This is a genomic window from Streptomyces sp. NPDC029152 (assembly GCF_055564355.1).
Genome location: NZ_JBVHWR010000001.1, coordinates 478742 through 562289 on the forward strand (window position 1 = coordinate 478742; position 83548 = coordinate 562289).

Below are 83548 nucleotides of genomic sequence, written 5' to 3' on the forward strand. Positions count from 1 at the left end.
AGGCCGCTCCGCGGCGTACGCGCCGTCGGGCCACCCGGCGCGTGTCGGCCCCGGCCGGCGAGCCCGCGGGCGCCGAGCCGGCCGAGACCGCGACCGGGACCGGCACGGGTGAGACCGCCGCCCCCGAGGCCGCCCCGGCCGCCGCCGCGCCCGTCGAGGAGGCCGCCGAGAGCGCCGAGGAGGCCGCTCCGCGGCGTACGCGCCGTCGGGCCACCCGGCGCGTGTCGGCCCCGGCCGGCGAGCCCGCGGGCGCCGAGCCGGCCGAGACCGCGACCGAGGGCTCGGACGAGTCCGCGCAGGCCGCCGAGGCCGCCCCGGCGCCCGAGACCGCTCGGAGCGCCGAACCCTCCGAGACCGCCGCGCCCGTCGAGGAGGCCGCCCCGCGCCGCGCGCGTCGTCGGTCCGTCCGCAAGGCCGCCGGCGGGTTCGCCGAGCCCGCGCGGAGCGCCGGCGGGTCCGACGAGGCCGACGCCCCGAAGCGTCCGGCGCGTCCCGCCGTCGCCGTGTTCCAGGCACCCGTGTTCGCGGAGCCCAAGTTCCAGACGCCCGAGCGGGCCGCGGCGGAGGCCGCCGCCGAGGCCGCCGGGGCCGAGCAGGAGCAGGCGGCCCCCGAGACCGAGGCGACCGAGGAGTTCCCGGAGGAGACCGCCGGTTCGCGCCGCCGTCGCCGGCGCCGCACCGCGGGCCCGGAGGAGACCGCCGAGGACCGCACGCCCGCCCGCGCCGCCGCCGACGACGAGCCGGAGGCCGAGGCCGAGGCCGAGGTCGACGAGGCGGACGACGACCACGGTGACGACGCCGAGGGCTCCGAGGAGTACGGCTCGCGGCGCCGCCGTCGCCGGGGCGGCCGTCGCCGTCGCCGGGGCGACCTGGCCGAGGGCGCCGAGGAGTCCGCGGACGACGACACCGAGCACACCGCCGCCGAGCAGGCCGCCCAGGACGCCGAGGACACCGCCGAGCAGGTGGAGGAGGACGCCGAGGAGGGCGAGGACGCCACCGGCGAGAACGGCGGCTCCAGCAGCAGCCGCCGCCGCCGTCGGCGCCGCCGCCGCGCCGGGGACGCCTCCGGCGAGGCCGAGACGTCCGCCGACGACCCCGAGCGCACCGTCGTCAAGGTCCGCGAGCCGCGGCCGAAGGCGGAGCCGTCCGACGAGGTGCAGTCCATCAAGGGCTCCACCCGCCTGGAGGCCAAGAAGCAGCGCCGCCGCGAGGGCCGCGAGCAGGGCCGCCGGCGCGTGCCGATCATCACCGAGGCCGAGTTCCTGGCCCGCCGCGAGGCCGTCGAGCGCGTCATGGTCGTCCGCCAGCACGGCGAGCGCACGCAGATCGGCGTCCTGGAGGACGGGGTGCTCGTCGAGCACTACGTCAACAAGGAGCAGGCCACCTCGTACGTCGGCAACGTCTACCTCGGCAAGGTGCAGAACGTGCTGCCGTCGATGGAGGCCGCCTTCATCGACATCGGCAAGGGCCGCAACGCCGTCCTGTACGCAGGCGAGGTCAACTTCGAGGCGCTCGGCATGGGTCACGGCCCGCGCCGCATCGAGTCCGCCCTCAAGTCCGGCCAGTCCGTGCTCGTGCAGGTCACCAAGGACCCGATCGGTCACAAGGGCGCCCGCCTGACCAGCCAGGTCTCCCTCCCCGGCCGCTACCTGGTCTACGTGCCCGAGGGCTCGATGACCGGCATCAGCCGCAAGCTGCCCGACACCGAGCGGTCCCGGCTGAAGACCATCCTCAAGCGGATCGTCCCCGAGGACGCGGGCGTCATCGTGCGCACCGCCGCCGAGGGCGCCAGCGAGGACGAGCTGCGCCGCGACGTCGAGCGGCTCCAGGCGCAGTGGGAGGAAATCCAGAAGAAGGCCAAGAGCGGCAACGCCCCGACGCTGCTGTACGGCGAGCCGGACATGACCGTCCGGGTCGTGCGGGACATCTTCAACGAGGACTTCTCCAAGGTCGTCGTCAGCGGCGACGACGCCTGGCAGACCATCCACGGCTACGTGTCCCACGTGGCCCCGGACCTCGCCGAGCGGCTGTCCAGGTGGACCTCCGAGGTCGACGTCTTCGCCACGTACCGGATCGACGAGCAGCTCGCCAAGGCGCTGGACCGCAAGGTCTGGCTGCCCAGCGGCGGTTCGCTGGTGATCGACCGGACCGAGGCGATGGTCGTCGTCGACGTCAACACCGGCAAGTTCACCGGTCAGGGCGGCAACCTCGAGGAGACGGTCACCAGGAACAACCTGGAGGCGGCCGAGGAGATCGTGCGCCAGCTCAGGCTGCGCGACCTCGGCGGCATCATCGTCATCGACTTCATCGACATGGTGCTGGAGTCCAACCGGGACCTGGTGCTGCGGCGCCTGCTGGAGTGCCTGGGCCGGGACCGCACCAAGCACCAGGTCGCCGAGGTGACCTCGCTGGGCCTGGTCCAGATGACCCGCAAGCGGGTGGGCCAGGGCCTGCTGGAGTCGTTCTCGGAGACCTGCGTCCACTGCAACGGGCGCGGCGTCATCGTCCACCTGGACCAGCCGGCCTCCGCCGGCGGCGGCGGTGGCAAGCGCCGCAAGCGGGCGCGTGCGGGTGCCGGTGAGCACGAGCACGAGGCCGTCGCCGGCGTCGAGACGGGGCCGACGGCGGAGCAGGAGGCGGACACCGAGTCCGAGACCGAGGTCGCCGCGGAGGTGGCCGAGCCGGTCGCCCTGCCGGCGCCCGAGTTCATCCCGGACGAGGAGCTGTACAGCAGCGCCGCCGAGGCCGAGGCGGCCGCCACGCGCGGTCGTGGCCGGCGCCGGGCGAGCCGGCGGGCGTCCGCTCCGGCGGGGGCCCCGAAGGCGGCGAAGGACGGGGCCGCGCGCGGCGAGGTCCCGGCCCCGGCCGAGGCACCGACCGCGCAGGACGTCACGGCCGCGGAAGAGGCCGAGCGTCCGGTCGTGCGACAGCCGGCCGCCGAGGTGCTGGCCGAGCCCGCGGCCGTCGAGGACGCGGTCTCCGGGGCCCCGGCCCCGGACGCCGGGACCCCGGCCGCCGCCGAGACCCCGGCCCCGGCCGTGGAGGAGGCCGCGCCCAAGGGCCGCACGCGTCGTCGGGCCACCCGGAAGGTGTCCGCACCGGCCGGTTCCCCCGCGGGTGCCGAGGCGGCCGTGCTGACGGTCCCCGAGACCGCGCAGGCCGAACCGGCGCAGCAGGCGCCGGCGGTGGCCGAGGCACCGGCGGCCGAGGAGGCCCCGGAGGCCGCGACGCCCGCCGAGAGCGCCGCCCCGGCCCGTCCGCGCCGTCGGGCCGTGCGCAAGCCCACCACCTCGACCGCGCCCGAGGAGGCGGCCGTCGTGGTCGTCCCGTCGGCCTCGGCGGAGGCGGCGGCGGAGCCCGAGGCGGACGGGACCCCGGCCCCGGACGCGTCCGGCGACGAGGCCGCCCCGGCCAAGAAGGCGGCGGCCCGCAAGACGGCCAAGAAGGCGACGGCGAAGAAGGCCGCCACCAAGAAGACCGCGGCCAAGAAGACGACGACCGCGAAGAAGGCCACGGCCAAGAAGGCGGCGACGAAGACGACGACCGCCAAGAAGGCCACGGCCAAGAAGGCGGCGTCGAAGAAGACCGCGGCGGCCGAGCAGCAGGCGCCGTCCTCGGTCACGGCCGCCACCGACGAGGGCTGACCCGGTCCCTGTCGCACCATGTGTGGCCCTGCCCGCCCGGGCAGGGCCACACGCCTGTTCTCCCCAGGGCCCGGTTTGACCCCTGTCGCGAGGCCCCGTAATCTTGACCGTCGGCGTGTCGACTGACGCGTCACATCCCCGTAAACCTCTTCCTTCCGGGTGAGGCCGTCACCGGCCACGACCGGGAGAGGCCGCATCGGCGTGCTGCCGGGCGGCTGGACTGCGGGGGTGCCGTTCCCGAGCGTAGAGAGTGAGATCCGCGTGTACGCCATCGTGCGCAGCGGTGGTCGCCAGCACAAGGTTGCTGTCGGCGACATCGTTGAGGTTGACAAGATTTCCACCGCCAAGGTCGGCGACACGGTCGAGCTCTCGACCCTGCTCGTGGTCGACGGCGACGCTGTGACCAGCGACCCGTGGGTGCTGGCCGGCATCAAGGTCCAGGCCGAGGTCGTGGACCACCACAAGGGCCAGAAGATCGACATTCTGCGCTACAAGAACAAGACCGGCTACCGCCGTCGTCAGGGCCACCGCCAGCAGTACACGGCGATCAAGGTCACTGAGATCCCCGCGGCTGCGAAGTAAGGGACTGAGGAGAGATGGCACACAAGAAGGGCGCATCGTCCACCCGTAACGGTCGTGACTCCAACGCTCAGCGCCTCGGCGTGAAGCGCTTCGGTGGTCAGGCCGTCAACGCGGGCGAGATCCTGGTCCGCCAGCGCGGCACCCACTTCCACCCGGGTGCGGGCGTCGGCCGCGGCGGCGACGACACGCTGTTCGCGCTGCAGGCCGGTGCGGTGCAGTTCGGCACCCACCGTGGCCGCAAGGTCGTGAACATCGTTCCGGTCGCCTGATCGGAATCTTTCGCGAGGCGGACCTCACTTCCCGGACGGGAAGCGGGTCCGCCTTTCGCGTGTTACCCAAGAGACAACCCCGTAGTAACTGGAGGCACATCCCATGACCACCTTCGTGGACCGCGTCGAGCTGCACGTCGCCGCGGGTAACGGAGGCCACGGCTGTGCCTCCGTCCACCGTGAGAAGTTCAAGCCGCTCGGCGGCCCGGACGGCGGCAACGGCGGCCGTGGCGGCGACGTGATCCTCACCGTCGACCAGTCGGTGACCACGCTCCTCGACTACCACCACTCCCCGCACCGCAAGGCCACCAACGGCAAGCCCGGCGAGGGCGGCAACCGCTCCGGCAAGGACGGCCAGGACCTGATCCTGCCCGTGCCCGACGGCACCGTGGTCCTCGACAAGGCGGGCAACGTCCTCGCCGACCTGGTCGGCCACGGGACCTCCTACGTCGCCGCGCAGGGCGGCCGGGGCGGCCTCGGCAACGCGGCCCTCGCGTCCGCGCGCCGCAAGGCCCCCGGCTTCGCGCTGCTCGGCGAGCCCGGCGACCTCCAGGACATCCACCTGGAGCTGAAGACCGTCGCCGACGTGGCGCTGGTCGGCTACCCGAGCGCCGGCAAGTCCTCGCTGATCTCCGTGCTGAGCGCGGCGAAGCCGAAGATCGCGGACTACCCCTTCACGACACTCGTGCCGAACCTCGGCGTGGTGACGGCCGGCTCGACCGTCTACACCATCGCGGACGTCCCCGGCCTCATCCCCGGCGCCAGCCAGGGCAAGGGCCTCGGCCTGGAGTTCCTGCGGCACGTGGAGCGGTGCAGCGTGCTGGTGCACGTCCTGGACACGGCGACGCTGGAGTCCGACCGCGACCCGGTCTCCGACCTGGACATCATCGAGGCCGAGCTGCGCGAGTACGGCGGCCTGGACGACCGGCCCCGGATCGTCGTCCTCAACAAGATCGACGTGCCCGACGGCAAGGACCTCGCCGAGATGGTCCGCCCGGACCTGGAGGCGCGCGGCTACCGGGTCTTCGAGGTGTCGGCCGTGGCCCACATCGGGCTGAAGGAGCTGTCCTTCGCGCTGGCCGAGCTGGTGGCGAAGGCGCGTGCCGCCCGGCCGAAGGAGGAGGCCACGCGGATCGTCATCCGGCCCAAGGCCGTGGACGACGCGGGCTTCACCGTCACCCGCGAGGAGGACGGCCTGTTCCGCGTGCGCGGCGAGAAGCCCGAACGCTGGGTGCGCCAGACCGACTTCAACAACGACGAGGCCGTCGGCTACCTCGCCGACCGGCTCAACCGCCTCGGTGTCGAGGAGCAGCTGCTGAAGGCCGGCGCCCGCGGCGGCGACGGCGTGGCCATCGGCCCCGAGGACAACGCGGTCGTCTTCGACTGGGAGCCGTCGGTGACGGCCGGCGCCGAGATGCTCGGCCGCCGCGGCGAGGACCACCGCTTCGAGGCGCCGCGCCCCGCCGCCCAGCGGCGCCGGGACCGGGACGCCGAACGGGACGAGGTGGAGCGGGAGTTCAACGGCTTCGAGCCGTTCTGAGGGAAACGCGACGCAGACCGCGATCCCTCACTGTGGTGGCACCGTCGCCTAGGGTTCTGTCCCCTATATCACAGGTTTGACGGTTGCTAGGGTGGTGCGCGAAGGCGGATGCCAGATGAACGCGTTGCATACTTGGCCTGTCTGTATTCCGCCCGAGTCGTCATCAAGCGGAGCGTGCCGTTCTCGAGGCCGTTCCCGTCGGAGGAGCTCCCGCAGTGCGAAATCCTGAAGCACCCCGGTTGGTCGGTGTCTACCGTCGCGTAGTGCCGGTGGGTGCGCGACGAGTGATCGCCGAGCACGTGGACAGCGGCTTCCGTCAGCAGGTCAAGGAAGGCATCGCCGCCGCCGCGGCGGCGCGGGCCCAGATCAAGCGTGTGCGGGTCGCCCGCAGCCACCGGGAACTGCTGGCCCGCCACGACCGGCGGGTCGTCAGCGTGGGCAAGGCCCCGCGCATCGCTCACGTGGCGCCGGGGCTCACTCCGCTGGAGGCGCGGCGGGCCAACCTCGACGACGTGACCGCGGCGTTGCGGGATGCCGGCATCGACTACTTCTGCGTGTGCTCCGGATCGAACACCTCCGCGGCGGTGGCGGTCCGCGAAGACGACCGGGAGCGCGTGATCGCCGCACTGCGCCAGGCGTGTCGGGCCAGGCCCGGGTACGTGGTGCCCATACGCAAGGGCGAGCCTCTCGACGAGGCCGCCCTGCCCGCCTACGGAGCCGGGGCGTGGAAGCGGGTGTCCGGCTCCGCGGTCATCCGCTGCACCTGGTACCGCACCGATGAGACGGGCCGTCTGGTGTTCGGCCTGCGGTACGGCTGCGACGTGGAGTTCTGGAAGCAGGAAGGCACCGAGCTGCTCTCCCCCCGGCGCAACCCGGTCGCCGAGGCCGTCCCGGCCGACGAGGAGCCGACGGAGGCGGACGAGTCCCTCTTCACCGACCTGGCCCCGTTGCCCGCGTCGGAGAGTGCCGAGGACCCGGACGTCCAGGACGGCTCCGACGACGCCGCCGCCCCGGTGCGCGTGCGGACCCGCCCCGCCTTCGCCGCCGGAAGGGTCGAGCGCCGTACTTTCCCGATCGACGTGGTGTACACCTGGGTCGACGGCTCCGACCCCGAGTGGGTGCGTTCACGGGCGGAGTTCTCCGACCGGCCGTACCACGAGGAAGCGGCCAACGCGGCGCGTTACCTGAGCAGGGACGAACTGCGCTACTCCCTGCGCTCCCTGAACCTGTATGCGCCGTGGGTCCGCAACATCTACCTGGTGACCGCCGACCAGACTCCCGAGTGGCTGAACACGGACCACCCGCGGCTGAAGGTCGTCAGCCACAAGGAGATATTCAGCAACCCCGCCTCCCTGCCGACGTTCAACTCGCATGCGATCGAGAGCCAGCTGCACCACATCGACGGCCTCTCGGAGCACTTCCTCTACTTCAACGACGACGTGATGCTCGGCCGGGAGGTGCTGCCTCAGCAGTTCTTCCTCCCCAACGGCCTCGGCCAGTTCTACCTCTCTCCCGCGCTCATCCCGTTCGGTGACCCGAGCGACGACGACCCGCCGGTCGCGGCCGCCGGGAAGAACAACCGCCGGCTGATCGCCGAGCGCTTCGGCGGCACCATCTTCCGGAAGATGAAGCACGTGCCGCACGCCCTGCACCGCAGTGTGCTGGACGCGATCGAGACCGAGTTCGCCGACGAGCACCGGCGTACCGCGGCGAGCCGCTTCCGCAGCATCGGCGACATCTCGGTCACCTCGTCGCTGCACCACTACTACGCGTTCCACACCGGCCGTTCCTTCCCCGGCGAGGGGCTCGTCTACCGATACCTCGACGTCGGCAAGCCGGGCGCGGAGCGGGTGCTCGGCAGGCTGCTCGCCGAGCGTGAGGCCCATGTCTTCTGCTTGAACGACACGACGTCCACGGCGGCCGAACTCGCCCAGCAGCAAACCGTGATGACCCGCTTCCTGGACGAGTACTTCCCCTTTCCGAGCCCCTACGAGCGCGGTGCAGACAACCGATGAGACAACTTCCCACTCCCCACCAGGTCATGCGCAAGGGTTACGCCGTGGTGCGTTCGGCGCGGTCGCGACTGGACAGCCTGGTCCTCGTCCCGCCGAGCCCCGACGACTGGCCGCGCGTGACCGCGGAGCACCTGTCCGTGCTGGACGGCAGAACGCTCAACATCTGTGTCGCCGTGCCCGACGACGTCACCGCCGCGTCCGCGTCGCTGGTCCTGGGCCAGGGTTCTTCCCCGGTCGTCGTCCCGCTGACCCTGGCGCAGCGCAGCGACGGGCGCGTCGAGGCACAGGGCACCACCGTCATCGACCTGCTGGAGGGCGACAGCTCCGCCGGCCCGCTGATGCCCGGAGGGGTCCGCAGGTACCTGCTGGAGGCCGGTCAGTGGCGGATGTCCGTGGTCTTCACCGACATCCAGGGCCGGGAAAGCCGTTATGCGCTGGCCGCGGCCCCGAAGATGATGTCCGACGGTCCCACGCTCCCCGAATCCCTGCGGGACGACGGCACCTACTGCCGCATCATCGCGTCGAGCACCGGTCGTGCGTACGTCTCCCTGGGGAGGGACGGCGCCGACGCCGAGGTCTTGTCCGTCCACATCGGCTGGTCGGAGATCACGTTGCGCGGCCGGCTCGTCAACGCGCCGGCGGAGGCGTGCAACGGAGACCTGGAGCTGATCCGCAGGAACGGCAAGGTCAGCCGGAGCCTGCCGGCCACGTGGGAGGGGGACACCTTCACCTGCAGTGTGCAGATCACCGACTTCGGTGCTCTGAGCACCAAGGAACAGATCTGGGACGTGCGCCTGCGGCGGCCGCGCGGCAGGTCGCTGAAGCTGTGCCGGCGGCGGACCGACGTGCGCAGCCCCGGAGACGTCTTCCGGATGCCGCACCGACTGCTGACCTCGGACGACGGCACGGCACTGCGGATCAACCCCTACTACACGCCCATCGGCAGCCTGGCGTTCCGTGCTGCGCTTATCCCTTCTGGAAGTTGATAACAGATGAAGATCACCTTTCTCCTCACCTGGGGTGACGAGATGGGCGGCACGGAGCAGGCCGTCTACACCCAGGCGACCCATCTGGCTCCCCGGCACGACGTCGAGGTGCTGAGCGTCTTCAAGACGCGGGCCGAGCCGTTCTTCACCGTCGACGAGCGGGTGCCGGTGCGGTACCTGGTGGACCGCACCGGCAAGACCGAACGTCCGGTGCGCGAGAGCAGCCTCACCGCCGAAGACTGCCGGCACCTCGCCGGGCTGCCGAGCGAGCTGATCAGCCCGGTGTGGGAGGCGACCTTCGACGCGCTCTCCGACGCCGAGATGCAGCGCGCGCTGCGCACCCTCGACACCGACGTGCTCATCACCACCTCGCCCGCGCTGATGTCGGCCGCCGCCGATCTGGTGCCCTCCCGGGTGATCACCATTCAGCAGGAGCACCGGCCTTCGCAGCTGCGTGGCGGCACGGGTGAACCGCTGCTGCTCCGGGCCCCCGCCATCGACGCGGTCGTCGTGCTCACCGAGCGGACCAAGCAGTGGATGGAGGAGTCCCTCGGCAAGGCCGCTCCGCGCCTCGCGGCCATTCCGAACGCGATTCCCGAGGGCTTCCGTCCGCGTTCCAGCCTGACCGGCAAGACGATCGTGATGCCGCGCCGGCTCGTGCCCGACAAGCAGGTCGACCACGCCATCCAGGCGTTCGCCAAGGCACTGCCCGACCACCCCGGGTGGCGGCTGCGCATCTTCGGCGACGGCCCGCAGATGTTCCGCCTGCGCAATCTCATCCAGGGCCTGGGCCTGCACGACTCCGTGGAACTGCTCGGCCCGAGCCAGCACATGACCGAGGAGTGGGCCAGGGCCAGCCTGACCATCCTCCCGTCGCAGGACGGCGAGGCCTTCCCGCTGGTGCTGCTGGAGGCGTTCGCGGCCGGTGTCCCGGCGGTGGCGTACGACATCGTCACCGGCCCTGCGGAGATCATCCGGCACGGCGTGGACGGGCTGCTCGTGCCGCCCAACGACATCGACTCCCTGGCCGAGGCGATCTCGCGCCTCATGGGTGACGAGGAACTGCTGCGCTCCTTCGGCGAGAAGGCCTACGAGGGATCGTCGCGGTTCGCCGCCGAGGCGATCGTCAAGGAGTGGGAGGAGCTGTTCACCGAGCTGGTCTCCCGGCGGGACGACCCGCGACGGATGGCCGAGCGCGCCGACCGCATCGCCTACCGGGTGGCCCACGGCGGGGCGGGCCGTTTCCACGCCGCCGTCGCCGCGGACCGCACGGCCCCCTCCTCGGGCGACCAGCGTGCCCGGGAAGTGGTCATCGGCGCGTCCGACCGCTCCCTGGTCCGGGCCGGCGGCCGGCTGTCCGAGGTCCGCGACGACCTGCAGGGCTCGGAGATCATCCAGCGGAACTTCGAGACCGTCGTCGCCGCGCTGGAGGCGCACGGCATCCCGTACGTGCTGCTGCGCGACCGCGACGACAACCCCCGGCAGCGGCTGGCCGTCGACACGGTGGAGCAGGCGCGGGTCCGCAAGGCGCTCGCCGACCAGTACGAGGGCAAGGCGGTCTACGCGGAGCTCCTCAAGCCCCGCACCCACGCTCCGGGCGTGCTGCTCGCCGAGCGGCTCGAAGCGGCGGGCGAGGTGGCGGGTCTGCGGGTGTTCCGTCCCGTGGTGAGCTCCAGCCGCACCCTGCGCTTCGGCCCCGCGTACGGCTGTGACATCGAGTTCTGGCGCCGGGTGCCGGAAGAGGAGGGCGGGGACGGCCAGTTCGTCGCACCGCTCAGGCCGAGCGCCGTCGGCCCCAAGCTGCCGTCGCTGTCCGCCGACGCCCGGATACGCGTCCGGGACCGCGAGTACCCCACGCTCGAGCCGCTGACCAGGAAGCTGGTCAGCGACATCACCTTCCCCGTGGACGCCGTCTACACCTGGGTCGACGACTCCGACCCCCGCTGGCAGGAGCGCCGGGCCGAGCGGCGCGCCGGGCTCGGGCTGGCGCCGGAGGCGTCCGGCGACGAGGCCGCCCGGTTCCGCAACCGCGACGAGCTGCGCTACTCCCTGCGCTCGCTCGCGATGTTCGCTCCCTGGGTGCGCAAGGTCTACCTCGTCACCGACGACCAGACCCCCGAGTGGCTCGACACCGAGCACCCGGGCATCCAGGTCGTCTCGCACCGGGAGATCTTCTCCGACGCCGACTGCCTGCCCACGTTCAACTCCCACGCCATCGAGAGCCAGCTCCACCACATCGAGGGCCTGTCCGAGCAGTTCCTGTACCTGAACGACGACGTGTTCATCGGCCGGCCCATCGGCGCGCAGCGGTTCTTCCTGCCGAACGGGACGAGCCGGTTCTTCTGGTCGCCGACGACGGTGCCGATCGGTGAGCCGACCGAGGAGGACGAGGGTTACTTCGCCGCGGCGAAGAACAACCGGGCGCTGCTGGAGGAGAAGTTCGGTGTGACGGTGGCGAACAGCTTCGTGCACGCGCCGCACCCGCTGCGCAAGAGCGTGCTGGAGAGCATCGAGGCGGACTTCCCCGAGAGCGTGGCCCGCACGGCGGCCAACCCGCTGCGCGGCTGGCAGGACATCTCCATGGTGTCCTCGCTGCACCACCACTACGGCTACCTCACCGGAGCCGCGGTGCCCAGCAGCATCCGCTGCGCGTACATCGACGTGGGCCGCTACAGCCGCCACCCGGAGCTGACGCGGCTGCTGGCGATCCGCGGCCACGACGTGTTCTGCCTCGGCGAGTCCCGTGACGCGGAGGTGCCGGAGCAGGAGCAGGCCCGCATCGTCGACGCGTTCCTGAGGGCCTACTTCCCGGTGAAGAGCCCCTACGAGCGCTGACGCGGCGCCGCTCACGGCGGCCGCGGTGACGGAAAGGGGGGCTGCCGACACGGTCAGTGTCGGCAGCCCCCCTTTCTCATCGGTGGGCCCTCCCGCTACCTCAGTAGATGTCCCGGTAGGTGTTCCAGCCGGTGCCCACCTTCACGCGGGCCTTGAAGCGCCCGTTGGTGTAGGAGCTGTAGCGGAACAGCTCGCCCTTGGAGTTGGCCGCGAGCAGGTCGGCACGGCCGTCCCCGTCGATGTCGCCGGGCGAGATCAGCTTGTTGTACTGCTGCCAGCCGGCGCCCAGGTAGACCTTGCCGGCGAGCGGCGAGGTGCTGACGCCGGTCCCGCGGTAGAGGTACAGCTGGCCGGCCGGGGTCCGCGCGACGATGTCGGCACGGCCGTCCCCGGTGAAGTCCCCGGCGCCCACGATCTTGTTGTAGGCGTTCCAGCCCCCGCCCACCCTGAGCGGTGAGGACAGGGAGGCGCCGTGGCCCTTGCCGCGGAAGAGGAACAGGGTGCCGGACGTGTCCCGGGCGAGCAGGTCGCCCTTGCCGTCGTCGTTCAGGTCGCCCGGGCCGAGGAAGAGGTTGTACTTGCCCCATCCGGTGGCCAGGGATTCGTCGGCCGTACTGGCGTAGTTGTAGAGGACGCCGTTGTACAGCTCCAGAAGGTCCGCGTTCCCGTCGTTGTCGAGCGAGGACGCGTACCCGATGCGGGCACCGGCCCAGCCGCCCGTGTCGCTGACCTGGGAGCGCGAGGTCAGCAGGCCGTTGTTCCGCACGCCGTACCAGTACAGCGTGCCCTTCGCGTCCAGACCGAGCAGCGAGGCCTTGCCGAGGTGCGGGTGGGCCCCGCTGCCGGCGAAGAGATCGACGGGCTCGAAACCGGTGCCGGCCTGCTGCTTGGTGTCGAAGCCACCCCTGCCGTTCGCCCGGTAGTAGTACAGGGCGCCGGAAGGGGTGCGGCCGAGCAGGTCGCCGAGTCCGTCGCCGTCCCAGTCGTCCCCGGCGACGATCTGGTTGTAGGCGGTCCAGCCCTGGCCGATGTGCTGCCGGGGGGCGAGCGGGGAGGTGGTGCCGCCCCGGCCGGCGTAGAAGAACAGGTCGCCGGCAGGGGTGCGGCCGACGACGTCACCGATGCCGTCGCCGTTCATGTCCCCCATGCCGACCAACTGGTCGAACATGGACCAGCCGCCGCTGATCCGGACCCGCCCGCGGAGCGGGGAGGACACGTTGCCCGTGCCCGCGTACAGGTACAGGTCTCCGGCGTAGGTCCGCGCGAGCAGGTCGGGCCTGCCGTCTCCGGTCACGTCCCCGGGCGCGATGACCTTGTTGTAGATCTGCCAGCCCGTGCCGCTCCAGGTGGCGTAGCCCGTGTTGTCCACGCCCCAGCTCTGGAACAGGGAGAGGGTGCCCGTCTGCGACAGCGTGAAGACCTCCGGGCCTCCTTCGCCGTCGACGTCGCCGGGCGTGATGATGTCCTTCTGCTTCTCCTCGTAGTCGTTGACGTTGATGGCGTACGGGGTGAACTCGCCCGTCGTGGTGCGCCAGACGTACGTGGCGCCGTCCTGCAGCCGCATCAGCATGTCGGTGTAGCCGTCACCGTCCACGTCGAAGCGGGCCGCGGGGGCCGCGGCGACGAGCGCCCGCGGCGCCTGCCGCTTCGCCTTCGGCGTGACACGGTCCAGCCGCGGCAGTTCGGACTTGGGTACCGTCACGTCGATGTCCGGCGACGGCTTGTCGGCGGCGACGGCCGGAGTGCCGAGCAGCATGCCCGCGGCCACCGCGAGGGCGGTGCAGCCGAGCAGGCGGGAACGCCGTGCTCTCTTGGCGGTACGCGAAATGGACAAGGGCCCCCCACAGGTGAAGTCGATGAGTCGGCGTGGTGAAGGAAGTGCGACCACTGCCGGTGATCACCGGATTGTATGTGACACCTGTGACACTTGAGACCCGGGTTTCGCACACCAGTTGGATCCCGTCGTGCGCCGGCCGGAGGGCCGCCGGCGTCAGACTTCCTGTCCCTCGGCGGCCTGGGCGGGAGTCGGCACCGGGCGGCGCTCGTCGAACGGCACGAAGGGCAGCGGCGTCCGCTCCCCGAGGAAGACGCGCCGTACGACGCGCTCAGCCGCGCGCCCGTCGTCGAACTCGCAGAAACGTCGGCGGAAGGCGTCCCGGCGCCTGGCCGTCTCCGTGCTGTCGTAGGCGCCCGAGGAGAGCAGCGCCAGCAGTTCCTCCTGCGTGGTGGCCACTGCGCCGGGCGGTTCCTCGGTCAGGTCGAAGTAGGTGCCGCGGACGGCGGAGTAGATCTCCCAATCGGGGATGTAACTGATGACCGGGCGGTCCAGCACGGCATAGTCGAACATCGCGGAGGAGTAGTCCGTGATGAGCGCGTCCGCGGCGAGGTACAGCTCCTCGACCCGGGGATGCGCGGTCACGTCGACGATCCGGCCCGCGCGGCGGAGCTCGTCGACGTGCGGGGAGCTGCCGTAGAAGTAGTGGCCGCGCACCAGCAGGGTCACGCCGGGCCCGAGTTCCCGGGTGAACCGGGCCAGGTCGAGGGGAGGCTTGAAGCCCGGCTGGTACTCGCGGTGCGTCGGCATGTACAGGAACGCCTTCGTGCCGCCGGCCAGACCCAGGGCCGTGCGCGCCCGGCGCACGTCCTCGGCGCCGGCGCGGGCGAGGACGTCGTTGCGCGGGTAACCGGTCTCCAGCGCCGTGTAGAAGGAGGGGTAGGCCCGCTCCCACACCAGGGTCGAGTGCCGGTTGGAACTGATGCTGTAGTCCCAGCGGTCGCAGCGCCTGAGGAGCCCGGCGAAGCTCATGTTCGTGGACGCCGGGTACTTCCGCTGGTCCAGGCCCATGGTCTTCAGCGGAGTCCCGTGGTGGGTCTGCACATGGATCTGACCCTTCCGCTTCACCACGGCGTCCGCGAAGTTCACGTTGTTCACCAGGTACGTGGCGCGTGCCATGGCGGCCCAGTACTCCCGCGAGCCGGCACGCACGTGGTCCACGCCCGCGGGCACCTCGGACACCGTGTCGGGCCGGATCACCCACACGCGGCGGATGTGTGGCGCGAGGCGGGCGAGTTCGGCGTCGATGGCCGCGGGATTGCAGGACACACTGCGACTCCAGTAGGCCGAGAACACGGCCAGGTTCTCGTCCAGCGGCATTCTCAGCTGGGCGCGGTAGAACAGGTCCATCGCCCGTCGCTTGGACCGGTTCACGGCGGACTGCGTGCGTTTCCTGACCTGCTCTCCCGCTTTCGCCGCATGCGTCGCTCCCGCCATCGCGGTGTACGCCCCGCGTCCCAGCATCGCGTACTTACGGCCGTGATTTCCGGGCGGTCGGGGGAAGTCCAGCGGTAGACGGGCGCGGTAGTCGGCCGCCGCCCGCCGGAAGAATTCCGCGCGCGCATTCCGCGGCAGACGGTCCGGGCGCTCCAGCACGGTCAGATAGTGGTCGATCATTTTCCGGAACAACGGCGCACGCCACTGCTCGAGTTCCTGGTGCGCGTCGAGATAGGTGAACACGCGCCGGTACTGATCGAAGATGTCGAAATGTTTGCGGCTGACCGTCTTGAGGATGTTGCCGCCCTCCCGGCGCTGCCGGTAGTGGACGCAGACGCGGTCCAGCAGGGCGATCCGCTCGGCGGTGATCAGGGAGCAGAACGTCCAGGGGGCGTCCTCGTAGTACCCCGGTGGGAAGGCGAGTCCGGTCCCGGTGACGAACTCGCGCCGGTACGCCTTGTTCCAGACGATCTGCAGCAGGTCGAGCAACTGCGGGTGCTCGGCCAGGGAGAAGACGTCCGAGCCGTCGTGCGCGAGCAGGTCCGCCCGCTGGTTGCGCCTGACCCTGCCGTCCCAGTAGGTGCGGGCGTAGTCGTAGACGAGGATGTCGGGACCGCCGGTGGCGTCGATCCGCTCGGCCATCGCCGCCAGCGCGCCGCCGGTCAGGGTGTCGTCACTGTCCAGGAACAGCACGTAGTCGCCCTGCGCCTTTTCCAGCCCGGCGTTGCGCGCGAGCCCCAGTCCCACGTTCTCCGCGAGGTGAATCACGTGCATGCGCGCATCGCGGTCCGCGTATTCGTCGAGGATCGCCCCGGAGGCGTCCGGTGAGCAGTCGTCGACCGCGATGATCTCGAAGTCCGCGTAGTCCTGCCCGAGTACGGAGTCGAGGCACTCGGACAGGTAGCCCTGCACTTTGTAAACGGGGACGACGATGGAGAAAGTGGGCATCCTCTACAACCTGTTCCAAGGGAGCTGACCGTGGGGCTGTGGGCACGGTAGCCGGGCAGTCTGTGCCGTGCCGCCAAGGGTAATGTCCGCGATGTCGACCTCCTAGCCCATATGTCCGGATTGCTTTTCACGGATTTCCCCACACGTCGAACAGCAGGCACAAGTCGCGGAATGCCTGCACAAGCGCCTCCGGTGGCGGTGCCCCCTCGGTCGCGCACCCTGTCCGCAGCCTGGACGCGCTCCGCGGCGAACGGCGCCGTTCGCGTAGATTGCGTGGCGAGCGCAGACACCGGCGCGCGTCGACGCGAGAGGGCAGACGGCACAGTGGCAGGGGCAAGGCAAGCCGTGGGCGAGGCCCGCAGGATCGTCGTCAAGGTCGGTTCCTCGTCGTTGACCACCGCGGCCGGAGGCCTGGACGCCGACCGCGTCGACGCGCTCGTCGACGTCCTCGCCAAGGTGCGGGGCGCCGACAAGGAGGTCGTCCTCGTCTCCTCCGGTGCCATCGCCGCAGGCCTCGCCCCCCTCGGCCTGCGCCGCCGCCCGAGGGACCTGGCCCGGCAGCAGGCCGCCGCCAGCGTCGGCCAGGGCCTGCTGGTGGCCCGCTACACCGCCTCCTTCGCCCGCTACGGCGTCCGCGTCGGCCAGGTGCTCCTGACGTCGGACGACATGAGCCGCCGCTCCCAGCACCGCAACGCCTCCCGCACCCTCGACAAGCTCCTCGCGATGGGCGCCTTCCCGGTCGTCAACGAGAACGACACCGTCGCCACCGACGAGATCCGCTTCGGCGACAACGACCGCCTCGCCGCCCTCGTCGCCCACCTGGTCCGCGCCGACCTGCTGGTGCTGCTGTCCGACGTCGACGGCGTCTACGACGGCGACCCGAGCAGGCCGGGCACCTCGCGGATAGCGGAGGTGCGGGGCCCGGCCGACCTCGCGGACGTCGAGATCGGCAGCGCCGGCAAGGCCGGGGTCGGCACCGGCGGCATGGTCACCAAGGTCGAGGCGGCCCGCATCGCCGCGGCCGCCGGCATCCCCGTGGTGCTCACCAGCGCCGTCCACGCCGCCGACGCCCTGGCCGGCGGCGACACCGGCACCTACTTCCACGCCACCGGCAAGCGCTCCACCGACCGCCTGCTGTGGCTCCAGCACGCCTCCGCCCCGCGCGGCGCGCTCATGCTCGACGCCGGGGCGGTGCGCGCGGTCGTGGAGGGCCGCAAGTCGCTGCTCCCCGCCGGGATCGCCGGTGTCGAGGGCGAGTTCGCCGCGGGCGACCCCGTGGAGCTGCGGGACGGCGAGGGGCGCGCGGTGGCCCGGGGGCTCGTCGGCTTCGACGCCAAGGAGATCCCGCGGCTGATCGGCCGCTCCACCCGGGAGCTGGCGCGCGAACTCGGACCGGAGTACGAACGCGAGGTCGTACACAGGGACGATCTGGTGATCCTGCACCCGTAATAGGTCGAAACGTCCCCGAATCGGTGGTGGACGTTCCGCAAAACCGCCACAGGATCCCTTGCGGCCTGCTCAACTTTCCTCAGGGACACGCCCGGCCCACCGCCGGGCCCAGCCGTGTGCGTGAAGGAGGCCGTCGTGAGCGGAGTGCGCCCTGGGACGGCGGCGTCCCGCGGTGGTACCGGCTCCCGGGGCGGTACCGGACCGCGCGGCGCCGGCGGGGCCCGCGGCGGTGCCCGCGCGGGCGGCGAGGAACGCGCCCTGACGAGCGTCGCCGCCGGCGACCGCTTCCGGGGCGAGGAACCGGCCCACACGCCGCGCCTGTGGCACGTCACCCTCAGCGTCTCCGGCTCCCGCGCCCCGCTCCCCGAGGTGCGCCGCGCCCTGGAGCAGCTCGCCCACGACCACCCCTTCCTGCTGACCAGCCGGTACGCCGACGACCACGCGGAGATCCGGTACTGGGAGGAGGCCCGCGACCTGCACGACGCCGCCGCCGTGGCCCTGCGCCTGTGGGGCGAGCACCGGCAGACCGCGGGACTGCCGCCCTGGGAGATCGTCGGCCTGGAGGTCATCGACCGCGCGACCTACCACCAGCGCATCGCCGCGGGATACGGACCCGCCCCCGCGACCCCGGTCGGCGTCCACCCCTTCTAGGCCTTCCACCCCTTCCAGCCCTTTTGCCCCCGTCCGGCGCATGTCTCGCGGTATGGGACGAGCGGTGAACGGCTCCCTCCGGCCCACTACGCTTCCCCTCATGACCACGCTCTCGCCGTACGACTCGATGTCCCCGGTCACCCGGGCCGCCTACCGGGCCAAGGCCGCCGCGGCCGACCTCGCGCCGCTGCCGCGGGCCGCGAAGGACGACGCGCTGCTCGCCGTCGCGGACGCGCTGGAGGTCCGTACGAGCGAGATCGTGGAGGCCAACGCCCAGGACGTGGCCAAGGCCCGCGCGGCCGGGACCAGCGAGGCCATCGTCGACCGGCTCACGCTGACCCCGGAGCGGATCCGCGCCATCGCCTCCGACGTGCGCGACGTCGTCGCACTGCCCGACCCGGTCGGCGAGGTCGTACGCGGCTCCACCCTCCCCAACGGCATCGACCTGCGCCAGGTCCGGGTGCCGCTCGGCGTGGTCGGGATCATCTACGAGGGCCGGCCCAACGTCACCGTCGACGCCGCCGCCCTGTGCCTGAAGTCCGGCAACGCCGTCCTGCTGCGCGGCTCTTCCTCCGCGTACCGGTCGAACACCGCCCTCGTCCGGGTCGTCCGCGACGCCGTCGGCGGGGCCGGGCTGCCGGCCGACGCCGTGCAGCTCGTGCCGGGCGAGAGCCGCGAGAGCGTCCGCGAGCTGATGCGCGCCCGCGGCCTGGTCGACGTGCTCATCCCGCGCGGCGGCGCCTCGCTGATCAACACGGTCGTGCAGGAGTCCACCGTCCCGGTCATCGAGACCGGCACCGGCAACTGCCACGTCTACGTCGACGCGCAGGCCGACCTCGACACGGCCGTCGACATCCTGGTCAACTCCAAGGCGCAGCGCGTCAGCGTCTGCAACGCCGCCGAGACCCTCCTCGTCCACCAGGACATCGCCGCCGCGTTCCTGCCCCGCGCCCTGGACGCCCTCGCCGAGGCCGGCGTCACCGTGCACGCCGACGAGCGGGTCATGGCGCACGCCGGGGACACCAAGGCGACCGTGGTGGAGGCCACGCCGGAGGACTGGGAGACGGAGTACCTGTCGTACGACATCGCCGCGGCGGTCGTGGACTCCCTCGACAAGGCCGTCGAGCACATCCGGCTGTGGACCTCCGGCCACACCGAGGCCATCGTGACGACCTCGCAGCAGGCCGCCCGCCGCTTCACCCAGTTGGTCGACTCCACCACCGTCGCCGTGAACGCCTCCACCCGGTTCACCGACGGAGGCCAGTTCGGCTTCGGCGCCGAGATCGGCATCTCCACCCAGAAGCTGCACGCCCGCGGCCCGATGGGCCTGCCGGAGCTGACCAGCACCAAGTACATCGTCACCGGTGACGGACACGTGCGGCGCTGAGGCGCGTGCCGGGGCACGGGTGCCCGGCACGCGCCGTGCCGGGCACCACTGATCCGAACGGGGCATCTCACCCACCGGATGATTTTCCCCGCCGTCTGCCCAAATCGACCCCCCAGGTCTACGCTGGTCCCGTGCCGGAGGACGTGGGGGGTAGGCCGTTCCCTGACGGCTGGGAGCCCGACGACGAACACGACCACGGGGTGTCGGACGAAGAGTTCGCCTCCGTGGTCCTCGACGAGGCCTTCGTACAGGCGGCCGCGGTGCACGAGCCGTCCGCCGTCGAACGCCTCCTGGCGGCCGCGCAGGCCAGGGCCGAGGCCACCGAGGCCGAAGCGGCACGCCGCGGCCGCTCCCGGGCCGAGCGCTACGACGACGGCTACGGCGATTTCGGTCATGATCCCGACCTCGACGACCCGGACGACGACCGCGACCTCCTCGACCGCCCGTACGGCGCCCCGCCGGCCACCGGCAAGCAGGTCCGCTGGCACCGGCCCGTCGCCTGGGTGCTCGCCCTGGTGATGGGCGTCGGCATGGTCGCGCTGGCCTTCGCGGCGGTCTACCGGGGCACATCCTCCGGCAGCGGCCCGGAGCAGATGCCGCCGCCCGCCTCGACGGGGCCGGAGCAGGGCGGCACGGTGACCCCCTCGGCCTCCGCCGACTACTCCGGGCCCCCCGTCCCGGTGATCCCGCGCAGCCCCTGACCTGCCGGTCCGACGGCCCGAACCTGTCCCGACTTGGCCTGCGTCAGCGCGTTTACGCGGCTCTCCCCGGACCTACCCTGAAGGTATGGCAGGGCTTGGCGACCCGCCGGGAGGGACGCCCGAGGGCGCCCCCGGAGGCGGGGAGGACGAATACCGGTCCGTCGTCTTCGACGAGTCGTTCGTCCGCGCTGCCCGCCTCCAGGAGTTCTCCGCCCGGGAGCGCATCGCCGACCACGCCCCGGCCGTGCGCCGGCGCCCGCCGACGCGCCGGGGCCTGCCCCGGCAGGTGCTGCTCCTCTTCGTGCTGATCGCCCTCGCCTTCGGCACCGCGATCTACATGGGCATACGGCACCCGTACCAGAACCCCGCCGCACGTCCGCAGCCCGACCAGGTGCGGATGAGCGTCGTCCCGCTCGCCCCCCGGGGCGAGGTCCCCGGCGCCGGCGATCCCGCGTACCTGTACGCGCACAGCCCGGCCGCGCACTTCGCGGCCGGGGCCGAGGGCATCCCCCTGCCGGGTGCCCGGCGCACCGCGCACTTCTCGGACGACCAGGTGATGAACGCGCTGATCACCGCCAAGAACTACATCGTCCGCTCGGCGCTCGACCCGGACGTGCTCGGCGGCCGCGACGTCCGCTCGGTGCGGGTGCTGCTCGATCCCGACCAACTCGCCCAGTTCGACGAGAGCTTCGCCCACCCCGCGGCCGACGGCCGGCACGCGCCCACCGGGTGGCTGGTGCGCTTCGACCCCTCGTGGGCCGAACCGGCCGGCGACGAGATCAGGGTGCGGGGCAGCCTGACGGTGGCGGAGAGCGACGCCTCCACCCTCGAGGTCACCGCCGACCACACCCTCGTCTATCCCCTGCGGCCCGCCGGCGACGCGCGGGCCGAGGCGTCGCTGTTCACCGTCCGGCGCGAGCTGCACTTCCGCTTCGACCGGGACGACCTGCGCCTGCACCAGACCCAGCTCGTGGCCTCCTCGGTGCAGGCCGGACCGCTGTCCTGCACCGAGGACTCGGCGAACCACCTGCGTCCGCTGCTCGCCGGCCAGACGGCCAAGGGCGGTGGCCCCGCCGGTACCGACCCGTACTCCACCGGCGGCGCCGCGGCCGTGTGCGGCACCCTGGCGAAGGGCGCCCAGCCGGCGGTGTGAGCGGCGGGGCACCCGCCCGCGGCGGACTCAGGCGCCGTCGCGCGGCGGACGGCCGTCCGGCGTCTCAGGACCGCCCGGTCCCGCGGAGCCGTCGGCGCCGTCCGAGCCGTTCGTGTCCCTGGGCGGCCTCGGCGAGGAGGACGTGAAGCCGCCGAAGCCGCGCCGCATCCGGTCGCCCAGGTCGCCGGCGCCGCCCGCGATGTCGTTCACCAGCTTCATCAGCGGGTCCTTGGAGCTGCGCACGTGGGTGGCGTAACTGGACGCCGACTCGCGGAAGGAGTCCCGGACCGAGGCGTCCTTGTCCTCCTCGCGGCGCGGGTAGTGGCCGTCCATGATCCGCTGGTAGTCCCGGGAGGCCTCCCACTTCTTCAGCTCGGCGGCCCGCACCGTGGCGAACGGGTGCGAGCGGGGCAGCACGTTCAGGATCTTCAGCACGGAGTCGCGCAGGTCGCCCCCGGCCTCGTACTCGTCGGCCTGCTCCAGGAACGCGTCCACGTTCATCTCGTGCAGGTGGTTCCCGCCCGCGATCTTCATCAGGCCCCGCATGGACGCCTGGAGGTCCTGGCCGACCAGCAGCCCCGCGCGGTCGGCGGACAGCTCCGACTTGCGGAACCACTCGCGCAGCGCGGTCACGACCGCCATGATCGCCACGTTGCCCAGCGGGATCCAGGCGACCCGGACGGCGAGGGACGTCAGGAAGAGCAGGATCGTCCGGTACACCGAGTGCCCGGACAGCGCGTGCCCGACCTCGTGCCCGACGACCGCCCGCATCTCCTCCTCGTCCAGCAGCTCCACGAGCCCCGTGGTGACGACGATGATCGGCTCGTCCAGGCCGATGCACATCGCGTTCGGAACCGGGTCCTGGTTGACGTACATCGGCGGGACCTTCTCCAGGTCCAGGATGTAGCAGGCGTCCCGCAGCATGTCGTTCAGGTGGGCGAACTGCCGGTCCGAGACGCGCACCGAGTCGGACAGGAACAGCAGCCGCAGGCTCCGCTCGGGCAGCAGGCCGCTCAGGGCCTTGAACACCGTGTCGAAGCCGCTCAGCTTCCGCAGCGCCACCAGGGCACTGCGGTCGGCCGGATGCTCGTACGCCCGCGAGGAGATCCCCGGAAAGCGCCTGCGCTGCCTGCTCGGCACCCTCTCCTGCCCGTTGTGCTGGTGGCCGTCGGACATGTCTTCCCCCATGTGCGTGTGTAGGGCCTCTGCGCGGGAAAGGCCCTTTGCCAACCCTTGTGCGCCCCTTTGCGTCCCCGGAGCCGGGCCCAGCCTGGGCGGAGATACCGTGGACGGGCAGTACAGCGAAGGAGTCACCGTCATGGAGCACACCCCCCACACCGCCTGGCTCGCCGGGGCGGTGACCGCGGCCGAACAGCAAGGGGCGGGCAATCTGCTCCGGGTCATCCTGATCGTGATGGTGCTGGGCTGTGTGCTGACCGCGTGGTTCCTGCTGCGGGGGTACAAGCGGAAGGACGACTGAGGCGGCCGGAAGGTTCCCCACGGCACGGCCGCCGGGACCGCGGCCGTCTCCAACGGCGGAGTCGGGGTGATCGTCCGCGGGACGCCCGCATACGATGAGCCGCGACGTCCTTATCCCGCCCACACCTGATAGGTCCTGCCGAAGATGAGCTTCCACAGCACCGCTGCCCAGTTGGCCACTCTCGCTGCCGAGGGCGAGGGGCACGGCGGCAACCACGAGAGCCTCAGCCCCTACCTCACCGGCGGCGCCGCGCTGTTCATCCTGCTGTTCCTGCTGTGGATCACCACGCGCTTCAACCGCGACCGCTGAGCGCGAGGGGGGATCTTCGGCCCCGGACCGGGCCGGTAGGGTCTGCACGCATGGGAGAGCAGGACATGCCTACCGGTCCGGCGCGCGACGCGGCGAGGGGCACACAGAACCGTTCGTTGCCCGCCCCGGGCAACGGTCCGGCGCGATCGGGCAGGCGCCGCCTGGGTGTCATGGGCGGCACCTTCGACCCGATCCACCACGGTCACCTCGTCGCGGCCAGTGAGGTCGCCGCGCAGTTCCACCTCGACGAGGTGGTGTTCGTGCCCACCGGGCAGCCCTGGCAGAAGAGCCACCGCACGGTCTCCGCGGCCGAGGACCGTTACCTGATGACGGTCGTCGCCACCGTCGAGAACCCGCAGTTCTCGGTCAGCCGCATCGACATCGACCGCGGCGGCCCCACCTACACCGTGGACACCCTGCGCGACCTGCGCGAGCTCAACCCGGACACGGACCTGTTCTTCATCACCGGCGCCGACGCCCTCGCCCAGATCCTCACCTGGCGCGACAGCGAGGAGCTGTTCTCCCTCGCGCACTTCATCGGCGTCACCCGGCCCGGCCACCACCTGACGGACGCCGGACTTCCCAAGGGCGGTGTCTCGCTCGTCGAGGTCCCCGCCCTCGCCATCTCCTCCACCGACTGCCGTGCGAGGGTCGCCAAGGGCGATCCCGTCTGGTACCTGGTGCCCGACGGAGTCGTGCGCTACATCGACAAGCGCCAGCTGTACCGCGGCGACTGAGCCGAGAGGGGCACCGGTGAACGACCCATACGACGCGGGATACGGCAACGGCCAGGCCGACCCGTACGAGCTCGTCGGCTACGACGAGTACGGCCGGCCGGTCTACCGCCAGGCCCAGGCCCCGGGCGGGCAGCAGCCGTACGACCCTTACGCGCAGCAGCAGGAGCAGTACGCACAGCAGCCGTACGGGCAGCAGGACCTGTACGGGCAGGGCCACGGCTACGACCCGTACGCCACCGGCACCCCCCAGGCCGCCGCGCCGTACGACCCCTACCCCGCCCAGGACGTCCAGGGCACCGGGCAGCAACCGCCCGTCCCCGAGGCCGGCCACGGCCGGTACGGCGGCCACGGCCCCGCCCCGCAGCCGCCGTACGACGCGTACGACCCGTACGGCCAGGCCGCGACGAGCGGCCGGCAGCCGCTCGTCGCCGAACAGACCGCCCACGTCCCGCAGCAGGCGGGCCCGCCGGGGGAACCGGAGCCGGCGGCCCCCGACGAACCGGAGCGGGAGTACAGGACCGAGCAGTTCGCCTTCGTCGAGGAGCCCACCGACGACTCCGAGGACGTCATCGACTGGCTCAAGTTCACCGAGAACCGCACCGAGCGCCGCGAGGAGGCCCGGCGCCGCGCCCGCACGCGCGTCGTCGCCCTCGTCGTCGCCCTGGCCCTCGTCGCCGTCGGCGGCGTCGGCTACCTCTGGTACGCCGGAAAGCTGCCCGGCCTGTCCTCGTCGGACTCCGGGAAGGGCGGTACGACGGCGGCGGGCGCCCAGAAACGCGACGTGATCGCCGTCCACCTGCACGACACCGCCAAGGGCGGCACCTCCACGGCGCTGCTCGTCGACAACACCACCACCAAGCGGGGCACCGCCGTCCTGCTGCCCAACTCGCTGGCCCTGACCGGCGACGACGGCACCACCACCACGCTCGCCGAATCTCTCGACGACGACGGCCCCGACGCCACCCGGACCGCGCTCGACTCGGCCCTCGGCACCGACATCGGGGGCAGCTGGCGGCTGGACACCCCGTTCCTGCAGATCCTGGTGGACCTGGTCGGCAACATCGAGGTGGACACCGACGCCGACGTGCCCGACCCGGCCGTCAAGGACAAGGGCGCCGCACCCCTGGTGCGCAAGGGCGCGAAGCAGACCCTCAGCGGCAAGATGGCCGTCGCCTACGCCACCCACCGCGGCCCGGGGGAGTCCGCCGACGCCCAGCTCCAGCGGTTCGGACAGGTCCTGCACGGCGTGCTGCGCAAGATGTCCTCCGACCCGCAGGGCGCGACGGTCACGGTCCAGACGCTCGGCCTGGTCCTCGACCCGCCGCTGACCGAGAGCGACCTCGGCTCCTTCCTCGCCGGACTCTCCGAGCTCGCCAAGGGCGGCGACTTCGGGACCGCGCTGCTGCCCGTCGGGAGCGACGGCCGGCTCAGCGCCGAGGCCGGCGACGAGATCGTCAAGGACGTGCTCGGCGGCACCGCCAAGAGCCCCGACGAGGACGCGGCCGTCAGCGTCGCCGTCCGCAACGCCACCGGCGTCGAGGACCGCGCGGGCAAGGCCCGCGTCGCCCTCCTCAACGGCGGCTTCACCTTCCTGGAGGGCGGCACCGCCTCCGGCACCGAGGCCACGTCGCAGGTCCTGTACGCGGAAGCCGCCGACAAGGAGGACGCCGTCCAGGTGGCCAAGACCCTGGGCCTGCCCGACGGGTCCGTCATCCGGGGCGAGGTCGCGGCGAACGCCGACGTCTCGGTGGTCCTCGGCCGGGACTACGAGCCGGCGACGTAGGCCCTGTCGCCGTTCCGTGGGGCACCGTCGGCGGTCGTGAGACCCTTGAGGTCAACCGACCGCCGACCCGAAAGCCAGGCAGTGACCGCGACCGACCGCTCCATCGAACTCATCAACACCGCAGCGCAGGCGGCAGCCGACAAGCTCGCGCACGACATCATCGCCTACGACGTCAGCGACGTGCTGTCGATCACGGACGCCTTCCTGCTGGCCTCCGCCCCCAACGACCGCCAGGTCAAGTCGATCGTCGACGAGATCGAGGAGCGGCTGAACAAGGAACTCGGCGCCAAGCCGGTCCGCCGCGAGGGCGACCGCGACGCGCGCTGGATCCTGCTCGACTACGTCGACATCGTCGTCCACGTCCAGCACAGCGAGGAGCGCGTCTTCTACGCCCTGGAGCGCCTGTGGAAGGACTGCCCCGAGCTGGAGCTGCCCGCCGACGCCAAGGAGACCCGCGGCAAGGCGGAGGAGCACGCCAGGCTCCAGGCCGCCGAGGAGGCGACGGAGACCGACGGGGACTGGCGATGAGCGCCACCGGCGAGGTGACGTCCGGGAGGCAGGGCCGCGGCAGGCGCATCATCCTGTGGCGGCACGGCCAGACCTCGTGGAACGTGGAGCGCCGCTTCCAGGGCTCCACGGACGTCGAGCTCACCGGGACCGGCGTCGCCCAGGCCCGCCGCGCCGCCCGGCTGCTGGTCGGCCTGGGACCCGACGCGATCGTCGCCTCCGACCTCAGCCGGGCCGTGAACACGGCCGCCGAACTCGCCGCGCTCACCGGCCTCGAGGTGACGCTGGAGGAGGGACTGCGGGAGACCTACGCGGGTGTCTGGCAGGGCCTGACGCACGAGGAGATCATCGCCCGGTACGGCGAGGAGTACGCGGCGTGGAAGCGCGGCGAGCCGGTCCGCCGCGGCGGCGGCGAGCTGGAGACCGAGGTGGCCGACCGCGCCGCCCCCGTGGTGCTCCGGCACGTCGAGAAGCTCCCCGAGGACGGCACCCTCGTCGTGGTCAGCCACGGCGGCACCATCCGCACCACCATCGGACGCCTCCTCGGGCTGGAGCCGCACACCTGGGAGAGCCTGGGCGGCCTGACCAACTGCTGCTGGTCCGTCCTGGGCGAGGGCATCCGCGGCTGGCGCCTGCTGGAGCACAACGCCGGCACACTGCCGGAACCGGTGCTCGGCGACGACGACTGAGCCGCCCGCGGCCGGGCCCGGGACCCGGATTTCACTTTCCGGCAGGTCGCAGGCTAAAGTTCTTCTTGTTCGCCCCGCCGAGCGGAGCGAAACACCACACGGTCTGGCCGGGTGGCCGCAAGGGGCTATAGCTCAGTTGGTAGAGCGCCTGCATGGCATGCAGGAGGTCAGGAGTTCAATTCTCCTTAGCTCCACAGCACACGGACGAATCCCGTCCCCCTCGGGGGGCGGGATTTTTCGTTGCGTCCGTGCTTGAGCAGTCCCGCCCTCGCGGGCGTACACCTCTGTGAGGCTCCGTGTCCGGACCGGTACCGAGGCGTCGCTGACCGTATTGGCCCGGTCGTGGCAGAATCAAACGGCCGGAAGGGGACCGCGGCCCGACGGGAGGGAGTGGCGATGCCTGCGAGCATCCTCGAGGAGGTCGGTCACCTCCTCGGCGGAGCGGTGACACGGAGCACGGCCACCCGCCTCAGCTGCCCCTCCTGTGGTTCCGCGCACGTCGCCCAGGTCCTCGGTGACAACGGCGGCGTCTCCTACGTGTGCACGGCCTGCGGCCACAGCTGGAGCTGACCGATGGGTGCACACAGGCGGAAGTGCGACTGGTGCGGCAGCGGCACCCCGATCGTGCGGGACATGGAGCCGGTCAACCCGGACTACCAGTACTGGTGCGAGGAGTGCGCGCGGGCGCTGATCATAAAGGGCGACCCGATCGAGACGTACCGCGAACTCGAGGGCGAGCCGATCTACGGCCGGCTCCTCGAGGAGCACTGCACGCTCAAGCGGTTCTACTCGTTCGTGACGGCGTAACGACCGTCACATGAGGTCGAAACGGGCAAACCGGAAACGATTTGGTGTTGGGCCCGGTGGACCGTGTAATGTTGGCGTCGCCGCCGGGGAAACCGGGCGGAACGCAGGAACAAGGGGCTATAGCTCAGTTGGTAGAGCGCCTGCATGGCATGCAGGAGGTCAGGAGTTCAATTCTCCTTAGCTCCACAGGAAAACCCCCCGGATCATCGATCCGGGGGGTTTGTTCGTCTCCCGCCCCTGCTCAGCGTCCGAGCGCCCGGCGGCCCCGGCCCTGGGAGAGCACCGGCAGGTTGGTGCGCGAGGACGGCGCCTGCCCGCGGGTGTCCTCCTCGATGCGCAGGGCGAGCGCCGGGCAGCGGCGCACCGCGCGCACCGCCTTGGCCTCCGCGAAACGCGGCACGTCCGCCTGCGCCACCGTCGGGAAGCCGTCGGCGCCGAGCTCGAAGACCTCCGGGAGGATGTCCGCGCACAGACCGTGGCCCCGGCACAGCGTCCAGTCGACGTGGATCTTCTGGCGGCTGGGACCGTTCCCCTCCCCGCCGCCCGGGACGCCCGTCGGGGACGCGCCGCCCTCGAAGAGCGGCAGGACGCCCTCCACGGGCCGCCCGCAGCCGTTGCCGAGGACATGGGCGGCGAGGTCGTCCGTGAACGCCTTGACGGTCGACTCCAGGAACATCGCCGAACCGTCCGGGTGCGAGCAGGCCCCGCGCCGCTTGACGTTCCTGGCGACCTGTTTGAGCGCCTCCAGGGCGGCCGGGCCGCCGCCGTTCAGGATGTCCTCCATGCCGCGCGCCGCGGCCGGCAGGCCGAGGAAGCAGGGGCCGCACTGGCCCGCGCTCTCCTGGGCCAGCCACTGCGCCACCCGCAGCGACTCGCCCAGCGGACAGGTGCCCTGGCCGAGGGGCAGGATCGCGCCCGCGCCGAGCGAGCCGCCCACCTGCTGGAGCGAGTCGCGGGAGACGATCGCCTCGTCGACGGTCGCCGCGTCGATCCACCTGCCGTGGTAGCCGCCGGTCAGCACGCCCTGCGGCACCGGCGGGGCGCCGGCCAGCTGGAGGACGTAGCGCAGCGGCACACCGGTGGGCACCTCGATCACCATCGGGCGGGCCACCGCGCCGGAGACCGTGAGCATGACGGTGCCCGGCTCGTCGTACAGGCCGGTGTTGCCGTAGCGCTCCGGGCCGATGCGGGCGGCGATCGCCAGCTGGGCGAAGGTCTCGGCGTTGGACAGCAGGGTCGGTGCGCCGCCGACGCCGCTCCTCGAGGCGCTGACCTTGCGGCCGGGCGGGATCGCCGGGCCGCCGTCGATGGAGCGGATCAGCGAGGCCGCGGCGCCGGTGACCATCCGCACCGGGTTGCGCTGCACGCGGGCGCGCAGGGCGGAGCGGCGACCGTTGCTCAGGCCGCGTTCGGCGAGCGCGGCCTCCATGGAGCGCTGCGTGGACTCCCGGGTCACCCCGACGACGAGGGTGCGGGCGCCCATGGCCTCGGCGCACAGCAGCGCGCCGTCCAGGATCAGGTGCGGAGCACGGTTGATCAGCACCGTGTCCTTGCGGCAGGCCGGTTCGTCCTCGCTGCCGTTGACGACGACGACCGGCCGCACACCGCGCCTGATCGCCGATTCGGCGACCGAGCGCAGCTTCTTGTGGAAGGGGAAGCCCGCGCCGCCGCGGCCCCTGAGGTTGATGCGCTCGGCGAGCTGCGCGAGCTGCTCGCCGCCCAGCGGTTCGAGCGGCCCGTGCACCTTGAGGTGCATGGGCAGATCCAGTCTTTCGACAAGGTCGAAGCCCGACGTGAGCTGGGGAAGTCCGACCACGCGGACTTCGGGGACGTCGGGCAGGGCCTCGTTCACCAAGAGCCTCCGGAAGGCGTGTTCCAAGGTTCGCCCGAACCCGGTGCGCCGAAGTCGCGGGACCCGGGGGACGCACCGGGGGTCGGTTCAGTGGCGGGACCGCTGTTGTACGTGTCGTGCGGGTAGTACGCGCCGTGGGGGCCGTTCGTCTCACCGGTGTCGTACACGTCACTCCCGGCGTGGCCGGACGTGCCCGGATCGCCGTAGGCCGGGAGGGTGTGTCCGGTGTCCTGGAGCGGGTCGTAGGCCGACGGGGGAGCCTCGCCGACCGGGGGCGGCGACGGGACCGGCCAGCCGCCCGGGACGCCGGCGCCGGTGTCGGCGAGGGGCATCGTCCCGGTGGGCCGCGGGTCCGGCGGCAGCCCGGCCGGCACGCTCCGGCCGGCGGCCGGGGGCCGCTGCCGCGCCCGGGGGGAGCCGGAGACGGCACGGTAGGCCGCCGCGAAGCCGCTCGGTGGCTCCTGGAGCGGCGGAGCGAGGTGTTCCGCGGGCTCGTACAGCGGTGCGGACGGGGACGGCGCGCGCGGTGCGGGGGCCTCGCGGCGCTCGTGGTCCGGCAGCGCGGCGCCGGCCGTCGACCGGCTCCGGAACCCCGCCGGCTCCCCACGGGCCGCCCGGCCCCCCTCCGCGTCGAGGAAGCCGGAGATCCCGTCGGCGATGCGCCGCTTGACCGGGCGGGGGGCCGCGCGCAGCGCCAGGGCGGCCATGACGCCGAGCAGGGAGAGGCCGTACAGGACCGTGAAGACCGGCTTCGCGGCGCGGCCCGCGTAGAGCCCGTGCAGCAGTGCGGCGCACCAGGCCGGATAGGCCAGCATGTGCATGGCCCGCCAGCGGGCGGCCACCGGGGCGGGGGAGGCGAAGCGGTTGCGCAGGGCGCCGGTGACGCCCACGAAGATCATGAGCATGCTGGCCAGGGTGCCGAGGCCGATCAGGACGGCCCTGCCGCCGAACGCCTCGTCCTCCGTCGCCAGGAGCCCGAACGGGATCACCGCGGCGACCCATGTGGTGTGCTCCAGCGCCAGCTTGACCGTGATGTGGATCAGGAGGAACGCGATCGAGGCGACGGCGGTGCTCCGGTGCACCGCCTGGGCCAGGATCCGCCGGCGCGTGTCGAGGACGATCCGGTCCTGGGCGACGAGTCCCCAGATCACCGAGCAGCTCAGGAAGACGAGGGAGAGGACGCCGGCGCCGAAGTCCAGGAACTGGGCGAAGGTGTCGTCCACCGTGCTGTCGTTCGTCACCGCGGCGCACCTCCGCGCCTCACGGGGGCGGCGGAAGGGGACGGACCGTCACACGGACTGTCACCGCGGGGGTCGTGCGGGGGAGGGTTCATGGGGGCAACTCCGAAGCGGTTCGGGAAGGCGGTCCCGCAGCCGCACTCTAGGTCGCGCCGTACTCGCGAGTACGAGGTTTGAGTTATTGCGTTGTTATCAAATGACAATGCGCTCGTTGCGATGCCCCTTAGTGGTCGTTACGCGAAGTAACCTTTGACCTTGGTCCAGGTTTCGCGTGGAGCCCGCCGGAGCCCGCCGGAGCCCGCCGGAGCCCGGTGGTCCGGGAAGCGCGTCGCGGCCCGATCGACGACTGCGGTACCCTGACGCCATGCGTGCCGTACGCCTTCTGCTTAGCGAGCCGCGCTGATCAGTCCCGGCCCCGGTCGTAGTCCGGTGGCCGGAATCGGCGCGGCGTCCCCTCCTGTGCGAGGGGATTTTTCATTTCCCGGCAATCGCAGCCGCTGGTCTTGGATGTCGCAGCCGCTGGCAGAGACGATCGATGGAGCTTTGAGGATCATGAGCGAGACGAACCCCGCGGCGACCGCCCCCGTGACGGCGGACGCCGCGCCGCACCGCTACACGGCTGCCGTGGCCGCCGAGATCGAGGCACGCTGGCAGGACTTCTGGGACGCCGAGGGGACGTACGCCGCGCCGAATCCCAAGGGCGACCTGGCGGGCGACCCGGAGCTGGTCGCCAAGCCCAAGAAGTTCATCATGGACATGTTCCCGTACCCCTCCGGTGCGGGTCTGCACGTCGGTCACCCCCTGGGCTACATCGCCACCGACGTCTACGCCCGCTTCCAGCGGATGACCGGCCACAACGTCCTGCACACCCTGGGCTTCGACGCCTTCGGCCTGCCCGCCGAGCAGTACGCCGTGCAGACCGGCACGCACCCGCGCGTGTCGACCGAGGCCAACATCAAGAACATGCAGAGCCAGCTGCGCCGGCTGGGCCTGGGCCACGACAAGCGCCGGTCGTTCGCCACGATCGACCCCGAGTACTACAAGTGGACCCAGTGGATCTTCCTGCAGATCTTCAACTCCTGGTACGACGAGGAGGCGAAGAAGGCCCGCCCCATCGCGGAGCTGGTCGAGCAGTTCGCCTCCGGTGAGCGCGCCCTGCCCCAGGGCCGCTCCTGGAACGAGCTGACCGAGGCGGAGCGCGCCGACGTCCTGGGCGAGTACCGCCTGGCCTACGCCTCCGACGCGCCCGTCAACTGGTGCCCCGGCCTGGGCACCGTGCTGGCCAACGAGGAGGTCACCGCCGACGGACGCTCCGAGCGCGGCAACTTCCCCGTCTTCAAGTCCAAGCTGCGCCAGTGGAACATGCGCATCACCGCCTACGCCGACCGGCTGCTGGACGACCTGGACGAGCTGGACTGGCCCGAGGCCATCAAGCTGCAGCAGCGCAACTGGATCGGCCGCTCCGAGGGCGCCCGCGTCGACTTCCCCATCGACGGCGAGCGCATCACCGTCTTCACCACCCGCCCCGACACCCTGTTCGGCGCGACCTACATGGTGCTGGCGCCCGAGCACCCGCTGGTCGAGAAGTTCACCCCGGACGCCTGGCCCGAGGGCACCCGCCAGGCGTGGACCGGCGGTCACGCGACCCCGGCGGAGGCCGTCGCCGCCTACCGCGCGCAGGCCGCCTCGAAGTCGGACGTCGAGCGCCAGGCCGAGGCCAAGGACAAGACCGGCGTCTTCATCGGCGCGTACGCCACCAACCCGGTCAACGGCGAGCGGGTCCCGGTCTTCGTCGCCGACTACGTCCTGATGGGCTACGGCACCGGCGCGATCATGGCCGTCCCGGCGCACGACACGCGTGACTTCGCGTTCGCGCGCGCCTTCGAGCTGCCGATCCGCTGCGTCGTCGAGCCGACCGACGGGCGGGGCACGGACACCTCCGCCTGGGAGGACGCCTTCGCGTCGTACGACGCGAAGATCGTCAACTCCTCGGGCGAGGGCGTCTCCCTGGACGGCCTGGGCGTCGTCGACGCCAAGGCGCGCGTCACCGAGTGGCTGGAGCGCACCGGCACCGGCGAGGGCACCGTCAACTTCCGCCTGCGCGACTGGCTGTTCAGCCGCCAGCGCTACTGGGGCGAGCCCTTCCCGATCGTCTACGACGAGGACGGCGTCGCCCACGCCCTGCCCGAGTCGATGCTGCCGCTGGAGCTGCCCGAGGTCGAGGACTACTCCCCGCGCACCTTCGACCCGGACGACGCCGACACGCAGCCCGAGACGCCGCTGTCGCGCAACGAGGACTGGGTCAACGTCACCCTGGACCTGGGCGACGGCCCGAAGAAGTACCGGCGCGAGACCAACACCATGCCCAACTGGGCCGGTTCCTGCTGGTACGAGCTGCGCTACCTGGACCCGCACAACGGCGAGCGGCTGGTCGACCCGGAGATCGAGCAGTACTGGATGGGCCCGCGCGAGGGCCTGCCGCACGGCGGTGTCGACCTGTACGTCGGCGGCGCCGAGCACGCCGTGCTGCACCTGCTGTACGCCCGCTTCTGGTCCAAGGTCCTGTTCGACCTGGGGCACGTCTCCTCGGCCGAGCCGTTCCACAAGCTGTTCAACCAGGGCATGATCCAGGCCTACGTCTACCGCGACAGCCGCGGCATCGCCGTGCCGGCCGCCGAGGTGGAGGAGCGCGACGGCGCCTGGTTCCACCAGGGCGAGAAGGTCTCCCGGCTGCTGGGCAAGATGGGCAAGTCCCTGAAGAACGCGGTCACCCCGGACGAGATCTGCGCCGAGTACGGCGCCGACACGCTGCGCCTGTACGAGATGGCGATGGGCCCGCTGGACGTCTCCCGGCCGTGGGACACGCGCGCGGTGGTGGGCCAGTTCCGGCTGCTGCAGCGGCTGTGGCGCAACGTCGTCGACGAGGACAGCGGCGAGGTGACGGTCGTCGACGCCGAACCCGACGAGGACACGCTGCGCGCGCTGCACAAGGCGATCGACGGGGTGCGCGGCGACCTGGAGGGCATGCGGTTCAACACCGCCATCGCCAAGGTCACCGAGCTGAACAACCACCTGACGAAGTCGGGCGGCCCGGTCCCGCGCTCGGTCGCCGAACCGCTGGTGCTGATGGTCGCGCCGCTGGCCCCGCACATCGCCGAGGAGCTGTGGCGCAGGCTGGGCCACACCGACTCGGTCGTCCACCGGGACTTCCCGGTCGCCGACCCGGCGTACGTCGTGGACGAGACGGTGACCTGCGTCGTGCAGATCAAGGGCAAGGTCAAGGCGCGGCTGGAGGTCGCCCCGTCCATCTCCGACGAGGAGCTGGAGAAGGCGGCGCTGGCCGACGAGAAGGTCGTGGCCGCGCTGGGCGGGGCCGGGATCCGCAAGGTCGTCGTGCGGGCGCCGAAGCTGGTGAACATCGTCCCGGCCTGACCGGCCGAGGGCTCGGGGTGGTCCCCTACGGGCAGGTTCGGGGTTCTGTCGGAACCCCGGGCCTGCCCGCTGCGTTTACCGTGGAAGAGCGGCGCGGAGAGCGCCGCGGCCTGCCCGGTGGGCGGGCCGGACGGTCCGAGGAGGAGCTTCGTGGAAGCAGTGATCACAGTCTTCGCCCTGCTCTTCCTGCTCGCCGTCGTGCTGGGCGTCTACGCCACCGTGAAGGCGGTCGGCGCCGCCAAGCGCAGCGTGGACCGCGGCATCACCCAGGCCCGCCGCACGGTCGAGGACCACACACTGCGGGCCAAGTCCCTCGTCCAGACCGGCCCGGCGGCGGAGCTCGCCCAGCTGCGGCTCACGCTGCGCACCTCGATGCGGACCACACAGGACGCGCTGCACGCGGGCGCGGCCGAGGACGAGTCCCTCAAGGAGTCCCTCGTCCTCTTCGAGCGGCTCAGTGCGCACGGCTTCGAACTCGACGGTGAGCTCAGGCGGCTGGAGGCCGAGCCGGACCGTGCCATGCTCGCCGAGCGCCTGCCCGCGCTGCGCGAGCGCACCGAACGCATCACCCGGTCGGCGGACTCCCTGCGCTGGGCGGCCCGTGACCGCGCCCACCGCTTCGCGGACGACGACCTGGACTCGCTCAGCGCCCAGATCGACGTCGAGGCCGGTGCCCTGCGGCACTGGACGGAGACCGAGCCCGCCGCGCCGCGGTCCTGGCCCGAGGCCCCGGCCGCCGACGACCCGGCCGTCCGGCGGGACCGGCCCGAGCCGCCGCGGCAGGACGAGGACCGGGAGCCGGCGCGGCCCGCCATCACCCCGCCCGGACCGCGGCCCGTGCACCCCTGGCAGAAGCGGGCCCGCCCGGAGAACACGGCCTGACCGGGGGCCCTCGCCCGCCCGATGGCGCCCGGTGTCGCCCGGTCGTCGGGGCCGGTCTGCCGTACGGGCACTACGCCAGGTAACCTCCAGCTCATGTCCCGCCATGTCGCGATCGTCACGGATTCAACGGCCTACCTCCCGGCCCGGACGATGGAGCGGCACGGCATCACCGCGGTGCCCCTGACGGTGGTCCTGGGCGACCGGGCCCTGGAGGAGGGCACCGAGATCTCGACCCGCTCGCTGGCCCAGGCCCTGCAGAAGCGACGCCCGGTCACCACCTCGCGCCCCAGCCCCGGACTCTTCGCCGAGACCTACCGGAAGATCGCCGAGTCGGGCGCCGACGGCATCGTCTCGCTCCACCTGTCCGCCGAGCTGTCGGGCACCTACGACGCCGCGGTCGTCGCCGCGCGCGAGGCGCCGGTCCCCGTGCGGGTCGTGGACACCGGGATGATCGCGATGGCCCTCGGGTTCTGCGCGCTCTCCGCGGCCGAGGCGGCGGAGACGGGCGGCACGGTCGACGAAGCGGTCACGGCGGCGGAGAAACGGGCCGCGGAGACGTCCGCCTACTTCTACGTCGACACCCTCGACTATCTGCGCCGCGGCGGCCGGATCGGGGCGGCGCAGGCGCTGTTCGGTTCCGCGCTCGCGGTGAAGCCGCTGCTCCAGCTGGGCGGCGGCCGGATCGAACCGCTGGAGAAGGTGCGCACGGCGTCGAGGGCGATCGCCCGCCTGGAGGAGATCGTCGCCGACCGCGCGGGCAGTGCTCCGGTCGACATCGCCGTCCACCACCTCGCCGCCCCCGACCGGGCGTCGGCCCTGGCGGACCGCCTGCGGGAGAGGGTGCCGGGACTGGCCGACCTGCACGTGAGCGAGGTCGGCGCGGTGATCGGGGCGCACACGGGGCCCGGGTTGCTGGGGGTCGTGGTCTCGCCGCGGTAGGCGGTGGGGGACGGCTCGCCGCTGCCCTCCGTCACCCGTGGGGGTGGGGGAGATGTCCACAACCCGGTGACGGTCCACGGAAACCGACCATGATCGTCGCGGGTCGGCCGAGGTGTCCGATCCTCGGCGCATGGCTCTTCGATCACGTCCCCGCACAGCAGCCGCGAGCAGCGGACCGGGCCGTGGGCCGGCGTCCGACGGCCGCACCCGTGCCTCCCGGCACCGCCCGGGTCCTCGCGGCCGAGCACGGCACCGCCACGCGCCGGAGGAGGAGCTCCGCCGACGGGCGGAGGCGCTCTTCGCCGAGCGTGCCGAACGCGCCGAGCACGCCGAACGCGCCGAGGAGCGGCGGGAATCGGGGACGGGGCCGCCAGGTGGGGTCGCGCCCGCCGACGCCGTCGGCGGGCCCCTCGCGGCCTTCCCGCCGGCAGGGCGCGGTGATCGCGCCGGCCCCGGCGGTCCTGGTTCCGTCGCGTCCGTCGCGCCGACGTGGCGGGAGCGGGTGGGGCCCGCGCTGCGGGAGCGGATGCCCGTGTGGCTGCAGAACCGGTGCGGGATGGAGCCGCGGAGCGTGACCGCGCTCGCGGTGCTGCTCGTCGTCGCCGCGGTCTTCGCCGCGCAGCACTTCTGGACCGGCCGCACCGAGACGGTGGCGGCACCCGAGGTGGTGCGGGAAGCGACCGCCGACGGCACGCGGGGCGCCGCGGCGGCCGGCGGGGCCACGGCCACCGGCGCGCCCCGGTCCACGGCGACGGCTCCGGCCGGTGCCGAGATCGTCGTGGACGTCGGTGGAAAGGTCCGCGAGCCCGGGATCCACCGCCTGCCGGCCGGTTCACGGGTCGAGGACGCCCTGCGAGCGGCCGGGGGAGTGCGACCCGGTACGAAGACCGACGGACTGAACCGGGCCCGCTTCCTCGTGGACGGCGAACAGGTGATCGTCGGCGTGCCCGTGCCTCCCGGCGCGGGGACCGGCCCGGGCGGTACGGCCCCGGGCGGCCCGGCCGGCGCGGTGACGGGGGCGGCCCCGGTCTCCCTCAGCACGGCGACCGCGGAGCAGCTCGAGACGCTGCCGGGCGTCGGCCCCGTGCTGGCCCGGCACATCGTCGACTACCGCACGCAGCACGGCGGTTTCCGGTCGGTGGACGAGCTGCGCGAGGTCAACGGCATCGGCGAGCGCCGCTTCGCCGATCTGCGCGATCTCGTCCGGCCATGAGCGCGCCCACGAGCACGGGGGCGGGCGCCGGGCCCCGTGCGGCCGTGCACGCCGAGTCCGGGCACCGGCTCGGTGCCGCCCGCCCCCGGCAGGAGGGCCCCACGGACCTGCGGCTCGTGCCGCCCGCGGTGGCCGCCTGGGCGACGGCGGCACTGGTGCTGGACGCGGCACCGGAGTGGTCCCTCGGCGTGGTGCTCGGCTGCGTGGCGACGGCCGGCGTCCTGCTGCTGGTGACACGGTGGCGGGCCACTCGCGGGTGGGCGCCCGTGTCGGTCGCCGCCGTGCTGCTGTGCGTGGCCGCGTCCGCCACCTCGGCGGCGCTGCACGGAGCGGACCTGCGCCGCGGCCCCGTGCCCGCGCTGGCCCGGCAGTACGCCACCGTGACCGCCGAGGTGGAGGTCACCGCCGACCCCCGGCTCACCCGGCCCCGCGTCCGCGGGGACCGCGCGGTGCCGCCGACCGTGGTGATCGAGGGGGAGGTGCGCCGGATCGAGGAGGCGAGCGGGAAGACCGTGGTGACCCGGACGCCGGTGCTGGTGCTCGTCGACACCGGCACCGACGACGGCACCGGCACCGACGCCGGCTCCGGGGCGGCGGCCGGCCGGGTGCCTCCTTCCCCCGCCGCCGCCGAGCCCTGGCTCGCCCTGCTGCCGACCACGCGGCTGCGCGCCGTCGCGCGGACGGCGCCTGCGAGGACGAGCGGGGACCGGGTCGCCGCCGTCCTGCGGGTGAGGGGCCGACAGGCACCGGACGTGGTGTCCGGGCCGTCCGGGCCGCAGCGGCTGGCCGGGCGGCTGCGCGCCGGACTGCGGGAGGCCACCGACGGGCTGTCGGGGGACGCGCGGGCGCTGCTGCCGGGCCTGGTCGTCGGGGACACCTCCCGGATCACCCCGGACCTGGACGAGGCGTTCAAGGAGACCGACCTCGCGCACACGCTGGCGGTGTCCGGCGCCAACTTCACCATCGTGCTCGCCCTGCTGCTCGGGCCGCCGGGTCTGGCCCAGCACAGCGAGCGCCGGGGGCTGGCGCCCCGCCTCGGCATCTCCCTGCGCGCGACCGCGCTGCTCGGCGGGGCGCTCGCGCTCGGCTTCGTCGTCGTGTGCCGGCCCGACCCGAGCGTGCTGCGGGCCGCCGCCTGCGGCAGCGTCGCCCTGCTCGCCCTCGCCACGGGACGCCGCCGGTCCCTGCTCCCGGCGCTGGCGACGGCCGTACTGCTGCTGGTGCTGTACGACCCGTGGCTGGCCCGCAGTTACGGCTTCCTGCTCTCCGTGCTGGCCACCGGCGCCCTGCTCACGCTCGCGCCGCGGTGGAGCACGGCGCTGCGCCGTCGCCGGGTCCCTCCCCGGCTCGCCGAGGCGCTGGCCGCCGCCGGGGCCGCGCAGGCCCTGTGCGCACCGGTGGTCGCCGTGCTGTCGGCGCGGGTGAGCCTGGTGGCGGTGCCGTGCAACCTGCTCGTGGAGTTCGCGGTGGCGCCGGCCACGGTACTGGGCTTCGCGGCCCTGGCGACGGCGCCGTTGGCGATGCCGGTGGCCGAGGCGTCGGCCTGGTGCGCGGGGTGGCCGGCCGGGTGGATCGCGGGGATCGCCCGCACCGGGGCCGCGCTGCCCGGCGCGGGAGTGGACTGGCCGGGCGGCTGGACGGGGGCCGCGCTGCTCGCCCTCGCCACGGCGGGCGTGCTGCTCGTCGGCCGGCGGCTGCTGGGACACCCCTGGTGGTGCGGTGTCTGCGCACTGCTGCTGGTGCTGGCGGTGGTGCGGCCGGGGCCGCTGCCACGGGTGATCACGGGGTGGCCGCCCCCGGGCTGGCGGATGGCGATGTGCGACGTGGGGCAGGGGGACGCCCTGGTGCTCGCGGCCGGCCCGGGCGCGGGCGTGGTCGTGGACGCCGGTCCCGATCCGGCGCTCGTCGACCGCTGTCTGCGCTCGCTCGGCGTCACCAGGGTGCCGCTCGTCGTCCTCACGCACTTCCACGCCGACCACGTCGCGGGACTGCCCGGGGTGCTGCGGGGACGCCCGGTGGGCGCGATCGAGACGACCGGGCTCGAGGAACCGGCGGACCAGGCCGAGTCCGTCCGCCGGCAGGCGGCGGCACGGCGGATCCCCGTGCGGCACGCCGCCGCCGGGGAACAGCGGCGGACCGGCCCGCTGTCCTGGGAGGTGGTGTGGCCGCCGCCCCCACCGCCCCCACCGCCGACGCCCGCGCAGGGCACCGCGCCGGGCGCGCCGACGGCCCCGGCACCGGGCCCACCGGCCGGCCCGGCAGACCCCAACGACGCCAGCGTCACCCTGCTGGTACGCACGGCCGGGATGCGCCTGCTGCTGCTCGGGGACCTCGAACCCCCGGCCCAGCAGGAGCTGGCGGGATCGCCGGCGGCCGCGGCACTGGAAGGGGTCGACGTGCTCAAGGTGGCCCACCACGGCTCCGCCCACCAGGACCCCGGTCTGCTGCGCCGGGCGGCGCCGCGCCTGGCGCTGATCAGCTGCGGCGCGGACAACTCGTACGGGCACCCGGCGCCCGCCACGGTCGCGGCACTGCGGGCCGGGGGCGCGATGGTCCTGCGCACGGACCGGGACGGGGCGCTGGCGGTCACCGGCACGGGTGCCGCGCTGCGGGTGGCGGGAGACTGAGGGCATGGAGAAGTCAGACATCGACGCCTACCTCAGCCGACTGGGAGCCGAGCGTCCGGCGGCGCCCACCGCCGACGCCCTCCACGACCTGCACCTGCGCCACCTGCGGACAGTGCCGTTCGAGAACCTGTCGGTCCACCTGGGCGAGGAGATCGAACTGGGGCAGCAGCGGCTGCTGGACAAGGTCGTGGGCGCCCGGCGCGGCGGGTTCTGCTACGAACTCAACGGTCTCTTCGCCGCGTTGCTCGGCGCGCTCGGGTACGAGGTCACGCTGCTCGCGGCGCGGGTGTACGGGGAAGGAGGCGTGCTCGGCATCCCCTACGACCACCTGACGCTGCTCGTGCGGACGGCGGACGGGGGCGACCGGCTGGCGGACGTCGGTTTCGGGGCGCACAGCCACGGACCGCTGGAGTTCGGGGAGCGGGGCGAACAGAAGGACCCCGGGGGGACGTTCCGGATCGCCGAGGCGGACCCGGACGCGGCCGGGGCGGGCGGCGGGCACGACGCGGCCGGTCCGGGAGACCTGGACGTCCTGTGCGACGGCAGGCCCGTGTACCGGGTGGAGCTGCGCCCCAAGGTGCTCGACGACTTCGTGACCGGCGCGTGGTGGCACAGCACCTCGCCCCGGTCGCACTTCCTGCGGTCGCCGGTGTGCTCACGGCTCACGGAGGACGGCGGGCGGATCACGCTCAGCGGGCGCAGGCTCACGACCACGGCCGCCGACGGGCGACGGGAGACGAGCGAACTGGCGACGGACGGGGAGGTGCTGGCGGCGTACCGGGACCTCTTCGGCGTCCGCCTCGACCGGATACCGGCTCTGCCCGGCCGGTGAGGCACCCGCCCCGGGACGGAGGGCGGAGCCCCTGCCGGGCTCCGCTCGCCGGACGTGTCCGACAATGGGGCGCGTGAGTGACGTGAGACATGTCCTGGTGCTGCCCGACCGCGACGCCGCGGAAGAGGTGGCCCAGGAACTCGGGGAACGCTTCGGGCTCGCCGAGGAGCCGCAGCTCGTCCGGGACGCCCTGGCGGGCGAGGACGACGCCGAGGACGCCCAGTGGCTCGTCCTCCTGCGGGACGAGGAGGAACGGCTGGACCCCGGCGCGCTCGACGAGTTCGTGCGCGAGTGGGACGGCTGGCGCGAGGAGCCGTGAGCCGTGGCCCGTGGTCCGCCGTCCGGGCCGTGGGACACCGTGGGGACCGTTGTCAGCGGTGCGTGCGATGCTTGTCACGATGGCCAGGAAGACTGCGAACGACGACCCCCTCGCCCCGGTGACCCTCGCCGTGGGCCAGGAGGACCTCCTGCTCGACCGTGCCGTGCAGCAGGTGGTGGCCGCCGCGAAGGCCGCCGACGCCGACACGGACGTACGCGACCTGACCCCCGACCAGTTGCAGCCCGGCACGCTCGCCGAGCTCACCAGTCCCTCGCTCTTCGCCGAGCGCAAGGTCGTGGTCGTCCGCAACGCGCAGGACCTGTCGGCCGACACGGTCAAGGACGTCAAGGCGTACCTCGGCGCACCCGCCGAGGAGATCACCCTCGTCCTGCTGCACGCGGGCGGTGCCAAGGGCAAGGGCCTGCTGGACGCCGCGCGCAAGGCGGGGGCGCGCGAGGTGGCGTGCGCCAAGATGACGAAGCCCGCGGACCGGCTGGCCTTCGTGCGGGCCGAGTTCCGCACCGCCGGGCGGTCGGCCACCCCCGAGGCGTGCCAGGCGCTGGTCGACGCGATCGGCAGCGACCTGCGGGAGCTGGCCTCGGCGGTGTCCCAGCTGACGGCCGACATCGAGGGCACGATCGACGAGGCCGTCGTCGGGCGGTACTACACCGGGCGGGCCGAGGCCTCCAGCTTCACGGTCGCCGACCGGGCGGTCGAGGGGCGGGCGGCGGAGGCACTGGAGGCGCTGCGCTGGTCGCTGGCGACCGGCGTGGCCCCGGTGCTGATCACCAGCGCGCTCGCCCAGGGCGTGCGGGCCATCGGCAAGCTGTCGTCCGCGCGCGGCGGACGCCCCGCCGACCTCGCCCGCGAGCTCGGGATGCCGCCGTGGAAGATCGACCGCGTCCGGCAGCAGATGCGCGGCTGGACGCCGGACGGCGTGTCCGCGGCCCTGCGCGCGGTGGCCGAGGCGGACGCCGGGGTCAAGGGCGGCAGCGACGACCCGGAGTACGCGCTGGAGAAGGCCGTGGTGACCATCGCGCGGGCGGCGCGTTCACGGGGACGGGCGTAGTCCCGGACGCGCGGCGGCTGATCGAGTCGCCCCCACGATCTTCGAAGAGGAGAATCGGCTGTGTCAGCCGTAGGCCGCCCAGGTACGGAGAGGTGGCGAGCGCGATGGCTGAACACCCGAACGCACAGCTGGTCCGCAAGGGCTACGAAGCCTTCGTCCGAGGGGACATGGAGACCCTGCGCACGATGATGGCGGCGGATGCCACACATCATGTGCCGGGGACCGGCGTGCTGGCCGGCGACTTCAAGGGCCAGGACGAGATCCTCGACATGTACCGGCGCCTCGGTGAGGAGACCGACGGGACGTTCACGGTCGAGCTGCGGCAGGTCCTGGTCGACGGCCGGGGGCACGCCGTGACCCTGCACCACCTCACGGCCGACCGGCAGGGCAAGCACCTGGACGAGGACGGGGGCATCGTCTTCCGGATCGTCGGCGACAAGATGACGGACCTGGACGAATGCATCGCGGACATCGACGCGATGAACGACTTCTGGTCCTAGACGACACCGAAGGCCCCGGTGCCCGTCCTGGGGAGGACGGGCACCGGGGCCTTCGGATCACGCTCGGGGACCCATGCCCGCGTGGCGAACGCAGGCCGCGCATGGGTCCGGGGTGCCGGTCGGGAGCGGATGAGAGAGGGCCCGCCCTGGGTCCTTCCGGCGATCAGACCAGATGAGAGGTTCAGCCCTTGAGGGCGCCGACCTTCTGCGCCAGCGCCGACTTCTTGTTGGCGGCCTGGTTCTTGTGGATGACGCCCTTGGAGACGGCCTTGTCGAGCTGACGCGCGGCGACGCGCTGGTACTCGGCGGCCTTCTCGACGTCGCCCGCGGCAGCGGCCTCACGAGCCTTGCGGATCGCGGTCTTCAGAGAGGACTTGACGGCCTTGTTGCGCAGCCGGGCCTTCTCGTTGGTCTTGTTCCGCTTGATCTGGGACTTGATGTTCGCCACGAATGAGCCTTTGCAGGTTCAGGCACGGGGCCGCACGGGTCCCGGGCCGGTGATTTCTTGAGGAGTGCCTCGCGCTGAGAGGGCATGAGACACAGCCCCCCACACTACCAGCGGCCGGATGACTGGCCCAAACCCGCCCTCAACCCCTCCCAAACCCCTCCATGGTCCCCGCCCGTGGGACCATGGAGGCTACGTGACGATCCGACCCGAGACCGCAGACACTGCGGACGCCTCAAGAATCAGGACCCTGCGTGCCCGCGACCCCTAGCCATGTGCCCGAGCCGAGCCGTACCGACCCGGCGCTGATCCGCAATTTCTGCATCATCGCGCACATCGACCACGGCAAGTCCACGCTCGCCGACCGGATGCTCCAGCTGACCGGTGTGGTCGAGCAGCGGCAGATGCGCGCCCAGTACCTCGACCGCATGGACATCGAGCGCGAGCGCGGCATCACGATCAAGTCCCAGGCGGTGCGGTTGCCGTGGGCCCCGACCCACGACAAGAGCGACACGCACATCCTCAACATGATCGACACCCCCGGGCACGTCGACTTCACCTACGAGGTCTCGCGGTCGCTCGCCGCGTGCGAGGGCACGATCCTCCTCGTCGACGCCGCCCAGGGCATCGAGGCCCAGACCCTCGCCAACCTCTACCTGGCGATGGAGAACGACCTCACGATCATCCCCGTGCTGAACAAGATCGACCTGCCGGCCGCGCAGCCCGAGAAGTTCGCCGAGGAGCTCGCCAACCTGGTCGGCTGCGAGCCCGACGACGTGCTGAAGGTCTCCGCCAAGACCGGGCTCGGCGTCGAGGCGCTGCTGGACAAGGTCGTCGCCGAGATCCCCGCCCCGGTCGGCGTCAAGGACGCCCCCGCGCGCGCCATGATCTTCGACTCGGTCTACGACTCCTACCGCGGTGTCGTGACGTACGTCCGTGTCATCGACGGCCAGCTCAACAAGCGCGAGCGCATCAAGATGATGTCGACCGGCGCCACGCACGAGCTGCTGGAGATCGGCACCAACTCGCCGGAGATGCTGCCCGCCGACGGCCTCGGCGTCGGCGAGGTGGGCTACCTGATCACCGGTGTGAAGGACGTGCGCCAGTCCAAGGTCGGCGACACCGTCACCAGCCAGCAGAAGGGGGCCACGGAGGCGCTCGGCGGGTACAAGGACCCCAAGCCGATGGTCTTCTCCGGGCTGTACCCGCTGGACGGATCGGACTACCCGGAGCTGCGCGAGGCACTCGACAAGCTCCAGCTCAACGACGCCGCCCTCGTCTACGAGCCGGAGACCTCCGCCGCCCTCGGCTTCGGCTTCCGCGTCGGCTTCCTGGGCCTGCTGCACCTCGACGTGATCCGCGAACGCCTGGAGCGCGAGTTCGGGCTCGACCTCATCGCCACCGCGCCGAACGTGGTCTACCGGGTGGTCATGGAGGACGGCACCGAGCACACCGTCACCAACCCGAGCGAGTTCCCCGAGGGCAAGATCAACGAGGTGTACGAGCCGGTCGTGCGCGCCACGATCCTCGCGCCGACCGAGTTCATCGGCTCGATCATGGAGCTGTGCCAGACCCGGCGCGGCACCCTGCTCGGCATGGACTACCTCTCCGAGGACCGGGTCGAGATCCGCTACACCCTCCCGCTCGCGGAGATCGTCTTCGACTTCTTCGACCAGCTGAAGTCCAAGACCCGCGGCTACGCCTCCCTCGACTACGAGCCCACCGGCGAGCAGACCTCCAGCCTCGTCAAGGTCGACATCCTGCTGCACGGCGACAAGGTCGACGCCTTCTCGGCGATCACGCACCGGGACCAGGCGTACGCGTACGGCGTGCGGCTCGTCGCCAAGCTCAAGGAGCTCATCCCGCGGCAGGCCTTCGAGGTTCCGGTCCAGGCCGCCATCGGCTCCCGGGTGATCGCCCGCGAGACCATCCGCGCCATCCGCAAGGACGTCCTCGCCAAGTGCTACGGCGGTGACATCTCCCGCAAGCGGAAGCTGCTGGAGAAGCAGAAGGAGGGCAAGAAGCGGATGAAGATGGTGGGTTCCGTGGAGGTTCCGCAGGAGGCCTTCATCGCCGTCCTCTCCAGCGACGACAGCGCGGGATCGGGCAAGGCCAAGAAGTAACCGCGGCCTTCCGCACTCCCCGGGCGAAACGGACGCGAAGGGGCCCGCCGCACGAGAGCGCGGCGGGCCCCTTCGCACGTCACGGGCGGGCCGTGGTGCGAAGTGGCAGGGCGCGGAGTCTTACGCGCGGGCCGGTCGCCCTTTACCCTGATGCCTGCCCCATAGTTACTCGTGAGTTAAACAACGGCCGGGAACGGTCGCGAGAGCAGCAGCCCGAACAACGCCCGAGAGTGAAACCAGCCGCACCTGAGCCAGCCGCACCGTCGCGGGCCCGGAGGATGTCGTGAGCGACACACAGACACTGATCGAGAACCGTCCGCCCTCCGTGGCGGGACTCTTCCTGGAGCGGGTGGCGGCCACGCCGGACGCCGAGGCGTACCGCTACCCGGTGCCACCGGCCTCCGGCGAGGGACCGGACGACTGGAAGTCGCTCACCTGGGCCCAGGCCGCCGAGCGGGTCCACGCGATCGCGGCCGGACTGATCGAGCTCGGCGTGGAGCCCGAGCAGCGCGTGGCGCTGGCCTCCTCCACACGGCTGGAGTGGATCCTCGCCGACCTCGGCATCATGTGCGCCGGCGCCGCGACGACCACGGTCTACCCGCAGACCAACGCGGAGGAGTCGGCGTACATCCTGTCCGACTCCGAGAGCCGGGTGCTGATCGCGGAGGACGCCGCCCAGCTGGCCAAGGCCAAGGAGAGGCGGGCGGAGCTGCCCGACCTCACCCACGTGGTCGTGATCGACGCGGCCGGCGCGGACACCGCCGAGGACTGGGTCCTCACCCTCGACGAGCTGGAGCGCCGGGGCGCGGCCCGCCTGGAGAAGGACCCGCAGCTCATCAAGGAGCGGGTCGGCGCGCTCACCAAGGACCAGCTCGCCACCCTCATCTACACCTCCGGCACCACCGGCCGCCCCAAGGGCGTCCGCCTGCCGCACGACAACTGGTCGTACATGGCGAAGGCGATCGCCGCGACCGGCCTGGTCACCCAGGACGACGTGCAGTACCTGTGGCTGCCGCTCGCGCACGTCTTCGGCAAGGTGCTCACCTCCGGCCAGATCGAGGCCGGTCACGTCACCGCCGTCGACGGCCGCGTCGACAGGATCATCGAGAACCTGCCGGTCGTCCGGCCGACCTACATGGCGGCCGTCCCGCGCATCTTCGAGAAGGTCTACAACGGCGTCGCCGCCAAGGCCCGCGCGGGCGGCGGGGCCAAGTACAAGATCTTCCAGTGGGCCGCCGACGTCGCCCGCGAGTACGCCCGGGTCACCCAGGACAACTTCAAGCGCACCGGCACCGCGAGCGCCCCCGCCGGTCTGCGCACCAGGCACGCCGTCGCCGACAAGCTCGTCTACGCCAAGATCCGCGAGGCCTTCGGCGGCCGGCTGCGGGCCTGCATCTCCGGCTCGGCCGCCCTCGCGCCCGAGATCGGCTACTTCTTCGCCGGCGCCGGCATCCACATCCTGGAGGGCTACGGCCTCACCGAGTCCTCCGCGGCCTCCTTCGTGAACCCCGGCGAGGCCTACCGCACCGGCACGGTCGGCAAGCCGCTGCCCGGCACCGAGGTGCGCATCGCCGACGACGGCGAGATCCTGCTGCGCGGCCCCGGCATCATGGAGGGCTACCACAAGCTGCCCGAGAAGACCGCCGAGGTCCTGGAGTCCGACGGCTGGTTCCACACCGGCGACATCGGCGAGCTCTCGCCCGACGGCTACCTGCGCATCACCGACCGCAAGAAGGACCTCATCAAGACCTCGGGCGGCAAGTACATCGCCCCCGCCGAGGTCGAGGGACAGTTCAAGGCGGTGTGCCCGTACGTCTCCAACATCCTGGTCCACGGCGCCGACCGGAACTTCTGCACCGCCCTCATCGCCCTCGACGAGGCCGCGATCACGGAGTGGGCGAAGGAGAACGGCCTGGAGGGCAAGCCGTACGCGGACATCGTCGCGGCACCGGCGACGGTCGAGATGGTCGACGGCTACGTCAAGCGGCTCAACGAGGGCCTCCAGCGCTGGCAGACCATCAAGAAGTTCCGCCTGCTGCCCCGCGACCTCGACGTGGAGCACGGCGAGATCACCCCGAGCCTGAAGCTGAAGCGACCGGTGGTGGAGCGCGAGTACAAGCACCTGATCGAGGAGATGTACGAGGGCTCGCGCGAGGCGTGACCACCACAATGTGACGAGCGAGCGGGGCGGATTCCCGGACCTGGTCGGTCTGGGACTCCGCCCCGATGCCGTGCTCCTGTCTGCCTCATGCTGGATGGACAGCAGGAGCCGACGGCAGGGCATCGGCTCAAACCGACGACCGCTCAACCACGTGTGCCGTCGGCGCTGTCGATGCATGGGACGAGAGAGGCGCCCGCGATGAAAGTCATGGCCGACAGTGCTGCCAGCCGCTAGGCTCAATGATCCTCAGGACACCCGATCAGCCAGAAACGGCCTCGGTGTACACGGTTACGGCAGAGAGAGCGTACTCACCCGATGAGCGCAGATGGCGCGGCGCGCACGCCGGATCCCGAGCTTGCCGAACTCGCCCGGACTTCACGCAACTTCGGCTTTCTGTACGACCACCTGCCGCTGCTCGTCGCCTACGGCACCGCAGCCGAGGCCCATGTCTTCACCGACCCCAACACCTCGCTCATCAAGTCCCGCCAGTTCGGCGAGGCACTCGCCTCCGACCTCGTCCTGCGGGGCCGTGTCCAGTACTCCGGCAGCAAGCAGGCCGAGCGCCTGGAGGCCCTGGATCGTGAGGGCTATCTCCACGGCAATGTGAAGGCCGCGTTCCACGAGGTCCGTATACTCGGGAACAAGGCCAATCACGAGGGCTACGACAGTCCCGAAGACGCCTTCCGGGCGCTGCACACCTGCCACCGTCTCGGTGTCTGGTACTACCGGCTGCTCACCGCTTCCCGCGAGCAGAAGGCTTTCGTTCCCCCGGACCCGGTGCGTACTCCGGCTGCCGAGAACAAGGACCTGCGCGCTCAGGTCGAGCAGGCACGTCGCGCTCTAGAAGAAGCTCGTCTTACCTATGAGGGCAAGGCCACACAGGCGCAGGCCGAACAGGCCGCCCGTGCGGCCGCCGAACGGGAGCTGGCCGCGGCCACCGCCGAGCGCGAGGAACTGGCCCGCCAGGTCGAGGCCATGCGCGACCAGCTCGCAGCCCTCCAGCAGGCACAGTCCGACGACGACAACCGCCTGCTGCGCGCGCAGGCCACCAGTCCGGCCGCCGCCTCCGAGGCCGTGGCCGAACGCGCCCGTTTGCTGGACAACGCCGAGCAGGCCGCCCGTGAGCCCCTCACCGAGGCCCAGGTGCGTACGCGCCTGGACGAGATGCTCACCGAGGCCGGCTGGAGCGTCCAGGACGGGGGCGCCAACCTCAACCTCCACGTGCAGGGCGACCGGCGCGGCAACGGTGTGGCCGTCCGTGAGGTGACCACCGCGAAGGGCCGGGCCGACTACGCCCTGTACGTGGAGCACAAGCTCGTCGGAGTGATCGAGGCCAAGCGGGAGGGCGCCGACCTGACCGCCGCCCAGGCACAGGCCGACCGGTACGCGGACCACCCCACCGACGCACAGCAGCGCCTGATCGCCTGGCGCACACCACTGCCGTTCCGCTACGTCTCGGACGGTGGCGAGACCCGGTTCCGCAACACCCTCGACCCGGACTCGCGCACCCGGCGCATCTTCTCCTTCCACCAGCCCCGCACCCTCGCCCGGTGGATCCGTCAGGCCGAGCAGGACCCGCAGGCCCCCTCGTACCGCGCCCGGCTGCGCTACCGGATGCCCGAGCTCGACGAGCGCCCGCTCCGTCCCGCGCAGATCAAGGCGGTGCGCGGGGTCGAGGAGTCCGTCGCGCTCGGCAAGGGGCAGCAGGGCACCGGACAGTCCCGCTCCCTGGTGCAGATGGCGACTGGCGCCGGCAAGACCTACACGGCGGTCACGTTCGCGTACCGGATGCTCAAGTACGCCCAGGCCGAGCGTGTCCTGTTCCTGGTGGACCGTAACAACCTGGGCGCCCAGGCCCAGACCGAGTTCGAGAACTTCACCACCCCCGACACCAACCGCACCTTCGCCGACCTGTTCAACGTGCAGCGCCTGGGCGCGGAGGGGATGAACCCCTCCGCGAAGGTCGTCGTCTCCACGGTGCAACGCCTGTACATGGAGCTGACCGGTGCCAGCGTGCCCACGCAGACGGGCACGGACGGCGAGGAGGAGTACTCCTACGAGGTGCCGGGCGACATTGCCGTCGGCTACAACCGGAACATCCCGCCGGAGTCCTTCGACCTGATAGTCGTCGACGAGTGCCACCGTTCCATCTACGGCAAGTGGCGCTCCGTCCTGGAGTACTTCGACGCGCCGATCGTCGGTCTGACCGCGACACCCGTCGCACAGACCTTCGGTTACTTCAACGGCAACCTGGTCAGCGAGTACACCTACCAGGAGGCCGTCGCCGACGGCGTCAACGTCGACTTTCAGGTCTACGAGATCCTCACCCGGATAACGGGCGAGGGCGGAGTCATCGCCCAGGGCACCATTCCCGTCCGCGACCGGCGCACCCGCCGGCAGCGCTACGAGGACTTCGACGAGGACGTGACGTACGGCGCCAAGGAAGTGGGCGTCGGCGTCATCAGCAAGGACCAGCTGCGCACGGTGATCCGCACCTTCCGCGAGCGCCTGTTCACCGAGATCTTCCCCGAGCGCGCCAAGCGCGACAAGGAGACCGGTGAGCTGCTGTGGGACGAGATGTACGTCCCCAAGACCCTCATTTTCGCCAAGAACGACAACCACGCCGAGGAGATCGTCGAGGTCGTCCGGGACGTCTTCGGCAAGGGCGACGACTTCTGCACGAAGATCACGCACGCGGCGAGGAAGCCCGCCGAACGCCTCTCCGACTTCCGCAACCTGCCGCAGCTGCGCATCGCGGTCACCGTGGACATGATCGCGACCGGCACGGACGTCAAGCCGCTGGAGTGCCTGCTCTTCCTGCGCGACGTCAACAGCTGGGCCTACTTCGAGCAGATGAAGGGCCGGGGCGCGCGGACCCTGTCGCTGACCGAGTTCGAGCGCGTCACCCCGGGCGTCGGCCCCAAGACGCACTTCGTGATCGTCGACGCGGTGGGAGTGACCCGCAAGCCGAAGGTGGACGCGGGCCCGCTGGAGCGGCACACGGAGAAGGACCTCAACCTGGAGAAACTCCTCCGTCTGACCGCCCGAGGCGTCGCGGAGGACGAACACGTTTCCACCCTGGCCTCACGCCTCGCCAAGCTCGACCTCCAGATGACCGACGAGGAACGGGCCGAGATCGAGACCCTCAGCAAGGGCGTGCCCCTGAAGACCATCGTGCACAACATGGTCGAGGCTGTCGCAGTCGACGAGCAGGCCAGGACCCGGGAGGCCGCGGAACAACTCGGCCTCGATCCGGACGAGGCCGTCAGGTCCTTGGTCGAGCGTGCCCTGCTGCCGTTGGCGTCCAATCCCGCCCTGCGGAGCCGGTTGCTGGAGATGCGCCGCGCGAAGGACATCCTGTACGACGAAACCAGCCGCGACGCCCTCGTGTCCGCCGGCGCCGTCGCGGAGGACGAGTCGACGGCGCATGACACCGTCCGCGACTGGAAGGCGTACATAGACGAGCACCGGGACGAGATCGCGGCGCTCTCCCTGGCCTTCGCCGCAGGCTCCCAGGTGCCGCCGCGTGAGGCCCTCAGGCGGCTCAAGGACCTGGCACGTTCCGTGGCCCGCCCGCCGCGTTCCTGGACACCGGACCGGCTGTGGCGCTCCTACGAGCAGGTGGGCGAGGCAGTGGCAGCGGACCGTTCCGCCGCCCGGACGGCGGCCGACCTGCTCGCTCTGCTGCGGTACGAACTGGCGGGCGGCGCGGAGAACGGCGTCGAGCCGCCCCGCCCCCACCAGGAGGCGGTCCAGGAGCGGTACGCGGCCTGGCTGGCTCGGCAGGAGCAGGCCGGTGTGACCTTCACCAAGGCCGAGCGCTGGTGGCTGGACCACATCGCCGGTGCGACGGTCGAGCGTGTACGCTTCGACACCGCCGACCTCGACTACGCCCCGTTCACCATGCGGAACGGCACGGACGGCTTCCTCGCGGAGTTCGGTGAGATGAGGGCGGAAGAAATCCTCGACGAACTGGACAGGGAGCTGGGCGCGTGACGCTGGGGCTGGATACGGCTGTGGGGGACGGGCCCCAGGGGCCTGATGGTCCCGAGGTGCCTGCTGGGAGAGCTTCTGGGGAGCTTCCAGCGGGGTGGGTGCGGGCGACACTTGCGGAACTCGGAGTAGAAGCCCAGCCGGGGTTCGCCAGCGGCAAGCACAACCGTGATGGTGAGGGCATCGTCCACCTGCGTCCGATGAACATCACGCGCAACGGTGCCATTGACCTGTCCGATGCCCGATACGTCAACGATGATTCGGATCGACGGGTCGAGTACGGCGATGTTCTCTTCAATAATACGAACAGCCCTGCTTTGGTGGGAAAGACGGCGTGGGTTGGTTTGCTTGAACCTGCGGCGTATTCGAACCACATGACTCGCCTTAGAGGCCCCAAAGGGCTTGACGGCAAATTCCTGGCAATTCAACTTCACTGGCTTTGGGCTAGCGGGTACTTCAAGACCGTCTTGAATAATCACGTGAACCAGGCGAGTGTGGCAAGGAAGGCCTTGCTTTCCGCAGAAATTGTGGTTCCGCCTTTGCCGGAACAGCTTCGAATTGTGTCCGAGGTTGAGCAGCAGGTAGTGCGTATTGAGGCGGGGGAAAAGGCGCTCCGCGTTACGAAAAAGCGGGTTGCTGACTTGGTTCAGGCAATTCGAACTAAAGCGTTGTGGCCTGCTGACGGTGAATCGATTCCCGGCGACTGGGAATGGGGAATTGTCGACGATGTCCTAGCGGGTATCGAGGCGGGTAAATCGTTTACCTGCCTTCCTCGCCCAGCAGAAGATGATGAGTGGGGTGTCATCAAGGTCAGCGCCATGACCTGGGGGGAGTTTCGGCCGGAGGAAAACAAGGCACTCCCTCCTGGCAGGGTTGCCAATCCTGATTACGAGATCCATAGCGGCGACATTTTGGTGAGCCGGGCAAATACTGTTGGCTATGTGGGTGCGCCCGTGCTGGTCGGGCCTGCGCGCGGAAAGCTCCTCCTTAGTGATAAGAGTCTGCGTCTCATCCCGAAGTCGAACGTTGACCCGAACTGGCTCATCCATGTACTTTCTTCTCTGCCGGTAAGGGCTTACTATTCCGAATCTGCTACCGGGACAAGCGATTCGATGCGGAATATTTCGCAGAAAGTCGTCCGGAGTGCCAAAATTCCAATTCCGCGCAGCGATGCGGTCCGCAAAAAGATCGCTCAGGAAATAAACGATCGCATCGCGTTGGTTGAAGGGTTCCGAGCCCTCCTCGCGGAACACGAAGAGCGAGCCAGTAGCCTCCGCGCCTCTCTCCTCAAAGCTGCCTTCACCGGTGCCCTCGTCCCCCAGGACTCCGCCGATGAGCCGGCATCGGCACTGCTCGACCGGATCCGTGCCGAGAAGAAAGCCAAGGCACCCCGTAAGCGCGCCGCCCGCAAGCCCCGCTCCACTCCGCCCGGTCAGGAAGAACTGCCCTCATGAGCACCATCCCCGCCCCAGTGAACAGTGCCACCGCTCGCCGGTCCGCCGGAGAGACGACCTCGACGCTCGTCAACCGTCTCTGGTCGTACTGCGAGCTGCTGCGCCACTCCGGGGTCTCCACCCTCGACTACGTCGAGCAGCTGACCTACCTCCTCTTCCTGAAGATGGCGGACGAGCGCGCCAGCCGCCCCGCGAGATTCCGTAAGAACGAGCCGGAGGAACCGCTCGTCCCCGTAGGACTGGACTGGCCCAGCCTCACCAGCCGGTCGTCCGAGGACCTCCTGGAGCACTACGAGCGCATCCTGCGGGAGCTGGGCCGCAAGGGCGGCACCATGCTCGGCGAGGTCTTCACCAAGGCGCAGAACAAGATCCACGAGCCCGCCGTTCTGGACCGGCTCGTCAAGGACCTGATCGACCCCTACACCTGGACCCGCGAGAACCAGGACCTCAAGGGCGACGCCTACGAAGGCCTGCTCCAGCGTGGTGCCGAGGACCGCAAGACCGGCGCGGGCCAGTACTTCACCCCCCGGCCCCTCATCGACGCCATGGTCGACTGTGTGCAGCCCAAACCCGGTGAATCGATCACCGACCCCGCCTGCGGCACCGGCGGCTTCCTCATCGCCGCGCACGCTCACATCGTCGAGCGCTACGAGGACCAGGTCTACGGCGACCAGGCCCGCAAGCTCCAGACGGGAGCCATCACCGGATACGAGCTGGTGCGGGAGACGGCCCGGCTCGCGCTGATGAACATGCTCCTGCACGGCATCGGTACCTCTGACGGCCGTCCCCTGATCACGGTCCAGGACTCCCTGGCGAAGTCGCCGCACAAGTTCTACGACATCGTGCTCGCCAATCCGCCCTTCGGCGTGGGTTCCGTCACCGGTGAGGCGTACAGCGCCCGCAAGGACTTCTGGACCCAGACCACCAACAAGCAGCTCAACTTCGTCCAGCACATCTACACCCTGCTGAAGACCAACGGCCGGGCCGCGCTCGTCCTGCCCGACAACGTCCTGTTCGAAGGCGGGGCCGGCGCGGAGATCCGCCGCCGCCTGCTGGACCTCACCAACGTCCACACGCTGCTTCGGCTGCCCACCGGCATCTTCTACGCCAACGGGGTCAAGGCGAACGTCCTGTTCTTCGACAAGGTCCCGCCCCGACCCGGTGGCAAGCCCGCCACCAAGCAGCTGTGGGTCTACGACTTCCGCACCGACCAGCGCTTCACCCTCAAGCAGCGTGCCCTGCGCCGCGAGCACCTGGACGACTTCGTCGCCGCCTTCCACTCCGGGGGAACGGACTACTCGGCCCGAAAGCCCAGTGAGCGCTTCCAGCCGTATGAGTACGATGAGCTGATCGCACGCGACAAGGTCAACCTCGACCTGACGGTGCTTCAGTCCGCCTCCGCCTCCTCCGCCCCGCTCGCGCCCCCGGACGTGATCGCTCAGGAGATCGTGGACGAACTGGAAAGCGCGTTGGCCGAGTTCACCGCCGTTGCCCAGGCCCTGAAAAAGGCCGTCGGCACGACTGCCGGCGCCGAAGCGGATCCGGCCTCGGGTGACCGTGCGAGCAGCACTACCACCACTGGCACCACCGAAGAGACAGACCAGGAGCGGTAGCCCGGCGCTCAGTCCTTTGGCCGCCCGGCCCAGAGGGCCCGTCGGTGGCCGCTCCGGGAACTGACACAGGGACTGGGTGAAGCATGGTCTACGGATTCGGCCGAGGCGACGGCGCGGCGGGGGCGGGCAGTCCACCGGAGAGGTCCTGGACGGGCGAGGAGATCGCCGCACGGCTCTGGAGGTTCTACAACGAGAAGACCAGTACCCGTGCCATCACGCGACTCCAGTTCGTTGAGCACGTCGGTTATCTCCTCTTCCTCAAGCTGGACCACGAGCGCTCCCAGCGCCCCGGTCGGTTCGCCCGGAAGCCGGTGGCACCGGAGGGAACCTGGCCGAAGCTGACCGACCTCAGCGGTGACGCCCTGCACAGCAGGCTCGCCGAGCTCATGCGGGAGCTCGGCGACCAGGCCCCCACCCGATCCGACCGGCAGATCGCCGGCATGGTCTTCCGCGATGCCCAGCCCTGGGACCTCGACCGCATGGCCGAGCTTGCCAAGCTGATCACCGAGCAGATCGATTCCCATCAGTGGCGCCTCATACCCCAGGACGAACTGGGACGCGCCTTCTCGATCATGTTGCGTGACTGCCGTGAGGACATCGACCGGAAGATCGAAACGGGTCAGACCTTGACGCCGTTCCCCGTCCTGAGCGCTGTCGTCAAGGTGCTCGACGTGCGGTCCGACGACATTGTCATCGACCCGGCGTGCGGCACTGGTTCGACGCTCATCGCGGCCTACCAGGCGATGCAGTCCACGGACCCGGCCGCCATCGCGGGGGCCGATCTGGACGCCCAGATGTGCCGACTCGCCACCATGAACATCCTGTTCAACACGGGCCGGCCGTTCTCCGATCCCGCTCCGGTGAAGCTCGCGGACACCCTCACGCGCAAGGTCCCGGTCGTGCGGGCGGATCCCGGAGTTCTTCCCACCGTGGCCATCTGCAACCCGCCCTTCAGGAGCGACGGTGTGGTGCCCAACGCCACCATGCGGGACGACTTCCTGGCCTATGGCGACTTCCCCACCAACTTCCTGCAGCACCTGATGGTCACCTTGAAGCCGGGTGCCAGGGCGGCTGTGTTCGTGCCCGATGGGGTTCTCTCCGGCCGGGGCGCTGCGGCTACTGTACGGCGGGCGTTGCTGAAGAACTGCGATGTGCACACACTTCTGCGCCTTCCCACGGGGATGTTCCACCGCAAGGGCGTGAAGTCGAACATCCTCTTCTTCACGAAGGCCACCCCCAAGCCGAACGGTCAGCCCGTCACCCGGAACCTGTGGGTCTACGACGCCCGGACGGGCAACCACCGTACGGACACCGGAAACCCTGTCACCGAGGAGGACTTCGACGACTTCGTCAACGCGTGCCTGGCAGGTGGAGACATCTCTGAGCGCACCGAGTCGGACCGCTTCCGCTGCTACCCGGTGGGCGACCTGCTGGACCATCCGACTGTGACCTTTAACCTCAATGCCAACCTTGCAGCAGAGGCGGAGGACCTCGGCTCCCCGAAGGAGATCGCCTTCGAGATCGCGGACCTGCTCGACACCGCGGCCAAGCACTTCCGGGAGGTCGCGGCGGCTCTGCCGTAGGTCTGTCCGGAGGGGGAGGCGCTGTCGGCAGCGCCTCCCCAAGCCATGGGGTCGAGCAGTCGGCTCAGCGCGCCGCCGCGTAGTCCACGAACGCCGCCCAGCGGGCCGCGTTCACGGAGAGATGCGGCCGGTGCACGTCCTTGGAGTCGCGGATATAGACACTTCCCGAGGTGGCGGCCACTTCCACGCACTCGCCTCCCTCATTGCCGCTGTAGCTGCTCTTGCGCCAGACGAGCTGTTGGGAGCTCTCAGCACTCATCTTCCGTCTGCATCCTCTCGATCAAGGCCAGAGACTCTCGCGGGGTGAGTGCCTGGGCCCTGATGCTGCCGTAGCGTGCGGCCAGGATACGGACCTCGTCCATGTCTGTGACCAGGCGTGCGACGGCCTGCACTTCCGTATACCCCACCTGAGGCTTCCCTTTCGGGGTCAGCAAGGTGAACGGACCGCCCATACCAGCGTGCTCGGTCCGGTCCGTGGGCATCACCTGCAACTCGACTGTGCGGAGCCGCCCGAGTTCGAGCAGTCGGTTCAACTGCTCCTTGTGGACCTCGCGCCCTCCGATCGGCCGACGAAGCACTACTTCCTCGATCACCGCGGTCACCATGGGAGGGGGCCACTGGGTCAGGATCTCCTGGCGGCCCATCCTGGAGGCCACGCGTTGTTCAACGGTTTCTTCGTCGAGCAAGGGCTTCCGCATCTCGTACAGTGCACGGGTTCGTCGCTCGGTCTGGAACAACCCGGGAATGTCGTGGTTGTTGTAGAAGTTGACCTCGACCGCCTCCGCCTCCAGCCGCGCGTAGTCCCGGAACCACGCCGGGTGCCGGACCCGTGCGCGGGTCTTCGCGCGGGCCACGTCCTCCTTCGTCGCCTTCAGCAGCCCTCCGGCACCGAGCAGGTCGTCCGCCGCGTCGAGGAACTCCGGCTGGGGTGTCCTGCGGCCCCGCTCCAGGGAGGAGATGAGGTCCTCGCCGTACCCGAGCCGGTCACCCAGCTCCTTCTGGGTCAGGCCGGCCCGCTCCCGGAGCAGCTTGACCTGCCTCCCCATAGCCCGGCTCAGGTCGAGGAGGCCGTCCGTGTCCTCCGGGGGTTCGTGGCGGTCTCCGGCGCCGCTCTGACGGGGCTCCGATGTCATCACTCATCCCCCAACCCGCCTGGCCACCGGCCGGTTACTCCCGTCAGCACGGACACGCAACCGTCAACGGCGGTACAGGCGTGTGCCGTACCGATGGTTCCTCTGGTCAGCGTACGACCGCCCGGACACGCTCGGTCACGTGAAGTACGAAATCCGTGATCAGTCCCGTGTGGCCCGCTGCGTCACCTCTCCCGCGCCCTTCAGTCAACGGTTCAGCTCGACGCGGCGTGGGGCGCGCCTCGCGCGCCTGCTCGCGACCCAGCAGTTGGCGGACTGGGGGTGGGCCAGGGACGGTGAGCATCTGGAGGCCGCCGAGCTGGTGGTGGGCGAACTCGCCGCGAACGCGGTCACGCATGGGCGTGTGCCCGGTCGGGACTTCCTGCTCACGATGACCCTCACCCCGCTCTCGGAAGGCTGCTCCGGCACCCTCCGGATCGAGGTCGCGGACTGCCGGGGAGAGCGGCTGCCCGCCCCGGCGGAGGAACCCTGCCCGAACGGCGAACATGGACGAGGGCTGCTTCTCGTGAGCGCGCTCGCTTTCCGGTGGGGTGTCACACCCCGGTTTCCCTCGGGCAAGACCGTGTGGGCCGAGTTGCAAGGCCCGCAGGGAACAGGCGACGCGTGAGCGTCACCGCCTCCGGCCCGGTCCGTGTGCCTCGGCCCGAACGCCTACGACAGGTGGTCGTCCTCCTCCGGCTCCTCCCCGGCCGCGATCCGCTGCCAGAGCCGCTCGGCGATCTCCACCAGCGTTCCTTCTCCCGGCACCCGCCACTGCTTGGGTCCCTGGACCGCGCTCCACTGTTCCTTCCAGTCCGCCTCGTTCCACATCTGGGAGACCAGCCCGGTCGGCGAGTAACGCCGGCCGTCGGCCTCCCAGAGGAGTGGGGTCTTGCGGTCGTTCACCCAGCTGGCGCGACGACGCCGGGGATCGGCGTTAAGCCAGGCCCCGATGGCGAGTTCCTCCGCAGCGCTGGGGGCGTACTCCAGACGCGTACCCTCCTCGATCGCGTCATGGTCTACCAGCAGGCGTACGGTCTGAGGCCTGCGCTGCCGTGTCTGCCCAGCAATCTTCATGAGTGCGGACAGATTCATGGGAGAGTCCGGCCCGGCACCGCGTTCGAGCGTGCCGAGTACCGCCGATACCAGGCGTGCGCAGCGTTCCTCGTTCGCGAACGTACTGGTGACGAAGCTCTTCGGGGTGAAGAGGGCGTCGACCAGGCTGATGAGAGCCGCCAGCACCTGGCTTACCTGGCCCGGAATATCCGAGAGTGCGCCCTCCCAGTCTCCCTCGGGCTCTTCGAACCGGTCCCGCCCAATGCGCTGGAAGACCAGGTGGGCGGCGAGAAGAGACCCACTGTCCGCGATGGCGGCCGGCCGGCCGGTGAGCTTCGCCCGGGTCTTCGTCAGCTCGTCACGTACCAGACGCAACACCTGGACAGCGCGCCAGATTTGTTGAGCGCTCGGCTGTTGCCCGAAGAGACGGGTGTAGGCCCCGTTGGGGCCTTCGCTCCATAGGGCGTTGGTCGAACCCTTGACCCGGACGGCGAGCGAAGAGTCCCGGTGCATGCAGGCCAGGGCGGTGGCCGCCTCGGTGACCGAGCAGCCCGACTCGGGCGCGGGATCCAGCTCGCCCCTCCGGAAGACGTATTCCTTGTCGAGGGAGATGCGGAAGTCCTTCTGGATCTCGCCTTGAACGGGGTCGATGGCGATGAAGTCCCGGCGCTCCATGTGGTTCTGCGTATTGGTGGCCTTGGTGATGGAACGACCGAAGCCCTCCGGCGTCCCCTCCAGGGAGATGACGCGCACCATCACGCAGGCCTCCGCGACGGCGTCCGCATTCTTCTCGTACGCTCGGAACGCGGAGGTGACGGTCTGGGCGCCGTTGACGACGCTGGCGTTGGTCAGGGTGAGGATGGTCGGCTGGCCCACCGCTCGCTTGAAGGGGTACTCCTGCATGATGCCGTCGCACTGGACTGTGATGCCGTTGTGACGGTAGAGGAAGCCCTCAGGGTCCTCCAGCATCGAGTCGACCATGGTCTGGTTGACTCCGGTCAGTCCGAGCGAACGGCGGACGTTGCGGTCGTAGAGACGCTCGCCGTGCCCTTCATTCTCACCCTTGCCGCCGTACCAGCGAGCCAGCTGATCGGCGCTGACCTCGCCGATCACGGCTTTGAACGGGGTTTCGCGGGTGTACCACTCCCGGTTCATGGTCGCCTTGAGCGTAATCGGCTGGGGCTCGTGGTCCTCCCGGATGGCCCGGTGGAAGTCGGCCTGGTGCACCACTCGGTACTCGACGGTCCGTCCGAGGCCGCCAAACTCCCGGGCTGCCTCGTCCAGGATGTCGCGGGTCTCCTGGGAGAGACGCCCATCGCCCATCAGGGCGATGACCAAGTTGACCTTGCAGGTGGGAAGCTGAAGAACGCCGTGGACGCGGTCGGAGAGGAGTTGCAGTCGCTCGTTGAAGTGATCAAGGTCGCGGTTGTCGAGCTTCTTGAGCCCGTGGACCAACTTGAGGGCAGCCTCGGTGTCGAAGCCGGCCGTTCCCTTGTCCTTCCACTTGGCCTGGATCAGATAGATCTCCGAACCCGAAGCCGAGAACGCTACGCAGTCGATGCCGAAGTCGTCGCGACCGTCGATGACCCCGGCGGCCGCCTCGTCCGAGGTGCAGTCCGTGAGGATCCGGGCCGCCTTCGCCGAGACGGCCCGCGACAGCAGAGCCGTCTCACGCTCCTTGGGGTCCTTCTTCACGAAGTCGTCCATGGAGATGATCTCCCCGAACTCCTTCAGCAGCGCCTTCCGGATGTGCTGAACCTCTAGCGGCATGCTCTGCCCGCCCTGCGCCATGCGCCCTCCACTATCGAGGCCTCGATCAACCTTCCACTCTAACCACGTCGCGAGGGCTACTTCAGGCCAAGTGGCCGAGTTTTAGCTTGTGTTCATGTCAGCTTGGCGAGTCGAGCAGCCAGCGCATGGCCCGGCAGTCGTCACCAGTGACGAAGAGAATCTCAGCAGGCTCAGCGTAGGTGCACCGAGCGAGGCTTCACCGAGTGGAGGCGAAGGGCCGTAATGCGGTTTGAGGGCTTCAAGCCGAATGAAAACCGGTTCATGGAGGTGGGAAGGGGCCTCGGATGCCGGCCGGGGGAGTGAGGGCGGAGGGTTTAGCCGGTGGTCATGCGACTGGTCACTCGTTCGGGTGAGTCTGGTGGGACTCGAAGGGGGATGCGAAGCGCGCCGCTAAGTTGGCGGCATGAAGACACCGGTGAAACCCGGAGGAACCGGGTGCGCCCCGAATGTCCTTCGGCTACGTGTCAGATGGGCTCCGTGTCGAAGTCGGCGCAGAGGTTCTGCGTAATTCCTGAGGAGTCGTCAGTATCTCGTCCAACGCTGACCGGGAGGAGGCGGGCTGAGTGATCCGTGCGTACAAGTTCCTCTTGCGACCCACCGTGCGTCAGGCGGTTGCGTTCGGTGAGATGCTGCGCGATCACTGCTCGCTGTACAACGGGGCGTTGCAGGAGCGCCGAGACGCCTACCAACACGTGTCCAAGACCACCGTCCGGTACGGAGACCAGTCGGCCCAGCTCAAAGAGATCCGAGCGTTCGACCCGGAGCGTCAGGGGCGATGGTCGTTCAGCTCGCAGCAGGCGACGCTCAGACGTCTTGACAAGGCGTTCGCTGCGTTCTTCCGCCGTGTCAGGGCTGCAGAGAAGGCCGGTTACCCGCGCTTTCGAGGCGTCGGCCGGTTCGACACCGTGGACTTCCCCAGGGACGGAGACGGTTGTTGTTGGGACTCCGCACCGCACGATCCGGTTACCCGTGTCCGCTTCCAGGGTGTCGGGCACGTCAAGGTGCACCAGCACCGCCCGGTAGTCGGCAAGGTTAAGACGGTCTCAGTCAAACGTGAAGGCAGGCGCTGGTATGTGATCCTTACTGCCGAGCAGGGCCGCCCCGAGCCGTTGCCAGCCAGCGGTAGCGTGGTCGGCATCGACCTCGGTGTGACCAACTTTCTCGCGGACTCGGACGGCCGCTTTGTTCCCAACCCGCGTCATGGCCGTAAGGCCGCCGCAAGACTCGAAGAAGCACAACAGGCGCTCAGTCGATGCCGACGTGGTAGCAAGCGCCGCCGCAAGGCTGTGGAGAAGGTCGCCCGACTGCACCGCAAGGTCCGCTGCCAACGCCTCGACCACGCACACAAGACCGCTCTTGACCTCGTGCGGGAACACGACCTCATCGTGCACGAAGACCTCAGGATTCGTGACATGGTCAAAGCCCCCGTCTCGAAGCTTGACCCGGCCGCGCCAGGCAGCTTTCTGCCCAACGGGGCTGCGTTCAAGGCCGGGCTGAACCGCTCGATCGCTGATGCCGGATGGGGGGTGTTCCTCGCCATCCTGACCGCCAAGGCTGAAAGCGCCGGACGGGAAGTCATGGCGGTGGACCCCCGCAACACCTCCCGGACCTGCCCCATGTGCGGGCACGTCTCAGCGGAGAACCGGCCCACGCAGGACAAGTTCCAGTGCGTTGCCTGCGGCCACCGGGATCACGCGGACACTGTGGGCGCTCTCAATGTTCTCCGGGCCGGGCTGGTCCGTCGTGAAGCCTAATCGGCCTAGCGAGAAGCCACTTCCTTCAGGGAGTGGAGGAGTCACGGGGGCCATTCCGACGCAACGGGAGACCGTCTCCTGCGGCAGCGGGGCGTCCGCGCCCGCTGCCGAGGTGTCCGCCCAGGAGTGCGCGCGGGCGCACATGACCCTGCTCGGCAGCTCCCTCGCGCCGGGCGCGGCCCGCGCGATGGTGCGGGCCACGCTCGCCGACTGGGCCGCGCTCGGCCTGCCCGGGGCGCATCGACTGACCGGCCACCTCTGCGCCGACGCGCTGGTGGTCGCCAGCGAGCTGGTCACCAACGCCGTCGTGCACGCCGGGACCGACGTCGAGGTGGTCTGCCGGCTGGAGGGGACGGGCACGCTCGTCGTCGAGGTCACCGACCGGCACCCCTCCCGCGCGCCGAGGGACGGCGACCGGGAGACGCCGCACGAGACCCCCGACCACGGGCGCGGCCTGCGGCTCGTCGCCGCGCTCTCGCAGGCCTGGGGCATCACCTACCTGCCGGGTGCCAAGACGGTGTGGGCCCGCCTGCCCGCGGCGGGCGGCGAGGCCGTCGACCGGGCCGAGGCGCACGCCGCGGAGCGGGACCCGCGGCGCCCCGGAGCCCGGGCCGCCACCGAGTGCGGGGCCGAGGGGACCGAGAGGACCGACGGGACCGGAGCGGCCGCCGGGACGGACGGGCCGGACCACGCGCAGTGGCCGGACTGGGGGGACGGCACGGCCGGGCCCGGGCGGCGCGGCGTCCGCGACCGGGAGTGGCTGGGCCGCGGCGCCCTGTCCTTCCTCGCCGAGGCCTCCGACCTGCTGGCCGGACAGCTGGACGAGGACCTGGTCGCCTCCCTCACCGGCCAGCTGATCGTGCCGCGCCTCGCCGACTGGTGCGCGGTGTGGCTCGACGACGAGTCCCTGGGCCGGGGAGCCTGGGGCGACGACGCCGGCGCGGCCGGGGGAGCGCGGCCGGCCCGCGTCTGGCACAGCAGCGAGAGCCGCGTCGACGACCTGTGGCAGGCCCTGGAGAAGGAGCCGCCCCGCGCCCGCGACCCGTGGCGTTCCGGCCCCCTCGCCCACCCCTGGCCGAGCGCCGCGCTCGGCCCGCACGGCGCCGCGCTCGCCTACCGCCTGGTCGCCGGTGGCCGGCCGCTGGGCACCCTGGTCATCGGGCGGGCCGGCGTACCGTCCTTCCCCGAGGAGATCAGCGGCCTGGTCGAGGACCTCAGCCGCCGGGTGGCGCTCGCCATCGGCGCCGCCCGCCAGTACGCCCGCCAGGCCACCATCAGCGCCGTCCTCCAGCGCGGCCTGCTGCCTGGCGCCGTCGCGGAGATCCCGGGGGTGCGCAGCGCCCTCGTCTACGAACCGTGCGACAAGGGCGGCCCCAGCGGCGACTTCTACGACCTCTTCCCGGCCGGTGACGGCCGCTGGTGCTTCACCGTCGGCGACGTCCAGGGCAAGGGCCCCGAGGCCGCCGTCGTCATCGGGCTCGCCCGGCCCTGGCTGCGGCTGCTGGCCCGCGAGGGGTACGGCGTCCCCGACGTCCTCGACCGCCTCAACCAGCTGCTCCTCGACGACGCCACCGAGGCCGCGGACGCCGCCGCCCGCGCCCTGGTCGCCGCCGGCGGCCGTCCGGTTGCCCCGGGCGACGGACCGCAGACCCGGTTCCTGTCCCTGCTCTACGGCGAACTCGTCCCGGTCGGCGACGGCGTCGTCCGCTGCACCCTCGCCTGTGCCGGACACCCGCTGCCGCTGCTGCTCGCCCCCGACGGCACCGTCCGCACGGTCGCCGGGCCGCAGACCCTCCTCGGCGTCCTGGAGGACGCGACGTACACCAGCGAGACCTTCGAGCTGCGGTCCGGCGAGACCCTGCTGTGCGTCACGGACGGTGTCACCGAGCGGCGCAGCGGCTCCCGCCAGTTCGACGACGGCGACGGGCTCGCCGCGGCCCTCGCCGGGTGCGCGGGACTGGACGCCGGGCTGATCGCCGAACGCATCCGGCGGCTGGTGCACGAGTTCGGGGCCCGGCCCCCGGAGGACGACCTCGCCCTGCTGGTGCTCCAGGCCGAGTGACCGCGGCCGTGCGGGACAATGGAACGCATGCCCTCCGCACTCCCCGACGGCGAACCCGTCCCCGCCGACGGCGCGCTGCCCGCGTCCGCGCTCGACGGCGCCGCCGACCGCCCCCTCGGTTTCTACCTGCACGTCCCGTACTGCGCGACCCGCTGCGGCTACTGCGACTTCAACACCTACACCGCGACCGAGCTGCGCGGCACCGGCGGCGTCCTCGCCTCCCGGGACAACTACGCCGAGACGCTCGTCGACGAGGTCCGCCTCGCCCGCAAGGTGCTCGGCGACGACCCCCGCGAGGTCCGCACGGTCTTCGTCGGCGGCGGCACCCCCACCCTGCTGGCCGCCGGTGACCTGGTACGGATGCTGCACGCGATCCGCGACGAGTTCGGCCTCGCGGCGGACGCGGAGATCACGACCGAGGCCAACCCGGAGTCGGTCGACCCGGCCTACCTCGCCGCCCTCCGCGCGGGCGGCTTCAACCGGATCTCCTTCGGCATGCAGAGCGCGCGACAGCACGTCCTGAAGGTCCTCGACCGCACCCACACCCCGGGCCGCCCCGAGCGTTGCGTCGCCGAGGCCCGCGCGGCCGGTTTCGACCACGTCAACCTCGACCTGATCTACGGCACCCCCGGCGAGTCCGACGACGACTGGCGGGCCTCGCTGGACGCGGCGCTCGGTGCCGGACCCGACCACGTGTCGGCGTACGCGCTGATCGTGGAGGAGGGCACGCAGCTCGCCCGGCGCATCCGGCGCGGCGAGGTCCCGATGACCGACGACGACGTGCACGCCGACCGGTACCTGATCGCCGAGGAGACGCTCTCCGCGGCGGGCTTCGACTGGTACGAGGTGTCGAACTGGGCGACCTCCGAGGCGGGGCGGTGCCTGCACAACGAGCTGTACTGGCGGGGGGCCGACTGGTGGGGGGCCGGTCCGGGGGCGCACTCGCACGTGGGCGGGGTGCGGTGGTGGAACGTGAAGCACCCGGGGGCGTACGCGGGGGCGCTGGCGGCGGGGAGGTCGCCGGGCGCGGGGCGCGAGGTCCTCACGGACGAGGACCGGCGGGTGGAGCGCGTCCTGCTGGAGCTGCGGCTGCGGGAGGGCGTGCCGCTGGCGCTGCTGCGGGAGGCGGGGCTGGCGGCGGCGCGGCGGGCGCTGTCCGACGGGCTCCTCCAGGAGGGGCCGTACGAGGCGGGGAGCGCGGTGCTCACACTGCGCGGGCGGTTGCTGGCGGACGCGGTGGTGCGGGACCTGGTGGACTGAGGGGTCATCCCCGCTTCCGCGGGGAGCAGGAACTGCTCGGTCGTGTGGACGAACTGATCGACGGACCATCTCCGCAACGGCGGAGAGCAGGCCACCAGGCCCGGCCCGTCAACGACCGGACGACGTTCAAGACACGGTTACGTGATCAATGAGTCGTTCCACACTGCCCAGCAGCTCCGGCTGCAGGTCCTTGTACGACCGCACCCGCGCCAGGATCGCCTGCCACACCGCGCCCGTGTTCTCCGACGGCCACCCCAGCGCCCGGCACACCCCCGTCTTCCAGTCCTGGCCGTGCTGCACCCGGGGCCAGGCGTCGATGCCGACCGACGACGGCTTCACGGCCTCCCAGATGTCGATGTACGGGTGGCCCACCACCAGCGTGTGCTCGCTCGTCACCGCCTGCGCGATCCGCCACTCCTTCGACCCCGGCACCAGGTGGTCCACCAGGACCCCCAGCCGCGCGTCCGGGCCCGGCGCGAAGTCGGCGACGATCGACGGCAGGTCGTCCACACCGCCCAGGTACTCCACGACGACGCCCTCGATGCGCAGGTCGTCGCCCCAGACCTTCTCGACCAGCTCGGCGTCGTGCCGCCCCTCGACGTAGATGCGCCCGGCGCGCGCCACCCGCGCCCGCGCGCCGGGGACGGCGACCGAACCGGACGCCGTACGGGAGGGCCGTACCGGCCCGGAGGACGATGACGGCCGCACCAGCGTCACCACGCGGCCCTCCAGCAGGAACCCGCGCGGTTCCAGCGGGAACACCCGGTGCTTGCCGAAGCGGTCCTCCAGCGTGACGGTGCCCGCCTCGCAGCGGATCACCGCGCCGCAGAAGCCGGTGGCGGGCTCCTCGACCACCAGACCGGGGTCGGCCGGTACCTCGGGCACCGGCTGCGGCTTCTTCCACGGAGGGGTCAGGTCGGCGGAGTACTGGCGCATTCTGCCGACGATACGAGGAACGCCCGCGCCGTGATCAACGCGACACGCCGAAGCGGGCGGCCAGCGCGTCCCGTTGGGCCCGCACGAACGCCGCGTCCACCACCGCGCCGTGGCCGGGGACGTACAGCGCGTCCTCGCCGCCCAGGGCGAGCAGCCGGTCGAGGGCGGCCGGCCAGTGGGACGGCACGGCGTCGGGGCCCGCCTGCGGCTCGCCGGACTCCTCGACCAGGTCCCCGCAGAAGACGGTCCGCGGGTCGCCCGGCACCAGCACCGCGAGGTCGTGACCGGTGTGCCCGGGGCCCACGTCGGCCAGCAGCGCCCGCCGGCCGCCGCCCAGGTCGAGCGTCCACTCGCCGCGCACCTCGTGGCGGACCGCGACGAGGGCGTCCACGGCCTCCTCGGCGAGCCGGGGGTCCAGGCCCTCGGCCACCGCGTCCGCCCGCAGCGCCTCCCGGCCCCGGGCCAGGACCGCGTCCGCGCCCGCCGCGCCGAACACCTCGGCGCCCGCGAACGCCGCCGCCCCGAGGACGTGGTCGAAGTGCGGGTGGGTCAGCGCGAGATGCGTCACACGGCGGCCGGCGAGCTCCTGCGCCGCCCTGCGCAACCGCGCGCCTTCGGCGAGGCTCGATCCGGCGTCCACCAGCAGCGCCGCATCCGCGCCGACGACCAGCCCCGCCGTGCAGTCCCACACCGGCAGGCGGCACCGGCCCGCCCCGGCCGCCAGCCGCTCCCATCCCAGGTCTTCCCAAGTCACCGTCACGACGGCGACGCTAGCGCCGCGGAGGCCCCCGGGCACGACGGCGGCGCCCCGGCCTTGCCGGGGGCGTACCCCACGGCCGTACACTGGGCCGGGGAAGTCTGGCACTCGCACACGCAGAGTGCCAGGGAGAACACCGGGCGGACGGCTTCTGGAGGTGTGCGCGATGCTCAGTGAACGCAGGCTGAAGGTGCTGCGCGCGATCGTCCAGGACTATGTCGGCACCGAGGAGCCCGTCGGCTCCAAGGCCCTCACCGAGCGGCACAACCTCGGCGTCTCCCCGGCCACCGTGCGCAACGACATGGCGGCCCTGGAGGACGAGGGCTTCATCGCCCAGCCGCACACCAGCGCCGGGCGGATCCCGACCGACAAGGGCTACCGGCTCTTCGTCGACAAGCTGGCCGGCGTCAAGCCGATGACCGCGCCCGAGCGGCGTGCCATCCAGAACTTCCTGGAGGGCGCCGTCGACCTCGACGACGTGGTGGCCCGCACGGTGCGGCTGCTCGCGCAGCTGACCCGGCAGGTCGCCGTCGTGCAGTACCCGTCGCTGACCCGTTCGACCGTGCGGCACGTGGAGTTGCTCTCCCTGGCGCCCGCGCGCCTGATGCTCGTGCTGATCACGGACACCGGGCGGGTCGAGCAGCGGATGGTCGACTGCCCGGCGCCCTTCGGCGAGGCGTCCCTCGCGGACCTGCGCGCGCGGCTCAACAGCCGGGTCGCGGGCCGCCGCTTCTCGGACGTCCCGAGCCTGGTCGAGGATCTGCCGGAGGCCTTCGAGGCCGAGGACCGCGGTACGGTCTCCACCGTGCTCTCCACCCTGCTGGAGACGCTGGTCGAGGAGAACGAGGAGCGGCTGATGATCGGCGGCACCGCCAATCTCACCCGCTTCGGGCACGACTTCCCCCTCATGATCCGGCCGGTGCTGGAGGCGCTGGAGGAGCAGGTCGTGCTCCTCAAGCTGCTCGGCGAGGCGAAGGATCCGGGCGTGACCGTCCGTATCGGTCACGAGAACGCCCACGAAGGACTCAACTCCACGTCCGTCGTGTCGGTGGGCTACGGTTCGGGCGGCGAGGCGGTTGCCAAGCTCGGCGTGGTCGGACCGACCCGCATGGACTACCCGGGAACGATGGGAGCGGTACGCGCAGTGGCACGGTACGTCGGACAGATCCTGGCGGAGTCGTAGGTGGCCACGGACTACTACGCCGTACTCGGCGTACGCCGCGACGCGTCCCAGGACGAGATCAAGAAGGCGTTCCGGAGGCTCGCCCGCGAGCTGCACCCGGACGTCAATCCCGATCCGAAGACCCAGGAGCGGTTCAAGGAGATCAACGCCGCCTACGAGGTGCTGTCGGACCCGCAGAAGAAGCAGGTCTACGACCTCGGCGGCGACCCGCTGTCGCAGGCCGGCGGCGGTGGCGCGGGCGGCTTCGGCGCGGGCGGCTTCGGGAACTTCTCGGACATCATGGACGCGTTCTTCGGCACGGCGTCGCAGCGCGGTCCGCGCTCGCGCACCCGCCGGGGCCAGGACGCGATGATCCGCCTCGAGGTCGAGCTGGACGAGGCCGCCTTCGGTACGACCAAGGACATCCAGGTCGACACGGCGGTCGTCTGCAACACCTGCAACGGCGAGGGCGCGGCCCCGGGCACCAGCGCCCAGACGTGTGACATGTGCCGCGGCCGCGGCGAGGTGTCGCAGGTCACCCGGTCCTTCCTGGGCCAGGTCATGACCTCCCGGCCCTGCCCCCAGTGCCAGGGCTTCGGCACCGTCGTCCCGACCCCGTGCCCCGAGTGCGCGGGCGACGGCCGGGTCCGCTCCCGGCGCACCCTGACCGTGAAGATCCCGGCCGGTGTGGACAACGGCACGCGGATCCAGCTCGCGGGCGAGGGCGAGGTCGGCCCCGGCGGCGGCCCGGCCGGCGACCTGTACGTCGAGATCCACGAGCTCCCGCACCCGCAGTTCCAGCGCCGGGGCGACGACCTGCACTGCACGGTCACCCTCCCGATGACGGCGGCGGCCCTGGGCACGAAGGTGCCGCTGGAGACGCTGGACGGCCTGGAGGAGGTCGACATCCGCCCGGGCACCCAGTCCGGCCAGTCGATCCCGCTGCACGGGCGCGGCGTCACCCACCTGCGCGGCGGCGGCCGGGGCGACCTCATCGTCCACGTCGAGGTCACGACCCCGACCAAGCTCGACCCCGAGCAGGAACGCCTCCTGCGCGAGCTGGCCAAGCTGCGCGGCGAGGAGCGGCCCCAGGGCCAGTTCCAGCCGGGTCAGCAGGGCCTGTTCTCGCGGCTGAAGGACGCGTTCAACGGGCGCTGACCGACGCGTCCGGCGGGCGCCGGCACCGGCCGCCGGCGGGGCTCCGCGGTGCGGATGCTCCTGGCGTATGCCGACGGAAGCCCGGATTCGGACTTGTGCGGAGGACGTGACACCATGCGCTCATGTCCTCCGCACTGACCGATCTCTTCCCCTACCCGATCGTGCAGGCGCCCATGGCGGGCGGCGTCTCCGTGCCGCGGCTCGCCGCCGCGGTCTGCGAGGCGGGAGGGCTGGGATTCCTGGCCGCCGGGTACAAGACCGCGGACGGGATGTACCAGGAGATCAAGCAGGTGCGGGGGCTGACCGCCCGCCCGTTCGGCGTCAACCTCTTCATGCCGCAGCCGGAGACGGCCGACCCCTCGGCCGTCGGCGTCTACGCCCACCAGCTGGCCGGTGAGGCCGCCTGGTACGGGACCGAGCTCGGCGACCCCGACTGCGGCCGGGACGACGGCTACGACACCAAGCTCGCGGTGCTGCTGGACAACCCGGTGCCCGTCGTGTCGTTCCACTTCGGCGTGCCGAGCCGCGAGGTCGTCGACTCGCTCCACCGCGTCGGCACGTTCACCCTGGTCACGGCGACCACCGCCGACGAGGCCCGGGCCGTCGAACGGGCCGGCGCCGACGCGGTGATCGCGCAGGGCGTCGAGGCCGGCGGGCACCAGGGCACCCACCGCGACCACCCGGAGACCGGCGGCGCCGGGACCGGGCTGCTGTCGCTGGTCGCCCAGATCCGGGAGGCGGTGGACCTGCCCGTCGTCGCCGCCGGCGGCATCATGCGCGGCGCCCAGATCGCCGCGGTCCTCGCGGCCGGCGCGAGCGCGGCCCAGCTCGGCACCGCCTTCCTCGCCACCCCCGAGTCCGGCGCGCACGCCCTGCACAAGCAGGCGCTGACCGACCCGCTGTTCGTCCGCACCGAACTGACCCGCGCCTTCTCCGGCCGCCCCGCCCGCGGCCTGGTCAACCGCTTCCTGCGCGAGCACGGCCCCTACGCCCCCGCCGCCTACCCGGAGGTGCACCACCTCACCGCGCCGCTGCGCAAGGCGGCGGCGAAGGCGGGCGACGCGCAGGGCATGGCGCTGTGGGCGGGACAGGGCCACCGGATGGCCCGGGACCTGCCCGCCGGCGAGCTGGTGGAGGTCCTGGCGGCCGAACTCGCTTCCGCCGAGGCGGCGTTGACGCGGTACGTGAACGGAGGTGCGGACCGATGACGGCTCCGGTGTTCGTGGTCGACTCGCTGCCGGCCGGGGGCCTGCCCGGCGGGCAGTACGTCCTCGACGGCCCCGAGGGACGGCACGCCGTCTCCGTGAAGCGGCTGCGCCCCGGCGAGGACGTCGTCCTCACCGACGGGCGCGGACGCTGGGCCGAGGGCGTGGTGAAGGCCGCCGAGGGCAAGGACCGCCTGGTCGTGACCGGTCTGGAGAGCGTCCACGAGGAGCCGTCGGAGCAGCCCCGCATCACCGTCGTCCAGGCCCTGCCCAAGGGGGACCGGGGAGAGCTGGCCGTCGAGACGATGACCGAGGTCGGGGTCGACGCGATCGTGCCGTGGGCCGCCTCCCGCTGCATCACGCAGTGGAAGGGCGACCGCGGGCTGAAGGCGCTCGGCAAGTGGCGGGCGACGGCCCGGGAGGCCGGCAAGCAGTCCCGCCGGGTCCGCTTCCCCGAGGTGGCGGACGCGGCGAGCGGCAAGCAGGTTGCGTCACTTCTGGCCGACGCGGCCTTCGCCGCCGTGCTCCACGAGAGCGGCGAGGAGCCGCTGGCCGCCGCCGAACTCCCCGCCTCCGGCGACATCGTGCTGGTCGTCGGCCCCGAAGGGGGCGTCTCCCCCGAGGAGTTGGCGCTCTTCGCCCAGGCGGGCGCCAAGCCCTACCGCCTGGGCCGCAGCGTCCTGCGCACCTCCACCGCGGGCACCGCCGCGACCGCCGTCCTCCTGGCCCGCACCGGCCGCTGGTCCTGACGGCCCCGGTCAGCCGTCCGCCGTGCGGGCGGCGACGACCGCGGGGAACAGTTCCCAGCCGTCCAGCTCGGCGGACCGGTCGAGCAGACCCCGCCGGGCCGCCTCGTCGGCGAAGGCCCGTACGACCCCGGGTTCGTGCAGGTTGAGCGACTCGTCCCCCACGGCCACGCAGCCCGAGGGCAGGAACCCGTCGGGGACGAACCGGCCCCCGCCGCCCCGGAACACCAGGCGGGTCCGCGTCCCGTCCCGGGACAGGGTGAGCACCTCCTGGCAGGGCTCCGTGACGCTGTGCCGGTGACGCACCGACCACACGTAGGCGGTGGTCCCGTCCACGACGAGCCTTCTGAGCCGGCGTCCGCTGCGCATGCGCCCACGGTAGTGAGGAGTGGCCGTATGCGCCCTACCGCGAGCCCCGCACCGGTGGCAGGCTGCCCTCCATGGGGGCATTGAGGCGGATTCGGCGCATCCCGAGCATCCCGAGCGCGCGCGGCGGCCGGCGCGCGGTGCCGTTGGCCGTCGGCGCGGTGGTCGCCGTGGGCGCGCTCGTCGCGTGCGACCCGGGCGGACTCAGCTCCGCGGCGGTGTCGTACACGACCGACCGGACCGTGACCCACGAGCTCGACCGGCGTGACGCCGGGGTGCGGTGGCTCACGTGCACCGCCTCCGCCGAGGGCGACGGCGCCACCGCCTCCGCCTCCGCGGGCGAGGACACCGTCGCCTCCGTCCACTGCGAGGGGAAGACGGACGACGGGAAGGACATCACCGTCGACGGCAAGGTCACCCGCGTCGTCAACGGCGCCTGCGTGCGCGGCGATCTGACCGCCGAGGTGGACGGCAAGCAGTGGTTCCACGTCAAGGGCCTGGGCGACTGCGACGCCGGGACCTCCCGGCCCGCGGACCGGCCCACCCGGGACCGGCCGGGCCCCACGGTCACCGTCACCCGGACCATCTGGTGCCCGGACGACCCGCACTGCCGGCCCGTGGAGGGCAAGTAGCCCGTCCGGTACGGCCGTCGCGCCCCGGGCGCCGGGCGGGAAGTGATCCGAACCCCTGTCGGTCGCCCCCGCCCCTGCTTAGGCTGTGGGGGTGACTCAGCCCGCAGCGCCTGCCTACCTCCGCTTTCCCCACCCGCACGGCGAGTTGGTCGCCTTCACCGCCGAGGACGACGTGTGGCTCGCCCCGCTCGACGGTGGCCGGGCCTGGCGGGTCAGCGCCGACAACATGCCGGTGAACCACCCGCGCGTCTCGCCCGACGGCACCACCGTCGCCTGGACCTCCACCCGCGACGGCGCCCCCGAGGTGCACGTCGCGCCCGTCGGCGGCGGCCCGGCGAGACGCCTCACACACTGGGGGAACCCGAAGACCCAGGTGCGCGGCTGGACCCCGGAAGGACAGGTCCTCGCCCTCAGCAGCCACGGGCAGGCGAGCCTGCGCCGCAGCTGGGCCCGTGCCGTCCCGCTCGACGGCGGACCCGCCGCCACCCTGCCGTACGGGCCCGTCGGCGACGTCGCGTACGGCCCGCACACCGTGCTGCTGTCCGCGCCGATGGGGCGGGAGGCCGCTTGGTGGAAGCGGTACCGGGGCGGTACGGCGGGCAAGCTGTGGATCGACGCCGAGGACGACGGCGAGTTCGTACGGCTGCACGGCGACCTCGACGGCAACATCGAGTATCCGTTCTGGGTCGGCGAGCGGATCGCCTTCCTCTCCGACCACGAGGGCACCGGCGCCCTCTACTCCTCCCTCGCCGACGGCTCCGACCTGCGCCGGCACACCCCCCTCGGGGGCTTCTACGCCCGGCACGCCGCCACCGACGGCACGCGGGTCGTCTACTCGTCCGTCGGCGAACTGTGGACGCTGGACGACCTGGACGGCGCCGAGCCGCGCCGGCTCGACATCCGGCTCGGCGGCTCCCGCACCGACCTCCAGGCGTACCCGGTCGACGCCGCCCGCTGGTTCGGCTCCGCGTCCCCCGACCACACCGCCCGCGGCAGCGCCGTTGCCGTGCGCGGCGGCGTCCACTGGGTCACCCACCGCTCCGGACCGGCCCGCGCCCTCGCGGCGACGCCCGGCGTGCGCACCCGGCTGCCGCGCGCCTTCCGCGCCGACGGCGAGGAGTGGGTGGTGTGGGTGACGGACGCCGAGGGCGACGACGCCCTGGAGTTCGCGCCCGCCACCGGCCTCGCGCCCGGCGCCACCCCGCGCCGCCTCGCCGCCGGACAGCTCGGCCGGGTGCTGAACCTCGCCATGGCACCCGACGGCAGCCGGGCCGCCGTCGCCTCGCACGACGGCCGCGTCCTGCTCGTCGAGCGGGAGACGGGCGAGGTCCGCGAGGTCGACCGCAGCGAGGACGGCGACGCCACCGGCCTCGTCTTCTCGCCCGACTCCGCCTGGCTGGCCTGGTCCCACCCCGGCCCCTCCCCGCTGCGCCGGCTCAAGCTCGCCAACACCACCGACCTGTCGGTCGCCGAGGCGACCCCGCTGCGCTTCCGGGACTACTCGCCCGCCTTCACCCTGGACGGCAAGCACCTCGCCTTCCTCTCCACCCGCTCCTTCGACCCGGTCTACGACGAGCACGTCTTCGACCTGGCCTTCGTCGAGGGCGCCCGCCCGTACCTGATCACGCTGGCCGCGACCACCCCCTCGCCCTTCGGCCCGCAGCGCCACGGCCGCCCCTTCGAGGCCCCGGACCGCGAGGAGACCCCCGACAGCGAGGGCACCCCCACCACCCGCATCGACATCGAGGGCCTCGCCGACCGCATCGTGCCCTTCCCGGTGGAGGCCGCCCGCTACTCCCGGCTGCGCGCCGCCAAGGACGGCGTCCTGTGGCTGCGCCACCCGGTCACCGGCGTCCTCGGCGCCTCCCGCGCCAACCCGGACGACCCCGGCCCGCACACCGAGCTGGAGCGCTACGACCTCGCCCAGCAGCGCGTCGAGCACCTCGCCGGCGACGCCGACCACTTCGAGGTCAGCGGCGACGGCAAGCGGGTGCTGCTGTGGACCGACGGACGCCTCAAGGTCGTCCCCAGCGACCGGCGGGCCTCCGGCGACGAGGACAGCGACACCAACATCACCGTCGACCTGAGCCGCGTCCGGCAGACCGTCGACCCGGCCGCCGAGTGGCGCCAGATGTACGACGAGACCGGCCGCATCATGCGGGACAACTTCTGGCGGCCCGACATGAACGGCGTCGACTGGGACGGCGTCCTCGACCGCTACCGGCCCGTCCTGGACCGCCTCGCCACCCACGACGACCTGGTCGACCTCCTGTGGGAGGTGCACGGCGAGCTCGGCACCTCGCACGCCTACGTCACCCCGCCCGGCGGCCACGGCGGCGCCCGGCAGGGCCTGCTCGGCGCCGACCTCTCCCGGCACGAGGACGGCGCCTGGCGCGTCGACCGCGTCCTGCCCTCGGAGACCTCCGACCCCGACGCCCGCTCCCCGCTCGCCGCGCCCGGCGTCGCGGTGCGCGCCGGCGACGCGATCGTCGCGGTCGCCGGACGGCCCGTCGACCCGGTCACCGGGCCCGGCCCCCTGCTCGTCGGCACGGCCGGCAAGCCGGTCGAGCTGACCGTCTCCCCGGCCGGCGGCGGCGAGCCGCGGCACGCCGTCGTCGTGCCCCTCGCCGACGAGGAGCCGCTGCGCTACCACGCCTGGGTCGCCGACCGCCGCGCCTACGTCCACGAGAGGTCCGGCGGCCGGCTCGGCTACCTCCACGTGCCCGACATGGTCGGCTCCGGCTGGGCCCAGCTCCACCGCGACCTGCGCGTCGAGGTCGTCCGCGAGGGCCTGGTCGTCGACGTCCGCGAGAACCGCGGTGGGCACACCTCCCAGCTGGTCGTGGAGAAGCTGGCCCGGCGCATCGTCGGCTGGGACCTGCCGCGCGGCATGCGGCCGGCCAGTTACCCGCTGGACGCGCCCCGCGGCCCGGTCGTCGCCGTCGCCAACGAGTTCTCCGGTTCCGACGGCGACATCGTCAACGCCGTGATCAAGGCGCTCGGCATCGGCCCGGTCGTCGGCACCCGCACCTGGGGCGGCGTCATCGGCATCGACAGCCGCTACCGGCTGGTCGACGGGACGCTGATCACGCAGCCCAAGTACGCGTTCTGGCTGGAGGGCCAGGGGTGGGGCGTGGAGAACCACGGCGTCGATCCGGACGTGGAGGTCCCGCAGCGCCCGCAGGACCACGCGGCGGGACGCGACCCCCAGCTGGACGAGGCGATCCGGCTGGCGCTGGAGGCGCTGGAGGAGACCCCGGCGAAGACCCCGCCGAGCCTGCCGTAGCCGCCGGCGCCCGCGACCGCGGACAAGTCGTGCCTCCCCGGTGCCCCAACGGCCGGGGAGGCGCCCCGCGAGCGCGGGCGGACGCACCCGCCCGGCGGCCACCCCGGCGCACGGCGCCCCGCGCACCCGGGCTCGCTACGATGCCCCCAGAAGATCACCACCGTAAGGAGCGCCCATGCCCGGCGAGCCACAGGACGACTGCCTGTTCTGCAAGATCGTCGCGGGTCAGATCCCGGCCACGATCGTCCGCGAGACGGACACCACCGTCGCGTTCCGCGACATAAACCCCCAGGCGCCCACCCACGTCCTGGTGATCCCCAAGGCGCACTACCGCGACGCCGCCGCCCTCGCCGCCGGTGCTCCGGAGATCGCCGCGGACGTCCTGCGCGAGACCCGGGCCGTCGCCGACGACGAGAAGCTGGACAGCTACCGCACCGTCTTCAACACCGGCGGCGGCGCCGGCCAGACCGTGTGGCACGCCCACGCCCACGTCCTCGGCGGCCGCGGCCTCGAATGGCCCCCCGGATAGGCCCGGGCAGACACCGTGTCCGTACGTGAGCTCGTCGTCCTCGGCACCGCCAGCCAGGTCCCGACCCGGCACCGCAACCACAACGGCTACCTGCTGCGCTGGGACGGCGAGGGCATCCTGTTCGACCCCGGCGAGGGCACGCAGCGCCAGATGCTGCGCGCCGGGGTCGCCGCCCACGACCTGAACCGGATCTGCGTCACGCACTTCCACGGCGACCACAGCCTCGGCCTGGCCGGCGTCATCCAGCGCATCAACCTGGACCGGGTCCCGCACGAGGTCACCGCCCACTACCCGCGCTCCGGGCAGCGCTTCTTCGACCGCCTGCGGTACGCCACCGCCTACCGCGAGACGGTCGGCCTCACCGAGGCGCCGGTCGACGCGGACGGGCCCCTCGCGGTCACCCCCGCCTACGTGCTGGAGGCCCGCCGACTCTCGCACCCCGTCGAGTCGTACGGCTACCGGCTCACCGAGCCCGACGGCCTGCGCATGCTGCCCGAGCGCCTGGCCGCGCACGGCATCGAGGGCCCCGACGTGGGCCGCATCCAGCGCGAGGGCGTGCTGAACGGCGTTCCGCTGGACGAGGTCAGCGAGGTCCGCCGCGGCCAGCGGTTCGCGTTCGTCATGGACACCCGGCTGTGCCCGGGGGTGCACGAGCTGGCCGAGGGCTGCGACCTGCTGGTCATCGAGTCGACGTTCCTCGACGAGGACGAGGAACTCGCCGCCGACCACGGCCACCTCACCGCCGGGCAGGCGGCGCGGGCCGCCCGGGAGGCGGGCGTACGCCACCTCGTCCTGACCCACTTCAGCCAGCGCTACTCCGACCCCGAGGAGTTCGAGCGGCAGGCGAGGGCCGCCGGGTACGAGGGGGAGCTGACCGTGGCCCGGGATCTGATGCGCGTCCCGGTTCCGAAACGTCGGTGAAACCGCCGTACGATGCTCTGATGCCTCTGCCCATAGCTGAACTGCACCTCCATATCGAAGGCACCCTGGAGCCGGAGCTGGCCTTCGAGCTGGCCGCCCGCAACGGTGTCGTCCTGCCCTACGCGGACACGGACGCCCTGCGCGAGGCGTACCGCTTCGAGGACCTCCAGTCCTTCCTGAACCTGTACTACGAGCTCATGGCCGTCCTGCGCACCGAGCGGGACTTCGAGGACCTGGCCGACGCCTACCTGGCCCGCGCCGCCGCGCAGGGCGTACGGCACGCGGAGATCTTCTTCGACCCGCAGGCGCACCTCGCCCGGGGCGTGGAGATGGGCACGGTCGTGGAGGGCCTGTGGCGGGCGCTGGGCCGCAGCCGGGAGAGGCACGGCGTCTCCACCCGGCTGATCATGTGCTTCCTGCGCGACGAGTCCGCCGAGTCGGCCCTCGCGACCCTCGACGCCGCGAAGCCGTACCTGGACCGCATCACCGGCGTCGGCCTGGACTCCGCCGAGGTCGGCCACCCGCCGGTGAAGTTCCGCGAGGTGTACGAGGCCGCCGCCGCCCTCGGGCTGCGCCGCGTCGCGCACGCGGGCGAGGAGGGGCCGCCGGAGTACGTCACCGAGGCCCTGGACGTGCTGGGCGTCGAGCGGATCGACCACGGTCTGCGCTCGATGGAGGACCCGGAGCTGGTCGAGCGGCTGGTGCGCGACCGCGTCCCGCTGACCCTGTGCCCGCTGTCCAACGTGCGGCTGCGCACGGTCGACACCCTCGCCGACCACCCGCTGCCCGCGATGCTGGACGCCGGGCTGATGTGCACGGTCAACTCCGACGACCCCGCCTACTTCGGCGGCTACGCGGGCGACAACGTCGAGGCCGTGCGCGCCGCGCTCGGCCTCACCGAGGAGCGGCTGCGGGAGCTGGCCCGCAACTCCTTCCTCGCCTCCTTCCTGGAGGACGACGAGGAGCTGCGGGCGCGGTACCTGGCCGAGGTGGAGGCGTACGCCTTCCCGACGGCGTAGGACTCAGCCCGTCCCGGACCCCGGTGTGGCCGCGGCCGCCCGGGGTCCCGCCGTGTCGTAGGCGTGCTGCACCGGCACGGCCGGCGCGTCCACGTCGATCTCCACGACCGGCTGCTCCGGGGCGCCGACCTCGGGCACGGCACCGCTGGGCGTGCCGGTGGCGGCGGCGACCAGGGCGGCCGGGGTGCCGCCGCGGCGGCGGATCGCGCCGGGCAGCAGCGGGCGTCCGCCCGTGTGCAGGGCGACGGCCGTCATCGGCACGGCGGCCAGGAGCAGACCGGCGCCGAGGACCAGGCCCATGCCCGCGTAACCGGCCTGGGCCGACAGCACACTGCCGGTCAGCGGACCGGCCGCCGTGCCCAGCGAGGACGCCGACCCGACGAGCACCGCCCACCGGCCGCGCGGGTCGAGCGAGGCGGCGAGGCCGATCAGGTACGACAGCACGACCGGGTACACCGTGTTCCAGGCGATCTCGCCGGCCGCGAACGTCGCGGGGGTGGTCGCGGACGCGCTCACCGCGATGCAGCCCGCGATCAGCACCGTGCCCGCGCCGATGGGCATCGCCCGGCCCAGGCGGGACCCGAGCGCGCCGGCCGCCAGGACGCCGACCAGTCCCGCGCCCAGGGCGACGGCGAAGACGACCCCGAGGGCGGCGTCGCCGAGTCCGGCCTGCGTCAGCCCGATCCGGCCGCTGACACCCCACAGGGAGTTCTGCGCGAGGGACCAGCACAGCACGGTGGCGGCGAGGACCGGTCCCGAGCGGCGGCGGGGGAGCGGGGTGGTGAGGCCCGTGTCGTGCGCGGCCGGCGACGCGGCCGTCCCGCCCGGCAGCCGGCCGGTCAGCGGCCACACCGCGAGGGCGGTCAGCGCGATCGCGGCCAGCGGCAGGCCGTGCGCCCGGCCCAGGTGCGGCACCGTCAGGTACACCGCGCCGGCCAGCGCGGACACGGTCAACAGGCCCAGCGTGGAGGCGCGGTGGGGGTCGCGCTCGGCCGCGATCCGGGTGGCGGCGACCGTGGTGGCCGTGCCCGACCCGAAGCCGCCGAGGACCGCGCCGGCGACGACGGCCGGGACGGCGGTGGCGAGCGCGGCGGAGCCGTAGCCGACGACGGCCAGGACCAGCCCGAACCGGGCCAGCGTCCGGGCGCCGATCCGCTGCACCCGGGAGGCGAGCAGGAAGCCCGCGGTCGCCGAACTCAGCAGCAGCGCACTGCCGACGGCGCCCGCCTGCGTGGCGGTCAGCGGCAGGCCGGTGTCCAGTCTGCCGACGGTGGTGGGCAGCAGGTAGGGAGGAAGGTACCCGGCCGTGAAGAGGGCGACGAGGGGCCAGGGAGTGGTGCGGGGGGCGAACACGGGCGTTCCCAGGGCATGCGGAAGGAAGGGGGGAGGGGAGGGGGCGACGACCGTCGACGGACAGGAACGCGCGCGCAATTTGTATCAAGCGCGGAGAGGCGGAACACAGGCGAGGGGGTGTGATCCGGATCACAGTGGCGTTTGGTGTTCCGGAGCCTGGGTAGAAGCGGGCGTCATCGCCAGTGGACGGAGCCGCCTCCGGCCGGAACCGTCGCCTCCACCTTGGCCCGGATCTCCCGCATCACCGCGACGATCCGCGCCTCGTGATCCGGCGTCAGGCGGGCCACCGGCACCGAGCAGCTGATCGCGTCCAGGGCCGGGACCTCGTAGCGCAGCGCGAAGCCGAAGCCGACGATCCCCGTCACGCCCTCCTCGCGGTCGACGGAGTGGCCGCGCTCCCGGATCCGGGCGAGGTCGGCCGCCAGGGAGTCCCTGTCGGTGTGCGTGTTCGGGGTCAGTGCCTCGTACGGGCCCTCGGGCAGTTCGGCGTCCGGGCGCTCCGCCAGCAGTGCCTTGCCGAGGGCGCCCGCGTGGGCGGGCAGCCGGCGTCCCACCCTGCTGATGGTCCGCAGGTACTCGTGCGACTCCCGGGTCGCCAGATAGGCCACGTCGTGCCCGTCGAGCCGCCCCAGGTGGATCGTCTCGCCCAGCGCCTCGGACGCCTCGTCGAGGTACGGCCGCACCGCCCGCACGCGGGGGTCGGAGTCGAGGTAGCCGGTGCCGGTGAGCAGGGCGTGGATGCCGATGCCGTACAGCGAACCGGTGACGTCGGTGCGCACCCAGCCGCGCGAGACCAGGGTCTGCAGCAGCGCGTACATCGAGCTGCGCGGCACGCCCAGTCCGTCCGCCAGCTCCTGGAGCCGGGCCGGGCGGTCCCCGCGCGCGGCCAGCACCTCCAGCAGCTCGACCGTGCGAGCCGCCGACTTCACCTCGCGGACGCCGCCCGCCGCGCCCCCTGTCTCCGGCATGCGCCGATCGTAGACGGACGCCGCCGGCCCATTGACGCCCGCCGTCCGCCTATCTAATCTCCATTCCCATACGTGGACGTCATCTACATGCGGAGACGGTGAGGGTGGACGTGGATTCCGCTGCCGGCGCCGGCCCCGCGACGGCCGTGGCCCGGCGGCTGCGCGGGGGGGGGGGAGGGCGGACGGGATGCTGTCCTTCCCCCTGGCCGGCTTCCGCGCCGGCGGGTCGCTCGACCCCGACGGCTACCGGGCCCACGTCGCCGGACGCGCCGCCGCCGGACCCGGCGCCCTCTTCCCGCCCGCTCCTCCGCCGCGCACGCCTTCGCCCCCGAGACCGCGGGCGCCTCCCCTCCGCCCTGCGGAGCGGCTACGGCAAGCTGCTGCGCGACTTCCACGCCCCCTCGTCGCACCGCGCGACCGCGTCCCCGCACACGGCGTGTCCCTCGTGAGGGCCGCGGCCCGGCCGCGCGGCCGCCCCGTCGGGCCCGTCCGCGCCCCTTCACCGACCCGCCACCCGCCCGCCCGGCCGGGCTCGGGACCCTGCTCGCCGCCGGACTCGACCTCGTAGGAGCCGCCCCGTGAACCTCACCGTCACCGACGTCCGCCTGACGCCGGTCCTCGTCGCCGACCCGCCGCTGCTCAACACCCAGGGCGTGCACCAGCCGTACACCCCCCGCCTGATCGTCGAGGTGGAGACCGCCGACGGGATCACCGGCGTCGGCGAGACCTACGGCGACGCCAAGTACCTGGAGCTGGCCCGCCCCTTCGTCGGCAAGCTGGTGGGGCGCCGGGTGAGCGACCTCAACGGCCTGTTCGCGCTCGCCGACGAGGTCGCCGTCGACTCCTCCCGGGTCTTTGGGCAGGTCGACGTCGGCGGGCTGCGCGGCGTCCAGACCGCCGACAAGCTGCGCCTGTCCGTCGTCTCCGGCTTCGAGGTCGCCTGCCTCGACGCCCTCGGCAAGGCGCTCGGCCTGCCCGTGCACGCGCTGCTGGGCGGCAAGGTCCGCGACGCCGTCGAGTACAGCGCCTACCTGTTCTACAGGTGGGCGGACCACCCCGAGGGCGTGACGTGCGAGAAGGACGACTGGGGCGCCGCCCTCGACCCGGCCGGCGTCGTCGCGCAGGCCCGCGCCTTCACCGAGCGGTACGGCTTCACCTCCTTCAAGCTCAAGGGCGGCGTCTTCCCGCCCGAGGAGGAGATCGCCGCGATCAGGGCCCTCGCCGAGGCCTTCCCCGGGCACCCCCTGCGCCTGGACCCCAACGGCGCCTGGTCCGTGGAGACCTCGCTGAAGGTCGCGGCGGAGCTCGGGGACGTCCTGGAGTACCTGGAGGACCCCGCGCTCGGCACCCCGGCGATGGCCGAGGTCGCCGCGAGGACCGGGGTGCCGCTCGCCACCAACATGTGCGTGACGACGTTCGCCGAGATCCAGGAGGCGTTCACCGAGGGCGCCGTCCAGGTCGTGCTCTCCGACCACCACTACTGGGGCGGCCTGCGCAACACCCAGCAACTCGCCGCCGTCTGCCGCGCCTTCGGCGTCGGCGTCTCCATGCACTCCAACACCCACCTGGGCATCAGCCTCGCCGCCATGACCCACGTGGCGTCCACCGTCCCGAACCTCCACCACGCCTGCGACTCCCACTACCCCTGGCAGTCCGAGGACGTGCTCACCGAACGGCTCGCCTTCGACGGCGGCGAGGTCGCCGTCTCCGACGCCCCCGGCCTCGGCGTCGAACTCGACCGCGACCGGCTGGCGTTCCTCCACCGCCGCTGGCTCGACGACGACGGCGCCCTCCGCGACCGCGACGACGCGGCGGCGATGCGGGTGGCCGACCCGGAGTGGGTCACCCCGTCCGTCCCCCGCTGGTGACCCGCCCCCCTTCCCCGCAACGGCCGGGTCCGCGCCCGGCCCGCGAGGACGCCGGCCGCCCCGGTGCCGGAGACGACCCCCGGCGCGGCCCGGACCGCGCGCCCGGGGACCGCGACGGCCCGACGGCCACCGGCGCGAACGCCACCGCGTTGTCGGCGGCGTGGTGCACACTGGCCTGATCCGCACCATGCCAGGGAGCGCACCGTGACAGCGTCCACCGTGTCCGCGGCGTCCGACGTGACCGTCATGACCGCCATGTCCGCCGACGAGAGAACACACCGCCACCCGCAGGACGAGGGATCGCACCGACATCCGCAGGTCGATCCCCTGGCCGCCCTGCGCACCCCGCAGGACCCGCCCTGGGACGTGTATCTCACCGGCACCGTCTTCCTCGACGTCATCTTCACCGGGCTCGACTCCGCCCCGGTGCGCGGGACCGAGTCCTGGGCACGCGGGATGGGGTCGAGCCCGGGCGGCGTGGCCAACATGGCGACCGCGCTGGCCCGCCTCGGCCTGCGCACCTCGCTGGCCGCGGCCTTCGGCGACGACCACTACGGCGACTACTGCTGGGACGCGCTCGCCCAGGGCGAGGGCATCGACCTGACCCCCTCGCGCACCGTGCCCGGCTGGCACTCGCCGGTGACGGTCTCCATGGCGTACGAGGGGGAGCGCACGATGGTCTCCCACGGTCACGAGCCGCCGCCCGAGGAACCGGCCCCCCACTGCCCGCCCCGCGCGCGTGCCGCCATCGCCTCCCTGACGCCCGGCGCGAGCGCCCCGTGGATCGCGCAGGCCGCCGCACGGGGCACCCGCGTCTTCGCCGACGTCGGCTGGGACGACACCGGCGCCTGGGACCTGGCGGGACTGGCCGACCTCGCGCACTGCGAGGCGTTCCTGCCGAACGCCGAGGAGGCCATGCGCTACACGGGCGCCTCCTGCCCGCGCGCCGCCGCGCACGCCCTGACCGAGCACGTGCCGCTCGCGGTGGTCACCCTCGGCGCGGACGGCGCCTACGCGGTGGACCGGCGGACGGGGGAGAGCGCCGAGGTCCCGGCCATCGCGGTGGAGGCCCTGGACCCGACCGGCGCCGGGGACGTCTTCGTCGCCGGGTTCGTCACCGGCACCCTGGCCGGCTGGCCGCTCGCCGACCGCCTCGCCTTCGCCGGGCTGACCGCCGCCCTCTCCGTCCAGGAGTTCGGCGGCTCCCTGTCGGCGCCGGGCTGGTCCGAGATCGCCACCTGGTGGCGCAAGGTCCAGTCGGTGGAGGGGCAGGACCCGGCGGCCCTGAGCCGGTACGCGTTCCTGGCGGACCTGGTCCCGGACGAACCGGTCAGGCCGTGGCCCCTGCGACGAGCGGTCCCGACGATCGGCTTCCGCCGCCCGAGCTGACCGCCCGGGCCGGCGGCCCCCCTCGGAACCCGAGCCGGCGCGGCCGCTTCAGGTCGCGCTGCCGGTCCTCGGCGCCCTTCGCGTGTGGGTCCGGGCCGTGCCGGGGTGCGGGCGCGCCGCGTGGTGGGCGTACGGGGCAGGTTCGGGGCGTCGGCGCGTGGCGGCCGGCCGGGCCGGTCGGA

The 83548-nt window shown here is 72.1% G+C and carries 64 protein-coding genes, 2 tRNA genes and 1 pseudogene; 53 read left to right on the forward strand and 14 right to left on the reverse strand.

Annotated features, from left to right (window positions below; genetic code table 11):
- The 7 genes from ACZ4V6_RS02070 to ACZ4V6_RS02100 all read left to right on the forward strand — a co-directional run.
- The coding region (locus ACZ4V6_RS02070; protein WP_467821824.1) for an Rne/Rng family ribonuclease at window positions 1-3644 on the forward strand (3644 nt) is incomplete at its 5' end.
- 261 nt (window positions 3645-3905) lie between these two features.
- Entirely contained in the window at window positions 3906-4226 is a 321-nt protein-coding gene (gene rplU / locus ACZ4V6_RS02075; protein ID WP_004931419.1) for a 50S ribosomal protein L21, read from the forward strand.
- Between the two features lie 14 nt (window positions 4227-4240).
- Window positions 4241-4495, forward strand: a complete 255-nt coding sequence (rpmA, locus tag ACZ4V6_RS02080) for a 50S ribosomal protein L27 (RefSeq protein ID WP_003976205.1) — start codon at window positions 4241-4243, stop codon at window positions 4493-4495.
- 103 nt (window positions 4496-4598) lie between these two features.
- Complete coding sequence (obgE, locus tag ACZ4V6_RS02085; RefSeq protein WP_467821825.1) at window positions 4599-6035, forward strand: GTPase ObgE; 1437 nt, start codon at window positions 4599-4601, stop codon at window positions 6033-6035.
- A gap of 215 nt (window positions 6036-6250) precedes the next feature.
- Window positions 6251-8050 carry a stealth family protein gene (locus tag ACZ4V6_RS02090; RefSeq protein WP_467821826.1) on the forward strand — a complete coding sequence of 600 codons (1800 nt, stop codon included), beginning with the start codon at window positions 6251-6253 and terminating at the stop codon, window positions 8048-8050.
- A complete protein-coding gene (locus ACZ4V6_RS02095; RefSeq protein ID WP_467821827.1) occupies window positions 8047-9036 on the forward strand; it encodes a hypothetical protein in 990 nt (329 codons plus the stop codon). Before ACZ4V6_RS02090 ends, ACZ4V6_RS02095 begins: the two co-directional genes overlap by 4 nt.
- 6 nt (window positions 9037-9042) lie before the next feature.
- Window positions 9043-11871, forward strand: coding sequence for a stealth conserved region 3 domain-containing protein (locus ACZ4V6_RS02100; protein ID WP_467821828.1), 2829 nt, complete (start codon window positions 9043-9045; stop codon window positions 11869-11871).
- A gap of 100 nt (window positions 11872-11971) precedes the next feature.
- Here the strand turns inward: ACZ4V6_RS02100 and ACZ4V6_RS02105 are convergent, their stop codons facing one another.
- On the reverse strand, window positions 11972-13627 hold the full coding sequence (locus tag ACZ4V6_RS02105) for an FG-GAP repeat domain-containing protein (protein WP_467822221.1): 1656 nt from the start codon (window positions 13625-13627) through the stop codon (window positions 11972-11974).
- A 234-nt stretch (window positions 13628-13861) separates the two neighbouring features.
- Complete coding sequence (locus tag ACZ4V6_RS02110) at window positions 13862-16090, reverse strand: bifunctional glycosyltransferase/CDP-glycerol:glycerophosphate glycerophosphotransferase (RefSeq protein WP_467821829.1); 2229 nt, start codon at window positions 16088-16090, stop codon at window positions 13862-13864.
- 345 nt (window positions 16091-16435) lie between these two features.
- Here ACZ4V6_RS02110 and proB point away from each other — a divergent pair, with 345 nt between their 5' ends.
- From proB to ACZ4V6_RS02135, 5 genes are all read left to right on the forward strand, one after another.
- Window positions 16436-17539: a glutamate 5-kinase gene (proB, locus tag ACZ4V6_RS02115; RefSeq protein ID WP_467821830.1), complete on the forward strand. Its 1104-nt coding sequence runs from the start codon at window positions 16436-16438 to the stop codon at window positions 17537-17539.
- Between the two features lie 135 nt (window positions 17540-17674).
- Window positions 17675-18190 (forward strand): hypothetical protein, encoded by a 516-nt coding sequence (locus ACZ4V6_RS02120; protein WP_467821831.1) that lies wholly within the window; start codon window positions 17675-17677, stop codon window positions 18188-18190.
- Between the two features lie 100 nt (window positions 18191-18290).
- On the forward strand, window positions 18291-19577 hold the full coding sequence (locus ACZ4V6_RS02125) for a glutamate-5-semialdehyde dehydrogenase (protein ID WP_467821832.1): 1287 nt from the start codon (window positions 18291-18293) through the stop codon (window positions 19575-19577).
- Window positions 19578-19708: 131 nt separating this feature from the next.
- Window positions 19709-20278 carry an SCO2584 family spore wall biosynthesis protein gene (locus ACZ4V6_RS02130; RefSeq protein ID WP_467821833.1) on the forward strand — a complete coding sequence of 190 codons (570 nt, stop codon included), beginning with the start codon at window positions 19709-19711 and terminating at the stop codon, window positions 20276-20278.
- A gap of 85 nt (window positions 20279-20363) precedes the next feature.
- Window positions 20364-21431, forward strand: a complete 1068-nt coding sequence (locus ACZ4V6_RS02135; RefSeq protein ID WP_467821834.1) for an SCO2583 family membrane protein — start codon at window positions 20364-20366, stop codon at window positions 21429-21431.
- Window positions 21432-21458: 27 nt separating this feature from the next.
- Here ACZ4V6_RS02135 and ACZ4V6_RS02140 read toward each other — a convergent pair whose 3' ends face one another.
- The gene (locus tag ACZ4V6_RS02140; protein WP_467821835.1) at window positions 21459-22607 is read right to left on the reverse strand and encodes a M48 family metallopeptidase; all 1149 of its coding nucleotides are present in this window, start codon (window positions 22605-22607) and stop codon (window positions 21459-21461) included.
- A 142-nt stretch (window positions 22608-22749) separates the two neighbouring features.
- On the opposite strand from ACZ4V6_RS02140, the gene ACZ4V6_RS02145 reads away from it, so the two are divergent.
- The 10 genes from ACZ4V6_RS02145 (at window position 22750) to ACZ4V6_RS02190 (ending at window position 27929) form a co-directional block, all read left to right on the forward strand.
- Window positions 22750-22911 carry a hypothetical protein gene (locus ACZ4V6_RS02145; RefSeq protein WP_467821836.1) on the forward strand — a complete coding sequence of 54 codons (162 nt, stop codon included), beginning with the start codon at window positions 22750-22752 and terminating at the stop codon, window positions 22909-22911.
- Between the two features lie 144 nt (window positions 22912-23055).
- A complete protein-coding gene (locus ACZ4V6_RS02150) occupies window positions 23056-23220 on the forward strand; it encodes a hypothetical protein (protein ID WP_077798830.1) in 165 nt (54 codons plus the stop codon).
- A gap of 50 nt (window positions 23221-23270) precedes the next feature.
- Window positions 23271-23957 (forward strand): nicotinate-nucleotide adenylyltransferase, encoded by a 687-nt coding sequence (gene nadD, locus ACZ4V6_RS02155; RefSeq protein WP_467821837.1) that lies wholly within the window; start codon window positions 23271-23273, stop codon window positions 23955-23957.
- Window positions 23958-23973: 16 nt separating this feature from the next.
- A complete protein-coding gene (locus tag ACZ4V6_RS02160) occupies window positions 23974-25740 on the forward strand; it encodes an LCP family protein (RefSeq protein ID WP_467821838.1) in 1767 nt (588 codons plus the stop codon).
- Between the two features lie 81 nt (window positions 25741-25821).
- On the forward strand, window positions 25822-26268 hold the full coding sequence (gene rsfS, locus ACZ4V6_RS02165; protein ID WP_077798827.1) for a ribosome silencing factor: 447 nt from the start codon (window positions 25822-25824) through the stop codon (window positions 26266-26268).
- Window positions 26265-26936: a histidine phosphatase family protein gene (locus ACZ4V6_RS02170; protein ID WP_467821839.1), complete on the forward strand. Its 672-nt coding sequence runs from the start codon at window positions 26265-26267 to the stop codon at window positions 26934-26936. The genes rsfS and ACZ4V6_RS02170 overlap by 4 nt, the downstream gene beginning before the upstream one ends.
- 121 nt (window positions 26937-27057) lie before the next feature.
- Window positions 27058-27130, forward strand: a tRNA-Ala gene (locus ACZ4V6_RS02175).
- A 202-nt stretch (window positions 27131-27332) separates the two neighbouring features.
- The gene (locus ACZ4V6_RS02180) at window positions 27333-27506 is read left to right on the forward strand and encodes a hypothetical protein (RefSeq protein WP_467821840.1); all 174 of its coding nucleotides are present in this window, start codon (window positions 27333-27335) and stop codon (window positions 27504-27506) included.
- A gap of 3 nt (window positions 27507-27509) precedes the next feature.
- A complete protein-coding gene (locus ACZ4V6_RS02185) occupies window positions 27510-27743 on the forward strand; it encodes a hypothetical protein (RefSeq protein WP_003976229.1) in 234 nt (77 codons plus the stop codon).
- A gap of 113 nt (window positions 27744-27856) precedes the next feature.
- Window positions 27857-27929 (forward strand) — tRNA-Ala (locus tag ACZ4V6_RS02190).
- A 55-nt stretch (window positions 27930-27984) separates the two neighbouring features.
- Here ACZ4V6_RS02190 and ACZ4V6_RS02195 read toward each other — a convergent pair.
- Window positions 27985-29595, reverse strand: a complete 1611-nt coding sequence (locus tag ACZ4V6_RS02195; RefSeq protein ID WP_467821841.1) for an NADH-ubiquinone oxidoreductase-F iron-sulfur binding region domain-containing protein — start codon at window positions 29593-29595, stop codon at window positions 27985-27987.
- Complete coding sequence (locus ACZ4V6_RS02200) at window positions 29592-30836, reverse strand: ferric reductase-like transmembrane domain-containing protein (protein WP_467821842.1); 1245 nt, start codon at window positions 30834-30836, stop codon at window positions 29592-29594. The genes ACZ4V6_RS02195 and ACZ4V6_RS02200 overlap by 4 nt, the downstream gene beginning before the upstream one ends.
- A 549-nt stretch (window positions 30837-31385) precedes the next feature.
- Between ACZ4V6_RS02200 and leuS the strand changes: the two genes are divergently transcribed.
- The 9 genes from leuS to ACZ4V6_RS02245 all read left to right on the forward strand — a co-directional run bounded on the left by leuS (window position 31386) and on the right by ACZ4V6_RS02245 (window position 42646).
- Window positions 31386-34265 carry a leucine--tRNA ligase gene (gene leuS / locus ACZ4V6_RS02205; RefSeq protein ID WP_467821843.1) on the forward strand — a complete coding sequence of 960 codons (2880 nt, stop codon included), beginning with the start codon at window positions 31386-31388 and terminating at the stop codon, window positions 34263-34265.
- A gap of 150 nt (window positions 34266-34415) precedes the next feature.
- Window positions 34416-35147: a hypothetical protein gene (locus ACZ4V6_RS02210; protein ID WP_467821844.1), complete on the forward strand. Its 732-nt coding sequence runs from the start codon at window positions 34416-34418 to the stop codon at window positions 35145-35147.
- Between the two features lie 93 nt (window positions 35148-35240).
- Window positions 35241-36086, forward strand: a complete 846-nt coding sequence (locus tag ACZ4V6_RS02215; RefSeq protein WP_467821845.1) for a DegV family protein — start codon at window positions 35241-35243, stop codon at window positions 36084-36086.
- Between the two features lie 130 nt (window positions 36087-36216).
- Window positions 36217-37299: a ComEA family DNA-binding protein gene (locus tag ACZ4V6_RS02220; RefSeq protein WP_467821846.1), complete on the forward strand. Its 1083-nt coding sequence runs from the start codon at window positions 36217-36219 to the stop codon at window positions 37297-37299.
- A complete protein-coding gene (locus tag ACZ4V6_RS02225) occupies window positions 37296-39926 on the forward strand; it encodes a ComEC/Rec2 family competence protein (protein ID WP_467821847.1) in 2631 nt (876 codons plus the stop codon). The genes ACZ4V6_RS02220 and ACZ4V6_RS02225 overlap by 4 nt, the downstream gene beginning before the upstream one ends.
- A gap of 4 nt (window positions 39927-39930) precedes the next feature.
- A complete protein-coding gene (locus ACZ4V6_RS02230; RefSeq protein WP_467821848.1) occupies window positions 39931-40758 on the forward strand; it encodes an arylamine N-acetyltransferase family protein in 828 nt (275 codons plus the stop codon).
- A gap of 73 nt (window positions 40759-40831) precedes the next feature.
- Window positions 40832-41077, forward strand: coding sequence for a hypothetical protein (locus ACZ4V6_RS02235; protein WP_467821849.1), 246 nt, complete (start codon window positions 40832-40834; stop codon window positions 41075-41077).
- A gap of 79 nt (window positions 41078-41156) precedes the next feature.
- On the forward strand, window positions 41157-42146 hold the full coding sequence (gene holA / locus ACZ4V6_RS02240) for a DNA polymerase III subunit delta (protein WP_467821850.1): 990 nt from the start codon (window positions 41157-41159) through the stop codon (window positions 42144-42146).
- A 104-nt stretch (window positions 42147-42250) separates the two neighbouring features.
- Complete coding sequence (locus ACZ4V6_RS02245) at window positions 42251-42646, forward strand: nuclear transport factor 2 family protein (RefSeq protein WP_467821851.1); 396 nt, start codon at window positions 42251-42253, stop codon at window positions 42644-42646.
- 181 nt (window positions 42647-42827) lie between these two features.
- Here the strand turns inward: ACZ4V6_RS02245 and rpsT are convergent, their stop codons facing one another.
- Window positions 42828-43094, reverse strand: a complete 267-nt coding sequence (gene rpsT / locus ACZ4V6_RS02250) for a 30S ribosomal protein S20 (protein ID WP_077798817.1) — start codon at window positions 43092-43094, stop codon at window positions 42828-42830.
- Window positions 43095-43345: 251 nt separating this feature from the next.
- Here rpsT and lepA point away from each other — a divergent pair, with 251 nt between their 5' ends.
- The 6 genes from lepA (at window position 43346) to ACZ4V6_RS02280 (ending at window position 56018) form a co-directional block, all read left to right on the forward strand.
- A complete protein-coding gene (lepA, locus tag ACZ4V6_RS02255; protein WP_467821852.1) occupies window positions 43346-45214 on the forward strand; it encodes a translation elongation factor 4 in 1869 nt (622 codons plus the stop codon).
- Window positions 45215-45497: 283 nt separating this feature from the next.
- Window positions 45498-47375, forward strand: coding sequence for an AMP-dependent synthetase/ligase (locus tag ACZ4V6_RS02260; protein WP_467821853.1), 1878 nt, complete (start codon window positions 45498-45500; stop codon window positions 47373-47375).
- Window positions 47376-47690: 315 nt separating this feature from the next.
- The gene (locus tag ACZ4V6_RS02265; RefSeq protein ID WP_467821854.1) at window positions 47691-51371 is read left to right on the forward strand and encodes a type I restriction endonuclease subunit R; all 3681 of its coding nucleotides are present in this window, start codon (window positions 47691-47693) and stop codon (window positions 51369-51371) included.
- 197 nt (window positions 51372-51568) lie between these two features.
- The gene (locus ACZ4V6_RS02270) at window positions 51569-52822 is read left to right on the forward strand and encodes a restriction endonuclease subunit S domain-containing protein (protein ID WP_467821855.1); all 1254 of its coding nucleotides are present in this window, start codon (window positions 51569-51571) and stop codon (window positions 52820-52822) included.
- On the forward strand, window positions 52819-54435 hold the full coding sequence (locus ACZ4V6_RS02275; protein WP_467821856.1) for a class I SAM-dependent DNA methyltransferase: 1617 nt from the start codon (window positions 52819-52821) through the stop codon (window positions 54433-54435). The genes ACZ4V6_RS02270 and ACZ4V6_RS02275 overlap by 4 nt, the downstream gene beginning before the upstream one ends.
- 311 nt (window positions 54436-54746) lie before the next feature.
- A complete protein-coding gene (locus ACZ4V6_RS02280) occupies window positions 54747-56018 on the forward strand; it encodes an HsdM family class I SAM-dependent methyltransferase (protein WP_467821857.1) in 1272 nt (423 codons plus the stop codon).
- Between the two features lie 64 nt (window positions 56019-56082).
- Here ACZ4V6_RS02280 and ACZ4V6_RS02285 read toward each other — a convergent pair whose 3' ends face one another.
- Window positions 56083-56277 (reverse strand): DUF397 domain-containing protein, encoded by a 195-nt coding sequence (locus ACZ4V6_RS02285; RefSeq protein ID WP_402080546.1) that lies wholly within the window; start codon window positions 56275-56277, stop codon window positions 56083-56085.
- Window positions 56267-57151 (reverse strand): helix-turn-helix domain-containing protein, encoded by an 885-nt coding sequence (locus ACZ4V6_RS02290; RefSeq protein WP_467821858.1) that lies wholly within the window; start codon window positions 57149-57151, stop codon window positions 56267-56269. Before ACZ4V6_RS02290 ends, ACZ4V6_RS02285 begins: the two co-directional genes overlap by 11 nt.
- Before the next feature lie 139 nt (window positions 57152-57290).
- On the opposite strand from ACZ4V6_RS02290, the gene ACZ4V6_RS02295 reads away from it, so the two are divergent.
- Window positions 57291-57776 (forward strand): ATP-binding protein, encoded by a 486-nt coding sequence (locus tag ACZ4V6_RS02295; RefSeq protein ID WP_467821859.1) that lies wholly within the window; start codon window positions 57291-57293, stop codon window positions 57774-57776.
- 44 nt (window positions 57777-57820) lie between these two features.
- On the opposite strand, the gene ACZ4V6_RS02300 is transcribed toward ACZ4V6_RS02295, so the two are convergent.
- On the reverse strand, window positions 57821-59995 hold the full coding sequence (locus ACZ4V6_RS02300) for an AIPR family protein (protein WP_467821860.1): 2175 nt from the start codon (window positions 59993-59995) through the stop codon (window positions 57821-57823).
- A 563-nt stretch (window positions 59996-60558) separates the two neighbouring features.
- Between ACZ4V6_RS02300 and ACZ4V6_RS02305 the strand changes: the two genes are divergently transcribed.
- From ACZ4V6_RS02305 to hemW, 3 genes are all read left to right on the forward strand, one after another.
- Window positions 60559-61749: an RNA-guided endonuclease InsQ/TnpB family protein gene (locus ACZ4V6_RS02305; protein ID WP_467821861.1), complete on the forward strand. Its 1191-nt coding sequence runs from the start codon at window positions 60559-60561 to the stop codon at window positions 61747-61749.
- A gap of 142 nt (window positions 61750-61891) precedes the next feature.
- Window positions 61892-63811: a SpoIIE family protein phosphatase gene (locus ACZ4V6_RS02310; protein WP_467822223.1), complete on the forward strand. Its 1920-nt coding sequence runs from the start codon at window positions 61892-61894 to the stop codon at window positions 63809-63811.
- 27 nt (window positions 63812-63838) lie between these two features.
- A complete protein-coding gene (gene hemW, locus ACZ4V6_RS02315; protein ID WP_467821862.1) occupies window positions 63839-65071 on the forward strand; it encodes a radical SAM family heme chaperone HemW in 1233 nt (410 codons plus the stop codon).
- Between the two features lie 126 nt (window positions 65072-65197).
- Here hemW and ACZ4V6_RS02320 read toward each other — a convergent pair whose 3' ends face one another.
- Both ACZ4V6_RS02320 and ACZ4V6_RS02325 read right to left on the reverse strand, forming a co-directional pair.
- Window positions 65198-66007: a DUF3097 domain-containing protein gene (locus ACZ4V6_RS02320; RefSeq protein ID WP_467821863.1), complete on the reverse strand. Its 810-nt coding sequence runs from the start codon at window positions 66005-66007 to the stop codon at window positions 65198-65200.
- 34 nt (window positions 66008-66041) lie between these two features.
- A complete protein-coding gene (locus ACZ4V6_RS02325; RefSeq protein ID WP_467821864.1) occupies window positions 66042-66767 on the reverse strand; it encodes an MBL fold metallo-hydrolase in 726 nt (241 codons plus the stop codon).
- Between the two features lie 163 nt (window positions 66768-66930).
- On the opposite strand from ACZ4V6_RS02325, the gene hrcA reads away from it, so the two are divergent.
- From hrcA to ACZ4V6_RS02345, 4 genes are all read left to right on the forward strand, one after another.
- Window positions 66931-67947 (forward strand): heat-inducible transcriptional repressor HrcA, encoded by a 1017-nt coding sequence (gene hrcA, locus ACZ4V6_RS02330; protein ID WP_077798810.1) that lies wholly within the window; start codon window positions 66931-66933, stop codon window positions 67945-67947.
- Window positions 67948-69084 (forward strand): molecular chaperone DnaJ, encoded by a 1137-nt coding sequence (dnaJ, locus tag ACZ4V6_RS02335; RefSeq protein WP_467821865.1) that lies wholly within the window; start codon window positions 67948-67950, stop codon window positions 69082-69084.
- A 122-nt stretch (window positions 69085-69206) separates the two neighbouring features.
- Window positions 69207-70292: a nitronate monooxygenase gene (locus ACZ4V6_RS02340; RefSeq protein WP_467821866.1), complete on the forward strand. Its 1086-nt coding sequence runs from the start codon at window positions 69207-69209 to the stop codon at window positions 70290-70292.
- The gene (locus ACZ4V6_RS02345; RefSeq protein ID WP_467821867.1) at window positions 70289-71038 is read left to right on the forward strand and encodes a 16S rRNA (uracil(1498)-N(3))-methyltransferase; all 750 of its coding nucleotides are present in this window, start codon (window positions 70289-70291) and stop codon (window positions 71036-71038) included. Before ACZ4V6_RS02340 ends, ACZ4V6_RS02345 begins: the two co-directional genes overlap by 4 nt.
- Before the next feature lie 9 nt (window positions 71039-71047).
- Here ACZ4V6_RS02345 and ACZ4V6_RS02350 read toward each other — a convergent pair whose 3' ends face one another.
- Complete coding sequence (locus ACZ4V6_RS02350) at window positions 71048-71404, reverse strand: hypothetical protein (RefSeq protein WP_467821868.1); 357 nt, start codon at window positions 71402-71404, stop codon at window positions 71048-71050.
- 71 nt (window positions 71405-71475) lie between these two features.
- On the opposite strand from ACZ4V6_RS02350, the gene ACZ4V6_RS02355 reads away from it, so the two are divergent.
- The 5 genes from ACZ4V6_RS02355 to ACZ4V6_RS02375 all read left to right on the forward strand — a co-directional run bounded on the left by ACZ4V6_RS02355 (window position 71476) and on the right by ACZ4V6_RS02375 (window position 77788).
- Complete coding sequence (locus tag ACZ4V6_RS02355) at window positions 71476-72033, forward strand: hypothetical protein (RefSeq protein WP_467821869.1); 558 nt, start codon at window positions 71476-71478, stop codon at window positions 72031-72033.
- An 85-nt stretch (window positions 72034-72118) separates the two neighbouring features.
- Window positions 72119-75319 carry a S41 family peptidase gene (locus ACZ4V6_RS02360; protein WP_467821870.1) on the forward strand — a complete coding sequence of 1067 codons (3201 nt, stop codon included), beginning with the start codon at window positions 72119-72121 and terminating at the stop codon, window positions 75317-75319.
- A 175-nt stretch (window positions 75320-75494) separates the two neighbouring features.
- Window positions 75495-75848 carry a histidine triad nucleotide-binding protein gene (locus ACZ4V6_RS02365; protein WP_467821871.1) on the forward strand — a complete coding sequence of 118 codons (354 nt, stop codon included), beginning with the start codon at window positions 75495-75497 and terminating at the stop codon, window positions 75846-75848.
- Window positions 75849-75863: 15 nt separating this feature from the next.
- Complete coding sequence (locus ACZ4V6_RS02370; protein WP_467821872.1) at window positions 75864-76769, forward strand: ribonuclease Z; 906 nt, start codon at window positions 75864-75866, stop codon at window positions 76767-76769.
- Between the two features lie 20 nt (window positions 76770-76789).
- Complete coding sequence (locus ACZ4V6_RS02375; protein WP_467821873.1) at window positions 76790-77788, forward strand: adenosine deaminase; 999 nt, start codon at window positions 76790-76792, stop codon at window positions 77786-77788.
- 3 nt (window positions 77789-77791) lie between these two features.
- On the opposite strand, the gene ACZ4V6_RS02380 is transcribed toward ACZ4V6_RS02375, so the two are convergent.
- A complete protein-coding gene (locus ACZ4V6_RS02380) occupies window positions 77792-79141 on the reverse strand; it encodes an MFS transporter (RefSeq protein WP_467821874.1) in 1350 nt (449 codons plus the stop codon).
- A 173-nt stretch (window positions 79142-79314) separates the two neighbouring features.
- Window positions 79315-80109, reverse strand: a complete 795-nt coding sequence (locus ACZ4V6_RS02385; RefSeq protein ID WP_467821875.1) for an IclR family transcriptional regulator — start codon at window positions 80107-80109, stop codon at window positions 79315-79317.
- 291 nt (window positions 80110-80400) lie between these two features.
- On the opposite strand from ACZ4V6_RS02385, the pseudogene ACZ4V6_RS02390 reads away from it, so the two are divergent.
- The 3 genes and pseudogenes from ACZ4V6_RS02390 to ACZ4V6_RS02400 all read left to right on the forward strand — a co-directional run.
- Window positions 80401-80691: pseudogene (locus ACZ4V6_RS02390) on the forward strand (5-dehydro-4-deoxyglucarate dehydratase); the annotation flags it as partial.
- The gene (locus ACZ4V6_RS02395) at window positions 80688-81977 is read left to right on the forward strand and encodes a glucarate dehydratase family protein (protein WP_467821876.1); all 1290 of its coding nucleotides are present in this window, start codon (window positions 80688-80690) and stop codon (window positions 81975-81977) included. The pseudogene ACZ4V6_RS02390 and the gene ACZ4V6_RS02395, both read left to right, overlap by 4 nt.
- A 255-nt stretch (window positions 81978-82232) precedes the next feature.
- Complete coding sequence (locus tag ACZ4V6_RS02400; protein WP_467822224.1) at window positions 82233-83366, forward strand: carbohydrate kinase family protein; 1134 nt, start codon at window positions 82233-82235, stop codon at window positions 83364-83366.
- The last annotated feature ends 182 nt before the right edge of the window (window positions 83367-83548 follow it).

What these genes read in the sequence shown, in the direction of transcription:
- rpmA (WP_003976205.1), top strand. Translation starts at nt 4,241, where the DNA reads ATGGCACACAAGAAGGGCGCATCGTCCACCCGTAACGGTCGTGACTCC.
- obgE (WP_467821825.1), top strand. Translation starts at nt 4,599, where the DNA reads ATGACCACCTTCGTGGACCGCGTCGAGCTGCACGTCGCCGCGGGTAAC.
- ACZ4V6_RS02095 (WP_467821827.1), top strand. Translation starts at nt 8,047, where the DNA reads ATGAGACAACTTCCCACTCCCCACCAGGTCATGCGCAAGGGTTACGCC.
- ACZ4V6_RS02100 (WP_467821828.1), top strand. Translation starts at nt 9,043, where the DNA reads ATGAAGATCACCTTTCTCCTCACCTGGGGTGACGAGATGGGCGGCACG.
- ACZ4V6_RS02105 (WP_467822221.1), bottom strand. Translation starts at nt 13,627, where the DNA reads ATGCTGCTCGGCACTCCGGCCGTCGCCGCCGACAAGCCGTCGCCGGAC.
- ACZ4V6_RS02110 (WP_467821829.1), bottom strand. Translation starts at nt 16,090, where the DNA reads ATGCCCACTTTCTCCATCGTCGTCCCCGTTTACAAAGTGCAGGGCTAC.
- ACZ4V6_RS02125 (WP_467821832.1), top strand. Translation starts at nt 18,291, where the DNA reads ATGACCACGCTCTCGCCGTACGACTCGATGTCCCCGGTCACCCGGGCC.
- ACZ4V6_RS02135 (WP_467821834.1), top strand. Translation starts at nt 20,364, where the DNA reads ATGGCAGGGCTTGGCGACCCGCCGGGAGGGACGCCCGAGGGCGCCCCC.
- ACZ4V6_RS02140 (WP_467821835.1), bottom strand. Translation starts at nt 22,607, where the DNA reads ATGTCCGACGGCCACCAGCACAACGGGCAGGAGAGGGTGCCGAGCAGG.
- ACZ4V6_RS02145 (WP_467821836.1), top strand. Translation starts at nt 22,750, where the DNA reads ATGGAGCACACCCCCCACACCGCCTGGCTCGCCGGGGCGGTGACCGCG.
- ACZ4V6_RS02150 (WP_077798830.1), top strand. Translation starts at nt 23,056, where the DNA reads ATGAGCTTCCACAGCACCGCTGCCCAGTTGGCCACTCTCGCTGCCGAG.
- nadD (WP_467821837.1), top strand. Translation starts at nt 23,271, where the DNA reads ATGGGAGAGCAGGACATGCCTACCGGTCCGGCGCGCGACGCGGCGAGG.
- ACZ4V6_RS02170 (WP_467821839.1), top strand. Translation starts at nt 26,265, where the DNA reads ATGAGCGCCACCGGCGAGGTGACGTCCGGGAGGCAGGGCCGCGGCAGG.
- ACZ4V6_RS02180 (WP_467821840.1), top strand. Translation starts at nt 27,333, where the DNA reads ATGCCTGCGAGCATCCTCGAGGAGGTCGGTCACCTCCTCGGCGGAGCG.
- ACZ4V6_RS02185 (WP_003976229.1), top strand. Translation starts at nt 27,510, where the DNA reads ATGGGTGCACACAGGCGGAAGTGCGACTGGTGCGGCAGCGGCACCCCG.
- leuS (WP_467821843.1), top strand. Translation starts at nt 31,386, where the DNA reads ATGAGCGAGACGAACCCCGCGGCGACCGCCCCCGTGACGGCGGACGCC.
- ACZ4V6_RS02215 (WP_467821845.1), top strand. Translation starts at nt 35,241, where the DNA reads ATGTCCCGCCATGTCGCGATCGTCACGGATTCAACGGCCTACCTCCCG.
- ACZ4V6_RS02220 (WP_467821846.1), top strand. Translation starts at nt 36,217, where the DNA reads ATGGCTCTTCGATCACGTCCCCGCACAGCAGCCGCGAGCAGCGGACCG.
- ACZ4V6_RS02225 (WP_467821847.1), top strand. Translation starts at nt 37,296, where the DNA reads ATGAGCGCGCCCACGAGCACGGGGGCGGGCGCCGGGCCCCGTGCGGCC.
- ACZ4V6_RS02230 (WP_467821848.1), top strand. Translation starts at nt 39,931, where the DNA reads ATGGAGAAGTCAGACATCGACGCCTACCTCAGCCGACTGGGAGCCGAG.
- holA (WP_467821850.1), top strand. Translation starts at nt 41,157, where the DNA reads ATGGCCAGGAAGACTGCGAACGACGACCCCCTCGCCCCGGTGACCCTC.
- ACZ4V6_RS02245 (WP_467821851.1), top strand. Translation starts at nt 42,251, where the DNA reads ATGGCTGAACACCCGAACGCACAGCTGGTCCGCAAGGGCTACGAAGCC.
- ACZ4V6_RS02265 (WP_467821854.1), top strand. Translation starts at nt 47,691, where the DNA reads ATGAGCGCAGATGGCGCGGCGCGCACGCCGGATCCCGAGCTTGCCGAA.
- ACZ4V6_RS02270 (WP_467821855.1), top strand. Translation starts at nt 51,569, where the DNA reads ATGAACATCACGCGCAACGGTGCCATTGACCTGTCCGATGCCCGATAC.
- ACZ4V6_RS02275 (WP_467821856.1), top strand. Translation starts at nt 52,819, where the DNA reads ATGAGCACCATCCCCGCCCCAGTGAACAGTGCCACCGCTCGCCGGTCC.
- ACZ4V6_RS02285 (WP_402080546.1), bottom strand. Translation starts at nt 56,277, where the DNA reads ATGAGTGCTGAGAGCTCCCAACAGCTCGTCTGGCGCAAGAGCAGCTAC.
- ACZ4V6_RS02290 (WP_467821858.1), bottom strand. Translation starts at nt 57,151, where the DNA reads ATGACATCGGAGCCCCGTCAGAGCGGCGCCGGAGACCGCCACGAACCC.
- ACZ4V6_RS02300 (WP_467821860.1), bottom strand. Translation starts at nt 59,995, where the DNA reads ATGGCGCAGGGCGGGCAGAGCATGCCGCTAGAGGTTCAGCACATCCGG.
- ACZ4V6_RS02310 (WP_467822223.1), top strand. Translation starts at nt 61,892, where the DNA reads ATGACCCTGCTCGGCAGCTCCCTCGCGCCGGGCGCGGCCCGCGCGATG.
- hemW (WP_467821862.1), top strand. Translation starts at nt 63,839, where the DNA reads ATGCCCTCCGCACTCCCCGACGGCGAACCCGTCCCCGCCGACGGCGCG.
- ACZ4V6_RS02320 (WP_467821863.1), bottom strand. Translation starts at nt 66,007, where the DNA reads ATGCGCCAGTACTCCGCCGACCTGACCCCTCCGTGGAAGAAGCCGCAG.
- hrcA (WP_077798810.1), top strand. Translation starts at nt 66,931, where the DNA reads ATGCTCAGTGAACGCAGGCTGAAGGTGCTGCGCGCGATCGTCCAGGAC.
- ACZ4V6_RS02340 (WP_467821866.1), top strand. Translation starts at nt 69,207, where the DNA reads ATGTCCTCCGCACTGACCGATCTCTTCCCCTACCCGATCGTGCAGGCG.
- ACZ4V6_RS02345 (WP_467821867.1), top strand. Translation starts at nt 70,289, where the DNA reads ATGACGGCTCCGGTGTTCGTGGTCGACTCGCTGCCGGCCGGGGGCCTG.
- ACZ4V6_RS02350 (WP_467821868.1), bottom strand. Translation starts at nt 71,404, where the DNA reads ATGCGCAGCGGACGCCGGCTCAGAAGGCTCGTCGTGGACGGGACCACC.
- ACZ4V6_RS02355 (WP_467821869.1), top strand. Translation starts at nt 71,476, where the DNA reads ATGGGGGCATTGAGGCGGATTCGGCGCATCCCGAGCATCCCGAGCGCG.
- ACZ4V6_RS02365 (WP_467821871.1), top strand. Translation starts at nt 75,495, where the DNA reads ATGCCCGGCGAGCCACAGGACGACTGCCTGTTCTGCAAGATCGTCGCG.
- ACZ4V6_RS02375 (WP_467821873.1), top strand. Translation starts at nt 76,790, where the DNA reads ATGCCTCTGCCCATAGCTGAACTGCACCTCCATATCGAAGGCACCCTG.
- ACZ4V6_RS02385 (WP_467821875.1), bottom strand. Translation starts at nt 80,109, where the DNA reads ATGCCGGAGACAGGGGGCGCGGCGGGCGGCGTCCGCGAGGTGAAGTCG.
- ACZ4V6_RS02400 (WP_467822224.1), top strand. Translation starts at nt 82,233, where the DNA reads ATGTCCGCCGACGAGAGAACACACCGCCACCCGCAGGACGAGGGATCG.